Source organism: Methylosinus sp. KRF6 (assembly GCF_018887255.1).
In the GTDB taxonomy this organism is placed as follows: Bacteria; Pseudomonadota; Alphaproteobacteria; order Rhizobiales; family Beijerinckiaceae; genus Methylosinus; species Methylosinus sporium.
In genome coordinates this window covers 1,758,758-1,870,490 of record NZ_JAHLJF010000001.1, presented here as the reverse complement: position 1 = coordinate 1,870,490, position 111,733 = coordinate 1,758,758, and the positions used below count along the sequence as shown (strand labels likewise).

At 65.0% G+C, this 111,733-nt stretch carries 111 protein-coding genes (1 of these 111 only partly in view); 67 read left to right on the top strand and 44 right to left on the bottom strand.

Annotation, left to right across the window (positions count from 1 at the left end):
• Window positions 1–301, top strand: the 3' end of a protein-coding gene (locus KP010_RS09000) for a polysaccharide deacetylase family protein (protein ID WP_185966494.1). The gene continues 596 nt to the left of window position 1, outside the view; 301 of the gene's 897 nt are visible here — the last part of the coding sequence; its start codon lies off the left edge, out of view; the stop codon is at window positions 299–301.
• A gap of 6 nt (window positions 302–307) precedes the next feature.
• Here KP010_RS09000 and KP010_RS08995 read toward each other — a convergent pair whose 3' ends face one another.
• Window positions 308–907 (bottom strand): hypothetical protein, encoded by a 600-nt coding sequence (locus KP010_RS08995; RefSeq protein WP_142862880.1) that lies wholly within the window; start codon window positions 905–907, stop codon window positions 308–310.
• 271 nt (window positions 908–1,178) lie between these two features.
• Here KP010_RS08995 and KP010_RS08990 point away from each other — a divergent pair, with 271 nt between their 5' ends.
• On the top strand, window positions 1,179–1,427 hold the full coding sequence (locus KP010_RS08990) for a hypothetical protein (protein ID WP_142862881.1): 249 nt from the start codon (window positions 1,179–1,181) through the stop codon (window positions 1,425–1,427).
• A gap of 11 nt (window positions 1,428–1,438) precedes the next feature.
• Here the strand turns inward: KP010_RS08990 and KP010_RS08985 are convergent, their stop codons facing one another.
• Genes KP010_RS08985 through KP010_RS08975 form a run of 3 tightly spaced genes read right to left on the bottom strand, consistent with a single transcriptional unit; the run spans window position 1,439 to window position 3,576 of the window.
• Complete coding sequence (locus tag KP010_RS08985; RefSeq protein WP_108915622.1) at window positions 1,439–1,915, bottom strand: MaoC family dehydratase; 477 nt, start codon at window positions 1,913–1,915, stop codon at window positions 1,439–1,441.
• 59 nt (window positions 1,916–1,974) lie between these two features.
• Entirely contained in the window at window positions 1,975–2,853 is an 879-nt protein-coding gene (locus tag KP010_RS08980) for a TIGR01459 family HAD-type hydrolase (protein WP_108915464.1), read from the bottom strand.
• Between the two features lie 3 nt (window positions 2,854–2,856).
• On the bottom strand, window positions 2,857–3,576 hold the full coding sequence (locus KP010_RS08975) for a carbonic anhydrase (RefSeq protein ID WP_108915465.1): 720 nt from the start codon (window positions 3,574–3,576) through the stop codon (window positions 2,857–2,859).
• Between the two features lie 93 nt (window positions 3,577–3,669).
• On the opposite strand from KP010_RS08975, the gene KP010_RS08970 reads away from it, so the two are divergent.
• The 3 genes from KP010_RS08970 (at window position 3,670) to KP010_RS08960 (ending at window position 7,569) form a co-directional block, all read left to right on the top strand.
• Window positions 3,670–4,530 carry a CoA ester lyase gene (locus KP010_RS08970; RefSeq protein WP_142862882.1) on the top strand — a complete coding sequence of 287 codons (861 nt, stop codon included), beginning with the start codon at window positions 3,670–3,672 and terminating at the stop codon, window positions 4,528–4,530.
• A 100-nt stretch (window positions 4,531–4,630) separates the two neighbouring features.
• Entirely contained in the window at window positions 4,631–6,076 is a 1,446-nt protein-coding gene (locus KP010_RS08965; protein ID WP_142862883.1) for a COG4223 family protein, read from the top strand.
• 101 nt (window positions 6,077–6,177) lie between these two features.
• Entirely contained in the window at window positions 6,178–7,569 is a 1,392-nt protein-coding gene (locus KP010_RS08960; protein WP_142862884.1) for a heme biosynthesis protein HemY, read from the top strand.
• A gap of 49 nt (window positions 7,570–7,618) precedes the next feature.
• Here KP010_RS08960 and KP010_RS08955 read toward each other — a convergent pair whose 3' ends face one another.
• The 3 genes from KP010_RS08955 to KP010_RS08945 are packed head-to-tail and all read right to left on the bottom strand — an operon-like array spanning window position 7,619 to window position 9,991.
• Complete coding sequence (locus KP010_RS08955; protein ID WP_216280747.1) at window positions 7,619–8,185, bottom strand: Smr/MutS family protein; 567 nt, start codon at window positions 8,183–8,185, stop codon at window positions 7,619–7,621.
• Window positions 8,178–9,290 (bottom strand): murein transglycosylase A, encoded by a 1,113-nt coding sequence (locus tag KP010_RS08950; protein WP_142862886.1) that lies wholly within the window; start codon window positions 9,288–9,290, stop codon window positions 8,178–8,180. The genes KP010_RS08955 and KP010_RS08950 overlap by 8 nt, the downstream gene beginning before the upstream one ends.
• 11 nt (window positions 9,291–9,301) lie before the next feature.
• Window positions 9,302–9,991, bottom strand: coding sequence for a Tim44/TimA family putative adaptor protein (locus KP010_RS08945; protein ID WP_108915471.1), 690 nt, complete (start codon window positions 9,989–9,991; stop codon window positions 9,302–9,304).
• Window positions 9,992–10,097: 106 nt separating this feature from the next.
• Here KP010_RS08945 and KP010_RS08940 point away from each other — a divergent pair, with 106 nt between their 5' ends.
• On the top strand, window positions 10,098–10,565 hold the full coding sequence (locus KP010_RS08940; RefSeq protein WP_108915472.1) for an FxsA family protein: 468 nt from the start codon (window positions 10,098–10,100) through the stop codon (window positions 10,563–10,565).
• Window positions 10,566–11,073: 508 nt separating this feature from the next.
• On the opposite strand, the gene KP010_RS08935 is transcribed toward KP010_RS08940, so the two are convergent.
• Together KP010_RS08935 and KP010_RS08930 are read right to left on the bottom strand one after the other, a co-directional pair.
• Entirely contained in the window at window positions 11,074–11,376 is a 303-nt protein-coding gene (locus KP010_RS08935; protein WP_142862887.1) for a type II toxin-antitoxin system RelE/ParE family toxin, read from the bottom strand.
• A gap of 4 nt (window positions 11,377–11,380) precedes the next feature.
• Window positions 11,381–11,668: a type II toxin-antitoxin system ParD family antitoxin gene (locus KP010_RS08930; RefSeq protein ID WP_343219790.1), complete on the bottom strand. Its 288-nt coding sequence runs from the start codon at window positions 11,666–11,668 to the stop codon at window positions 11,381–11,383.
• A 194-nt stretch (window positions 11,669–11,862) separates the two neighbouring features.
• On the opposite strand from KP010_RS08930, the gene KP010_RS08925 reads away from it, so the two are divergent.
• Together KP010_RS08925 and secB are read left to right on the top strand one after the other, a co-directional pair.
• Window positions 11,863–12,270 carry a hypothetical protein gene (locus KP010_RS08925; RefSeq protein WP_142862889.1) on the top strand — a complete coding sequence of 136 codons (408 nt, stop codon included), beginning with the start codon at window positions 11,863–11,865 and terminating at the stop codon, window positions 12,268–12,270.
• A 274-nt stretch (window positions 12,271–12,544) separates the two neighbouring features.
• Window positions 12,545–13,024: a protein-export chaperone SecB gene (gene secB / locus KP010_RS08920; RefSeq protein WP_108915474.1), complete on the top strand. Its 480-nt coding sequence runs from the start codon at window positions 12,545–12,547 to the stop codon at window positions 13,022–13,024.
• A gap of 19 nt (window positions 13,025–13,043) precedes the next feature.
• On the opposite strand, the gene dnaQ is transcribed toward secB, so the two are convergent.
• From dnaQ to KP010_RS08905, 3 genes are read right to left on the bottom strand one after another with little or no spacing between them, the layout of a single operon-like run.
• Window positions 13,044–13,784: a DNA polymerase III subunit epsilon gene (gene dnaQ / locus KP010_RS08915; protein ID WP_142862890.1), complete on the bottom strand. Its 741-nt coding sequence runs from the start codon at window positions 13,782–13,784 to the stop codon at window positions 13,044–13,046.
• 21 nt (window positions 13,785–13,805) lie between these two features.
• A complete protein-coding gene (gene coaE, locus KP010_RS08910) occupies window positions 13,806–14,426 on the bottom strand; it encodes a dephospho-CoA kinase (RefSeq protein WP_142862891.1) in 621 nt (206 codons plus the stop codon).
• A complete protein-coding gene (locus tag KP010_RS08905; protein WP_281405374.1) occupies window positions 14,423–15,055 on the bottom strand; it encodes a nucleoside triphosphate pyrophosphatase in 633 nt (210 codons plus the stop codon). Before KP010_RS08905 ends, coaE begins: the two co-directional genes overlap by 4 nt.
• Window positions 15,056–15,526: 471 nt before the next feature.
• Between KP010_RS08905 and hemE the strand changes: the two genes are divergently transcribed.
• From hemE to KP010_RS08865, 8 genes are all read left to right on the top strand, one after another.
• Window positions 15,527–16,564: a uroporphyrinogen decarboxylase gene (hemE, locus tag KP010_RS08900; RefSeq protein ID WP_142862893.1), complete on the top strand. Its 1,038-nt coding sequence runs from the start codon at window positions 15,527–15,529 to the stop codon at window positions 16,562–16,564.
• Window positions 16,565–16,568: 4 nt separating this feature from the next.
• On the top strand, window positions 16,569–16,988 hold the full coding sequence (hemJ, locus tag KP010_RS08895) for a protoporphyrinogen oxidase HemJ (RefSeq protein WP_142862894.1): 420 nt from the start codon (window positions 16,569–16,571) through the stop codon (window positions 16,986–16,988).
• 230 nt (window positions 16,989–17,218) lie between these two features.
• Window positions 17,219–18,487: a transcription termination factor Rho gene (gene rho / locus KP010_RS08890; protein ID WP_108915480.1), complete on the top strand. Its 1,269-nt coding sequence runs from the start codon at window positions 17,219–17,221 to the stop codon at window positions 18,485–18,487.
• Window positions 18,488–18,747: 260 nt separating this feature from the next.
• On the top strand, window positions 18,748–20,052 hold the full coding sequence (gene mnmE, locus KP010_RS08885) for a tRNA uridine-5-carboxymethylaminomethyl(34) synthesis GTPase MnmE (protein ID WP_142862895.1): 1,305 nt from the start codon (window positions 18,748–18,750) through the stop codon (window positions 20,050–20,052).
• Between the two features lie 41 nt (window positions 20,053–20,093).
• Window positions 20,094–21,941, top strand: a complete 1,848-nt coding sequence (mnmG, locus tag KP010_RS08880; protein ID WP_253203588.1) for a tRNA uridine-5-carboxymethylaminomethyl(34) synthesis enzyme MnmG — start codon at window positions 20,094–20,096, stop codon at window positions 21,939–21,941.
• A gap of 8 nt (window positions 21,942–21,949) precedes the next feature.
• Window positions 21,950–22,600: a 16S rRNA (guanine(527)-N(7))-methyltransferase RsmG gene (gene rsmG, locus KP010_RS08875; RefSeq protein ID WP_142862896.1), complete on the top strand. Its 651-nt coding sequence runs from the start codon at window positions 21,950–21,952 to the stop codon at window positions 22,598–22,600.
• A 1-nt stretch (window position 22,601) separates the two neighbouring features.
• A complete protein-coding gene (locus KP010_RS08870; protein WP_216280746.1) occupies window positions 22,602–23,420 on the top strand; it encodes a ParA family protein in 819 nt (272 codons plus the stop codon).
• A 57-nt stretch (window positions 23,421–23,477) separates the two neighbouring features.
• A complete protein-coding gene (locus KP010_RS08865) occupies window positions 23,478–24,353 on the top strand; it encodes a ParB/RepB/Spo0J family partition protein (protein WP_216280745.1) in 876 nt (291 codons plus the stop codon).
• Between the two features lie 175 nt (window positions 24,354–24,528).
• Here KP010_RS08865 and KP010_RS08860 read toward each other — a convergent pair whose 3' ends face one another.
• Complete coding sequence (locus KP010_RS08860; protein ID WP_108915485.1) at window positions 24,529–25,245, bottom strand: MgtC/SapB family protein; 717 nt, start codon at window positions 25,243–25,245, stop codon at window positions 24,529–24,531.
• 184 nt (window positions 25,246–25,429) lie between these two features.
• On the opposite strand from KP010_RS08860, the gene KP010_RS08855 reads away from it, so the two are divergent.
• The 13 genes from KP010_RS08855 to KP010_RS08795 all read left to right on the top strand — a co-directional run bounded on the left by KP010_RS08855 (window position 25,430) and on the right by KP010_RS08795 (window position 41,643).
• Complete coding sequence (locus KP010_RS08855; protein ID WP_142862897.1) at window positions 25,430–25,861, top strand: four-helix bundle copper-binding protein; 432 nt, start codon at window positions 25,430–25,432, stop codon at window positions 25,859–25,861.
• A 232-nt stretch (window positions 25,862–26,093) separates the two neighbouring features.
• Window positions 26,094–26,651, top strand: a complete 558-nt coding sequence (locus KP010_RS08850) for a hypothetical protein (protein WP_166141055.1) — start codon at window positions 26,094–26,096, stop codon at window positions 26,649–26,651.
• 105 nt (window positions 26,652–26,756) lie between these two features.
• Window positions 26,757–28,163 carry an adenosylhomocysteinase gene (gene ahcY / locus KP010_RS08845; protein ID WP_108915488.1) on the top strand — a complete coding sequence of 469 codons (1,407 nt, stop codon included), beginning with the start codon at window positions 26,757–26,759 and terminating at the stop codon, window positions 28,161–28,163.
• 456 nt (window positions 28,164–28,619) lie between these two features.
• Window positions 28,620–29,150, top strand: coding sequence for a hypothetical protein (locus KP010_RS08840; protein ID WP_142862900.1), 531 nt, complete (start codon window positions 28,620–28,622; stop codon window positions 29,148–29,150).
• 597 nt (window positions 29,151–29,747) lie between these two features.
• Entirely contained in the window at window positions 29,748–32,282 is a 2,535-nt protein-coding gene (locus KP010_RS08835; protein ID WP_216280744.1) for a PAS-domain containing protein, read from the top strand.
• Entirely contained in the window at window positions 32,279–33,811 is a 1,533-nt protein-coding gene (gene tsaE / locus KP010_RS08830; protein WP_142862902.1) for a tRNA (adenosine(37)-N6)-threonylcarbamoyltransferase complex ATPase subunit type 1 TsaE, read from the top strand. The genes KP010_RS08835 and tsaE overlap by 4 nt, the downstream gene beginning before the upstream one ends.
• Window positions 33,777–34,514: a nucleotidyltransferase family protein gene (locus KP010_RS08825; protein ID WP_142862903.1), complete on the top strand. Its 738-nt coding sequence runs from the start codon at window positions 33,777–33,779 to the stop codon at window positions 34,512–34,514. The genes tsaE and KP010_RS08825 overlap by 35 nt, the downstream gene beginning before the upstream one ends.
• A 215-nt stretch (window positions 34,515–34,729) precedes the next feature.
• Complete coding sequence (locus KP010_RS08820; RefSeq protein ID WP_142862904.1) at window positions 34,730–35,896, top strand: diguanylate cyclase; 1,167 nt, start codon at window positions 34,730–34,732, stop codon at window positions 35,894–35,896.
• Between the two features lie 100 nt (window positions 35,897–35,996).
• Window positions 35,997–37,487: an NAD(P)/FAD-dependent oxidoreductase gene (locus tag KP010_RS08815; protein ID WP_142862905.1), complete on the top strand. Its 1,491-nt coding sequence runs from the start codon at window positions 35,997–35,999 to the stop codon at window positions 37,485–37,487.
• 1 nt (window position 37,488) lies between these two features.
• A complete protein-coding gene (locus KP010_RS08810; RefSeq protein WP_142862906.1) occupies window positions 37,489–37,920 on the top strand; it encodes a GtrA family protein in 432 nt (143 codons plus the stop codon).
• Window positions 37,917–39,719 carry a hypothetical protein gene (locus KP010_RS08805; RefSeq protein WP_142862907.1) on the top strand — a complete coding sequence of 601 codons (1,803 nt, stop codon included), beginning with the start codon at window positions 37,917–37,919 and terminating at the stop codon, window positions 39,717–39,719. The genes KP010_RS08810 and KP010_RS08805 overlap by 4 nt, the downstream gene beginning before the upstream one ends.
• Before the next feature lie 35 nt (window positions 39,720–39,754).
• Window positions 39,755–40,741: a hypothetical protein gene (locus KP010_RS08800; RefSeq protein ID WP_142862908.1), complete on the top strand. Its 987-nt coding sequence runs from the start codon at window positions 39,755–39,757 to the stop codon at window positions 40,739–40,741.
• Window positions 40,738–41,643, top strand: coding sequence for a heparan-alpha-glucosaminide N-acetyltransferase (locus tag KP010_RS08795; RefSeq protein WP_142862909.1), 906 nt, complete (start codon window positions 40,738–40,740; stop codon window positions 41,641–41,643). Before KP010_RS08800 ends, KP010_RS08795 begins: the two co-directional genes overlap by 4 nt.
• Window positions 41,644–41,769: 126 nt before the next feature.
• Here the strand turns inward: KP010_RS08795 and fumC are convergent, their stop codons facing one another.
• The 3 genes from fumC to KP010_RS08780 form a co-directional block, all read right to left on the bottom strand.
• On the bottom strand, window positions 41,770–43,173 hold the full coding sequence (gene fumC, locus KP010_RS08790) for a class II fumarate hydratase (protein WP_142862910.1): 1,404 nt from the start codon (window positions 43,171–43,173) through the stop codon (window positions 41,770–41,772).
• Window positions 43,174–43,235: 62 nt separating this feature from the next.
• Window positions 43,236–43,814 (bottom strand): sigma-70 family RNA polymerase sigma factor, encoded by a 579-nt coding sequence (locus KP010_RS08785; protein WP_142862911.1) that lies wholly within the window; start codon window positions 43,812–43,814, stop codon window positions 43,236–43,238.
• On the bottom strand, window positions 43,814–44,101 hold the full coding sequence (locus KP010_RS08780; protein ID WP_108915503.1) for a NepR family anti-sigma factor: 288 nt from the start codon (window positions 44,099–44,101) through the stop codon (window positions 43,814–43,816). Before KP010_RS08780 ends, KP010_RS08785 begins: the two co-directional genes overlap by 1 nt.
• Before the next feature lie 247 nt (window positions 44,102–44,348).
• On the opposite strand from KP010_RS08780, the gene KP010_RS08775 reads away from it, so the two are divergent.
• Both KP010_RS08775 and KP010_RS08770 read left to right on the top strand, forming a co-directional pair.
• A complete protein-coding gene (locus KP010_RS08775; protein ID WP_142862971.1) occupies window positions 44,349–45,164 on the top strand; it encodes a response regulator in 816 nt (271 codons plus the stop codon).
• 153 nt (window positions 45,165–45,317) lie between these two features.
• Window positions 45,318–45,596 (top strand): general stress protein, encoded by a 279-nt coding sequence (locus KP010_RS08770; protein WP_108915625.1) that lies wholly within the window; start codon window positions 45,318–45,320, stop codon window positions 45,594–45,596.
• 60 nt (window positions 45,597–45,656) lie between these two features.
• Here the strand turns inward: KP010_RS08770 and ptsN are convergent, their stop codons facing one another.
• The 5 genes from ptsN to leuD form a co-directional block, all read right to left on the bottom strand.
• Window positions 45,657–46,121, bottom strand: coding sequence for a PTS IIA-like nitrogen regulatory protein PtsN (gene ptsN / locus KP010_RS08765; protein ID WP_108915626.1), 465 nt, complete (start codon window positions 46,119–46,121; stop codon window positions 45,657–45,659).
• Window positions 46,122–46,350: 229 nt separating this feature from the next.
• Window positions 46,351–46,914, bottom strand: a complete 564-nt coding sequence (hpf, locus tag KP010_RS08760) for a ribosome hibernation-promoting factor, HPF/YfiA family (RefSeq protein ID WP_108915627.1) — start codon at window positions 46,912–46,914, stop codon at window positions 46,351–46,353.
• Window positions 46,915–47,305: 391 nt separating this feature from the next.
• Window positions 47,306–48,880, bottom strand: coding sequence for an RNA polymerase factor sigma-54 (rpoN, locus tag KP010_RS08755; protein WP_108915504.1), 1,575 nt, complete (start codon window positions 48,878–48,880; stop codon window positions 47,306–47,308).
• 175 nt (window positions 48,881–49,055) lie between these two features.
• Complete coding sequence (lptB, locus tag KP010_RS08750) at window positions 49,056–49,991, bottom strand: LPS export ABC transporter ATP-binding protein (protein ID WP_244594529.1); 936 nt, start codon at window positions 49,989–49,991, stop codon at window positions 49,056–49,058.
• 116 nt (window positions 49,992–50,107) lie between these two features.
• Entirely contained in the window at window positions 50,108–50,713 is a 606-nt protein-coding gene (leuD, locus tag KP010_RS08745) for a 3-isopropylmalate dehydratase small subunit (RefSeq protein ID WP_142862912.1), read from the bottom strand.
• Window positions 50,714–50,867: 154 nt separating this feature from the next.
• Between leuD and KP010_RS08740 the strand changes: the two genes are divergently transcribed.
• The 4 genes from KP010_RS08740 (at window position 50,868) to KP010_RS08725 (ending at window position 53,652) form a co-directional block, all read left to right on the top strand.
• A complete protein-coding gene (locus KP010_RS08740; protein ID WP_142862913.1) occupies window positions 50,868–51,461 on the top strand; it encodes a TetR/AcrR family transcriptional regulator in 594 nt (197 codons plus the stop codon).
• A gap of 143 nt (window positions 51,462–51,604) precedes the next feature.
• On the top strand, window positions 51,605–52,795 hold the full coding sequence (locus KP010_RS08735) for an FAD/NAD(P)-binding oxidoreductase (protein WP_142862914.1): 1,191 nt from the start codon (window positions 51,605–51,607) through the stop codon (window positions 52,793–52,795).
• An 18-nt stretch (window positions 52,796–52,813) separates the two neighbouring features.
• A complete protein-coding gene (locus tag KP010_RS08730) occupies window positions 52,814–53,218 on the top strand; it encodes a DUF1641 domain-containing protein (RefSeq protein WP_142862915.1) in 405 nt (134 codons plus the stop codon).
• A complete protein-coding gene (locus KP010_RS08725) occupies window positions 53,215–53,652 on the top strand; it encodes an iron-sulfur cluster assembly scaffold protein (protein ID WP_142862916.1) in 438 nt (145 codons plus the stop codon). The genes KP010_RS08730 and KP010_RS08725 overlap by 4 nt, the downstream gene beginning before the upstream one ends.
• Here KP010_RS08725 and KP010_RS08720 read toward each other — a convergent pair.
• The gene (locus KP010_RS08720) at window positions 53,642–54,391 is read right to left on the bottom strand and encodes a serine protease (protein WP_185966495.1); all 750 of its coding nucleotides are present in this window, start codon (window positions 54,389–54,391) and stop codon (window positions 53,642–53,644) included. The two genes, KP010_RS08725 and KP010_RS08720, sit on opposite strands and share 11 nt — an antisense overlap.
• Before the next feature lie 65 nt (window positions 54,392–54,456).
• Entirely contained in the window at window positions 54,457–55,593 is a 1,137-nt protein-coding gene (locus KP010_RS08715) for a methyltransferase (protein WP_142862918.1), read from the bottom strand.
• 118 nt (window positions 55,594–55,711) lie between these two features.
• Here KP010_RS08715 and KP010_RS08710 point away from each other — a divergent pair, with 118 nt between their 5' ends.
• Window positions 55,712–56,899, top strand: a complete 1,188-nt coding sequence (locus tag KP010_RS08710) for an MFS transporter (RefSeq protein WP_142862919.1) — start codon at window positions 55,712–55,714, stop codon at window positions 56,897–56,899.
• 9 nt (window positions 56,900–56,908) lie between these two features.
• Here KP010_RS08710 and KP010_RS08705 read toward each other — a convergent pair whose 3' ends face one another.
• A complete protein-coding gene (locus tag KP010_RS08705) occupies window positions 56,909–57,406 on the bottom strand; it encodes a hypothetical protein (RefSeq protein ID WP_246659835.1) in 498 nt (165 codons plus the stop codon).
• Window positions 57,407–57,775: 369 nt separating this feature from the next.
• On the opposite strand from KP010_RS08705, the gene acs reads away from it, so the two are divergent.
• From acs to fabD, 3 genes are all read left to right on the top strand, one after another.
• On the top strand, window positions 57,776–59,710 hold the full coding sequence (gene acs / locus KP010_RS08700) for an acetate--CoA ligase (RefSeq protein ID WP_216280743.1): 1,935 nt from the start codon (window positions 57,776–57,778) through the stop codon (window positions 59,708–59,710).
• A 126-nt stretch (window positions 59,711–59,836) separates the two neighbouring features.
• Window positions 59,837–60,040 carry a hypothetical protein gene (locus KP010_RS08695; RefSeq protein ID WP_036293633.1) on the top strand — a complete coding sequence of 68 codons (204 nt, stop codon included), beginning with the start codon at window positions 59,837–59,839 and terminating at the stop codon, window positions 60,038–60,040.
• 84 nt (window positions 60,041–60,124) lie between these two features.
• Window positions 60,125–61,072, top strand: a complete 948-nt coding sequence (fabD, locus tag KP010_RS08690) for an ACP S-malonyltransferase (protein ID WP_142862921.1) — start codon at window positions 60,125–60,127, stop codon at window positions 61,070–61,072.
• A 58-nt stretch (window positions 61,073–61,130) separates the two neighbouring features.
• Here fabD and KP010_RS08685 read toward each other — a convergent pair whose 3' ends face one another.
• Window positions 61,131–61,919: an outer membrane protein gene (locus KP010_RS08685; RefSeq protein ID WP_142862922.1), complete on the bottom strand. Its 789-nt coding sequence runs from the start codon at window positions 61,917–61,919 to the stop codon at window positions 61,131–61,133.
• A gap of 372 nt (window positions 61,920–62,291) precedes the next feature.
• Between KP010_RS08685 and fabG the strand changes: the two genes are divergently transcribed.
• The 10 genes from fabG to KP010_RS08635 all read left to right on the top strand — a co-directional run bounded on the left by fabG (window position 62,292) and on the right by KP010_RS08635 (window position 71,026).
• Window positions 62,292–63,029, top strand: coding sequence for a 3-oxoacyl-[acyl-carrier-protein] reductase (fabG, locus tag KP010_RS08680; RefSeq protein ID WP_142862923.1), 738 nt, complete (start codon window positions 62,292–62,294; stop codon window positions 63,027–63,029).
• Window positions 63,030–63,293: 264 nt separating this feature from the next.
• Window positions 63,294–63,533: an acyl carrier protein gene (locus KP010_RS08675; RefSeq protein WP_142862924.1), complete on the top strand. Its 240-nt coding sequence runs from the start codon at window positions 63,294–63,296 to the stop codon at window positions 63,531–63,533.
• A 97-nt stretch (window positions 63,534–63,630) separates the two neighbouring features.
• Window positions 63,631–64,893 carry a beta-ketoacyl-ACP synthase II gene (gene fabF, locus KP010_RS08670; protein WP_142862925.1) on the top strand — a complete coding sequence of 421 codons (1,263 nt, stop codon included), beginning with the start codon at window positions 63,631–63,633 and terminating at the stop codon, window positions 64,891–64,893.
• A 231-nt stretch (window positions 64,894–65,124) separates the two neighbouring features.
• Complete coding sequence (gene mltG / locus KP010_RS08665) at window positions 65,125–66,957, top strand: endolytic transglycosylase MltG (RefSeq protein WP_216280742.1); 1,833 nt, start codon at window positions 65,125–65,127, stop codon at window positions 66,955–66,957.
• Between the two features lie 60 nt (window positions 66,958–67,017).
• Complete coding sequence (locus tag KP010_RS08660) at window positions 67,018–67,905, top strand: YicC/YloC family endoribonuclease (protein ID WP_142862927.1); 888 nt, start codon at window positions 67,018–67,020, stop codon at window positions 67,903–67,905.
• A gap of 72 nt (window positions 67,906–67,977) precedes the next feature.
• A complete protein-coding gene (gene gmk, locus KP010_RS08655; RefSeq protein WP_216280741.1) occupies window positions 67,978–68,616 on the top strand; it encodes a guanylate kinase in 639 nt (212 codons plus the stop codon).
• Window positions 68,609–69,079 (top strand): hypothetical protein, encoded by a 471-nt coding sequence (locus KP010_RS08650; protein ID WP_216280740.1) that lies wholly within the window; start codon window positions 68,609–68,611, stop codon window positions 69,077–69,079. The genes gmk and KP010_RS08650 overlap by 8 nt, the downstream gene beginning before the upstream one ends.
• A 196-nt stretch (window positions 69,080–69,275) precedes the next feature.
• On the top strand, window positions 69,276–69,617 hold the full coding sequence (locus tag KP010_RS08645) for a hypothetical protein (RefSeq protein WP_142862930.1): 342 nt from the start codon (window positions 69,276–69,278) through the stop codon (window positions 69,615–69,617).
• Between the two features lie 229 nt (window positions 69,618–69,846).
• On the top strand, window positions 69,847–70,182 hold the full coding sequence (locus KP010_RS08640; RefSeq protein WP_142862931.1) for a cupredoxin domain-containing protein: 336 nt from the start codon (window positions 69,847–69,849) through the stop codon (window positions 70,180–70,182).
• Window positions 70,183–70,192: 10 nt separating this feature from the next.
• Complete coding sequence (locus KP010_RS08635) at window positions 70,193–71,026, top strand: FTR1 family protein (protein ID WP_142862932.1); 834 nt, start codon at window positions 70,193–70,195, stop codon at window positions 71,024–71,026.
• A gap of 18 nt (window positions 71,027–71,044) precedes the next feature.
• On the opposite strand, the gene KP010_RS08630 is transcribed toward KP010_RS08635, so the two are convergent.
• Window positions 71,045–72,424, bottom strand: a complete 1,380-nt coding sequence (locus KP010_RS08630) for a class II 3-deoxy-7-phosphoheptulonate synthase (protein ID WP_142862933.1) — start codon at window positions 72,422–72,424, stop codon at window positions 71,045–71,047.
• A gap of 195 nt (window positions 72,425–72,619) precedes the next feature.
• Here KP010_RS08630 and KP010_RS08625 point away from each other — a divergent pair, with 195 nt between their 5' ends.
• The 3 genes from KP010_RS08625 (at window position 72,620) to KP010_RS08615 (ending at window position 76,209) form a co-directional block, all read left to right on the top strand.
• Entirely contained in the window at window positions 72,620–73,813 is a 1,194-nt protein-coding gene (locus tag KP010_RS08625) for an acyltransferase (RefSeq protein WP_108915525.1), read from the top strand.
• A 62-nt stretch (window positions 73,814–73,875) separates the two neighbouring features.
• Window positions 73,876–75,093: an acyltransferase gene (locus tag KP010_RS08620; RefSeq protein ID WP_216280739.1), complete on the top strand. Its 1,218-nt coding sequence runs from the start codon at window positions 73,876–73,878 to the stop codon at window positions 75,091–75,093.
• Between the two features lie 111 nt (window positions 75,094–75,204).
• Window positions 75,205–76,209, top strand: a complete 1,005-nt coding sequence (locus KP010_RS08615) for a CorA family divalent cation transporter (protein ID WP_108915527.1) — start codon at window positions 75,205–75,207, stop codon at window positions 76,207–76,209.
• A gap of 39 nt (window positions 76,210–76,248) precedes the next feature.
• Here KP010_RS08615 and purQ read toward each other — a convergent pair whose 3' ends face one another.
• The 3 genes from purQ to KP010_RS08600 form a co-directional block, all read right to left on the bottom strand.
• Window positions 76,249–76,935 (bottom strand): phosphoribosylformylglycinamidine synthase subunit PurQ, encoded by a 687-nt coding sequence (gene purQ / locus KP010_RS08610; RefSeq protein ID WP_108915528.1) that lies wholly within the window; start codon window positions 76,933–76,935, stop codon window positions 76,249–76,251.
• Entirely contained in the window at window positions 76,932–77,177 is a 246-nt protein-coding gene (purS, locus tag KP010_RS08605; protein WP_108915529.1) for a phosphoribosylformylglycinamidine synthase subunit PurS, read from the bottom strand. Before purS ends, purQ begins: the two co-directional genes overlap by 4 nt.
• A 105-nt stretch (window positions 77,178–77,282) precedes the next feature.
• The gene (locus tag KP010_RS08600) at window positions 77,283–78,113 is read right to left on the bottom strand and encodes a hypothetical protein (protein ID WP_216280738.1); all 831 of its coding nucleotides are present in this window, start codon (window positions 78,111–78,113) and stop codon (window positions 77,283–77,285) included.
• A 226-nt stretch (window positions 78,114–78,339) separates the two neighbouring features.
• Between KP010_RS08600 and KP010_RS08595 the strand changes: the two genes are divergently transcribed.
• A complete protein-coding gene (locus KP010_RS08595; RefSeq protein WP_142862936.1) occupies window positions 78,340–81,189 on the top strand; it encodes an AMP-binding protein in 2,850 nt (949 codons plus the stop codon).
• 185 nt (window positions 81,190–81,374) lie between these two features.
• Here KP010_RS08595 and KP010_RS08590 read toward each other — a convergent pair whose 3' ends face one another.
• The 7 genes from KP010_RS08590 to KP010_RS08560 all read right to left on the bottom strand — a co-directional run bounded on the left by KP010_RS08590 (window position 81,375) and on the right by KP010_RS08560 (window position 88,670).
• Window positions 81,375–81,680 carry an HPr family phosphocarrier protein gene (locus tag KP010_RS08590; RefSeq protein WP_108915532.1) on the bottom strand — a complete coding sequence of 102 codons (306 nt, stop codon included), beginning with the start codon at window positions 81,678–81,680 and terminating at the stop codon, window positions 81,375–81,377.
• Complete coding sequence (locus tag KP010_RS08585) at window positions 81,677–82,078, bottom strand: PTS sugar transporter subunit IIA (protein ID WP_036293661.1); 402 nt, start codon at window positions 82,076–82,078, stop codon at window positions 81,677–81,679. Before KP010_RS08585 ends, KP010_RS08590 begins: the two co-directional genes overlap by 4 nt.
• Window positions 82,079–82,263: 185 nt before the next feature.
• Window positions 82,264–82,752: an HPr kinase/phosphorylase gene (locus tag KP010_RS08580; protein ID WP_108915632.1), complete on the bottom strand. Its 489-nt coding sequence runs from the start codon at window positions 82,750–82,752 to the stop codon at window positions 82,264–82,266.
• The gene (locus KP010_RS08575; RefSeq protein ID WP_216280737.1) at window positions 82,749–84,578 is read right to left on the bottom strand and encodes a stimulus-sensing domain-containing protein; all 1,830 of its coding nucleotides are present in this window, start codon (window positions 84,576–84,578) and stop codon (window positions 82,749–82,751) included. Before KP010_RS08575 ends, KP010_RS08580 begins: the two co-directional genes overlap by 4 nt.
• 6 nt (window positions 84,579–84,584) lie before the next feature.
• Complete coding sequence (locus KP010_RS08570) at window positions 84,585–85,286, bottom strand: response regulator transcription factor (protein ID WP_018267279.1); 702 nt, start codon at window positions 85,284–85,286, stop codon at window positions 84,585–84,587.
• A 502-nt stretch (window positions 85,287–85,788) separates the two neighbouring features.
• Entirely contained in the window at window positions 85,789–87,165 is a 1,377-nt protein-coding gene (locus KP010_RS08565) for a glycerol-3-phosphate dehydrogenase (protein WP_216280736.1), read from the bottom strand.
• Between the two features lie 110 nt (window positions 87,166–87,275).
• Window positions 87,276–88,670 carry a DEAD/DEAH box helicase gene (locus tag KP010_RS08560; protein WP_108915535.1) on the bottom strand — a complete coding sequence of 465 codons (1,395 nt, stop codon included), beginning with the start codon at window positions 88,668–88,670 and terminating at the stop codon, window positions 87,276–87,278.
• A gap of 292 nt (window positions 88,671–88,962) precedes the next feature.
• Here KP010_RS08560 and KP010_RS08555 point away from each other — a divergent pair, with 292 nt between their 5' ends.
• Together KP010_RS08555 and KP010_RS08550 are read left to right on the top strand one after the other, a co-directional pair.
• Window positions 88,963–89,445 (top strand): TerB family tellurite resistance protein, encoded by a 483-nt coding sequence (locus KP010_RS08555; protein ID WP_216280735.1) that lies wholly within the window; start codon window positions 88,963–88,965, stop codon window positions 89,443–89,445.
• Between the two features lie 4 nt (window positions 89,446–89,449).
• On the top strand, window positions 89,450–90,244 hold the full coding sequence (locus KP010_RS08550; protein ID WP_142862942.1) for an SDR family oxidoreductase: 795 nt from the start codon (window positions 89,450–89,452) through the stop codon (window positions 90,242–90,244).
• A gap of 77 nt (window positions 90,245–90,321) precedes the next feature.
• Here the strand turns inward: KP010_RS08550 and rpmF are convergent, their stop codons facing one another.
• Entirely contained in the window at window positions 90,322–90,510 is a 189-nt protein-coding gene (rpmF, locus tag KP010_RS08545; RefSeq protein ID WP_024878183.1) for a 50S ribosomal protein L32, read from the bottom strand.
• Between the two features lie 194 nt (window positions 90,511–90,704).
• Between rpmF and KP010_RS08540 the strand changes: the two genes are divergently transcribed.
• From KP010_RS08540 to KP010_RS08530, 3 genes are all read left to right on the top strand, one after another.
• On the top strand, window positions 90,705–91,433 hold the full coding sequence (locus KP010_RS08540; protein WP_142862943.1) for a LuxR family transcriptional regulator: 729 nt from the start codon (window positions 90,705–90,707) through the stop codon (window positions 91,431–91,433).
• 91 nt (window positions 91,434–91,524) lie between these two features.
• Entirely contained in the window at window positions 91,525–94,149 is a 2,625-nt protein-coding gene (locus tag KP010_RS08535) for an autotransporter domain-containing protein (RefSeq protein WP_142862944.1), read from the top strand.
• A gap of 126 nt (window positions 94,150–94,275) precedes the next feature.
• Window positions 94,276–94,719 carry an Hsp20 family protein gene (locus KP010_RS08530; RefSeq protein ID WP_108915633.1) on the top strand — a complete coding sequence of 148 codons (444 nt, stop codon included), beginning with the start codon at window positions 94,276–94,278 and terminating at the stop codon, window positions 94,717–94,719.
• A gap of 68 nt (window positions 94,720–94,787) precedes the next feature.
• Here KP010_RS08530 and KP010_RS08525 read toward each other — a convergent pair whose 3' ends face one another.
• Window positions 94,788–95,924 (bottom strand): ceramide glucosyltransferase, encoded by a 1,137-nt coding sequence (locus tag KP010_RS08525; RefSeq protein ID WP_142862945.1) that lies wholly within the window; start codon window positions 95,922–95,924, stop codon window positions 94,788–94,790.
• Between the two features lie 206 nt (window positions 95,925–96,130).
• Here KP010_RS08525 and KP010_RS08520 point away from each other — a divergent pair, with 206 nt between their 5' ends.
• Window positions 96,131–97,477 (top strand): glutamate--tRNA ligase, encoded by a 1,347-nt coding sequence (locus KP010_RS08520; protein WP_142862947.1) that lies wholly within the window; start codon window positions 96,131–96,133, stop codon window positions 97,475–97,477.
• Between the two features lie 12 nt (window positions 97,478–97,489).
• On the opposite strand, the gene KP010_RS08515 is transcribed toward KP010_RS08520, so the two are convergent.
• Both KP010_RS08515 and KP010_RS08510 read right to left on the bottom strand, forming a co-directional pair.
• Window positions 97,490–97,828: a hypothetical protein gene (locus tag KP010_RS08515; RefSeq protein WP_166141100.1), complete on the bottom strand. Its 339-nt coding sequence runs from the start codon at window positions 97,826–97,828 to the stop codon at window positions 97,490–97,492.
• 306 nt (window positions 97,829–98,134) lie between these two features.
• Entirely contained in the window at window positions 98,135–98,797 is a 663-nt protein-coding gene (locus tag KP010_RS08510) for a phosphoribosylanthranilate isomerase (protein ID WP_142862949.1), read from the bottom strand.
• Window positions 98,798–98,903: 106 nt separating this feature from the next.
• On the opposite strand from KP010_RS08510, the gene KP010_RS08505 reads away from it, so the two are divergent.
• From KP010_RS08505 to KP010_RS08490, 4 genes are all read left to right on the top strand, one after another.
• Entirely contained in the window at window positions 98,904–99,581 is a 678-nt protein-coding gene (locus tag KP010_RS08505; protein ID WP_246659837.1) for a MarR family winged helix-turn-helix transcriptional regulator, read from the top strand.
• A gap of 130 nt (window positions 99,582–99,711) precedes the next feature.
• Complete coding sequence (locus KP010_RS08500; RefSeq protein WP_142862950.1) at window positions 99,712–99,948, top strand: thioredoxin family protein; 237 nt, start codon at window positions 99,712–99,714, stop codon at window positions 99,946–99,948.
• 99 nt (window positions 99,949–100,047) lie between these two features.
• Window positions 100,048–100,737: an MOSC domain-containing protein gene (locus tag KP010_RS08495; RefSeq protein WP_216280734.1), complete on the top strand. Its 690-nt coding sequence runs from the start codon at window positions 100,048–100,050 to the stop codon at window positions 100,735–100,737.
• A gap of 333 nt (window positions 100,738–101,070) precedes the next feature.
• Complete coding sequence (locus KP010_RS08490) at window positions 101,071–102,411, top strand: hypothetical protein (RefSeq protein ID WP_216280733.1); 1,341 nt, start codon at window positions 101,071–101,073, stop codon at window positions 102,409–102,411.
• Between the two features lie 190 nt (window positions 102,412–102,601).
• Here KP010_RS08490 and KP010_RS08485 read toward each other — a convergent pair whose 3' ends face one another.
• From KP010_RS08485 to KP010_RS08470, 4 genes are read right to left on the bottom strand one after another with little or no spacing between them, the layout of a single operon-like run.
• Window positions 102,602–103,321: a hypothetical protein gene (locus KP010_RS08485; protein WP_216280732.1), complete on the bottom strand. Its 720-nt coding sequence runs from the start codon at window positions 103,319–103,321 to the stop codon at window positions 102,602–102,604.
• Entirely contained in the window at window positions 103,322–104,818 is a 1,497-nt protein-coding gene (locus tag KP010_RS08480; protein WP_142862954.1) for a glycosyltransferase family 2 protein, read from the bottom strand.
• A 45-nt stretch (window positions 104,819–104,863) separates the two neighbouring features.
• Entirely contained in the window at window positions 104,864–105,508 is a 645-nt protein-coding gene (locus KP010_RS08475) for an HAD family phosphatase (RefSeq protein ID WP_142862955.1), read from the bottom strand.
• A 44-nt stretch (window positions 105,509–105,552) separates the two neighbouring features.
• On the bottom strand, window positions 105,553–106,242 hold the full coding sequence (locus KP010_RS08470; protein ID WP_142862956.1) for a hypothetical protein: 690 nt from the start codon (window positions 106,240–106,242) through the stop codon (window positions 105,553–105,555).
• Window positions 106,243–106,477: 235 nt separating this feature from the next.
• On the opposite strand from KP010_RS08470, the gene msrB reads away from it, so the two are divergent.
• The 4 genes from msrB (at window position 106,478) to KP010_RS08450 (ending at window position 111,706) form a co-directional block, all read left to right on the top strand.
• Complete coding sequence (gene msrB / locus KP010_RS08465) at window positions 106,478–106,894, top strand: peptide-methionine (R)-S-oxide reductase MsrB (RefSeq protein WP_142862957.1); 417 nt, start codon at window positions 106,478–106,480, stop codon at window positions 106,892–106,894.
• A 685-nt stretch (window positions 106,895–107,579) separates the two neighbouring features.
• A complete protein-coding gene (locus KP010_RS08460; RefSeq protein WP_142862958.1) occupies window positions 107,580–109,304 on the top strand; it encodes a formate--tetrahydrofolate ligase in 1,725 nt (574 codons plus the stop codon).
• 148 nt (window positions 109,305–109,452) lie between these two features.
• Complete coding sequence (locus KP010_RS08455; RefSeq protein WP_036293367.1) at window positions 109,453–110,646, top strand: aminotransferase class V-fold PLP-dependent enzyme; 1,194 nt, start codon at window positions 109,453–109,455, stop codon at window positions 110,644–110,646.
• Window positions 110,647–110,764: 118 nt separating this feature from the next.
• The gene (locus KP010_RS08450; protein ID WP_142862959.1) at window positions 110,765–111,706 is read left to right on the top strand and encodes a D-2-hydroxyacid dehydrogenase; all 942 of its coding nucleotides are present in this window, start codon (window positions 110,765–110,767) and stop codon (window positions 111,704–111,706) included.
• The last annotated feature ends 27 nt before the right edge of the window (window positions 111,707–111,733 follow it).

Sequence of the window (111,733 nt, the reverse complement as noted above, 5' to 3'; positions counted from 1 at the left end):
GATGACGCCGCGCGCCGAGCTGGAGCTGGTGATGTCGCGATTGGAGGCGGCGGGAAAGGGTATCGTGCTGTTCCACGATCCGCGGCCCTCCACGGCCGCGATGATGCCGGAATTTCTGCGCCAGCTGAAAGCGCGCGGCTTCCGCCTCGTTCACATCGTCCCCGGCGACGGGCCGACGCCGATCGTCCATGCGAAGCCCGGCTGGACCTCGGCGACCGAGGCGATCATCGCCAAGACGCTCGGCCCCAAGGGCCTGCGCAGCGAGCCGCAGGAGGAAGGCCGAGGCGTCAAATCGCAGTGAGAGAGATCAGAGCTTCCCGCGGTCGCAGGCGTAGAAGCCCTTCGCCCCCCAGCAGGGGCCGGTCCTATAGACAATGCCGAGATCGCGGTCCTTGAGCCGCGCGGTCCAGACGCGGCCTTGCCGCAGCTTGATCGTCAGCGGCCCGTCCTCGATCTGGAAGATCACTTCCCTGTCCTTCTCGCGCAATATGCGGCACGGCCTGGCGGTCACGACCCTGCCCTCGAGCTTCACGAAGCAGCGCGCCTCATATTCGTCGAGCCCGGTCGTCGCCGCCGGCGAGGACTCGGAAGGCGCTCGCTCAGGGAGCGTTTCCTCCGCGGGCGTTTGCTCTGACGGGGCTTGCTTGGGCGAAGACGCGGCGGGCGCGGCCTCGGCCTGCGCCGTGACAGGCGGAGCGGCCGGCGGCGGCGAGGCCGCGCTCTGGTCCGCGACGAAGGGCGAGGCGAAGGGCGCGGGAGCGAGCGGCGGCGCATTGTCGAAGGAAGCGCGCGGCTTGGCCGAAAATTCCGCGAGCGCCGACGCCGGATAGCCGAGATCGCCCGCCCCGGCCGTCGGGGCGAGGCCGGCGCCGAACAGAGCGCCGAGCAGCGGGAGCCTTACCTTCATATCCCTCTCTCCTCGGCGGCTGTCGCGGGATCGCGCGCTCATCATCCTGTCATTCGGAGCGGACCGCCATAAATTTCGTCTCGACGCGCCTGCGCGTGAAAGGCCAGGTCCGAGCCGTGCCGGTCTCGCCTTCTATGCTGCTGCGCGCGCAGGTGTTTTTCTTGCGTGAGCGTGGCGGCGAAAAAGGGCGCTTGTTCGGCGCCGGAAGGGCCGGCCCATGTCGTGATTGCTCACAGCTCGCGATCGCTCACAGCCCGAGCGGGAGGCCGATTTGACGCAAATCCCCGAAGAGACGCCGACCCATGCGAGCGCCGCCGACATTCGCGGCGTTCTCGGAGCGCTCGACGACGAGAAGCTCGTGGCGATCCTCGCGCTCGCGCCGACGCTCGCCGAAATCGAGGACGCCTCGCTCTGGCTCTCCGGGGACAGGGATATTTTCGGGCCCGGCCGACCGCTCGGCGAGCGCGCCGGACAAATCGTCGCCGTGCTGGCCGCAGACGAGGAAGACGAAGGCCGTTAGAGCCTCGCGCCCTAAGCCGAGGCGGCGGGCTTGGCCAATTGCGCGGCGCGGGTCGCCTGCTCGCGGCTCGGCACCATGACCCAGGCCTCGCCGTCCAGCACCACCTTGCCGTCGACGAGGCATTCGCAATGAAGACGGGCGCGGCGGCCCTTCTCGATCAGCTCGACGATCTCGACCACGACATGGATCACGTCGCCGATCTTGACCGGGGCGCGGAAATTGAGCGTCTGCGACAGATAGACCGCGCCAGGCCCCGGCAGATACATGCCGATGACGGTGGAGATCAGCGCGGCCGTGTAGAGGCCGTGCACGATGCGCTCGCCGAAGCGCGTCTTGCTGGCGAAATGGTCCGACAAATGGATCGGATTGCGGTCGCCGGAGAGATCGGCGAAGGCGATCACATCGTCATCCATGACGGCCTTCATCAAGGTCTCGCGCATTCCGACGGCGAGGTCTTCGAAATAATAGGTCTTGAAGGGCGTCGACATGGATGCGGTCACCGGCCAATTGTCGCCCAGCGGAAGAGGCCGCTGGGCCGTTTCTCCATCTACCACACCAGAAACGGCGCAAATGCAACCGGTTTGACTCCGGCCCGGGCCAGGAGCGCCTCCATTGCGGCGACGTCCAGCCGGCGCTCCGGCGGCGGATAGAGCTCGTCGCGATGCACGCCCTCGGTCAGGAACAGCGAGTCGAGGCCGGCGCGGGAAGCTCCAAGCAAATCCGTAGCCACGCCGTCGCCTATGGCGAGAACGCGGGCGGGGGCCTCGCCGGCGAGAGCGGCGATGCGGCCGAGAGCGGCGGCATAGATCGGCGGATGGGGCTTTCCGGCCATCACCACCTCGCCGCCCAGCGCGGCGTAACGCTCGGCCAGAGCGCCGGCGCAATAGACCAGCTCCCCGGCGATTCCGACCACGATGTCGGGATTGGCGCAGAGCATGGGCAGGCCGCGCTCGCGCATATATTCCAACGTTTTCAGATAGTCGTCGGGCGTCTCGCGTCTTTCGTCGATGAGCCCGGTGCAGACGACATAATCGGCGTCTTCGAGTGGAACGCGGCGGAATTTTCCGCCGAGCAGCCGATCGGCGGCCTCGAAAAGCCCATTGTCGCGCGGCGGGCCGAGGTGATGGCACGCTTCTCCCTCGCGCACGACCATCTGCTCCAGCGTCAATTGCCCGGCGCTGACGAGATCGTCATAGGCCACGCGCGGCAGGCCGAGCCCGTCGAGCTGCCGGCCGACCTCCTCGCTCGGACGCGAGGCGTTGGTGACCAGCGCCACTCTGCCCCCGCGCGCGCGGAATTTTTCCAGCGCCGCAGCGGCGGCGGGAAAATGCGAGCGGCCGTCGATGAGCACGCCCCAGACGTCGCAGAGGATCGCGTCATAGCGATCGGCGAGCTGCGACAGGCCGGATATTTGCGGAATGGACATTTTTTAAAACCGCGGCTGCGCGAAGGCGGCGGCATGGGCCTGCGGCGCGATCTGCGAGAATTCGCCCGAGGCTTCGTCCAGCACGAGCAGCCTGCCGTCCATCACGCCGAAATAGGCGCCGTGCAGCGAGAGATAATGGCGCTGCTCCAGCGTCGCGATCCAGGGAAAGCTGCGCAGATTGGCGATGCCCTGCTTGATCGATTCGAACGCCAGCCGCTCGATGTAATCGGACGTGACGGGATCGGGAATTGCGCCGGCGCGCTCGGCGGCCGGGGCCAGCAGCTTGATCCAGCTGCCGATGAAATCGCCGGCCGAGAGCGGCCGCGTGTAGGGATCGGCCTGGCTCTCCGCATAGGCGCGCACGCCGCCGCATTGAGCGTGGCCGAGGATGACGAGATGATTCACCTTCAGCGCCATCACCGCATATTCCAGCGCGGCCGACGTGCCGTGATAATCATTGTTCGGCGCATAGGGCGGCACGAGATTGCCGACATTGCGAATGACGAACAGCTCGCCCGGCCCGGCGTCGAAGATCGCCTCCGGCGCGACGCGGGAATCGCAGCAGCCGATGACCATCGTCCGCGGCTTCTGGCCGCCGGCGGCGAGCTCGTGGAACCGCTGCTGCTCGCCGCGAAACCGCCCGGACAGAAAGGTCTCATAGCCTTTCGCGAGATGGACGGGGAGAATGTCGCCGGGCTGCTCTGTCGGGCCGGCTTCGGTCATATTCACTCCTCGTGACGGCCGGCGATGGCGCGCCGGCGGCGGCTCCTTTATTGTGGAGCGCGACCGACGAGGCAAGGGGAGAAAAACAGAGCCATGATTTCGCGACCGCGACGCAGCGTGCTGGCCATGCCGGGTTCCAACGCCAGAGCGCTGGAGAAGGGCAAGACGCTCGCAGCCGATGTGCTGATGTTCGAGCTCGAGGACGGGGTCGCCGAGGCCGCCAAGGAGGCGGCGCGCGAGCAGGTCGTCGCCGCGGTGAAGGGCGGCGGCTATGGCTCCCGCGAGATCGTCGTGCGCGTCAATGTCTTCGATTCGCCCTGGTATGCGGCCGACATCGCCGCCGTCGCGGCCGCGGGGCCGGACGCCATCGTCGTCCCCAAGGCCAATAGCCGGGACGATATTCTGCGCGCCGCGCGCGATATGAAAGCCGCCGGCGCCCCCGCCCACACCACGCTCTGGGCGATGATCGAGACGCCGCGCGCGCTCTTCGACATAGAGAAGATCGCGAGCGCCGCGCAGGAGGCGCCGCTCTCCGCCATGATGCTGGGGCCGAACGACATCGCCAAATCGACGCGCGCGAGACTGACGCCGGGCCGGCCGGCGCTCGTCGCCTGGCTCTCCGCCTCGGTGCTGGCGGCGCGTCTGCACAATGTCGATATCATCGACGGCATCTACAATGATTTCAACGATCTCGAAGGGCTGCGCCGCGAGGCCGAGCAGGGCCGCGACCTCGGCATGGACGGCAAGATGCTGATCCATCCGGGCCAGATCGCCACGGTCAACGAGGTCTTCGCGCCCTCGCCGGCCGAGATCGAATTCGCGCGCAAGATCGTCGAGCTGTTCGACGCGCCCGAGAATACGGCGATCGGCGTCGCGCAGATCGACGGGCGGATGGTGGAGCGCCTGCATCTCGACGGCGCGCGGCGGACATTGGCGCTTTCCGGCGCGCCGTGAGCGCTAAATTCCGGGCGCGATGAGCCTGGAACGAAGCGGCGGATGTTTCGCGGAATGTCCGCCTCGTCTATAAGGGGCTGCGGCGAGGAGCCCCCGAAACATGGCGCAGCACGACAAAGACCCCGCAGCAGATGGCCACGAAGCCTCGGAAAAGGCGTCCGACGACGTCTGGACGACGACGAGCGTCGCTCGTCCCGCCGAACCCGAGCGCCCCGAGGGGGAAGCAATTTCGGCGCCCGCGAGCGAGGCCGCGCCGGCGCCGAAACCGCGCCGCAAGAACTGGCATCGCTTCACCCTGCTGGCGGCGACGCTCGGCCTGCTGGCGACCGCGGGGTCGATCGCCGCCTATCGCTTCCGCGACAAGCATGAGAAGCTCGCCGCCTTCGCCACGATCGTGGACGAAACATTCGCGCGGCCGGAGAAGCTCGTCACAGCGCTGCGCGAGACCGTCGTGAAATGGACGGGCAAGGCCGCAAAGCCCGCTGCGCCTACGAGTCCCCCTGCCCCGATCGCGCGCCGTGAAATCGAGGCGCCCGCGAAGCCGGCTCCGGTCGAGGCGAAGCCGCCGGAGCCGATCCCCGCGCCGCGCGCTCCCGCAGAGGCTGTCGTCACCCGGTCTGCGCCCGCGGCGGCCCCGGTCGCACCTCCCGAGCCGCCGGCCCGAACGCCCGTGGCGGAGCCCGCCGCCCCCATCCTCGACGCGCGGATCGAGGCGCTGACGCAGCGCATCGACGAATTGGAGCGGATCGCTCGCTCGGCCTTGGCGCTGGCGGAACAGGCGGACGCCGGCGCCCGGCCCGCTCGCTCGGAGCCGCCGGCTCAGGATCAAAAGGCGCAAGACCAAAAGATTCGAGACGCCGAGGATAATGTCGCCGGCCTCGAAGGCCGCATCGACTGGCTCTCGGACGAGGTGAAATCGCTGCGCGAGAAGCTCGAAACCGCCAAGGACGAGACTCGCGCCCCGCGCGAAGTGGAGCCTCCGCCGCCGCCCGCTCCCGTGGCCGCCGCGCCGGAAGAGGCCAAAGGCCCCAATCCCGCGACCATCGTCGTCGTCGCGCATTCGCTGCAACGGGCGCTCGATCGCGGCGGTCCCTTCGCCTCCGAATACGCCGTTCTCGCCGCCCATGGCGCGGACCCGGGCGCGCTCGCCGCTCTCGCGCCTTCGGCCGAGAAAGGCGCGCCGGACGCGCGGGCGCTGCGCGCCTCCTTCCATCCGCTGATTCGCAAACTCGAAGCCTCCGTCGAGCTGAAACCCGACGCGCCTCTGGCCGACCGGCTGCTGCAGGGCGCCTCGAAGCTGGTGAAGGTGCGCACTGCGGCGGAGAAGGAAAAAGCCTCGATCGGCGACATTGCCGCGAAACTGGAGGCGGCGCTCGATCGCGGCGAGATCGAGACGGCGCTCGCCGCCTTCGCGGAATTCCCGGACGACGCCAAAACGGTCGCGCGCGAGTGGGAAGAGGCGGCCCGCCGCCGCGTGGAGGCCGAGAAGGCTGCGGCCTCCATTCTCGCCGGCGCCCTGGACGCGCTGGCCAAATCCAAGAACTGAGCGGGGTTTACGACGATCGGAAACTGTTTTCCGATGGGAAATCCTGCTGAAACAAAAGTCTGGGCAGAAGCGCTCAGAACCGAGGCGAGGATCGACGACCCATGATTCTGCTGCTCTTTTTCATTGCGGCGCTGGCCGCTCTGTCCATCGGCCTGCATTGGCTCATCGAGCAGCCGGGTTCGATAACGCTCGACTGGGGCGGCTATCACATAGAGACGTCGCTCGTCGTCGGGGCGGCGGCGCTGATCGCGACGATCGCGGCGATCATCATCGCCTGGGCGATCATCGTCTATTTCTTCCAGGCGCCGGCGCGGCTGAAGCAGGGCTCACGCGCCAAACGCCGCGAAAGAGGTTTTCAGGCGCTCTCGCGCGGCATTGTGGCGGCCGGCGCCGGCCATCTCGCCGAGGCCAAACGCGCCGCCAGGGAAGCGGTCAAAAATCTCGACAAGGAGCCGCTGACCTATCTGCTGCGCGCGCAAGTGGCGCAGCTCGAGGGCGATCGCGTCGGCGCCGAGACCGCCTTTCACGAAATGACGCAACTCTCCGAAACGCGGCTGCTCGGCCTGCGCGGGCTGCACATAGAGGCCAAGCGCCGCAAGGACGAAGAGGCCGCCCATCATTTCGCCGATCAGGCGCATCAGCTCACGCCGCTGCCCTGGGCCGGCCATGCGCTGCTCGAGCATCACGGCGCGCAGGCCAATTGGGAAGAGGCGCGCATAGCCATCGAAGCCAATCTGAAAGCCAAGGCCATCGATCTGCCGACAGCGCAGCGTCTGCGCGCCGTGGTGGAAACCGCTTTGGCGCTGGAGAAACAGGCGGAGCATCCGAGCGAAGCGCTGCATCTCGCCCGGCAGGCGGTGAAGCGCGCGCCCGATCTTACGCCCGCCGTCGCGCTGATCGGGCGGCTGCTCGCCCATCATGGCGACAGCGCCAAAGCGTTGAAGCTTCTCGAGAAGGCCTATGCCGAACAGCCGCACCCCGACATCGCCGAGGCGTTTCTCGAAGTGGCGCCGAGCGAATCCAACGCCGAGCGTCTGGCGCGGGTGAAGAAATTCGCCGCCGCCGCCTCGCATTCGCCGGAAGCGGGAATTCTGGTCGCCCGCGCGGCGCTGGCGGCGCGCGATTTCGCTTCGGCGCGCAAGGCGCTCGCCCCCCTCGTCGCCGAGGGCAAGACGCCGACCGCTCAGGTCTGCCTGCTGATGGCGGAGCTCGAGGACGCCGAGAACGGCCCCAGCGGGCCGGTGCGCGAATGGCTGGCCCGCGGCTCGCGCGCGCCGCGCGATCCGGCCTGGATCGCCGATGGCGTCATCTCGCGGCGCTGGGCGCCGGCCTCGCCGGTCACGGGAAAGCTCGACGCCTTCGTCTGGGCGACGCCGCCCGAGCCCGTCCGCGGCCCGACCGAGGACGCCCGCGCCGATATTCCCGCCGCTTTTTTGACCCGGCCGGAACGGCTGCTGGAGGCGAAAGCGGAAGAGGAAGGCGCGACCGCCTGATTGCGAACGTGGGCGATACGAGCCTTCCGGCTCGCGTCGTCGCCTGCTGCTATTTCATCCCGCGCGGGCGCCTGATCTGCACATAGAGCGCGCCCTCGCCGCCGTGATTGCGCGCCGCCTCGCCGAATCCGACGACGAGATCGCGCATGGCCGGCGCGCTCAGCCACATTGGCGCGAGCCGGCGCAGCACGCCGCCCTCCTCGCTGCGAACGCCCTTGCCCGTCACCACGATCGCCATGCGCGCGCCCGCCGCCTGAGCGCGGCGCAGAAAATCATAGAGCGCGGTCTGCGCCTCGGCCTGGCGCAGGCCGTGGAGATCGAGCTTGGCCTCCACCTCCAGGCGGCCGCGACGCAATTTCGTGCGCGTGCGGTGATCGATTTCCGCCGGCGGCGGCGCCGGACGGGGCCGCTGCTTTTTCTCGGCCGGCGGCGAGACCGGAACGGCCGGCGTCGCGGCGGCGCCCTTCTTCGACTCGGGAGCGTCGATGGGCTGCTCCTCGGGCGGTCGGCGCCGCGCGCGGGTCGGCCGAACATCGGCCGTCACCTTGTTCCACAGCTCGACCTCTTCCTTGGACAGAAAACGCGAACGGCGCGCGTCGCGCGGCGGATCAGCCATCGCCGCGCTCCGCGGCCCGCGGCAGCAGCACGGTGAATTCGGCGCCGTGGCGCACCAGCCCGGCGAGCGTCCCGGCCTCGTCCCCGGCGCCGAAAAAAAGATCGGCGCGGGCCGGTCCCAAAATCGCCGAGCCCGTATCCTGCGCGATCATCAGCCGCTCGAAAGGTTCGGGCGTCGCGCTGCGCCAGGGCAATGTCGCGCCGATCCAGAAGGGCAGGCCATAGCTCCACAGCGCGCGATCCACCGCGATGGAGCGCAGCGGCGTCAGCGCGCAGCCTTCGCCGCCGATCGGCCCGTCGCGCCGCTCCGGCGAGCGATCGGCGCGGAAGAAGACATAGGAGCGATTCTCCTGCATCAGCCGCGCGCCGGGCTCGCCCTCTTCCTGGCCGAGCGCGCGGATCTCCGCCTTCAGCCGATCGAGCGACATTTCGCTCTGCGGCACGCGCCCGCGCTCGATGAGCAGGCGGCCGATCGACGTATAGGGCCGGCCATTGCGGCCGTCATAGGTGAGCGGTAATTCGCGGCCGTCTGGAAAACGCAGCCGCGCCGAACCCTGCACTTGAATGAGAAACAGCTCGACCCTGTCGCGCACGAAGGCGATGGGCTTCGGCCGGATTTCGAGCGGGCCCTCCTCCAATGCGCGGCGATCGGGATAGGGCTCGAGGCCCCCATCCGCGCGGCGCCGGGCGGAGGTGAGCGTTTCGCCCGCCTCGCCGCGAATGGGCGTCTCGTTCAAAGTGACGAGATCGGCGGGCCGGGCGGGAACGGGCGTGCGGAACTCGGCCTCGGGCGTTTCCCGCGCCTCGATCACAGGCTCGTAATAGGCGGTGACGAATCCCGGCGTGCGCAGGCGAAACGGCCGGAAATGCGCAATGAAAAAATCGCGCGCGGCGCCTTGCGAGAGTGTGTCCGCATCCATCGACAGAGCGATGCGGCAGACGCGGACCAGAGCGTCATCGGCCGGCAGCGCCGGGCGCAGCGGCGGCGCCCCAGAAAGAGTGACGGCGGCCGAGCGTCGGAAGACGTGGAAGACCTCGCGCAAATCGTCCCGAAAGAAAGCGTCGATCGAATCGAAACCGATCGGATCGATATCGTCGGACGCCACTCTCGATCCGCCTAATGGACCGTTTCGGTCGCCACGAGCTTCCAATTCGGATCACGCGACGCGACATCGCGCGCGAAAGTCCAGAGGTCGACGATTGCGAGCGGACGCTCGGGGTCGCCTTCGATCACGGCGCCGGCGCTGTCGCGGCGGACCGATTGGAGCTTGACGACGAAACGAAGCGTGATCTGCGCCTTGCCGAACTCGACCTTGGCGTCCTCCACCGTCGCCGAATCTATGGAGACGACATGGGCCTCGGCCGTTTCATTGCGCCGCTCGCGCGCGGCGATCTCGCCGGCGAAACTGTCGAAGACTTCGGTCGAGAGAAGATTTCGCAGCGTGTCGCGATCGCCCTTGGCGAAAGCCTCGACGACCATGCCATAGGCTTTCTTCGCGCCATCGACGAAAGCCGGGGCGAAGAAGCCGCGATCGGAAGCGGCGATCTGGTCCAGGCCGCGCCAGCCGTTGCTGCCGGATTCGGCGAGGCCTTTCCAGCGGTCGGCGTCGAGCGGGCCGGAAGCCGGCGCCGGAGCGAAAGCGGAATTTTGCGGAGCGGGGCCGATCCGCCGGGCCGGGCCGGCGCGATCGGAAGCGGGGCCTTCCCGATCGACGCGAACGCCGAGGACGGACCACAATTTCCAGACGACGAAAGCCGCCAGAGCGGCGAAGACCAAGATGGAGGGGTCGAAATCGGATCCCGACAAAGGGCGTCTCCCAGTCGCAGGGATTGTCCGGTATCATGTCGCGTCCCAGATGTCACGAATCAACCCCTCGCCGGACCATCGGCGATGGGATGGAGGGCGCAGCGACGTGAACAAGTCGAAACTCCTCGCCTATGTGCTGACCGGCTGGCTCTTCGTCGAGATCGTCGCCTTCGTGCTCGTCGTGCAATTTCTCGGCGTGCTGGCGGCGGTCGCGCTCGGGGTCGGCACGACGCTGCTGGGACTGGCCGACGTCAAGCGTCTGTTCGTCTATCTGCGCGGCCGCATCGGACAGCCCCGCGAGGAGCTGAAATCGGGCGTCGCTCTGCTGGACGGAGGTCTCGAGGCGGTCGGCTCGCTGCTGCTGATCCTGCCCGGCTTCGCCTCCGATCTCGTCGGACTGGCGCTGAAATCGCCGTCGGTGCGCGCCCATGTCGCCGATCGCATCCGCGGCAAGACCGAGCGCAAGGGTCCGCAGACGATCGATCTTTCGCCCGGCGAATGGAAAGCGATCGTCGATGAAGGCCCCAAGCGCCGCGTCCGCGCGCGGCGCGCGCCATCCGCGAAAGTCGTTTGATCGGGTGAGACGCCGCGGCCGTCCGGGCCGCAACGTTTCCAATATGCGCCTCGAGATAGGACGGTCGTCCGCCCGCGCCGAAGCGCCCGGCGCCTCGCGGCGGCGGGAGAGGAGGGGCGGTTCGGGACGCTCCGGCCCCTTTCGGCCGCAGCGCTATAAAAATTCTGTCGGTTTCGGAGCGTCCCGAAACGCGGCTTCGCCTTCTCGTCGACGTCCCGAGGCGCATTCAGACCCGCGAATCCTGGGCTTTCGCATTCAAGATCCGATCGCTTCCGAAGGCTTGGGCTCACGGAACGGCTCTCGCTCTTCCCTATGGACGGGAGAGAAACGCCGTTCCGGCGACGCGCCGCCTGTCCATGGACGGGGGTCGCCGTCCCGGATGGAGCCGCCCCCGCCCGCGTTCCCTGACCCGAGAAACGCGCTCTTGCGTCGGCGGGGGCGATAGGAATATTTTCAGGTTATGTCAAGGGGGCGAGAGCAGGGGGATTCGGCTTCCGGACAAGGAGCCTTATTCGGGCGGCCATTCGATCGCGGCAAGATCGCGCGCACCGTCGACGATACGCACAATCTGCGCCCCATAATCCGTCAGACGATAAAGCGCCAGCCAACGCTCGACCACCAAGGCGCGCGCATCGGGCGCGATCTCGGGGCGCGTCCGCCCAAGCTGCGGATGCTGGGCCAGGCGGGCGCAACTTTCCTCGATGCGATCATAGATCGCATCGGCTAACGCATCGGAGTTTCGGGGTGCGATATAAAGCCAGATATCGATAAGGTCTTCGCGCGCGCGGCGCGTGTAATGCAGTTTGGCCACTCGGTCACGCTTTTGCAGCGGCTCTTCGTGCGCGTGCTTGCTTCTTCAATTCGGAAAAATCGAGATTGCCCGCGTCGCCGCTGTCGATGCCTTCCTGCCAAGCCTGCCGTAGAAGCCTGAGCTTTTCAGCCTCCTGCCGCTCGGCCTTCTCCATGATCCGCAAGGCTTCGCGGACAACCTCGCTCGACGAGCTGTAGCGCCCGCCCGCGACCTTGGCCTTGATGAATTCCGCCAGTTCGTCGGTGAGGGATACGTTCATGTTCATGGAATGCGCCTCCATTTTGAGCATCATAGCATGAATGCCTAACAATAGCAAAATTTGCTATATTTAGGCATTTGAACGCGGGGCCGCCAGCGTTTTGTAACAAGCTTTTGCACCTCGAAAGCTTTTAAAAAGCAAGGGCGCGGAGTTTTTTGCAAAAGTCTTGCGTTTGTACGGTTACATAGCCCTGTGCGACTTCGCCGTCCTGTGGCAGGCTCATACTCATGACCCTTGATGATCTTGCGGCTTCGCTACCGAACGGATTTCACGACTCCGCGTTGAAGGTCGTCACGATCGACTATGTAAAACGCGAGGCGAAGCTATCGCTCGAAATCTGGATGGGCGATTGCGACGCCGTCTCTGCCGCCGACCGTGAAGCATATAGGCAAGCAGAGGTGTCTCTATCGGGCTTGGTTTTTTTTGTCTGCGAGCCGCCATCCGCTGGCTACCCTTACAACGTTAAAGGCGAAGTCACGATCGACGTTGGTTCTGTTGAAACGCTTACCATACCACCATCTCCGACATTGCCTTCCACGCCTGTGGGCTGCTTTGTAAATTGGATATTCGTCCGGGACTGGAATGCGTTTATCTACGTCGCGGCTCAGGATGCCGAGTTGGCATGGCTGGCCTGATCGCGCCCCTCCGACGGTCGGGCGAACCTCCACTCCCGGCGCATCGGCGAAATTCGAGCCGAGGCGCTACCCGCCGTCGGATTCCTATGGTTTCCGGGTGATCGCATCGCGAAGGTGGAACGCCTTTCCGGGAGCCGCTTCTCTTTCACCCGATCGCTCGGCTCGACGGCAAATCCCGTTGTCGCAGGCGAGGGGACGTGTTAGGCGGGCGCCGTGGCAGGCGCCGCCATTCCGTCGGGCCTGTCGGGAGCCGAAATCGGCAGGGAGTTCGACGATGACCGATACGAATGGAAACGGCTCCGGCCCGACCGGCGCCCCGGCGCTCAATGTGCTCGTGCAATATGTGAAAGATCTCTCCTTCGAGAATCCCAATGCGCCGCGCTCCTTGCAGCCGCGCCAGAATCCGCCGGACATCGGCATTCAGGTCAATGTGAACGCCAAGCAGCTGTCGCCCGAGGATTTCGAAGTCTCGGTGACGCTGGAAGCCTCCGCCACCGAGGGCGGCGAGGCGCTGTTCAAGCTCGAGGTCGATTACGGCGGCGTGTTCCGCCTCGTGAATATTCCCGCCGAGCAAATTCATCCGATCGTGATGATCGAATGCCCGCGGCTTCTGTTCCCCTTTCTGCGCCAGGTCGTCGCCGACGCCACGCGCAATGGCGGCTTCCCGCCCCTCTATGTCGATCCGATCGACTTTTTCGCGCTCTATCAGCAGCGCGCGGCCCAGGAGCAGCAGGCTCCCGCCAACGCCAACTGAGTTTACGGGAGCGAGCCGCTCAGGCTCGCTTCTCTATTCCCGAGGCAAATCCCGCCTCCATCTCTTCCGGCTGCGCGAAATAGCGCAGCCACATCGGCTCCTTGCCGAGCTTGGCGACGAAGGCCTCATGCGCGGCGCGCTCCGCCTCGGTGAGCAGCGGCGCGAGTTTTTGGGGACGGCTGCGCAGCAATTCGCCGCCGCCAGCTTCCGCCAGAGTCGCGGCGTCCGCTTGCAATATCAGCGCGGATTGGCGGCCGCCCATCAGCTCCGCATAGACTTCCGCCAGCAGGCCGGCGTCCAGCAGCGCGCCATGCTTGTCGCGGCGCGTGAGATCGACGCCATAACGCTGGCAGAGCGCGTCCAGCGTGTTGGAGGCGCCCGGATGCCGGCGGCGGGCGAGGGTCAGCGTATCGACGACGCGATCGAAGGGGATCGCCTCCATCCCCAACAGGCCGAGCTCGAAATTGACGAAGCGCATGTCGAATTCGGCATTGTGCGCGACGAGGGCGGCGTCGCCGACGAATTCGAGAAAGCTCTGCGCGATTTCGCGAAATTTCTTCTGGCCGGTGAGAAAGGCCGAGGAGAGGCCATGCACGCGAAACGCCTCCTCCGGCATGTCGCGTTCTGGATCGAGATAGAAATGGAAAGTGCGGCCGGAGGGGATGAGATTGGAAATCTCGACGGCGCCGATCTCGACGATGCGATGACCTTTGGTCGGGTCGAGACCGGTCGTCTCCGTGTCGAAGACGATCTCACGCATTGCTCGCCTCTCTCGAAAGGATCAGCGCGACGGCTCTCGCCGCGCCAGCTCCTCGAGAATTAGCCGAACTTCCCGCCGAGCGGAATCCAATCCGCGCTCGCTATGCACCACGAAATCGGCGCCGGCGCGCTTTTCGGCGTCGGGCGTCTGCTTGGCGAGAATGGCCGCGAATTTTTCTTCCGTCATGCCGGGGCGCGCGAGCACGCGCGAACGCTGGACGTCCGGCGGGGCCGAGACGACGACGACGGCGTCGACATCCTTTTGCGCGCCGATTTCAAAGAGCAGCGGAATGTCGAAGACGGCAAATCGCTCGCCGGCGCGGCGGCAATTCTCCAGAAAGTCATCGCGGCCGGCGGCGACGAGCGGATGCACCAATGCTTCGAGACGGCGAAGCGCCTCCGAATCGCCGAGCACGCGGGCGGCGAGGCGGGCGCGATCGACAACACCGTCGACAGTGGTTCCTGGAAACATCTCTTCTATGCGCGCCGCCGCGGGACCACGATAAATTTCATGCACGGCGCGATCGGAATCATAGACGGGGACGCCTTCGGCGCGGAAGAGATCGGCCGTCGTCGATTTGCCCATGCCGATCGAGCCGGTGAGGCCGATGACGAGAGGGCGGGTCGAGGTTTCGGCCTTCATGAGAGAAGCGCGCCTTCACGGCGGAGCGCCGCGAGCAAGGGCAGCATCGGCAATCCGACGATCGTCCAATGATCCCCGGCGACGCACTCGAAGAGATGCACGCCGAGACCTTCGATCTGATAGGCGCCGGCGCTGGTCGTCGCTTCCTCGGCGACGCTGTCGAGATAACGGGCGAGAAACTCGCTCGAAACGGCGCGCATCGTCAAATCCGCATGGGCGAGGGTTTCGAAGATTATGTGTCCGTCGCGCGCTAGGGCGATGGCGGAATGCAGGCGATGCGTGCGGCCGGACAGATAGCGCAGCTGCTCGGCGGCGGCGGCGACAGTCGCGGGCTTGCCGAATCGGCGGCCCTCGCAGCTCGCCACCTGATCGGCGCCGACGACCAGCGCTCCGGGCCGCGCGCGCGACACGAGCGAGGCCTTGTCGCGCGCCAATCGCGCAGCCACCGCGTCCGCGTCGCCGCCCGCCGCGACGACCTCCGTCTCGATGGCGCGCTCGTCGATCTCGGCCGGATGAATGAGAAAGGGGAGGCCGCTCTGCTCCAGAGCCATGCGTCGGCCTTTGCTCTTGGAGGCGAGAATCAGCGGCTCGGCGGCGAGCCAGAAAGCGGCGGAACCATCCTGCGACACCGAAGCCTCCTCCGCTTCGCAGCCCACAGCCCGAGCGTGATCACGGGCATTATGGGGAAAAATAGCGCCGCCGACCGGAGGCGTGTGGACAGCTGCGCATATCGTGGCGCGCCGATCAACAGGCGTAAATAGGCGGGGGATAAACGTCAGCGCGGCCATTGGAAGGCTAGATTCTCCGCCATCAAAAGGACAGCATGTGGGAATCGGCTCGCAAGCATTTGTTCATAAATCATTTACCGTCTTGTCCACAAAGACGCCGGGAATCGCTCTACAGCCGTGCTCGCGCTCCGTAACATGTGGATAAAAGGTTGACGAAAATTAACTTCCGTTAACGAACCGTCAATAAAATCAAAAAAATCTCTTAAAGATTGAATTTTCTTTTTGTGTCGTTTTGGGTTAGCTCCAATGACAGGACGAGCGCCAGACGTCGCTTCCCCAACCGTTTCCCGACCTTGCCGGAGCCAAAGCGCAATGAGTGATCGTAAGCCGCTCCTCGACGTTCTACGCGGCGAAGCGCGCGCCATTCCGCCGATTTGGCTGATGCGGCAGGCTGGCCGTTATCTCCCGGAATATCAGGAGCTGCGCGCCAAGGCCGGCAGTTTTCTCGACACCTGCTACAATCCGCGGACGGCGGCGCGGATCACTTTGCAGCCGATCGAGCGCTTCGGCTTCGACGCGGCGATTTTGTTCAGCGATATTCTCGTCGTGCCGGACGCGCTGGGGCAGAAGGTCTGGTTCGAGTCGGGCCATGGCCCGCGGCTCGTTCCCCTCGAGAACGACAGCGACATCGACGCTCTTTCGGGTAGCTTCGACATCGGCAAGCTCGCGTCCGTTTTCGAGACGATCGACCGGGTGAAGGGCGAGCTGCCGAGCTCGGTGGCCTTCATCGGCTTTTGTGGCGCGCCTTGGACGGTTGCGAGCTATATGATCGCCGGCCGCGGCACGCCGGATCAGGCGCCGGCGCGGCTCTTCGCCTATCGCCGGCCGGAGGCTTTCGCGCGGCTCATCGATATATTGGTCGAAGCCTCGGTCGCTTATCTCATTCGGCAGATCGACGCCGGCGTCGAGACGCTACAGATTTTCGACAGCTGGGCGGGCGTGCTGCCGCCGCAGGAATTCGAGCGCTGGGTGGCGGCGCCGCTGAAAAAGATCATCGACAAGGTGAAGGAGGCCCGTCCTGGCGTTCCGATCATCGCTTTCGCGCGGGGCGGGGCGACGCATCTGCCGGGTCTCGCGGAAACGCTCGGCGCCGACGCGCTGGGGCTGGATACGGCGATCGATCCCGTCTGGGCGGCGAAGCATATTCCCGCCGGGCCGGCGCTACAGGGAAATCTCGATCCGCTCGCTCTTCTCGCCGGCGGAGCGGCGCTCGATCGCGAGATCGATTCGATCTTGCAGAGCTTCGCGGGGCGCCCGCATATTTTCAACCTGGGCCACGGCGTTTTGCCGGAGACCCCGCTAGAGCATGTCTCGCAATTGATCGAGCGCGTTCGCAGAGCAGGAAATTGACGTCATGTATCTCTGGATCAAAGCTCTACATGTGATCGCCATTATCGCCTGGATGGCGGGGCTGCTCTATCTGCCGCGGCTCTTCGTCTATCACACGGAAGTCGGGCAGGGCGCGCCCTCGGCCTTGTTCAAGAAGATGGAGCGCCGGCTCGCTCTCTACATCATGGCGCCGGCGATGATCGTCTCTTGGGCGGCGGGACTGGCGCTGATCTATTTCGGCTCCTTTCATGGAGCCGGATGGCTGCACGCGAAACTGGCGCTCGTCGTGCTGCTCACCGGCGTCCACTTTTATTTCGGCGTGACGCAGCGCGCTTTCGAGCGCGACGAGAATCGCAGGCCGGCGCGATTCTTTCGATTCATCAATGAGGTTCCGACGCTGCTGATGATCGGCATCGTCATATTGGTGATCGTCAAGCCGTTCTGAAGACAGGGGGTTTTCCCCGTCCTTCACGCAAATGTCATAGGTTTCGGGCGGATGGCTTGCGTTTCCGCCCGAAAGGGATTAATTGCTGAGTCACTCACCTCAAGGCAGATCGTCGTTTCAAGCGACAGCCGGATCAAAACCGGCCCACCGGGGCATCGGCTCCGTATCCCTTCTGCCCATCCCGCGCCCTAGCCCGCGTTTCATCCGAATATCGTCGAGGATTGTCCCAAATGGGGGAAATCAAGCTTCAGGACCTGAAGTCCAAATCGGCCGCCGAATTGCTCGCCTTCGCAGAGGAGCATGAGGTCGAGGGCGCGTCGCTCATGCGGCGCCAGGAACTGCTCTTTGCAATATTGAAGCAATTCGCCGGTCGCGACGTCGAGATCGTCGGCGAAGGCGTCGTCGAAGTGCTGCAGGACGGCTTCGCTTTCCTGCGTTCGCCAGACGCCAATTATCTCGCCGGCCCAGACGATATTTATGTGTCGCCCTCGCAGATTCGCCGTTTCGGCCTGCGCACCGGCGACACGGTCGAGGGCATGATCCGCAGCCCCAAGGAGGGCGAGCGTTATTTCGCGCTTCTCAAGGTCAATTCGATCAATTTCGAAGATCCGGAGAAGGTGCGGCACAAGGTCCCCTTCGACAATCTGACGCCGCTCTATCCCGATGAGCGTTTGAAGCTCGAGATCGACGATCCGACGCGCAAGGACCTTTCCGCCCGCGTCATCGATCTCGTCGCGCCGATCGGCAAGGGCCAGCGCGCTCTGGTCGTCGCGCCGCCGCGCACCGGCAAGACCGTGCTGTTGCAGAATATCGCGCAGTCGATCACCACCAATCATCCCGAGTGCTATCTGATCGTTCTGCTGATCGACGAGCGCCCGGAAGAAGTGACCGATATGCAGCGCTCGGTGAAGGGCGAGGTGGTCTCCTCCACCTTCGATGAGCCGGCGGTGCGCCATGTGCAGGTCGCCGAAATGGTGATCGAGAAAGCCAAGCGCCTCGTCGAGCATCGCCGCGATGTGGTGATCCTGCTCGATTCGATCACCCGTCTCGGCCGCGCCTACAACACGGTCGTCCCGTCCTCCGGCAAGGTGCTGACCGGTGGTGTGGACGCCAATGCTCTGCAGCGGCCGAAGCGCTTCTTCGGCGCCGCGCGCAATATCGAGGAAGGCGGCTCGCTGACCATCATCGCCACGGCGCTGATCGACACCGGCTCGCGCATGGACGAGGTGATTTTCGAAGAGTTCAAGGGAACCGGCAATTCGGAGATTATTCTCGACCGCAAGGTCTCCGACAAGCGCGTCTTCCCGGCGATCGATATCACCCGCTCCGGCACCCGCAAGGAAGAGCTGCTGGTGCCCTCCGACATACTCAAAAAAATGTATGTGCTGCGCCGCATCCTCAATCCGATGGGCACGGTGGACGCCATCGAATTCCTGCTCGGCAAGCTTCGCGAGACGCCGAAGGGCAACGCCAGCTTCTTCGATTCGATGAACACCTGAGGCGAGGCCCGCGGACGCGCTGTCCGAGGGCTCCCGCATTTCGAGAGAATAAGGCCGAGCCTCTGTCGCTCGCCCTTTGCTTTTGGTGGGGGCGGAAATCTCGGGATTCTCGCCGTGGCCGTCCTTCGAGACGCCCGCTTCGCGGGCTCCTCGGGACGAGGGTTCGGAATATCGTCCCTCACCTGATCGCCCTGATGTCGCGCTATCTCCCGCGCTGAAATTCGCGTAGAGCGATCCGGTGTTCCGTCGGATGTGCAGCTATGTCGATTGAAACGATCTTTGCCTCGGCCACAGGGGCGGGGCGCGCGGCGATCGCGGTGATTCGGCTGTCCGGCCCGATGGTCGGCGCTGTGTTGGAGCGGATCGCAGGACGGCTCCCCGAGCCGAGATCGGCGCATTATGCGCGTCTCGCCGACCCGCGAAGCGGCGAGACGATCGATCGCGGCCTCATTCTCTATTTTCCGGCGCCCAATTCCCCGACGGGCGAGGATTACGCCGAATTGCAGATTCACGGCGGCCGCGCAGTGATGCACGCGGTTCTGACGGCTCTGAGCGCATTTTCGGGCCTGCGGGAAGCGCAGCCGGGAGAGTTTGCGCGGCGCAGCCTCGCCAATGGCAAAATGGATCTGTCGCAGGTCGAAGGCCTCGCCGATCTCATCGAGGCGGAGACGGAATGTCAGCGCCGTCAGGCGATCCGGGCGCTGGGCGGGGCTTTGCGCAAGCAGGTCGAGAGCTGGCGCGAGCTTCTGATCCGCGCGCTGGCGCTGGTGGAGGCGGAGCTCGATTTCTCTGATGAAGGCGATGTGTTCGAGCCGGCGACCGCGCTCCATCCTCTGCTCGCGCCTCTGCTCGAGGAAATGTCGGCCGTGCTGGCGAATGGCGCGGCGAGTGAACGGCTCCGCGATGGTTTCGTCGTGCTGCTGCTCGGCCCGCCGAATGCGGGGAAATCGACGCTGCTGAACGCGCTGGCTCGGCGCGATGTCGCGATCGTCTCTCCGGTTCCCGGAACGACGCGCGACATGATCGAGGTTCATCTCGATCTCGGCGGCATTCCGGTGACTTTGGTCGATACGGCCGGCCTGCGTGAGGCGAAGGACGAGATCGAACGTATCGGGGTCGAGCGGACGCGGGCGCGAATCGCCGAGGCCGATCTGCTGCTTTGGCTCTCCGAAAAAGGGGCGGACGCTCCCGAATTGGCGGCGGCCGAGGGGGCGGAGCTCATTCGCGTCGCGACCAAGGCGGATTTGGGGAATTGCACATCAGATGACCTTGCAATTTCTGCTCGAACAGGGTTTGGAATAGAGCGACTCCTGGATGAAATGGCGGCGCGCGCCAGGCAGCGGCTGGGCGATGGCTCGACGGCTGTGCTGACGCGTGAACGGCATCGGCGGCTCATTCAGGAGGCGAGAGATGCAATCGAGGCAAGCCTCGATCCAGGTAAGCCGCTCGAATTCGTCGCAGACGATCTGCGCGTCACGGGCCGCGCGCTCGGGCGGATCGTCGGCGCCTTCGATGTCGAGGATGTGCTGGATGCGATTTTCTCGCAATTTTGCATCGGCAAATGATGTTTCACGTGAAACAGGATAGCAGGACCGAGGACGGGAAATTGAGCCGAGTGGCCTATGACGTGATCGTGATCGGCGGTGGCCATGCCGGCTGCGAGGCGGCCGCTGCGGCTGCGCGTCGGGGCGCGCGCACAGCGCTCGTCACCCATTCTCGCGCGACGATCGGCGCCATGTCTTGCAATCCGGCGATCGGCGGGCTCGGCAAGGGCCAGCTCGTTCGCGAGATCGACGCGCTGGACGGGCTCATGGGCCGCGTCGCCGACGCCGCCGGAATCCAGTTTCGCCTGCTCAATCGCTCCAAGGGCCCGGCGGTGCGCGGCCCGCGCGCCCAGGCCGATCGCAAGCTCTATCGCGCCGCGATGCAAGAAGCGATCGCCGAGGTCGCAAATCTCGACGTCATCGAAGGCTCGGCCGAAGGTTTGGATGTCCAGCAGGGACGTGTCGTCGGCGTGACCCTGGATGGCGCGACGCTCACCGCCGGCGCGGTGGTGGTGACGACCGGCACTTTCTTGAACGGCGTCATTCATATCGGCGCAACGCAATATTCGGCGGGGCGGATGGGCGAGCGCCCGTCGCTCGGCCTCGCCGAGAATTTGCGCAGCATGGGCTTTGCGACGAGCCGGCTCAAGACCGGAACGCCGCCGCGCCTCGACGGCCGCACGATCGACTGGGCCCGTCTCGAGGAACAAAAGGGTGACGAGACGCCGGAGCCTTTCTCCTATCTGACGACATCGATCGCCAATCCGCAGATCGCCTGCCATATCACCCGCACCAACGCCGACGCGCATAAGGTCATTCTCGACAATCTCGAGCATTCGCCGATGCGCAGCGGCGCGATCTCCGGGCCCGGCCCGCGCTATTGTCCTTCGATCGAGGATAAGGTCACGCGGTTCGGCGATCGCGACGCCCATCAGATTTTTCTCGAGCCGGAAGGGCTCGACGACGATACTGTCTATCCCAATGGGATTTCGACCTCGCTGCCGGAAGAGGTCCAGCGCGCTTTCATCCAGAAGATCGAGGGGCTCGAAAACACGCGCATTCTGCGGCCGGGCTATGCGATCGAATATGATTTCATAGATCCGCGCGAGCTCGACGCCACTCTGGAAACAAAGCGTGTCCGAGGCCTGTTCTTCGCCGGTCAGATCAATGGCACGACAGGATATGAGGAGGCGGCGGCTCAGGGATTGGTCGCTGGGCTCAACGCTGCCGCTCGAGCGGGCGGCGCGGCGGCGGTGGTCTTCGATCGCGCCGAGGCCTATCTCGGCGTGATGATCGACGATCTCGTCACCCGCGGCGTCAGCGAGCCCTATCGCATGTTCACCTCGCGCGCTGAATATCGACTGTCGCTGCGCGCGGACAATGCCGATGAGCGGTTGACGGGCAAGGGGCTCGAGGTCGGCTGTATCGGAAGGGAGCGCGCGCGGGATCATGAGGAACGGATGGCGCGGCTCGGGGGCGCCCGTGCACTGCTCCAGCAATTGTCTCTGACTTCGGCGGCGGCCGCCCGCGCCGGCCTGCCGATCAATCAGGATGGGCAGAGGCGCAGCGGCTATGCTCTGCTGTCCTTTCCGGGAATCGATCTGGCGCGGCTCGCATCGATTTGGCCGCAACTTCTCGAGATCGATTCGGAGACGGCGGCCCGGGTCGAGACCGACGCGCGCTACGCCGTTTATCTCGATCGGCAGAGCGCCGACATCGATTCCTATCGCCGAGACGAGCAGCTCGCTCTCCCCTCGACGCTCGACTATCGGGAAATCGGCGGTCTCTCCGCCGAGCTCTGCGCCAAGCTGTCGGCGCTGCGTCCGCGCACGCTGGGACAGGCGCAGCGCATAGAGGGCGTCACTCCTGCCGCGCTCACCCTTTTGGCGGCGCGGGCGCGGCGCGGGTGATCGATAAAATGGGGGGGAAGGGAAAGGATCGCGTCAGCGATCGTGACAATGCGCTGCAAATCGCGCCGGCGCTGCGGCGCTATATTCGCGAATTCGAAATCTACGAATCGCTGCTGCGCAAATGGCAGAAGTCCATCAATCTCGTCGCCGGCGGCACGTTGGATGAATTATGGACCCGTCATTTCGCCGATTCGGCGCAGATAAGGGAGTTTTTTCCGAGCCTGGAAAACTGGGTCGATCTCGGCTCGGGCGCGGGATTTCCGGGCATGGTGCTGGCGATCTGCCTGAAGGATCGTCCGGGCGCCAAAGTGCATCTGATCGAAAGCGATCAGCGCAAGGCGGCGTTTCTGCGCGCTGTTTCACGTGAAACAGGGGCGGCGGCGGAAATTCACATCGGCCGAATCGAAAGCGAATTGCCCCTCATCGCCGATTCATTGACCGGCGTCACGGCGCGCGCGCTCGCGCCTATGCCGCAATTGATCGAGTGGTCGCACGAACTTCTGTTGAAAAACGTCAAAGGCGTGTTTTTGAAGGGCGAAGATTGGGCTGCCGAATTGACCGGCTCGAGCGCCGCAGATAGTTTCCAGATCTGGACATTGCAGAGCCGCACGCATTCGTCCGGCCGCATTATCGCCCTCGCGCGGGATTTTGGAGCTTGACGTGACCGACGTTCCGCCGCCCCGAATTCTCGTCCTCGCCAATCAAAAGGGCGGCGTCGGCAAAACGACGACCGCCATTAATCTCGGCACGGCGCTCGCCGCCGTGGGCGAGACAGTGCTGGTCGTCGACCTCGACCCGCAGGGGAACGCCTCCACCGGCCTCGGCGTCGACCGCAAGGCGCGACGGATTTCGACCTATGACGTGCTGCTCGCGGAGAGCAGTCTCGCCGAGGCGATCGTGGCCACCGCCGTGCCGCGTCTCTCGATCGCGCCGTCGACGCTCGATCTGCTCGGCGTCGAGCTGGAAATCGCCGGCGATAAGGACCGCGCCTTTCGCCTGAAGCGCGCCGTGGCCGAGCTGATCGCGGCGGAACGCCATGAGCAGGCTCCGGCCTTCAGCTATGTTCTGATCGATTGCCCGCCCTCGCTCAATCTACTGACCATCAATGCGCTCGCTTGCGCCGACGCGGTTCTCGTGCCGCTGCAATGCGAGTTTTTCGCGCTCGAAGGTCTGTCGCAGCTGCTGTCGACCGTGGATCAGGTGAAGCGCTCGCTCAATCCGCGGCTGTCGATCCATGGCATTGTGCTGACCATGTTCGATCCGCGCAATAATCTCGCGACCCAGGTCGTCGCCGATGTGCGCCGCTTCATGGGCGACAAGGTCTATGAGACGGTGATCCCACGCAATGTGCGCGTGTCGGAAGCGCCGTCGCATGGCAAGCCGGTGCTGCTCTATGATCTCAAATGCAGCGGCAGCCAAGCCTATCTGAAGCTCGCTACGGAAGTCATTCAGCGCGAGAAGCAGCTGCGGGCAGCCTGAGGCAGGGTTTCGTCGCGCGCTGCGAGCGCGCCTCTCGTTTGAAGGACATCTCTCGAAATGGCCGAAGAAGCGACGCGCAGAAGATTGGGGCGGGGGCTGGCGGCTCTGATCGGCGATGCGGGCGAGGAAGCGCCGGCGGTGGAGCGCGCGCGTGGCCAGCGCCGGGCGCCGATCGAATTTCTGCGGCCCAATCCGCGCAATCCGCGCGTTTCTTTCCGCGAGGAGGAGCTCGCCGATCTCGCGGCCTCCATCCGCGAGAAGGGCATTATTCAGCCGATCGTCGTGCGCACAGTGCCCGGCGTCGCCGACGCTTATGAGATCATCGCCGGCGAGCGCCGTTGGCGCGCCGCCCAGCTCGCCAATCTCGCCGATGTGCCGATCATCGTGCATGAGGCGGATGATCGCGAGGCGCTCGAGCTGGCCATTATCGAGAATGTCCAGCGCGCCGATCTCAATGCGATCGAAGAGGCGCGCGGCTATGAGCGCCTGGGTAAGGAGTTCGGCTATTCGCAAACCGATCTCGCCAAGATCATCGGCAAGAGCCGTTCGCATGTGGCCAATACGCTGCGGCTGCTCAATCTGCCGGAGGCGAGCCGTCGCCTGGTGACGGAAGGCGCGATTTCCGCCGGCCATGCGCGCGCGCTGCTCGCGGTGGACAATCCCGATTCGGTGGCGCGCCGCGTCGTCGAGGAGGGCCTCACCGTGCGCGACGTCGAGCGCCTCGCGCAGGAGGATTCCGGCGCCAAGCTGGAGACGAAGTCGCGTAAGCCGCGTGTCGAGAAGGACGCGGATACTGTGGCGATGGAAAAGCTGCTGACCGACGCGCTCGGCCTCTATGTCTCGATCCACCATCATAGCGAGAGCGGCGAATTGCGCATCCGCTATACGACGCTGGAGCAGCTCGACGGATTGTGCAGAAGATTGACGGGGTGAGGGGGAAAGTCGTCGGCGCTCGAGAAGCTCTCGCCGGGAGACAATCCGTCGATGGTGGGCTTTTTCATATGATTTATCAGCCGTTTGGCGTGGATGGCCGGGACAAGCCCGGCCACGACGGCGGTGTTTCGTGATATGTGAATCCGATAGCCTGCAAGCTATGGAATTCATTTTTTCACTCGCTCGTCTGCGCGGTCCAGCTCGCATGTTCGACGCCGGCGATCTTCTCGAGATCGGCGGCGACGGCGTCGAGTTCTTTGGGGTCGACGCTGGTCGAGGTCAATATTGCGATGAGCTCCACCTCCCCTTCGCCACGCTCCAATTCCTCGATTTCGCGCACCGGATAGTCCGCCGCTTCGAGCTTCTCGACCAGCAGATCGCGCAAGGCGTCGCGTCGCGTTTGCGAGACAGTGACATGCAGGCGGTAGATCGCCTCGGTGGCGCGCTCGTCGATCGGCGCGCGCTCGATGAGATGGACCAGCGGGCGCAGCAGCATATTGCCGGTCAGCGTGAAGATCGCCATCAATATCGCCTCCGCGGGGCGGTCGGCGCCGGAGAAGGCGCCCGTGACGGCCGAGCACCAGATGGTCGCGGCGGTGTTGAGCCCGCTGATGTTGGCGCCGTCCTTGATGATGACGCCGGCGCCCAGAAAGCCGACGCCGGAGGCGATATAGGCGAGCACCTGAGTGGCGCCGAGATTGCCGTTGAGCCGCATCCCCAGATCGACGAAGGCGGCCGCGCCGAGCGCGACCAGCGCATTGGTGCGCAACCCCGCAGTGCGTTGCCGATATTGCCGCTCGGCCCCGATCAGCGTGCCGAGAAGAAGCGCAACCAGAAGAGAAATCAAGGAATTGAGAAATTCCGGCGCGTTGAAGTTCGCAATGGCCGCCATTGTCCTGTCCGTGTCTTTGTCCGATAGGGCCCTCGCGCCGTCCATCGAATCAGAGTTGTCGATCTGTCACAGTTTCAGAGCATCGCGACAAATTTTACTCGCCGAATAATCGCTGTGATTGAATCTCCCTCGAAAAAGCTTAAACCAGAAAATGTTGTTGTTCCTAAAACTCAGGGGGAGATTCATGGAACGTCGGCAATTTGTGACTGCAATCGGCGCATTGGCCGCCGCTACCGCCGCCACGGGGACTTTGGCGGCCGAAGATCATGCGCATCATCATGGCGCCGCAAAATATAAGGCGCTGTTCGAGTCGAGCACCAAATGCGTGGCCGCCGGCGAGGAATGCCTGCGTCATTGCTTCGAAATGCTCGCCGCGAATGACGCCAGCATGGGCGCCTGCACCAAGTCCACCTTCGACGTCGTCGCCGCCTGCAAGGCCATGGCCTCGCTCGCGGGCACGAGCTCGACGCTCACTCCGGCCTTCGCCAAGGCCGTGGGGGAGGCTTGCCTCGCCTGCAAGAAGGAATGCGACAAATTCCCGAATATCGCCGAATGCAAGGCTTGCGGCGACGCCTGCAAAGCCTGCGCCGACGAGTGCCAGAAGGTCGCGGCCTAAAGGGAAAGGGCCCGACCGATGTGCGGGACGCGCCACGGCGCGTCTCGTTTTGGACGATCGGGCGATTATATTGAGCATAGCGCGCCGAAGCGGCCGAAGGCGCGAAATTTCGAGGCGAGATTTTCTCGGAGAGCCGGCCGAACTCCCATGTGAACTCCCATGTGTCGCTCGCGACACGGTCGAAAAATCTGCCATGTGTCGCTCGCGACACGTTCGAGACGGAGCCTGCAAAGTGACCGAGCGCGCGCCGGAAATCCTTTCGCACGAGACGCAGCCTCACGGCGTCCTGTCCTTCCTTCTGCGGCAATGGCCCTATTTCGCCATGCTGGGGCTGGCGCTGTTCGGCGTCGCCTATACGAGCATGACGCGCCAGGGCATGACGACCTATTGGATCGTGCTCGCGCCGATCTTCGGCCTGATCAGCATCGCCGCCGGCTGGCCGGAGGCGGAAAACGCCGAAGAAAAATGGCGGCTCGTGCGCACGCAGATTTTGCATTGGGGCGCGGTGCTCGCGGCCATGTGCCTCATCTTCATCGGCGATGTGAAGCAGATGATGAATTCCGACAGCAGCGCGCTCACCGTGCTCACTGTGCTGGCGCTCGGCTCCTTCACCGCGGGCATTCATGCGGAAGCTTGGCGCGTGTCGCTCGTCGGCCTGCTGCTCGGCCTCGCCGTTCCGGCGATCGCCTGGCTCGAGGAATCGACGCTGCTGATCCTGCTGATCGTCGCCGTGATCGCGGTTTTCGCCGCTTTCGTCCTTCTGCGGGACCGCCGGCCCTCGCTCACATAAAGACTTGTTTATATCTTTATTGCATCTGCTCCGCCGCCTTGCTATAGGCGGCCAGGCCTGCGCGCTCGCCTCAGCCAAGGCGAGACAACGCCTGAAGGGAGCGTCATGACCACCCATTTCAATGATTATGTCGTCGCCGACATCGGCCTCGCCGATTGGGGCCGCAAGGAACTGAACATCGCCGAGACCGAGATGCCCGGCCTCATGGCGACGCGCGCCGAATATGGTCCGTCGCAGCCGCTGAAGGGCGCGCGCGTCGCCGGCTCGCTGCATATGACCATTCAGACGGCCGTGCTGATCGAGACGCTGAAGGCGCTGGGCGCCGATGTGCGCTGGGCCTCCTGCAATATTTATTCGACGCAGGACCACGCCGCGGCGGCCATCGCCGCCGCCGGCACGCCGGTCTTCGCCATCAAGGGCGAGAGCCTCGAGGATTATTGGGACTACACCCACCGCATCTTCGAATGGGGCGACGGCGGCACGCCGAACATGATTCTCGACGACGGCGGCGACGCCACGCTGCTCATCCATCTCGGCCTGCGCGCCGAGAATGGCGACACGGCTTTTCTCGACAAGGCCACCAATGAGGAGGAGGAAGTCCTCTTCGCCGCGATCAAGAAGCGCCTCAAGGCCAATCCGGGCTTCTACAAGCGCAATGCCGAGGCCATCAAGGGCGTGACCGAGGAGACCACCACCGGCGTGCATCGTCTCTATGTGATGCACAAGGAAGGCAAGTTGCTCTGGCCGGCGATCAACGTCAATGATTCGGTCACCAAGTCGAAGTTCGACAATCTCTATGGCTGCCGCGAATCGCTGGTCGACGGCATTCGCCGCGCGACCGACGTGATGATGGCCGGCAAGGTCGCCTGCATCGCGGGCTATGGCGATGTGGGCAAGGGCTCGGCCGCTTCGCTGCGCAACGCCGGCTGCCGCGTGCTGGTTACGGAGATCGATCCGATCTGCGCCCTGCAGGCCGCGATGGAAGGCTATGAGGTCACGACGATGGAAGACGCCGCATCGCGCGCGGATATCTTCTGCACCGCGACCGGCAATGTCGACGTCATCACGACCGAGCACATGCGCGTCATGAAGGACCGCGCCATCGTCTGCAACATCGGCCATTTCGACAGCGAGATTCAGGTCGCCGGCCTGCGCAATCTCAAATGGCACAATGTGAAGCCGCAGGTCGACGAGATCGAGTTCGCCGACGGCAAGCGCATCATCCTGCTCGCCGAAGGGCGCCTCGTGAATCTCGGCTGCGCCACCGGCCATCCGTCTTTCGTGATGTCCGCTTCCTTCACCAATCAGACGCTGGCGCAGATCGAGCTCTACACCAAGCAGGGCCAGTATCCGGTCGGCGTCTACACGCTGCCCAAGCACCTGGATGAAAAGGTCGCCTCGCTGCATCTTTCCAAGATCGGCGTGAAGCTCACCAAAATGACCGAGCAGCAGTCCGCCTATCTCAACGTGCCGCAGAACGGCCCGTTCAAGCCGGAACATTATCGGTATTGATCCGGCGGCTCGGCGAAAAAGTTCAGGCCTCGCTCTCCGTGAAGAGGGCGAGGCCGTAATCCGGATATGCTTCCGGGCCGATCGCTCCGCGGCGCGAGAAGGATGCTCCACGCAGCGGCGCCCTTCGAGACGCGAAACGCCCCTTCGGGGCCTCGCCAGGACGAGGAGGCCGGCTCGCCGCGCGACAATACGCGGCAGAAATCCCCCGAGAGCCGCGTCTTTTCGAGCAAGATCAACGACTAGGAACTGTGACGCGATCCACCCCGTGCGCGATTTCGATTTTTTGTCGTACGTCTGCAATGTTCGAGGCTAAGCTGAGAGCCTGGACTCGTTCCTGAAGCGAGCCCTTCGATCTCGTGAGCGCAGCAGGAGATGCAGGCTGACGCTCATGGGGATGAGCACATGGACCGAGGTCCTCGCTCGAGCGCTCATTCAAGCGCCAGTCAGGAGAATAATATGAAGATCGATTTTCTAGGAGCGACCGCTCTGGCGACCTTTGTCGCTTTTTCAGCGTCGACGGCGCTCGCCGACACTGCGACATTTACCGCGGCGGCGCCTTTGACCGGGTGTCCCAACTGCACTGCGACGGACGGAACCGGCCTTGTCGTATCCGCCCTCGGTCATCTTCTCCCCAACGGTTGGGACGTGCGAACGGGAAACGGCGGGCTTTATTTCGCCAACCGCACCGGCGGCGTCTTTACGATTCCCGCTTCGAACTTCCCCGGCAAGTCCTTCGATTTGACCGGTCTGAAGCTGTTCGCCTATGGCGCCTCGAGCATGTCGACGCCCGTGACCTTTACTCTTTACGCTTATCATTTCGGCATTCCGACCGCAGACACGGTACTGGTGACGGTCGATTCACAAGCCATTCAGGACGTCACTCTGTCCGACCCTCGTCTGCAGAACATCGATACGCTCGTTGTTCGGTATGATCCGTTGCAGGTTCGGTACGTCTATTTCATCGAAACACGTTTTACACCTCACTAATTTCGGAGCGCTTGTTCGGGCTCGCATGATTCCGTGCGCGCTCCGACGTCGGGAAACGCCGCGAATCGAGCTTTCTGGAGAGGGCGCGATCTCGCGGCGACCCGGGGGGATGCGCGGATCATTCCAGCGCGGAGCATGACGACGCACGATCGAGCGGGCAAGGAGAAGACGATGGATCGCGCTCGAATGGGCGAGGTCGGAATCGCCTCGAGAAACGTCTCTCTCGCCACGCCTCGTCGTCGATAGAGCGCGTTCCGATCGAACGGAATCGTTCGATCGATCAGAATTCGCTCCAAACCAAAAATACTGTACCGGTCGAGGTCGCGAGCGCTTTCCATACCAAAATTGCTTTGAAAGACCGATGCGCCCGACGGTCGGCGCGGAACTGCGGCCGCGGCGAATTTTCCCCGCAGCAGCGCCGACGCCAGTTCGGCGAAACCCCTAGGCGGCAATCTCCCGGTCACGATCCGCGTTTCACTTTTCGACGGCGCGTTTTAGATTAGACGCGATTCGAGACGGCGCCACGGTGGCGCGCGGACGGCTTGCGGCGTTTGTTTGCGATGAGCCTTTGCAAATCGAACGTGGAGACCGGTTCGCATGTTTCACAATACGGCCTTCGGGCCGAAAGCGTTGCCGCCCGCCCGGAGTCGGGGAGCGTCGTCGCCGCTCGTTCGCGGCATGGCGCGCGGGCTCGCGACGGCCGGCCTATTGCCGCTCGGCGGGCCGGCGCGAGCGGAGACGCTCGCCGATCTTCTCGCCACCACCAATAATGCGGAATTCGTCAGTCTCGCTCTGACCGGCGGCCTCGCGCTTTTCGCCGTCGTCGTCGCTTTCACGCATCTCGGCGAGCGCAAGGCGTGGAGCCGCCGCGAGGCGAGGCTCGCGGCCGAGCTGGAAGCGACGCGCAAGCGGCTCGATCGCGCCGAGATTTTTCTCTCCAGCGAGCCGCAGCTCTTCGTCTCCTGGGACAATGCCGCCGGCGAGCCGGACATAGAGAACGGCCTCAATGATCCGGCCTTCGCGCGGCGCGTGCTCGCCTTCGGCTCCTGGCTCGGGCCGGAGGAGGCGGGCGCTCTGCAAGAGCGCGTCGATCGCCTGCGCCAGAATGGCGAGGGCTTTCATCTGTCGCTCGCCAGCCTGCAAGGCCGACGCTTCGACGCGGAAGGACGCGCCGTCGCCGGCCGCGCCGTGCTGCGCATACGTGAAGTCTCCGGCGAGCGGCTCGAGCTGCTCTCATTGCGCGAGCGCCACACGCGCAGCGTCGGCGAGGTGGAGACGTTGCGCGCTCTGCTCGAGGCGCTGCCGACGCCGGTGTGGATGCGCGACACGGAGGGTCGGCTCGTTTTCGTGAACTCCGCCTATGCGCATGCAGTGGAGGCGGAGAATTCGGCCGACGCCCTGCGGCGCCAGATCGAGCTGCTCGACAATGACGCGCGTCTGCGAGCGCAGACGGCGCGCGGGCGCGACGAGGTTTGGCGCGCACGCGTGACGGCGGTGGTCGCCGGGGAGCGGCATCGTCTCGATGTCGTCGAGGCGCCCTGTCACGGCGCCGGCGCCGCGCTCGCCATCGACCGCCAGGAGATCGACAAGACGCGCGCCGATCTCGAGCAGCAGATGCAGGCGCATTCGCGCACGCTGGATCAACTGCCCATCGCCGTCGCCATTTTCGATCGCGGCAAGCGTCTCGTCTATCGCAACGCAGCCTATGAGACTCTCTGGCCGCTCGACCGCGCCTATCTCGATCAGGGGACGAGCGACGGCGAGATTCTCGATCGTCTGCGCGCCGAGCAGCGCCTGCCGGTCGAAGCTGATTACAAGGATTGGAAGGCGCGCCTGCTCGAGGCTTATCAATCCTCGGAAGAGCATCACGAGCATGTCTGGCACATGCCGAACGGGCGCACGTTGCGCGTCGTGGTGAACGCCAATCCGCAGGGCGGCGTCACCTATCTCTACGACGATGTGAGCGAGCGCTATTTTCTCGAATCGCGTTTCCATGCGCTCGACCGAATGCAGAACGAGACGCTGGAGAATTTGCGCGAGGGCGTCGCCGTCTTCGGCGCCGACGGCCGCTTGCGCTTCTGCAATCCGGCCTTTCTCGCGCTCTGGGCGCTGGAAAAAAGCATTCTCGACGACAAGCCGCGTTTCGACGCCGTCGCCAATCTCTGCCGGCCGCTGCATCTCAACGAAGAGACCTGGAGCGAGCTGCGCGGCTTCGTCACCGGGCTGCAGGACATGCGGCAGGGCTTCACGCGGCGCATCGAGCGTTCGGACGGCGTCGTGGTCGATTGCACCGCGCAGCCGCTGCCGGAAGGCGCGGCGCTGCTCACCTTCGTCGATGTGACGGCGGGCGTGAATGTCGAGCGCGCGCTCACCGAGCGCAATCAGGCGCTGATCGCGGCGGAGAAGATCCGCAACGATTTCGTCCATCATGTTTCCTACGAGCTGCGCTCGCCGCTCAACAACATCATCGGCTTCATCCATCTGCTCGGCGAGAAGACGACCGGCGATCTCAACGCCAAGCAGCTCGAATATTTGGGCTATGTCGGCAAATCCTCGGCGGCGCTGCTCGCCATCATCAACGATATTCTCGATCTCGCGACCATCGACAGCGATGCCATGGAGCTCGAGCTCGAGGAGGTGGACGCGGCCGACGCCATGCGCGCCGCGGCGGAGGGCGTGCAGGATCGCCTCGCGGAGAACGACATAGAGCTGCAGATCGTCGCCACCGGCGAGGTCGGCCGCTTCCCCGGCGACGCCAAGCGCATCCGCCAGATCCTGTTCAATCTGCTCGCCAATGCGATCGGCTTTTCTCGGCCGGGACAAAGCATTACCCTCGCGGCGATGCGCCGGGAGGGGGAAATCGTGTTCAAGGTCGCCGATCGGGGGCGGGGCATCGCCCCGGAGGTCCTCGAGAAAGTCTTCGACCGTTTCGAGTCGCACACCTCGGGCTCGCGCCACAGGGGCGTCGGGCTCGGCCTCTCCATCGTGCGCGCCTTCACCGAGCTGCATGGCGGGCGCGTGCTCATCGATTCCGCGCTCGGCGAGGGCACCACGGTCACTTGCATCTTCCCGGCGCGCGAGAGTGGCGGCCAGCAGGGTCTCGCCCCGCGTGAAAAAGGACAGGCCTCATGAGTGAAGAGGCCGAATGGCTGATCGACGTCGCCGACGAGGCGCAGACCGCCGCGCTCGCCGCCAAGCTCGCCCCGCTCATTCGCGACACGGTGCGGCTCGTCACCCTCTCCGGCGATCTCGGCGCCGGCAAGACGGCCTTTGCGCGCGCGCTGATCCGCGCCCTGGCGCAGGATCCGACGCTGGAGGCGCCGAGTCCGACCTTCACGCTGATGCAGATCTACGAGACCCCCGGCTGCCGCATATTGCACGCCGATCTCTACCGCATAGCGGGGGGCGAGGCGGAGCTCGAGGCCATGGGCTTCGACGAGGCCAGCGAGGATGCGCTCGTGCTGGTCGAATGGCCGGAGCGCGCGCCGAGCCTTTTTGCCGGCGAGCGGCTGGAGGTACGGCTCTCCTTCGCCTCCCCGGAGACGCCCGACGCGCGCCGCATCGGCATCATCGCCCATGGCAGGGCGGCGGGGCGGCTCAAGGCCTTTCGGACCATGCGGGAGTTTCTGGAGCGCGCCGGCTGGAGCGACGCCGCGCGCGATTATCTGCAGGGCGACGCCTCCTCGCGCATCTATGAGGCGCTGCGCCGACCGGATGGCGCCCAGGCCATATTGATGATCTCGCCGGCGCGGCCGGACGGCCCGCCCATTCGCTACGGCAAGCCCTATAGCGCCATCGCGCGGCTCGCCGAGACAGTGAAGCCCTTCGTCGCCATGGCGGAGGCGCTGCGCGCGCAAGGCCTCTCCGCGCCGCAAATCTATGCTTATGATCTCTCGGCCGGCTTCGTGCTGCTGGAGGATCTCGGCCGCGACGGCGTCGTGGCCGGCGGCGCGCCGATCGCCGATCGCTATGTCGAGGCGCTGTCGGCGCTCGCGCCGCTCCATGCCCGCCGTCTGCCGGACGTTCTTCCGGTCGAAGGCTCCGGCCCTTACCACATCCCGCCCTATGATCTCGACGCGCTGCTCATAGAGGTGGAGCTGCTGCTGGAATGGTATGCGGCGCGGGTCGGCGGCGGCTGCATCTCGTCGGGCTCCAAGGCGACTTTCGTCAATCTCTGGCGCCAGGCGCTGATGGAGATCGTGATGTCCGCGCCGACCTGGACATTGCGCGATTTCCACTCGCCCAATCTCATCTGGCTGCCGGACCGCGAGGGAACCGCGCGCGTCGGCGTCATCGATTTTCAGGACACTGTGCTCGGCCATCCGGCCTATGACGTGGTGTCGCTGACGCAGGACGCGCGCGTCGACGTGCCGGACGAATTGGAGATGCGTCTTCTCGGCCATTATGCGCGCAAGCGCCGCGAGGCGGACCCGCTGTTCGACATGGCGGCTTTCGCGCGCGCCTACGCCATTCTCGGCGCCCAGCGCGCGACCAAAATCCTCGGCATTTTCGCGCGGCTCGACCAGCGCGACCACAAGCCGCAATATCTCGTCCATCTGCCGCGCGTGGAGACCTATCTGCGCAAGGGCCTGCGCCATCCCGCGCTCGCCGAACTCGAGGCCTGGTATGTCGCCAACCTCCCCGCGCTCTTCCGTGCCTGAGGCCGCTTTCGTCTTCGCCGCCGGGCTCGGCTCGCGCATGAGGCCGCTGACCGACCGGCTGCCCAAGCCGCTGGTCGCGATCGCCGGCGTCACTCTGCTCGATCGCACGCTGAACGCTTTCGACGAGGCCGGCGTCGCGACCGCCGTCGTCAATGTCCATCACCTCGCCGAACAGATCGAGACGCATCTCGAGGGCCGGCAGACTCCGCGCATAATCCTCTCGGACGAGCGGGAGAAGCTGCTCGACCAAGGCGGCGGGATCAGGAAAGCGTTGGCGCTGTTCGAGGGCCGCCCTTTCTTCATCGCCAATACGGACGCCTTTTGGATCGGCGCGGGCTGCGACAATCTGCAGCGCCTCGCCGCGCTGTGGAATCCGGAAATCATGGATATCGCTCTGCTGCTGGCGCCGCGACTGGGCAGCGTCGGCGTCGAATGGGACGGCGATTTCCACCGCGCCGCGGACGGGAGGCTGACGAAGCGCGCCGCCGGCGAGACGGCCGATTTCGTCTATGCCGGCGTCGGCGTCGTCAAGCCGCAATTGTTCGAGAGCGTGGAGCAGGAAGCGTTTCCGCTCGCGCCTTTCTTTTTCCGGGCGGCGGAGCAGGGACGGCTCTTCGGCGTTCCGCTCGACGGCAAATGGCTGCATGTCGGCACGATGGCGGCGATAGAGGAAGCCGAGCGCGCCGTCGCCGCGGCGGGCTGATCGCGCCGAATTCGTCGCAGCCGAAAGGCGACGACGCCAAGTCGAAGGAGACGGCGGGACCCGCCGGAATTTCTTTACCCCGATGCGTCTTCGCCGGCTCGGAGCGCGAAGACTCGGCTTTTTATGACTTCGAGAGCGTGGCATAGTCGATGCTACGCTCCAGCTGGATTCTGCCGCCCGCCACATTTTTGAAGCTCACGGGACCGTGAACCGCGATGATCGAATTGGCGCCGACCTTGTTTTTATTCGGCGCCTTCATGCTGTCGCTGCTGGGCGTCTTTCTCTATGCGATCTGGCGAGGAGACGAAGAGGCGCAAGAACTCTGGTGGTGGTCCGCCGTTTTCGCGACGGCCGGCGCCGCGGCGCTCACCTACGCCTTCCGCAACGAGGCCGAATGGCTGTCGATCATTTTCGGCAATGCGCTCAATATGTGGTCCTGCGGCCTGCTCTGGACGGGCGTCGTCGTCTTCGTCGAGAAGCCTGTTCGGCTGCCGCTCGCGCTTCTCGGCGGCGCGATCTGGATCGCCGGCCTCTGGCGGGCCGACCTCAACATGCGCATCGCCGAAACGGCGGCGATCTCGGCGGTCTATGAAGCCGCCGCCGCCTGGGAATTGTTCCGCTACAATCGGATCCGCGAGCAGCGTCTCGTCTCGTCGCGCGTGACGGCCTGGATCATCGCTCTCCAGGCCGCGCTCGATTTCGCGCTCGCGGTCGCCGCGCCCTTTCTCGTGGTGGACAATGAGAGCTTTCTCACCAGCCCTTACCTCAAGGCTCGTTTTCTCGAGCTCTCGGGCTTCGTCGCCATTCTCGGCTTTCTGGTGGCGACCCTCTCCAAGGAGCGCCTGGCGAGCCGACGAGAAGTCGCCGCGCTGATCGATCCGCTGACCGGTCTTCCCAATCGCCGCGCATTCGATCGCGCGGTCGAGCGCGCGAGGCGGGCGGCCACGCCGCGCGCCACGGCCGTGCTGGTCTTCGATCTCGACAATTTCAAATTCATCAACGATCGCTTCGGCCATGCGGTCGGCGACCGCGTGCTGGCGGCCTTCGGCGCCGCGGCGTCGCGAAACATCCGCGCCAACGACTTGCTGGCGCGGATCGGCGGAGAGGAATTCGTCGCCATTCTCTCGCCGGCCGACCGAACGAGCGCTTTGGCCATCGCCGAGCGCATTCGCGCGGCTTTCGTTCGCGAGGCGAAGCATCTCGCCGACGGCGCGGCGACGGTCAGCGTCGGCGTCACGGTCATAGAGGGTGAGACGCCCGATCTCGCCGCTATGACGCGCGTCGCCGACGACGCGCTCTATCGCGCCAAGGCGGAGGGGCGCAATCGCGTCATTTTCGCCGGCGAGCAGCATGAGCAGACGACGGTCGCCTCGCGTGCGTAACAGCGCATTAACCACAGCGCGTCCATAGTGCCCCTAAGTGCCGTGAGCCTCGCTGCGTGACGCGGCCGGCCGGCGCACGCCACGCAGTTTCAGGGCCTTCATGGGCGAGATTATCGAATCCATCGTGATCGGCGCGGGGCCTGCCGGCCTCACCGCCGCTCATATTCTGGCGAAAAACGGACGCGAGGTTCTCGTTCTCGAGCAGGACGAGACTTATGTCGGCGGCATCAGCCGCACCGCGAGCTACAAGGGATTTCTCTTCGACATAGGCGGACACCGCTTCTTCTCGAAATCGAAAGAGATCGTCGATCTGTGGGACGAGCTGCTCCCGCATGATTTCATCGAGCGGCCGCGTCTGTCGCGCATCTTCTATCGCGAGAAATTCTACGCCTATCCGCTGAAGGCCTTCGAAGCGCTGAAGAATCTCGGGCTCTTCGAGAGCGCGCGCTGCATGGCCTCCTTCGCCTTCGCCAAGGCTTTTCCGGTGAAGGAGCCGCGCTCCTTCCATCAATGGGTGCGCAATCAATTCGGCGAGCGGCTGTTCGGCATTTTCTTCAAGACCTATACGGAAAAGGTCTGGGGCATGAGCTGCGACGATATCTCCGCCGATTGGGCGGCGCAGCGCATCAAGGGCCTCAGCCTCGGCGCGGCGATCATCGACGGCTTGCGGCGCTCTTTGAAGCTCCGCAAATCCAGCAGCGCCGCGAAGACGCTGATCGAATCCTTCCGCTATCCGCGTCGCGGTCCCGGCATGATGTGGGAAGCCGCCGCGCGCAAGATGCAGAAGCTCGGCGGCCGTCTGCGAATGGGCTGCAAGGTCGAGCAGCTCGCCTTCGATGAAGCGAGCGGAATTTGGAGCGTCACGACGCGCGATTCGCAGGGCGCTGTCGAGACTCATCGCGCGCGCAATGTGCTCTCCTCCGCGCCGCTGCGCGAGGTGATGAATGCGCTGACGCCGACGCCGCTCAGCCTGTTCAATGCGCGCGCGCTGGCTTATCGCGATTTTCTCACCGTCGTGCTGATCGGACGGCCGCAGGAGGAATTCCCCGACAATTGGATCTATATTCATGATCCGTCGGTGAAGGTCGGCCGCGTGCAGAATTTCAAATCCTGGTCGCCGGAGATGATCGCCGATGACGTCTCCATTTGTCTCGGCCTCGAATATTTCTGCTTCGAGGGCGATGGATTATGGAACTCGGCCGACGCCGATCTCGTCGCGCTCGCCAAAGACGAGATCGAAAAGATCGGCCTCATGAAGGCGGAGGATGTGCGCGACGCCTGCGTCGTGCGTCAGGCCAAGGCCTATCCCGTCTATGACGATTCCTACGCCGCCAATGTGCAGGCCATTCGTCTCGAGCTCGCGGCGCGCTATCCCGGCCTGCATCTCGTCGGCCGCAACGGCATGCACAAATACAACAACCAGGATCATGCGATGATGACCGGCATGTTGACGGCGCTCAACATCATCGCCGGTCGCGCGGTCTATGACGTCTGGGGCGTGAACGAGGACGCCGAATATACGGAAGCCGGCGTCTCCGGCGCGGAGCAGGCCTTGGCGAGTGAGCGTCTCGTGCCGAAGCGGGTCGCTTGACGTGTCGACGCATCGCGTCTTCGCTGCGACGCGCTTGCTGCGCGATCTCGTCGCCTATGGGCTGGCGAGCGGCGCGGCGCTGGCGCTCGACTACGGCCTCATGCTGATCTGTCTCCAGACTCTCGGCACGCCCTATCTCGTGGCGGCGGCGATCGGCTTTTGCGGCGGGCTCGCGCTCGTCTATGCGCTCAGCATCGCAGCGGTGTTCCGCGATCGGCGCAGCGTGCGGCCGGCGTCGGAATTCACGCTCTTCTGCGTCATCGGCCTCGCCGGCTTGCTCGTCACCGAGGCGCTGATGCTCCTCCTCGTCGGCCGTCTCGGCTTCGATCCCGCCTTTGCGAAAATACCAACGGCGGGCGTCGTCTTCCTGTTCAATTTCACCGCGCGCCGCGCGCTTCTGTTCTCGGCGCCGGCCGCGAAGGCCGCTGCGTGAGCGCGCTCGCCGGCGAGGCGGCGGAGCTTCGCGCGCGCGCGCATCGGGAAATTCCGCTTCTCGCCGCCATTGTCCCGGCGCTCGCCGGCGCCGCGCTATTGACGCTCCCGCGCGCGCGCGCCGTGTGGAACGCTGGCGAATTCTACGATTCCGACGACGCCATGCGCGCCGTGCAGCTGCGCGATCTCCTCGCCGGCCAATCCTGGTTCGATATGACGGCGCGACGGCTCGATCCGCCGGACGGGCTCTTCATGCATTGGTCGCGCATCGTCGATACGCCGCTCGCCGCGCTCGATCTGTTGTTCGGGCTGTTTCTCGCGCCGGAGATGGCGGAGCGCGCGACGCGGCTCGCCTTTCCCTTTCTCTGCCTCGCTCTGCTCTTCGCGCTCGCGGCCTTTGTGGCGCGCGTCTTCGCCGATCGCTCGGCGCGATTCGCGGCGATATGGCTGGTGCTTCTTTCGGCCCCGATGTTCGTGCAATTCACGCCCGGCCGTATCGATCATCATGCGCCGCAGATTCTGCTGCTGATGGCGACTTTCGGCCTCGTCGCGCTCGGCCTCCATCCCAAGCGTCCTCTGGCGCTCGCGGCCGCCGCCGCGCCTCTTGCTCTGTCGCTCGCCATCAGCCTCGAAAATATTCCTTTCTTCATCGTGGCGCTCGCAACGCCGGCGATCCTCTTTCTCGTCGAAGGAAAGACCGCCGCGCGGAGATTGCTGTCATTCGCGCTCGGCCTGCTCGTCTTCGCGCCGCTGACTTTCGCGGCGACCGTCGCGCCCTCGCGCTATGGCCTCTCGGCCTGCGACGCCTATTCGGCGGTCCATATTCGCGCCGTGCTCGTCGGCGCGCTCGGCTTCGCGGCGTTGGCCGCCGCCGCGCCGCGCCTCGATACGCTTCCGCGCCGCATCGTTGGACTCGGACTTGTCGGCGCCGCGGCGCTCGGCGCTTTTCTCGCCAGCGCGCCGCATTGTCTCGGTGATCCGCTCGTCGCGCTCGATCCGCTGCTGCGCGATCTCTGGCTCTCCCATGTCACCGAGGCCAAACCGCTGAAGGCTTTTGTTTCTGATCCGGCGCTGCTGGTCTCCACCGCCGCGCCGGTGCTGCTCGGCCTCCTCGCCGCCACTGTCCTCGCTTGGCGCGAACGTGGCCTCGCGCGCGGGCGCTGGGCGATGCTCGCCGCGGCGATCCTCATCGGCTTTGCCGCGGCGCTCTGGCAGATTCGCGTCTTCTCTTCCGTAACGCCGCTGGCCATGGTCGCGCTCGCCGGCGCCGCCGCCGTTCTATCGGCGCGCCTCGCCGGCGTCACGCCGCTGCTGCGCTGGCTGACGATCGGCCTGCTCTGCCTCTTCGTTTCGCCCATGGGTCTCGCTCTGGCGCTGCAATCGGACGGAGAGGCCGCGCCGCGCGAGACCCGTCGCGCCTGCCTCGAGGCGAGCGCCTTTTCGGGCCTCGCGGCGCTGCCGCCGGCGCGCATCGTCGCGCCAGTCGATATGGGCGCGCATCTACTCGCCTTCACGCCGCATCATGTCTTCGCTGCGCCCTATCATCGCGACAATCACGGCAATCGCCTCGCGGTCGAGACTTTTCTGGCCGCGCCCGCGGAGGCCGAGCGTCTGCTGCGCGCCGCCGGCGCCGAGCTGCTGCTCTGGTGCGACGGCGGCGAGACCGGCAACGCCCTCATCGAACGCGCCCCCAATGGGCTGGCGGCCGCCCTCGCGCGCGGCGAGAGCCTCTCCTTTCTCGAGAAAATCCCACTCGAGCGCTCGCCTTTCCATGTTTTCGCCCTGCGTCCTGCGCAATAATATCCGACGCCCACAACAGGAATCCGATACCGCCCATGTCCGCATCGCTGATCGATCGCCGCCGGCTTCTCCTCGCCGCTTCCAGCCTGCCCTTCGCCCGGCCGTCCTTCGCGCAGCAGCCGCAGGAGGCGGAGGAGGATCTGCAAGTGCGGATCGAGAACCGATCCACGCCCGAGCTCTGCGCCGAGAAGGACAATATCGAGCTGGATTTCGTCTCGCCGCAGGTGCGGCGTATGCGCGTGCAGGCGGTTCATCCCTCCTATATCGGCATGATCGGCTCCGATCGTTGGGCGCCGGATTGGACGAGCTGCGATCTCTCGCACGACCCCAAATTCGCCGCCGACGCGCGCCGCCTCACCTTTTGGGAGACGCCGGAATTCTGGCTCGTCGGCTATACTTTCCCCTCTTTCTGGCGGCCCAATGACGTGCCCGTGCGCGTCGGCGACCGGGTGGAGAAGGGCTTTCATCTCGTGCAGCTGTGGATGACCTATCGCGAGCGCGCGGAGGAAATCCTGGTCTTCTACCCGCCGGACGGCTATTGGCGCGCGCGCCCGCTGCCTTTCGAGGATATGCGCTGGACGGCCTATGGCTCCTCCTTCCTCATCGGCCCGGTGGAGGTGCAGGAGCGCCCCATCGTCGCGCTGAAGGAGATCGTTTTCGATCCGCAGACGCGCAGCTTCACCCTGCGCTTCCGCCGCGGCGGCGAGGCGAAGATTCGTCTCGGCTCCATCGATCAGGATCGCATCGTGCTCGACGTCTCCTATAGCGACGGAATGCCGGACGGCCTGCCCTTCGCCTCACTGCGGTCCATGTACACCACGCAATCGATGAGCGACGCGGCGCTGGTCGCCTGGCGCACCAAGCGCGGCATAGGCTGGCAGGAGGCGCCGGTCATCGGCTTTCCCGGCGCGCCGGCGACGGAGATATGGCTCGGCCGGCATATGCCGTCGCGGCACAATCTCTCGGCGCCCGATATGGTGTTCGGCAAGTTCCAATCGACGGCGGCGACGGCGGTCAAATGACCGCGCGGCTCCTGTGGCTGGACGTCGCGCGCGGCCTCGCCGTGCTGGCGATGTTGGCCTTTCACTTCGGCTGGGACCTCGGCCATTTCGGCCATATCGATCCCGAGATTCCCTATACGGACGCCTATAAGGCGTTCGGCCATGCGATCGCGGCGAGCTTTCTCTTCATCGCCGGGCTCTCGCTGACGCTCGCGCATGGGACGGTTTTTCGCGCGCGCGCTTATTGGCGCAGGCTCGCCCTGCTCGTCGGCGCCGCGCTGCTGGTGAGCGGCGGGACCTATATCGCTTTCCCGTCGAGCTTCGTCTTTTTCGGCATTCTGCATTGCATAGCCGCGGCGAGCCTGCTCGCCCTGCCGTTTTTGTTTCTGCCCTGGCCGGCGGCTTTCGCCGCGGGCTTCGCGCTGGTCGCGGCGTCCTTCTTCGCGCGCGCCTCTGTCTTCGATACGCCTTGGTTCTGGTGGACGGGGCTTTCGACCTTCGAGCCGATGACCAATGATTATCGCCCGCTCGCGCCTTGGGCGGGCGCGCTGTTCGTCGGCGTCGGCGCGGCGAAGCTGGCGCGTCTACGCCCGGCCGCGGTCGCCAATTCGCCGCACAACATCGCAACGCGCAGCGTCGCCTTTCTCGGGAGGCATAGCCTCGCGCTCTATCTCGTCCATCAGCCTTTGTTCTTCGCGGGCTTCACCGCCGTCGCCATGCTGACCGCGCCGATGCACAATGCGCGTTTCGAGGAAGCCTGCCGCGCGCAATGCGTCGCCTCGGGAGCGAGCGCTCAGAAATGCGAGACGGCTTGCGATTGCGCCGCGCGCGAGGCGGCGCGAGAAGATGCGTTGCCCGACGCTGCGACCGACGAAGGCCGCGCGCGTCTCGAGCGCATCGCGCGCGCCTGCGTGATAAAATAGTTTTTGTTCAGGACCGTCATTGCGAGCGGAGCGAAGCAATCCTTCAGCCGTGACGCGGCCCCTGGATTGCTTCGTCGCTGCGCTCCTCGCAATGACGGAAAAGTACGGGGCGCTCTCGCGCCGCCCTCAATCATTCGGCGCGAGCATATTCTCCGGCCGCACCAGCGCGTCGAATTCCGCATCCGTCACCTTGCCGGACTTCAACGCCTCCTCGCGCAAAGTCGTGCCATTGTGATGCGCGGCGCGGGCGATCTTGGAGGCGGCGTCATAGCCGATCTTGGGCGCGAGCGCCGTCACCAGCATCAGCGAGCGCTCCAAGAAATTCTTGATGTTCGCCTCGTCGGGCTCGATCCCGTCGATGCAGCGGGTGATGAAGCTGTCGATGCCGTCGGCGAGCAATATCGTCGATTCGAGCAGCGCCGCGGCGATCACCGGCTTCAAGACGTTCAGCTCGAGATGGCCCTGCGAGGCGGCGAAGGTGATCGTCGCATTATTGCCGAAGACGCGCGTGCAGACCATGGTCAGCGCTTCGACCTGGGTCGGATTGACCTTGCCCGGCATGATCGACGAGCCGGGCTCGTTCTCCGGCAATTTCAGCTCGGCGAGGCCGGCGCGCGGGCCGCAGCCGAGCAGGCGAATGTCGCAGCCGATCTTATAGAGGCCGGCGGCGAGCGCATTCAGCGCGCCATGGGCGAAGACCGCGGCGTCATGGGCGGCGAGCGCCTCGAATTTATTCGGCGCCGTCTTGAACGGCAGGCCGGTCTGCGCCGCGATTTTGGCCGCGACGGCCTCGGCGAAGCCTTTGTAAGTGTTCACGCCCGTGCCGACGGCGGTGCCGCCCTGGGCGAGCAGGAACAAATCCTCGAGACCCTGGCGAATGCGCTTGGCGCCGAACTCGGCCTGCGCCGCATAGCCGGAAAATTCCTGGCCCAGCGTCACCGGGGTGGCGTCCTGCAAATGGGTGCGGCCGATCTTGACGATATGCTCGAAAGCCTTGGACTTGGCGACCAGCGCCGCGTGCAGCCGCTCCACCGCCGGCAGCAGGCGCTGCGAAATGGCGATCGCCGCGGCCACATGAATGGCGGTGGGGAAGCTGTCGTTGGAGGATTGGCCGAGATTGACGTGATCGTTCGGGTGGACCGGCGCCTTGGCGCCGCGGCCGGCGCCCAGCGCCTCATTGGCGCGATTGGCGATCACCTCATTGACGTTCATATTGGACTGCGTGCCGGAGCCGGTCTGCCAGACGACGAGCGGGAAATGCTTGTCGAGCTTTCCGTCGATCACGTCGCGGGCGGCGGCCGAAATGGCGGCGGCGACGTCGCTCTTCAGCAAGCCTTTCTCGAGATTGGCCTCGGCGGCGGCGAGCTTCACCCGCGCCAGCGCATGGACGATCTCGATCGGCATCCGGCCGACGCCGATCGGGAAATTCTGCCGCGACCGTTCCGTCTGAGCGCCCCAATAGGCGGAGGCGGGAACCTCTATGTCGCCGAAGGAATCGCGCTCGGTTCGGAATTCGGTCTTCTCGGTCATTGGTCTCGCTCGCGGAAAATTGTCGGGCTCGAGCTTCCCTATGGGGCATTTCCGCCCGTCTATCAATCATTGCCCGTGCGCGGGAGAATCGACTGATCGCCGATGTAATAGGAATCGCCGATGTCGCTGGTCGAGCGCAGCGCCAGAACCTCGGCGAGGCGATTGCGCGCGCGATTGACGCGGCTCTTCATCGTGCCGGGCGCGCAATTGCAGATGCTCGCGGCTTCCTCATAGGAAAGGCCCGAGGCGGCGACCAGGATCAGCGCCTCGCGCTGGTCCAGCGGCAGCTTCTGCAGCGCGCTGCGAAAATCGAGAAAATCCATATGCGCGTTCTGCGCCGGCAGCGAGACGAGCCGCGCGGCTATGGCGCCGTCCGGGTCGGGCGCCTCGCGGCGCCGCTTGCGATAGTCGCTGTAGTGGATGTTACGGAGAATGGTGAACAGCCAGGCCGTGAGATTGGTGCCTTCGGTGAAGGAGGCGAGGCTGCTCCAAGCCTTGACCAAGGTCTCCTGGACCAGATCGTCGGCGCGGTCGGCGTTGCCGCAGAGCGAAACCGCGAATGCGCGCAGATTGGGGATCGCCGCGACGAGATCGGCTTTGGTCCCCTTTCCTTGGGCTTTCGCCGCTTCGAATGTCGACACTATCCCTCCCCGGGCGCCTTCGACCGCTGCGGGGATATCGGGTCGCTCTCGAGCCTGTTCAAGAGCTCTAGGAAACGATCCGGAATAGGCTGATTGAGGATGTCGTCGTAAAGACCGCGGAGCTGCTCGCCGATCTGCTCGCCGACGTCATTGTGCGGCGGCGTCTCGGAGTCCGGCTGCGCTTCGGCGGGCCGCGCCCGTCGCGGGCGGTGGGAGCTCAACACCACCAGCCCTTCGCCATCGTGCGGCGGCGGCGCGAAAACGCCGTCGCTGATCCTGTCTTCCATGTTCGGAGATTCGCTCGTGCTCGAGGCGGCTGCAATGGACTTCCGGCTGCTTTTTCCCATCTGCTCCTCGAGAATTCTCGTGAGGCCCGACTCTGGCGAGCGGACGCGGCCGCGCTAGTACTGCATTGCGGCGACCAACTCACAACGCTTAATTTTACCAATTCGTTCCCAAATATAACGCGACGATTTGACGCAGCAGAACGCGCCATGATGGCGCGACATTCGCAACTCGCAAACGAGGGACATGATGTCCATTTCTCAGGCGATTCTAAGGCATGTGCCCTATTTGCGGCGCTTCTCCCGCGCTCTGTCGGGCAGCCGCGAAGGGGGCGACGCCTATGTGCTGGCGACTCTCGAGACCGCCGTCGCCGATCCGACCCGCCTCGTCGCCGACGAGGATCTGAAAATCTCCCTCTATCGGCTGTTCCTGGAAATTTGGACCTCGAGCCCGATCAATGCCCATACCGACCACTCCGGGGTCGCGCCCGGCGATGAGGCGAGCGCGCGGCGCAATCTCGACGCGATCTCGCTACAGCCCCGCATCGCCTTTCTGCTCCATGCGCTGGAAGCTTTCTCGCTCGGCGAAATCGCCCGGGCGCTCGCCGTCTCGGAGGCGCGCGCGGCGGCGCTCATCGACACGGCGAGCGTCGAGATCGCCGGCCAATTGGCGACCGATGTATTGATCATAGAAGACGAGCCGCTGATCGCGCTCGATCTGCGTGGGCTGGTCGAGGAACTCGGCCATAACGTCGTCGCTGTGGCGCGCACGCATAAAGAGGCGGTCGAGGCCATATCCAAGACTCCCCCCGGCCTGATTCTGGCCGATATTCAACTGGCGGACGGCAGCTCGGGGCTGGAGGCGGTGAATGAAATATTGGGCTCGCTCTCGACCCCGGTGATTTTCGTGACCGCCTATCCCGAGCGGTTCTTGACCGGAGAGCCGCCGGAGCCGGCGTTTCTCATCGCCAAGCCTTTCAGCGTCGACAGTCTGAAGGCGATCATCAGCCAAGCTTTATTTTTCGACAGACGGTCCCATCTCAAATACAATGATAAGCACAAGTGAATAATTAGACCATAGCGAAGGTAATGGCTACTTTTCGTACGTAAAGACCACAGGCCGAATTGCGGCAAAAAAAACTTCTATCCGAAGCGAATAGAGCGCAACCTTGTCTTGACTCGGGCGTTGACTCCCGGGGGACAAGAGAAGGTAGACAATATGACGGCGATCCATGAACCGAAAAAGTCGAACCGTGGCTTTGCTTCGATGGACCCTGAGAAGCAGCGGGCGATCGCGCGCAAGGGCGGCCAGAACGTCCCCGATGAAAAGCGCAGCTTCTCACAGAACCCCGAGCTCGCGGCCAAGGCCGGACGCAAGGGCGGGCAGAGCGTCGACCCGACGAAGCGGAGCTTTTCCCGCGATCACCAGCTCGCGTCCGAGGCCGGACGCAAGGGCGGCCACGCCTCCCACAGCAAGCCGAGAACAGCCGCGGAGTAATCCGCGGCCCTTTCTCTCGCCGTAAATCGCGGCCGGCTGACGTCAGCGGCGTGAAAAGCCTCAGGCGGCGTGGGGCGTAGAGGTTTGCGCGATGATCGAGTAGAGGGCGGAAGCGTCCCTCGTCGCGCGAATCGTCGCGACGATCGATGGATCGCGCAGCACGCGCGCCGCGCAGGCCAGCGCTTTCAAATGATCGGCGCCGGAGGCTTCCGGCGTCACCAGAAGAAACACCAGATCGACCGGCGCGCCATCGAGCGCGTCGAAGTCGATCGGCCGCTCGAGCCGCGCGAAAATCCCGAAAATCGTCTTGATCCGCGCCAGCTTGCCATGCGGAATGGCGACGCCGTCGCCTATGCCCGTCGAGCCGAGGCGCTCGCGCTGCAGCAGCGCGTCGAAGATCTCGCGGGCCGGCAGACCGGAAATCTCGGCCGCCTTCTCGCTCAGCTCCTGGAGCGCCTGCTTCTTGTTGTTCGCCTTGAGCGAGGGAATGACCGCTTCGGTGGAGAGCAAATCCGCGAGCCGCATGTGGCGTCTATCCCATTCGAGGCCCTGTCCGGGCCGAGCTCCGCCGCCGCGCGAATCGCGGCGCGCCAGGTCGCTGTTCATCAATGGACGCATCGTGTCGCGCTGTCGCGACGCGGCCCGTTGCGGCGGCCGAGGCCGTTCTCCGGGCCGCAGAGCGAATTCCAATCGCGCAAAATGAGCATGGCCGCCCTCACAGCTGCATCCGATCTAATGGCAAGATATATGCCGCCTATTCGCCGCCCGGCGCATCGATCCAGCCGATATGGTCGTCGTTGCGTCGGTAGACAACATTGAGCCGACCCGTATCGGCGTTGCGGAAAACGACGACCGGCGCGCCGGTCAGATCGAGGTCCAAAACCGCGGCCGAGACCGTCAGCCGACGCAGCCGCGACGTCGCCTCGGCGACGATCGTCGGCGCGAATTCCTTGGGCGCGTCCTGCTCCTGATCCGGCGCCTCGAGCACATAGCTCTGCGCCACCTCGCCCTCGCTCTCGCGCGGGCCGTGATGGTCTTTCAGCCGGCTCTTGTAGCGGCGCAGGCGCTTTTCGATGCGCTCGGCTGCCTGATCGAAAGAGGCGTAGGGTTCCTGCGCGCGGCCGTCGGCCTGCACGTCGATTCCCGCGAGATGCAGGCTGCAATCGGCGCGAAAGCCAGAGCCTTCCGGCGAAATCGTCACATGTCCGCCGAGCTCGCCGTCGAAATATTTGCGGGCGGCCGCGGTCAGCCGCTCGGCGACGTGAGTCCGCAAGGCTTCGCCGATATTGATGTTCTTACCGGACACTCGCAGCGACATATCGGGTCTGCCCTCGTCCATTGGAGCGCTCGCGCCGGACGCGGCAGCACTTCCCTTTTAAAAAATCCCATGATGGCTTCGTGAGCGTCGCTTTCGACCGTCCCCCTACGGTCTTCGCCGCGGCGCCGGCGAAATTCCTGGTCCAGCGTCCGAGCGTCACTCTGCCGTTCGAACGTGGCGGAAGACGGGCCGAGGAGGCGTTCGCGCCCGGCCCGCTTCGGCGACAGGCTCTAAGTGGACCGGCGATCGAAGTCAATGGGCGAGCGGTTTGTTCATTCCCACGGCGCCGAGGCGCCTCCGTTTTGATACGGAGCCGAAGGTCTGCGCGATCCGAGCAAAAGGGCGCCGTCATTCCCGGCAGGCCCGACGCGCGCGCGTCGACGTTCCGCCTCTAAAGCGCCGGCGCGCTCTCCCGCGCCATCGCCTGCTTGGCGCGGCGGCGGTCGACGGATGACGGAATGCGCAGGCTGTCGCGATATTTGGCGACGGTGCGCCGGGCGATGTCGATGTCGATCTCTTTCAGACGCGCGACGATGGCGTCGTCGGAGAGTACGTCGAAAGGGCTCTCCTTGTCGATCATCTGCTTGATCTTGTAGCGCACCGCCTCGGCCGAATGGGCTTCGCCGCCGCTCGTCGTGGCGATGGAGGCGGAGAAGAAATATTTGAGCTCGAATATGCCGCGCGGCGTCATCATATATTTGTTCGAGGTGACGCGGGAGACGGTCGATTCGTGCATTCCGATCGCGTCGGCGATGGTGCGCAGATTGAGCGGCCGCAAATGCTCCACGCCTTTGGCGAGGAAGGCGTCCTGTAGCCGCACGATCTCCGAGGCGACCTTCAAGATCGTGCGTGAGCGCTGCTCGAGGCTCTTGGTCAGCCAATTGGCGTTCTGCAGGCAGCTCGAGATGAAGGTCTTGTCGCCGTCGCGCTTGGCGCCGGCGCTCACCTTCGCGGCATAGGAGTGGTTGACCAGCACGCGCGGCAGAGCGTCGGAGTTCAGCTCCACCATCCAGCCGCCGTCGCTCGCCGGCCGCACGATGACGTCGGCGACCAGCGGCTGGATCGGCGCGCCGCCGAAGGCGCGGCCGGGCTTGGGATCGAGCCGGCGAACCTCCGACGCCATATCGGCGATGTCGTCCTCGTCCACGCCGCAGAGCCGCGCCAGAGCGGAAAAATCGCGCTTGGCCAGCAGCGGCAGATTGGCGACGAAGACCTGCATGGCCGGATCGAAGCGGTCGCGCTCGCGCAGCTGAATGGCGAGACATTCCTGCAGGTCGCGCGCGCCGACGCCGGAAGGATCGAAGCTCTGGATCACCGCCAGCACGGCGACGGCGCGATCGGGGTCCGCCTCGAGCCGCGCGGCGATCTCGGCGATGTCCTCGCGCAGATAGCCGGCCTCGTCTATCGCGTCGATGATGGCGTGGCCGATCAGCCGGTCGCGCGGATCGGCGGAGGCGAGGGCGAGCTGCTCGGCGAGATGATCGTGCAGATTGGCGTCCGCGGCGACATAGGCCTCGAGATTGGGCGTCTCGCCATCGCCGCCGACGCCGCTGGCGCCGGTCCAGGAATTGGCCGAGAGGCCCGCGCCCTCGAGCGAGCCGGACGTATCGGCGCCGGGACGCTGACCCTCGAGCTCGAAGGCGTTGCCGATCTCCGTGCCGAGCTCGGCCGCCAGCTGGCCGGCGTCCACCGCGAGGCTCTCCTGCGCCCAATCGCCTTCGCGCGGCTCGCCGACCCCGTCGAAACTCGCCTCGCCGCCATCGCTGTCGCTGCCGCGCTCCTGCGGGGCGTCCGGGAAATCGTCGGCCTCCACCGCCTCGAGCAGCGGATTTCGTTCCAGCTCCTCATGCAGGAATGCGGAAAGTTCGAGATTGGAGAATTGCAGCAGCTTGATCGCCTGCAGCAGCTGGGGCGTCATCACCAGGGCCTGGCCCTGACGCATCATTAGTTTGGTGGAAATAGCCATTTTCCGCCTACTCGAAACTTTCCGCCTGCACGCGCGGCATTGCGCCGTCGCAATGGCTGTTCTCGGCCTGTTTCTTGCTTATAGCATGGGGAAGAATTTGGCGCAGGACCATTTATTCGGCGCCCCCCGGAAATTCCGCCTAGCGGTTAATCGCCGCGACGCTTCCGGTCCGAAATCACATCCTGAAATCTTCGCCGAGGTAGATGCGCCGCACATCGGGGTGCGCGACGATTTCCTCGGGCGTTCCTTCGGTCAGGACATGGCCGTTGTAGATGATGTAGGCGCGGTCGGTGAGGCCCAATGTCTCGCGCACGCTGTGGTCGGTGATCAGCACGCCGATTCCGCGCGCTTTCAAATGCCGCACGAGGTCCTGAATGCCGCCGACGGCGATCGGATCGATGCCGGCGAAAGGCTCGTCCAGCAGCATGAAAGAGGGGCGTCCGGCCAGGGCGCGGGCGATCTCGCAGCGCCGCCGCTCGCCGCCCGACAGCGCCACCGCGGGCGAGCGGCGCAGGCGCTCGAGCTTGAACTCCTCGAGCAGCGCATCGAGCTCCTGCTCGCGCAGGCGCTTGTCCGGCTGGGTGATCTCCAGCACGGCGCGAATATTGTCCTCGACTGTCAGGCCACGGAATATCGACGCTTCTTGCGGCAGATAGCCGATGCCGAGCCGCGCCCGCCGATACATGGGCAGGCCGGTGACGTCATAGCCGTCGAGCGCGATGACGCCGCGATCGGGCTTCACCAGCCCGGTGATCATATAGAAAACCGTGGTCTTGCCGGCGCCATTGGGGCCGAGCAATCCCACCGCCTCGCCGCGCGCCACATGCAGGCTCACATCCTCGACGACGCGCCGGGTCTTATAGGCCTTGGCGAGATGCTGGATCGCCAGCACGCCCTTATGCGCCGCGGCTGCGGATTCCTCCCCTTCGTCGGCGCCTAAATTTTCGGCGCCGCCCCCCGTCCAAGGCGCGTTTTCGGGGTCGGATTCTGCGGAAAAGCGCGGCGACGCCCTCCCTCCGGCCGGCGGCCGTCGCAAGCGCAGGCGCTCGGCGATCCGGCTCAGCAGGCCGGGTCGCGCGTCGCTCGCGGATGGGTAGGAACGGAAGCTCAAGTCTGGCGCCCTGGAGAAGAGAGACGGACAGCGAAGATCGCGCGCCGCCCCGCCGCGATCCTAAGCCTTACCGAGCAAAAACCATCGTTACTTTTTTGCAATCCGGTAGACCGCGATCAGGCCCAGGGCCGCGCCGCGGCCGTTTTGGCCTCGAAAGCGTCGATCGCGCCGGCCTTTTGCAGCGTGAGGCCGATATCGTCCAGCCCCTCGAGCAGGCAGTGCTTGCGGAAAGGATCGATGTCGAATTTGACGACGCCGCCGTCCGGGCCGCGAATCTCCTGAGCCGGCAGGTCGATCGTCAGCGTGGCGTTGGCGCCGCGCGCCGCGTCGTCCATCAGCTTCTCGAGATCGGCCTGCGAGACCTTGATCGGCAGAATGCCGTTCTTGAAGCAATTATTGTAGAAGATATCGGCGAAGCTGGTGGAGATCACGGCCCTCACGCCATAGTCCAGCAGCGCCCAGGGGGCGTGCTCGCGCGACGAGCCGCAGCCGAAATTATCGCCCGCAACCAGAATCTTGGCGTCGCGATAAGCCGGCTTGTTGAGCACGAAATCGGGATTGTCGGAGCCGTCGTCCTTATAGCGCAGCTCCGAGAAGAGACCCTTGCCGAGGCCGGTGCGGGCAATCGTCTTCAGATATTGCTTCGGGATGATCATGTCCGTGTCGATGTTCATGATCGGCAGCGGCGCGGCGACGCCGGTGAGGGTGACGAATTTTTCCATGCGGATGGGTCCTACAGGGCCTCGGGCGCGCGGTGCGCTCTCCGGCGCCCTTTAGCAAATCGTCGCAAAAGGCGCAAAGCAGGCGATCCTGTGGCGCCACAGCCGGGGTCGGCAGCCGCTTGCCGCTCGAGACGATCGGTCGTATAAGAGCGCTATGAGCAGACGGGACGTGAACGATATTCGGCGCAAGCTCCTCGACCAGGGCGTCGCTTTGCTGATGGAGCAGGGCTATCACGGCACCGGCCTGCACGAGCTGGTGCAGAGCGTCGGCGTGCCCAAGGGCTCCTTCTATAATTACTTCCCCAGCAAGGAAGCGTTCAGCGCCGAGGTGGTGAAGCATTATATCGATCCCTTCATCGCCCAGCTCGACGCGCATCTCGCACGCACCGACGTCGGCGCGGATGCGGCGCTCCGCGCCTATTTCGACGAGCTGATCGCCGATACGGAGCGCCGGGAGTTCAAAGGCGGCTGCCTGCTCGGCAATCTGATCGGCGAGATCGGCGACACCAGCGATCTGTGCCAGACCTCGCTGCGAGAGGCGGTGCGGCGCTATCGAGACAAGCTGCGGGAGGGCGTCGCGCGCGGCCAGGCGGAGGGCTGCTTCCGGCGTGATCTCGACGCCAAAGAAATGGCCGACTTTCTCGTGGACGCGTGGCAGGGCTCGCTTCTGCGCATGAAGATCGAGCGCTCCGTCCGTCCGCTGACCCAGTTCCGCGACATGCTGCTGAACGGCTATTTCCGCGCCTGATTTTTTGCCCGGATTTAAGACGACCGGTCATTTTAAATAGAGGTCGAGTCCGAGGCGAACGACCGCCCCGGAGGAGCCGCCGCGCCCAGCGCGCGTCGAAAAACCGTGGGCGCAAAAGCCCCGCGGAAAAAAGGGAGGAAGCAGTGGCCAAGCGCATACTCGTCGTCGGCGGCGGCATAGGCGGAACGATGACCGCCAATAGCATCGTCGCGAAGCTCTACCCCGAGATATCGGACGGCTCGGTCCAGGTGACCATGCTCTCCGATTCGCCCTGGCACTATTACAAGCCGGCTTTCATGTATGTCGCCTTCGACATGTTCTTCGAGGGCGAGCTGCGCCGCAAGCAGAGCTCCTTGCTGCGACCGGAGATCGAGTTCATCGTCGACAAGGTGGACCGATTCGATTTCGTCGGCTCCAGCGTGACGACGAAGAGCGGCCGGAAAATCGGCTATGACTATATCGTCGTCTCGACCGGATGCCTGCCGGCGCCCGAACGCATCCCGGGACTGAAAGAGGCGGGCGATTATTTCTATCAATATGAGCCGGCGCGTCGCCTCGCCGACAAGCTCCGCGGCTTCGAGAAGGGCCGCATCTTCATCACCGTCAATTTTCCCAAGACGCCCAATGTTCCGCATCAATGCGGCATAGCGCCGATCGAGACGACGCTGATGCTCGACGAATATCTGCGCCGCAAAGGCGTGCGCGATCAGGTCGAGATCGTCTACACCTATCCCACCGTCTCGCAGCTTTTGCGCAATTGCCTCTTCCTCCAGCAGGAGGTCTGCGAGGTGCTGCCCTCCGTCTTCGAGAGCAAGGGAATCAAATTCCAGCGCGGATTCACGCTGGATTCGGTCGATCCCGATCGCAAGATCGCGCGCTCCGCGGAAGGCCGCGAGGAGAATTTCGACCTGCTGATGTGCACGCCGCCGATTCGTGCGGTCGATGCGGTGATCGAGAGCGGCGTCTCGCAGGCGATGAACAATGAAGGCTGGCTGCCCACCGACCGCCGAACCTTGCAGATCGAAGGCTTCGCCAACGCCTATGTGATGGGCGACACGGTCGATCTGCCGATCAGCAAGGCCGGCGGCTCCTGTCACAACCAATGCCCGGTCATCGCCAATAATATCGCCGGCGACATTCGCATCGGCCGCACGGTCGACGCCTATGACGGCAAGGTCCAGGCCGTGGCGCAAATGGGCCTCGAGCTCGGAATGCCGCTCTGGTACGACTATGACGAGGATGTTCATCCGACGCCGCCGACCAAGCTCGGCGGGCTTCTCCGCAAGGCTTTCAACCGCGGAATCTATTGGTCCGTCGCGCGTGGCGTGATCTGAAAAAGCGAGGGATGAGCGATGAGCACGACCGAACTCGACATGCGCAATGAAAGCGCCTCGCCGACGCTCGACGAGGCGACGCGAAAGGGAATCGCCGATCTTCTCGAGAAAGCCTCGCCTCTGCTTCAGGGCCGGCGCTTTCACAATATCGTCGACCTTCTCTCTCTCGCTTCCGACGCCGTGGACATGGCCGACGACGCGATGATCCAAAAGCTGATGAAAGCCTATGAGGAGTCGATCGGCGCCGCCTGGACGCTCGGCAACGGCGCCCGCTTCGCCGCCAATGAGGCGTCGCGCAAGCCGACGCCGTCCCTGCTCGGCCTGCTGCGCGCGGCGGGCGACGAGGATGTGCGGCGCGGGCTGCATTTCGCGCTGCTGTTCCTGGCCGTGCTCGGGCGTCAGACGCGCGACGAGCCGGCATGACCGACACAGCGCTCGCCGCGCTCTATGAGCGGCGCGTGCGCGATTGGGCGCGGCGAGCGCGCGACGATTTGCGCCTCGCCGACGCCGACGTCTCCGTCACGCGGACGAGCCCGATCTGCGGCAGCCGGCTGACGCTCGATCTGCGTTGCGAGAGCGGCCGCATCGTGGCTCTCGGCCATCGCGCGCGGGCCTGCACGCTCGGCATGGCCGCGACGGCGATCGTCGTCGTGGGGGCGATCGGCGAAACGCTCGCCGATGTCCTCACGGCCGGCGAAGCGCTGGCGCAGCTTCTGGACGGCGCCGAGGTCGGCTTTCCCGAGAAGTGGCGGGAGCTGGAGATATTCGCTGCGGCGCGCGCCTTCCCGATGCGGCGCGGGTCTATCCTGCTGCCCTTCGACGCGTTCGCCGAGGCCTCGTCGCGCCTTACTCCGTGAGCGGGAGCAGAATATCGGCGTACCAGGCGCAGTTGAGGCCCAGCGCCTCGTCCTGCTGGAGGTCGCGGCCGACGTCAAGCCGCGCCGAATGGACGCCGAGCAGCGTCCAGGGAAGATCGCCCTGGCGCGCCTCCAGCGCCGGCACGCGGGCCACCACGGGCGCGCCGCTCGCGCCTCTGTGGGTGCGCGCGTCGGTGAGAAAATAGCCCTGGCCCTGAAAGCGCAGGCCGAAGGAGGAGGCGACGACGCCCTGCCGCGCCACCGGCATATGATGCAGCGTGTCGTGGAAGCCCAAGGGAAAGCCGAGAATCAGCAGCGAGGAGCCGACCTCCACCGTGTCGAACTCGCCGCAGAGATGCGCCGGCGTGAAGGCCCGATAGACGGTCGACTCCGGCAGAGCCTGCCGCTCGATCTCTATGGCCGCGACATCGATTTCGCCGCCGGCGTCGAGGCCCTGGCGCCAGACGCTCTTGCCGTCCTCGTAGAGCAGCATCGAGAAGCCGGTCGATTGGGTCATATTCTCGGCGTCTATATGCAGCTCGATCTCGATACGGTCGGGGCAATGCCCGGTCGCCGCGTCGCTCAGCACATGCCGGCTCGTCACCAGGAAAAGCCGTTCGTCGCGCGCGAAGAAGAAGCCGCTGGCGTTGGTCAGCGGGGCGTCGCCTTTGAATGTGCCCACGCGCGCCGTGGTGAGAAGCAGAGGTTCGATCGTCATCGGCCGGCCTTTCTCCTCCATGGGAGATTCTCCCCCAACGGCGACATGGCTGCTCGGTTCCGCCCCGGCAAGTCGGGGGGCGCCGCTCAGGGGCCGTGATAATCGGGGTCCGGCTTCGCCAGCAGAATGCTGGCGACGATCGGCATAGGATTGCTCAGCAGGCGGAAGCGGCCGAAGCCCGCCTTTTTGGCGAGCTTTTGCAGCTCGGCGACGGTTCGCGGCTCGCCGCGGCCCATGGCCAGCGTGTAGAATCCGTAATAGGCGTCGAGCGGCTCCGCGCCCTCGACGCCGGACATGGCTTCTATGATCAGCAGCGTCCCGTCGCGCGGCAGGGCGCGGCGCACATTGCGCAGCAGCTCCAGCGCGGAGGCGTCGTCGTGATCATGGACGATGCGAATCAAGGTTATCACATCCGCGCCCTTGGGCAGCGGATCGGTGAGGAAATTCCCGGAGAAGAAAGTCGTGCGCTCGGCGAGCCTCGCTTCCTCGAGCCGGGCGCGGGCGCGCTCGACCACCGCCGGCAGATCGAACAGCATCAGCTGCAGCCGAGGCGCCCGCGCCGCCGCGGCGATGAGAAAGGCGCCCTCGCCGCCGCCGACGTCGAGCAGCTTCTTATGCCGGCGGATCGGATAGACGTCGAGGACTTCCTGCGCCACCAGCGGCTGCGAGGCGGCCATCAGCGCGCTATAGGGCGCGACCTCCTCGGCCGAGAGCGCGGCGGGATTTTCCGCCGCCGAATAGGGCCAGTAATCGGCGAGCCGCGGCTCCGCCGATTCGTCGCCGCGCAGCAGCGCGACCGGATCGGCGAGATCGGCGTAGAGCATGGGCTGATGCGAAACGAGCGAGAGCGCGGCCTTGTTGCCGATGAGCGCCGCGCCGAGCTCGCCGAGGCCGAAGCGCTCTCCGCCGCGCCGCTCGACGAGGCCGAGCGAAGCGGCGGCGTCGAGCAGCCGCGCCGCGGCGTCCGGCGAGAGATCGAGCTTCTCGGCGATTTGTTCCACATTGCGCGGCTGCTCGAGCAGAAGCTCCAGCAGCTTCAGCCGCACGCAGGCGAGCAGCACCTGCGAATAGACGAAGCCGGCGCAAAGATCGAGCATCTCCCGCGCGCGGCGCCGCGCCTTCGCGCGGGTCAGCGGATGCGCGGCGGCGAGGCGCTGGAAGCGCGGACTGGAGATCAGCCGATCGCGAAGACGCCGCAGCCTGTCCCGAAAGAACTGCCCCATACGCCGCCCCTCCGTCTGCTCGATAGTCGCTCCTAGCCCAAAAGCGCTGTTTCGGAAACGGCGATTATCCCGGGCTCGGACGTTTGCCCGAGGGGGAGCCACGGGGACCATCGCCGTCATGCGCTTCGACGCTCTCGATCGGCTGAATTTTTTTCTCGCCGATGTGCGCGGCGGGCTCGGACCTTTCGTCGGCGTGTTTTTGTTCACGCAGGCGCATTGGAGCCAGGCCGAGATCGGCGCCGTGCTGATGGTGAGCGGGCTCGTCGGCATAGCGGCGCATCCGGCCGTCGGCGCCTTCATCGATCGCACGCACGCCAAGCGCGAGCTTCTCGTCGTCGCCAGCTTCGTGCTCTGCGGCTGCGGCCTCGCCATCATTCATGCGCCGAGCATTCCCGTCGTCGTCGCGGCGGACATCGTCATGGCGACGCTCGGCGCCGTCTTCGCGCCCACAGTGGCGGCGATCACGCTCGGCCTCTATGGCCGCGACAGGCTCGCCGAGAGGCTCGGCCGCAACGCCGCCTTCGATCGCGCAGGGAATATTTTTATCGCGGGAATCGTCGGGTTCGTCGGCGTGCTGGCGTCGCAGACCGCGCCCTTCTATCTCACGCCGATCTTCGCCGCGCTCGCGGCGCGGGCGGCCTTCTCCATTCCGGCGAAGGCTATAGATCACGACCGCGCCCGCGGGCTCGAGGATGTCGATCCAGCCCATCCGCCGCAGCCGGGCGAGCTGCGCGATCTCCTGCATTACCGCACGCTGCTCGTCTATGCGGCGGCGGCGGCGCTGTTCAATTTCGCCAATGCGCCGACATTGTCATTGATCGCGCAGAAGCTCGCTTCGGAAAATCCGGGCTTCGAGAGTGGCGTCACCTCGGCGGCGATCATTCTGGCGCAGCTCTCGACGATCGGCATGGCGCTCATCGTCGAGCGCGCCGATCTCATCGGCCGAAAGCCGCTCATCGTCCTCGCCTTCACGGCGCTGTTCGCGCGCGATCTCGCTTGCGTCTTCGCGGAGACGCCGCTGCATCTGCTCGCGGCGCAACTGCTGGACGGCGTCGGCGGCGGATTGTTCGACGCGCTGCTGCCGCTCGTGCTCGCGGACATCATGCGCGGCACGGGCCATTACAGCCTCGCGCGCGGCGGGCTCGGCTTCGTGCAGGGCGTGGGCGGGGCGACGAGCCTGTCCGTCGCCGGCTTCATCGTCACCTCGGTCGGCTATGCGCCGACCTTTCTGGCGCTCGCCGCGGTCGCGCTCGCGGGCCTCGCGCTGGTCCTCGTCGCCATGCCCGAGACGGGGCCGAAGCGCTGACTCCTCCGCTCAAGCCGTTCCGGGCGCGAAGCCCTCCTCGAGGCCGAGACGCTCGAGCAGCGATTTGCGTCGCTTGCGGTCGCGCTTCTGCGGCGGCTTGCGATTGTAATAATCGAACAGCACTTCGCGATAGAGCTTGATGACGCTCCTCTCGTCGAGCCCGACCAGAATATGGGCGGCGACGCGCAGCAGCAGATAGACGACGCATTCGAAGAGGAAGGAGCTCGGATGCGAGAACATCACCGGCAGAGCCGAAGCGATGACGGCGCCGTAGAGCGAGGCGATCGCATAGCGCGGATTGACGCGCGCCCACAGGAAGAGGCGCAGCAATTCGCGATAGCCGACGATGTTCACCAAGGTCGAGTAGAGCTCGAGGCTGAGTGCGCCGTTCTGGAAATCGACGATCGCGCGGGCGAAGGCGACGATGGCGACGAGGGAATAGAAAATCGTGTCGCAGCGGCGAAGGCAGAGTTCACGAACATCGTCGAACAACAGTTTTTTCCTCATCTTCGCTCCTCGAGGCGTCGGGGTCGCGCTGTCGCATTCTTTCATTCGAGCGAGTCTGATCGATCGAAACCGTTCGAGCGGAACACGCTCTGAAAGAGCCGCAAATCCGGCGCCGACCAGTCCGGCGCCGATGAGAGATTCAGCTCGCGGTATGCGCGCCGCTCCTGTAATACGTGGCGGTTCGAAGCGAGCTGCGACGTGATGTCGCGCCGGCGCGGAGCCTCGTCACAGAGCGCTCTGCGCGTTCGGGCGCCGAAATGGCGGGCGCCCCGGGCGAAGGACGCCATAGCCCGAGACGACGAAAAAGGTCATATTGCCGCCAAAGCGGACGGCGCGCCAAAGCGCCGCAGTCACCCGAGGGAACGCTCGATGTCGGAAAAGATCTATGCCGTGCCGGAAGCTTGGCGCAATGAAGCGCGCGTGAACGCCGAGAAATATGACGCGCTCTACCGGCGCTCTGTCGCCGACCCCGACGGCTTTTGGGGCGAGCAGGCGCAGCGCATCGAATGGATCGCGCCGTTCACGCGCGTGAAAGAGGTGAGCTTCGACACGCATAATGTCGCGATCGAATGGTTCGGCGACGGCTCCACCAATGTCGCGATGAACTGCATCGATCGGCATCTTCCGCATCGCGCCGATCAAGTCGCGATCATCTGGGAGGGCGACGATCCCTCGCTCTCGCGTCACATCACCTATCGCGAATTGCACGAGCAGGTCTGCCGCTTCGCCAATGTGCTGAAGGCGCATGGCGTGCGCAAAGGCGATCGCGTGACGATCTATCTGCCGATGATTCCGGAGGCGGCCTACGCCATGCTCGCCTGCGCGCGCATCGGCGCCGTGCATTCGGTGGTGTTCGGCGGCTTCTCGCCGGACGCGCTCGCCGGCCGCATAGAGGATGCGCAATCGGATGTCGTCATCACGGCGGACGAGGGCGTGCGCGGCGGCCGCAAATCGCCGCTGAAGGACAATGTCGACGCGGCGCTGGAGAAGGTTTCGGCCAAGACCGTGATCGTCGTCACGCGCACCGGCGCGAAGGTGGATATGAAGCCCGGCCGCGATTTCCGTTACGAGGACGAGGCGAAGAAGGTTCCCGAGGATTGCCCTTACGCCGAGGTCGGCGCCGAGGATCCGCTGTTCATCCTCTACACATCGGGCTCGACCGGAAAGCCCAAGGGCGTGCTGCACACGACCGGCGGCTATCTCGTCCACGCCGCGCTCACCCATGAGCTGGTCTTCGATTATCGCGAGGGCGACGTCTATTGGTGCACGGCGGATGTCGGCTGGGTGACGGGCCACAGCTATATCGTCTATGGCCCGCTCGCCAATGGCGCGACGACGCTGATGTTCGAAGGCGTGCCGAATTATCCGACCGTCTCGCGCTTCTGGGAAGTGATCGACAAGCACAAGGTCGATATTTTCTACACGGCGCCGACGGCGATCCGCGCGCTGATGGGCGCCGGCGAGGAGCCGGTGAAGAAGACCAGCCGCAAATCCATTCGCCTGCTCGGCTCGGTCGGCGAGCCGATCAATCCGGAAGCCTGGGAATGGTATCACCGCGTCGTCGGCGAGGGCCGCTGCCCGATCGTCGACACATGGTGGCAGACGGAAACGGGGGGCATTCTGATCGCCCCGCTGCCGGGCGCGACGGCGCTGAAGCCGGGCTCGGCGACCAAGCCCTTCTTCGGCGTGCAGCCGGAGATCGTCGACGCCAATGGCAATGTGCTGGAGGGCGCCTGCGAGGGTAATCTCGTCATCGCCGATAGCTGGCCGGGACAGGCGCGCACCGTATTCGGCGATCACGAGCGTTTCGTGCAGACTTATTTCACCGCCTATCCGGGCAAATATTTCACCGGCGACGGCTGCCGGCGCGATTCCGACGGCTATTATTGGATCACCGGCCGCGTCGACGATGTCATCAATGTCTCTGGCCATCGTCTCGGCACGGCGGAGATCGAGAGCGCGCTCGTCGCCCATGAGAAGGTCGCGGAGGCGGCCGTCGTCGGCTTCCCGCACGCGATCAAGGGCCAGGGCATCTACGCCTATGTGACCTTGATGGGCGGAGTCGAGGCTTCCGAGCGTCTGCGCAAGGAGCTGGTCGATTTCGTGCGCAAGGAGATTTCCGCCATCGCCTCGCCGGACGTGATCCAATTCGCGCCCGGCCTGCCGAAGACGCGCTCTGGCAAGATCATGCGGCGTATTCTGCGCAAGATCGCGGAGAATGAATTCGGCGCGCTGGGGGATACGTCGACGCTGGCCGATCCGAGCGTTGTGGAGGATCTCATCAAGAACCGGCCGGCGGGATGACGAGGGGAGCGAGATCGGGCGCGGCGCGCGCGTTGGCGATGATCGCCTCTCGCGCGCCGACCCTTTCCGCGCTATGTTTTACGAGGCGCCAACCGTAAAAGTGGCTTTCGGCGACAGGGACTCGACATGAGCATTATGATTTCCGAGGTCTATGACGCCTTCGTCTCGGCCGGAGCGCCGGAAGAGAAGGCTCGTCGGGCCGCCGAAGCCCTGACTGTTTACGAAAGCCGGTTTTCCAAGCTCGAGAACGATATGGCCGTCATCAAATGGATGCTCGGCTTCGTCATCGCCATTCTTTCCGCCGTGGCGCTGAAGCTCTTCCTCCATTGAGCGGTCGAGTTCGTCAGGCTTGACACCTGCCCGCGCCTGGGTCACTCGGCGCTCGTCAATCCAAAATGAGGGGACGAGCAGCGCATGGCGAAGGCATTCGTGTTTCCGGGGCAGGGGTCGCAGGCGGTCGGCATGGGCAAGGCGCTCGGCGAGGCCTTTCCTCAAGCGCGCGCCGTCTATGAGGAAGTGGACGCCGCGCTCGGCGCGCCGCTCTCCAACATCATGTTCGAAGGCCCGGAGGCCGAGCTGACGCTCACCGCCAACGCCCAGCCGGCGCTGATGGCGGTCTCCCTCGCCGCCATTCGCGTGCTCGAGGCCGAGGCGGGGCTCGATCTCTCCCGCGACGCCAAATTCGTCGCCGGCCATTCGCTCGGCGAATATTCGGCGCTGGCCGCCGCCGGCGCGCTCTCGATCGCCGACACCGCGCGGCTGCTGCGGCTGCGCGGCCAGGCCATGCAGGCGGCGGTTCCGGTCGGCGCGGGCGCGATGGCGGCGCTCATCGGCGTCGAGTTCGACGCCGCGCGCGAGATCGCCGAGGCGGCCGCCGAGGCCGAAGGAAAAGTCTGCCAGATCGCCAATGACAATGGCGGCGGCCAGATCGTCGTCTCCGGCGCCAAGGCGGCGGTGGAAAAGGCGATTCTCATCGCCAAGGAGCGCGGCGTGAAGCGCGCCGTGCCGCTGCCCGTCTCCGCGCCCTTCCATTGCGCGCTGATGCAGCCGGCGGCCGAGGCCATGCGCGAGGCGCTGGCGACGACGACGATTCTCGCACCCAAACTTCCCGTCGTCGCCAATGTGACCGCGAGCCCGATCGTGTCGCCGGACGATATTCGTCGTCTTCTGGTGGAGCAGGTGACGGGCACGGTTCGCTGGCGCGAATGCGTCGCCTATATGGCCGGCGAGGGCGTCGACCGATTCGTCGAATGCGGCGCCGGCAAGGTGCTGACCGGGCTTTTGAAGCGAATCGCTTCCGAGGCGAAAGGCGTCGCCGTCGGCGCGCCCGAGGATCTGGACGCTTTTCGCGCCTTCGTCTGATCGCGAAAAAGCCCGGCCGCAGGGGCCGGGCTCTTCGTCCGGGAGGGGAGGACGGTTTTTAGTATCTCGCCACCACGGGAGCCGGGGTGAAGAGATTGAAGTGGTAATTGACGCCCGCGCGCACGGTGCTGATCTGGGTGCGGCGGTTCCAGGTCAGGGCGCCGATGCCGACGATGCCCGGCTGGACGATCGGCGCGAGCAGCAGCCAATTGTTGTTGTTGTTCGCATTGTCGTTCAGCTCGGTGTAGAGATATTCGACCTTGGCCGACCAATTGGGCAGGAAGGCCCATTCGACGCCGCCGCCGGCCGTCCAGCCGCTGCGCACGTCATTGCCATTATTGCCCCACCAGCCGATCGTGGGCCGGTTCACCTCGCCATAGGCGAAGCCGCCCGTGCCGTAGATCAGGAGCCGCGAATCGAGCAGCGCCAGGCCGACGCGGCCGCGCACCGTGCCGAACCAGGGCACGCGGACGCGATTGAAATCGCCCCAGCCCCACCAATTGTTGTTGCCGCCGCCGCTGCCGATGCTGGTGCCCTGAATATCGGTCTCGAGACCGACGACGAAGAGCGGCGAGAGCTGATAGTTCCAGCCGAGCTGAGCGCCGCCGACCACGCCGCCGCTATTGTTGCCGTTGTTGTTGTTCCAACCCCAGTTCCAATTGTTGTTGTTGTTGCGGTCGATCCAGCCGCCGCCGATGTTGAGACCGACATAAGGCCCGGTCCAGGAAAAAGACGGCGGCGGGACAAAGGCGACGACAGGCGCCGTGCGCGCCGGAAGATCGGCCGCGAAGGCCGAGCCGCCGAACAGCGCCGAAAAGATCGCCAGAACGGAAATTGTGTTTTTCATCGATGGCTCCTTCAATTCTCTAAAATCCGGCGCAGCACGCCAATCCACGCTGTTCGACCCCGCGAACGAAAGCATTCGACCGCCTGCAGACGAAGATTTCGTAAATCGCCGAGACTGTAAACGCCAAATATGCCCGTATAAGCGCCGCTGACGCGCTTATTTGCTACGGTGTGATAAAAAAGCACCCTTACGTAGTCAGAAAACGCTGAATTTGTACTACAAACCGCAGCCGCTTTCTCTCCGCAATACCACTTAATGCGACAAAGAAGGCTGCCGCGCCCTCCGATTGCGCGCTGCGCGGCCGGCGCCCTATAGAGACGCATTCATGTTTTCGCGAAGCCGCGCGACGAAAGCGGCGGCGAGGGAGGAGAGATGTTCGATCTGACCGGCAAGACGGCGCTGGTGACGGGCGCGAGCGGGGGCATCGGCCGGGATATCGCGCGCGCGCTGCATCAGAGCGGCGCGGTCGTGGCGCTGTCGGGCACGCGTGAAGAGGCGCTTTCGGCGCTCGCTTCCGAGCTCGGCGAGCGCGTCCATATCCTGCCTTGCGACCTGTCCGACAAGACGCAGGCCGAGGCGCTGGTCCCGGCGGTGGAAAAGGCCATGGGCGGGCTCGACATTCTCGTCAACAACGCCGGCATCACCCGCGACATGCTGTTCATGCGCCTCAAGGACGAGGATTGGGACGCGGTACTGAACGTCAATCTCACCTCCGCCTTCCGCCTGTCGCGCGCGGCGCTGCGCGGCATGATGCGCAAGCGCTTCGGGCGAATCATCGGCATCACCTCGGTCGTCGGCGTCACCGGCAACGCCGGCCAGGGCAATTACGCCGCCGCCAAGGCGGGCATGATCGGCATGACCAAATCTCTGGCGGCCGAGGTCGCCTCGCGCGGCATAACCGTCAATTGCGTGGCGCCCGGCTTTATCGAGAGCCCCATGACCGACGCGCTGAACGAGACGCAGAAGCAGACGATTCTGCGCGCCGTGCCGGCCGGTCGGCTGGGCACGGGCGCCGATGTCGCCGCCGCCGTCGTCTATCTCTCGAGCGACGAATCGGCCTATGTCACAGGCCAGACTCTGCATGTGAACGGCGGCATGGCGATGATTTGAAAGCTCGGGATTTGCCGTGGGGCGCCCCTCGCCACGGCGAATTAATTATGCTACCAGACGCGACGCTGGCCGGGGGCGACGCCGCGAGAGCAATTCGGGCCGGCGAAAAGCTCGCCTCCCGATGGCGACATTTCGGTGGATCGCGCGAGCGGAACCGCAGAAATGTGACGTAGTTTACCCCTGAAACGATCGAGCGTGGTCCGAGCCGAGCTATGGATCCGCCAAATCGGTGTCAGCAGATCGATCGAACGAGGATCAGAGAAGATGAGCGATATCGCCCCGCGCGTTAAGAGTATCGTTGTCGAACATCTCGGCGTCAAAGAAGAAGAGGTGAAGCCGGAGGCGTCTTTCGTCGACGATCTCGGGGCCGATTCTCTCGATACCGTCGAGCTGGTCATGGCCTTCGAGGAGGAGTTCGGCGTCGAGATCCCGGACGAAGAGGCCGAGAAGATCAACACGGTCGGCGACGCCATCACCTTTCTCGAAAAAGCCAAGGCGGCTTGAGGCGAGACGCCTACGCGACGCGGATCGTGGAACGGTCCGCGCTGTCGCGACTTCGAGAAACCGACTGAAATATATGGCATAGCGTTCGAGAGAATCCATGCGCAGGGTGGTGGTCACCGGACTCGGCATCGTTTCGCCGTTGGGCTGTGGCGTGGACGTCAATTGGCGGCGGCTGATCGCCGGAGAGCACGGCTTTCGCCGCATCGACACTTTCGAGGCGTCTGATCTCCCGTGTCAGATAGCAGGTTTCGTGCCGCGCGGCGACGGAACCAATGGAACCTTCGATCCCGACGCCTGGTTCGAGCCGAAGGAGCAGCGCAAGGTCGACGACTTCATCATCTATGGAGTCTCCGCGGCCACTCAGGCGCTGGCCGACGCCGGCTGGACGGCGGACACGCCCGAGAAGCAGAATTCGACCGGCGTGCTGATCGGCTCCGGCATCGGCGGGCTCGGCGGCATTTACGAGACCTCCATCACGCTGAAGGAGAAGGGCCCGCGACGCGTGTCGCCCTTCTTCATCTCCGGCCGAATCATCAATCTGGCCTCCGGCTATGTGTCGATCATGCACGGCCTCAAGGGGCCCAATCACGCCGTCGTCACCGCCTGCTCCACCGGCGCGCACGCCATTGGCGACGCGGGCCGGCTGATCGCGCTCGGCGAGGCCGAGGTGATGGTGGCGGGCGGCGCCGAATCGCCGGTCAATCGCATCGGCGTCGCGGGCTTCGCAGCCTGCAAGGCGCTGTCGACCGGCTTCAACGATCGTCCAGAGGCGGGCTCGCGCCCCTATGATCGCGATCGCGACGGCTTCGTCATGGGCGAGGGCGCCGGCTGCGTCGTGCTCGAATCCTATGAGCACGCCAAGGCGCGCGGCGCCAGAATCTACGCCGAGCTGATCGGCTATGGCATGTCCGGCGACGCCTATCACATCACGGCGCCCGCGCCGGACGGCGACGGCGCCTATCGCTGCATGGAAATCGCGCTGAAGCGCGCGGGCGTTCGCGTGTCGGATGTGGATTACGTGAACTCACACGGCACCTCGACGCCGCTCGGCGACGAGATCGAGCTGCAGGCGGTGCAGCGCCTCGTCGGCAATGAGACGCCGAATCTGTCCATGTCCTCGACCAAATCGGCGATCGGACATCTGCTCGGCGCGGCCGGAGCCGTGGAGGCGATCTATTCCATATTGGCGCTCACCCATGGCGTCGCGCCGCCGACGCGCAATCTGGACAATCCTTCGGTCGAGACCGACATAGATCTGGTCCCGCACGAGGCGCGGCGGCGTAAGATCGATATCGTCCTGTCCAATTCCTTCGGTTTCGGCGGCACGAACGCCTCTCTCGTCTTCCGGCGTCCGGAGTGATCGGCGCTTCGCGCCGCCGCTCGCGCCTGTGGACGAGTGGCCGTTCCTGATTTCGCCACAAAGAACGATAGGGTAGCGAACGCGCGAGCGCCGCAAAGTCGTCGCAATCCTGTTCGGCGAGGCGGCTCTCGAAGCGTTTTGTTTGTCGGTCCGTCGCGTTTTTCTGGTCGGCGAGTTTGGATGTGATCCGAATCACGACACGGCCCGAAACCCAAGAGACGGAGTTTCCCGATGAGCGATACTCCCCCCGATGATTTGCCGGAAGCGCCGAAGGACGGCGCGACCGAATCTCATTCCGATCCCAAAGGGCGCGCGCCCGAGGGGCAGGCTTCCTCCTCCTTCTTCCGGCGCCGTGCGAGCTTGCGCAGCGCCGGCGAAGCCTTGCAGCCGGACGCGCCGCCGCCGCCCCCGCCGCGCCGCAAGCGGGAGGGAACGCTCTCCGCGCTCAGCAGCCTTCTCTCCCTGCTGCTGGTCTTCGCCGTGGCCGGCGTCTTCGGCCTCATTGCCGTGCTGCACAAGCTGCGCGAGCCCGGCCCGCTCGCCGCCGAGCGAATCGTCTATATCGCCCCGCACAGCGACGTTCCCGAGATTCTGGCGCAGCTCGAGCGCGACGGCGTCATCGACAATCCAATGCTGATGAATGTCGCCCTTTTGATCGAGGGCGTCCGCGGCAAGCTGAAGCCCGGCGAATATGCGTTCAAGCAGAACGCCAGCCTGCGCGAGGTGATGGACGAGCTGGTGAACGGCCGGCAGATTCTGCATGGCGTCACCATTCCCGAAGGGCTGACGACCGAGCAGGTGGTCTCGCGTCTGCGCGAGAACGACATTCTCGCCGGCGACATGTCGGAGCTGCCCAAGGAAGGGGCGCTGCTGCCGGAGACCTATAAGGTCGCGCGCGGCTATCCGCGCGCCAAGCTCTTGGTGAAGATGCAGGAGGATCAGCGCAAGCTGCTGGATCAGATCTGGGCGCGCCGCCATCCCGACCTTCCGGTCAAGACGCCCTATGAGCTGGTGACGCTGGCCTCCATCGTCGAGAAAGAGACCGGCAAGGCCGATGAGCGCCCGCGCGTCGCCGCCGTGTTCATCAATCGCCTGCGCAAGGGAATGCGTCTGCAATCGGACCCCACCATCGTCTATGGCCTCGTCGGCGGGCGCGCCACGCTCGGCCGCGGCATTTTGAAGTCCGAGGTCGAGAAATGGACGCCCTATAATACCTATGCGATCGACGGCCTGCCGCCGGGGCCGATCGCCAATCCGGGTCGCGCGGCGCTGGAGGCGGTCGCCAATCCCTCGCGCACGCAGGAGCTCTATTTCGTCGCAGACGGCACGGGCGGCCATGTCTTCGCCGAGACGCTCGATCAACATGCCCGTAACGTCCAGCGCTGGCGGCAGATCGAGAAGGATCGGGCTTCGGGCGTCGATCGGCTGGAGCCGGGCGCGGTGGTCGGGCCGACGCAGTCCGCCCCGCGGGAAAAGCGCGGCGACGCGGCTTTCGGCCGGCTCGTGGCGCTGGCCGATGCGGCCATGGAGCCGATCGCCGCCGCCGATCCGCGTCCTGGCGCGCTGAAGCGAATCGGCGCCGCTCTGCCTGCCATTCCGTTCGAATATGCCGGGGACAATGAGGCGAGCCTGCGTCTCGCCGCCGAGCGCGCCGCCGTGGCGGCTTCTGCGCCGCCGCTGTTCACCACGCCATTCGCCCAGCGCGCCCAGCCGGAGGCGCGCGCCGCGGTCGCTCTGCTGGCCAATGCCGCGCAAGAGGATTCGCAGGCGGCCGCCGACGATCTCGCCGAGGACGAGGGGCTCGATTCGCCGACGAGCTATCCCGTCTCCGCCGCTCTGCGCGCCGAGCAGCGCGCTCGCGCGGCCCGGCTCGGCGTTTCCCCCGTCGAGGGCGGGCCCGAGGGACGGCCATTGCCGCTCTCGGCCTCTGCGGAGGTCGGCCGGCCGCCGCGCGCCGCCCGCGCCTTCGATGCTTCCGAGGGCACGCCGCTCGATCCGCTGCGCGACCGCGGCTGGGATTTGAACTCGGCGAAGATCGTGCCCGATGTGGCGAAGTTTCGGTGATGGAAGCGCGTAGCGAGTAGAGAGACAGTCTACTCGCCACGCGCCCTAGCAAGGATCGCAATGACTCTCGCCAGCATGACAGGCTTCGCCCGCGCCCATGACAATCTCGGGCCGTGGCGCTACGCCTGGGAGATCAAGACCGTCAATTCCAAAGGGCTGGATCTGCGGCTGCGCGTCCCGCCCAATTTCGACGCGGTGGAGGTGAAGGCGCGCGCGCTGATCGCCGGCCGCATCGCCCGCGGCTCCTGCTTCGCCAATCTCACCGCGCGGCGCGACGACGCGCTGGTCGAGACGCGCGTCAATCGCGCCGCGCTGGAGCGGCTGTTGAAAGCGCTCGACGACGTGCCCTTGCACGCATCCTTGCGGCCCGCCTCGCTCGACGGATTGCTCGCGGTGCGCGGCATTGTCGAGGTCATCGAGCCGGAAGACGACGAAGAGCAGCGCAATGCGCTCGACGCAAAGGTGCTGGCGACATTGGCGCAGGCGCTCGACGCTCTCACCGCCTCGCGCGCCTCCGAAGGCGCGGCCATAGGCGAGGTGCTGACGGCGCGGCTCGCACGCATCGGCGAATTGACCGCGCAAGCGGAGGCGCTGCCCGGCCGCTCGGCGGAGGCGGTGCGCGCGCGGCTCGCCGCGCAAATCGCGGCGCTGCTGGAGACGGGCCATTCCTTCGATGCACAGCGCCTGCATCAGGAGGCGGTGCTGCTCGCGGTCAAGGCCGACATTCGCGAGGAATTGGACCGGCTGAAAGCGCATGTGACGAGCGCGAAGGCGCTCATCGACAAGGGCGGGCCGATCGGCCGCCGGCTCGACTTTCTCGCCCAGGAACTCTCCCGCGAAACCAACACGCTCTGCGCCAAATCCAATGACGGCGCGCTCACCGCCCTCGGCCTCGAGCTCAAGATCGAGGTGGAGCAATGGCGCGAGCAGGTGCAGAACATTGAGTGAGGAGAAAATAGCGAATAGGGAGTAGCGCGAAAGACGCGCTCCATTCGCCACTCGCTATTCGCTGGACCAAATATGCCCACAACGCCAGACCGTCGCGGAATCGTCCTCATTCTCTCCTCGCCCTCCGGCGCGGGGAAGACGACGCTGACGCGTATGCTGCTGCAGAACCGCGAGCTCGACCTCACGCTCTCGATCTCGGTGACGACGCGCCCGCGCCGCTCCAGCGAGGTCGACGGCATTCATTATTCTTTCATTTCCAAGAGCCGTTTCGAGGCGATGCGCGACAATGGCGAATTGCTGGAATGGGCGGAGGTGCACGGCAATTATTACGGCACGCCGCGCGGACCCGTCGACGAGATATTGGGCGAAGGCCGCGATGCGCTTTTCGATATCGATTATCAGGGTACGCAGCAGGTGCGCGAGAAGATGGGCGCGGACACTGTCACCGTCTTCATCCTGCCGCCCTCGATGAAAGAGCTGCGCGCGCGTCTCGAGCGCCGTGCGGAAGATTCGCGCGAGGCGATCGAGCGCCGTCTCGAGAATGCGCGCAACGAAATCCAGCGTTGGAAGCAGTACGATTATGTGCTCGTCAACGACGATCTGCAGCGCAGCTTCGACGATCTTCTCGCAATATTGCGCGCCGAGCGTCAGCGCCGGCCGCGGCGCTTGCCGGGCATAGAGGCTTTCGTCGCGCGCCTTTTGAGTGAGTGACAAGCGCATGTCCTATCGCGCATTCGTCTCCTCGATGCGGGTATTGTTTTGTATTTTCTTTGGTATATTCGCGGTTTTGATCTTCGCCTTTTGCGTCGGTTTTGCCAAAGATTTGCTGGATACCGCCGTCGAGCATCGGTGGGGGTGCGCTTCGGGAAAAGAAGAAGTGGCCAGCGACGAGAGCGCAATTCGCCATGTGAAGGACGATTATCTTATTCAAGCATTTATGAAAAAACACCAGGGCGCGCTTAATTCAGAGGAATATGCCAGAGGATTGAATATTTCGTATGATCGCTCGAAAGACCATCGCGGCGGATGGTTTATCGAACGCCGATGGGTGGGGTTTGGAAGAGAAATTCTCGACGTCGGCTTTCTATATGGATCGTCCGCTTCGGAGATCGAAATAGGGTGCACCATGACACGGTGCGGTCCAAGTCCTCGATGTCGCTCTATTGCGAATTGACTCCAACGGAGCCGCCGCCACTGCGATCGGATCGGCTCTGGAGAGAGTGTCCGAGCCATTGCGAGCTTCACAGCGACTTGCTTTCACAAAATTCGCCCGCGCGGTGAGAGGGTGGGAAATTTCGACTTGCTCGGCGCGTCGCCGACAGTCAATCATCCGCAGTCAGTCCGATGATGCGAGGAATTTCGGTTTCGCCATGACATCCGCAAAGCTCTTCGTCCCGATCATCGCGGCGCTGTGCCTCGCCGCCTGCAATTCCGCGCAGCCCGTCGCGGTCGCGCAGGCGCCGGCGGTCGCGACGCGCAGCGCGACTCCGGCGGGATTCGAGCTGCCGGCGGGCTCGGGCTGCGCCAATGCGATCGGCCGATATCGCGCGATCATGGACAATGATCTCGCCATGGGTCACGTGAATCAGGGCGTCTATGCGACTATCCAGGGAGAGATCGACTCCGCCGCCGCGGCCTGCTCCGCGGGAAGAGACGCCCAGGCCGTCGCGCTGGTGCGCGCGAGCAAGGCGCGCCACGGCTATCCCGGCTGACCCTCGCGACATTTCGCCGAGCGCAGATTGGAAGCAATCTCAACTTGCGGCGTTGTGGCCCGACGAGCCTTTTACTACTTTGATATTCAAGCTCTAGCGCGTTTTCGGCCGCGCCTGCGCCACTGGCTTCGCACAGCGGCGCTGGGCCGGTTCTTGCTATGCCGTGATCGACGCGGCGGAGCCATGGGCATGGGCGAAGACGTTCGAACGAATCATCGAAAGGCGTGAAATGACATCCTCCCGTATTCTTTTCGCCGCGGCCGCTCTCGCGGCGGGCGTCGTCGCCGCCGTCGCGGCCGACGAGACCTCCCTGGAAGTCTCCATCAAGGACCATCGTTTCACGCCTGCCGAGCTTCATGCGCCGGCCGACAAGCCCATCGTCATCGTCGTGAAGAATCTCGATTCCACGCCGGAAGAATTCGAGAGCAAGGCGCTCAAGATTGAGAAGGTCGTCGCCGGCTCCGCCGAGATCACCGTGCGCGTGCGTCCGCTGAAGGCGGGCAGCTATAAATTCTTCGGCGAATATCACGAGTCCACGGCCAAGGGCGTTCTCGTCGTCGAGTGAGGACTTAGCAATGCTGGGCGCTCTCGTCATCGTTTTTCGCGAGGTCATAGAGGCGGGCCTCGTCATCGGCATCGTGCTCGCGGTCACACAGGGGGCGCGCGGCTCGCGGACCGTCGTCTTCGCCGGAGTGGTCGCGGGCGCGCTCGGCGCCGGGCTCGTGGCGCTGTTCGCCGATGCGCTGTCGCAGGCCGTCGCCGGACGCGGGCAGGAGCTGTTCAACGCCGCTGTCCTCGCGGTGGCGGTGGTGATGCTCGCTTGGCACAACATATGGATGGCGCGCCATGGCCGCGAACTGGCGAGCGAGCTGGCGGCCGCCGGCCGCGCCGCTGTCTCCGGCGACAAATCCTTCTTCGGCCTGGCGCTGGTCGTCGCGCTCGCCGTGCTGCGCGAGGGCTCGGAGGTGGCGCTGTTCCTCTACGGCCTGCTCGTCTCCGGCGAATCGGGCGCCGATGTGATCCTCGGCGGCTTTTCGGGTCTCGTCCTCGGCGCCGGCGTCAGCGCGCTCACCTATTTCGGTCTCGTCACCATTCCGGCGCGGCATTTGTTCGCCGTGACGACGGCGATGATCACTCTGCTCGCCGCCGGCCTCGCGGCGCAATGCGCGGCCTTCCTGCAGCAGGCCTGGATCGTCACCGCTCTGTCGCAGACAATGTGGGACACATCCGGCGTGCTGCCGGATACGAGCCTCGTCGGGCGTGTGCTGCATACGTTGATCGGCTATGTCGACCAGCCGACGGCGCTGCAGGTCGTCGTCTATGTGGCGACGCTGGCGGGCATATTCCTCGCCACGCGCCTCGCCGCTCCGCGGCCCGGCGCCGCCAATGTCCACGCCGCGGCGGAGTGACCTTCGATCGGACGCGGCCTATTCGGCCGCGTCCTGCTCCTGCGCGCCGCGCGCGAGCCGTTCGGCCTTCAGCAATTCCGCGACGAGGAAGGCCACTTCTATCGCCTGCTCGGCGTTGAGGCGCGGGTCGCAGGTCGTGTCGTAGCGCACGCCGAGCTCCTGCTCGGAGATATCGCGCGCGCCGCCCATGCATTCGGTGACATTCTGCCCCGTCATCTCGAGGTGAATGCCGCCGGCATAGGTGCCCTCGGCGCGGTGAACCTCGAAGAAATTGCGGATTTCCGCCATCACGCGATCGAAAGGCCGGGTTTTGCGGCCGCCGGCGCTGATCGTGTTGCCGTGCATCGGATCGCAGCACCACACGACATTGCGGCCCTCGCGGGCGACGGCGCGCAGGATCGGCGGCAGCGCCTCGGCCGCCTTGTCGGAGCCGAAACGGCAGATCAGCGTCAGCCGCCCCGGCTCGTTCTGCGGATCGAGCCTGTCGATGAGGCGCAGCAGCCCGTCGGGCTTCAGGCTCGGCCCGCATTTGAGGCCGATGGGGTTCTGCACGCCGCGCAGATATTCGATATGGGCGCCGTCCTCCTGGCGCGTGCGGTCGCCGATCCAGAGGAAATGGCCGGAGGTGGCGAAATAGCCGCCCTCAAGCGAATCGACGCGGGTCAGCGCCTGCTCATAGCCGAGCAGCAACGCCTCGTGAGAGGTGTAGAAATCCGTCTGCCGCAGCTCTGGATGATGCTCGGGATCGAGGCCGATGGCGCGCATGAAGCCCAAGGTCTCGCTGATATGGTCGGCGAGCTGCGAATAGCGATCCGAGAGCGGGCTGTTGCGCACGAAGCCCAGCATCCAGCGATGGGCGTTGACGAGATTGGCGAAGCCGCCCGTCGCGAAAGCGCGGATGAGGTTGAGCGTCGCCGCCGATTGCCGATAGGCCATCAGCTGGCGCTGCGGATCGGGCGTGCGGGCGGCGGCGGTGAATTCGATGTCGTTGATGATGTCGCCGCGATAGCTCGGCAGCTCCAGCGCGCCCTGCTTTTCGGTAGGGGCGGAGCGCGGCTTGGCGAATTGGCCGGCGATGCGGCCGACCTTCACCACGGGCGAGGCCGCCGCATAGGTCAGCACCACCGCCATTTGCAGGAAAACGCGGAAGAAGTCGCGGATATTGTCGGCCGAATGCTCGCCGAAGCTCTCGGCGCAATCGCCGCCCTGCAGCAGAAAGGCGCGGCCGGCCGCCACTTCCCCCAGCGAGCGTTTCAGATTGCGCGCCTCGCCGGCGAAGACGAGGGGCGGAAATCCGGCGAGCTGCCGCTCGACATCGGCGAGCGCCGCCTGATCGGGATAGACCGGCGTCTGCTCGATCGGTCTTCCTCTCCAGCTTCCGGGCGTCCAATTCTCCACTGGCCTGGCTCCTGCTCGCCGCTCCCCCGCGCGGCCCAGCTATACAGGAGTGAGCCCGCGGAGGCGAGCTTTTGCCCGTCCGCCGGAAATGCCGCCATATTCCCTCGGCCAGGACCTGCGGTCTTTCCGCAGGATGACGCGGCTCTCCGCTTTCCCTAGCCTCGACGGCGCACTTTTCGTACGAGCGCTTTTTTCATGCCGGTCTTTTTATCGGATTTCATTCACGCCGCCCGCTGGCTCGCCGCTCTCGCCGTTCTGCTCGCTCACGCCAATGTGCTCGTCTCCTTGAGCGACATGATGGTCGCGCCGCATGGGCCGCTCGTCTATGCGTGGTGGTTCGTCACCGCTTTCTCGCATCAGGCGGTGACGGTCTTTTTCGTGCTGTCGGGCTTTCTCGTCGGCGGCCGCGTCTTTGTGGCCATGGAGCGGCGGACGCCCTTCCTGCGCGCCTATTTCGTCGATCGCTTCGCCCGCATCTATCTGGTGCTGATCCCGGCGCTGGCGCTGACCTTCGGTCTCGACGCGCTCGGCCGCGATCTTTTCGCCGGCGCAGGCGTCTATGAGCTTCCCGGCCTCGAGGGCGCCTATGAGGCCTCGCGCATTCTCTCGACGCTGGCCATGCAGCAGAATATCTGGGCCGGCCAGGCCGGCACAGACGGCGCGCTGTGGTCGCTGGCCTGCGAGTTCTGGTACTATCTTTTGTTCCCGCTGCTGCTGCTTCCTTTGGCGCGCGCCTATTCGGAACCCGCGCGCCTCGCCGGCTTCGCCCTCGGCGCGCTGCTGCTGCTGCTCCTCTCGCTTCCCTCCTCGCGCGTGCCTTTCGGCTTCGCGCTATGGGCCATGGGCGCGCTGGCGGCCCGCGCGAAGCGCCCGCTCTTCGCCGGCAAATATCTGTCGCTGGGGATTTTTCTCGCGGCGCTCGTCGTCGCCCGCCTCGCCGCGCGCGGGCCTCTCTTCGAGGCGCATCCGGTTCTGCACGACATCGCCGACGCGCTCACCGCGGCGACGCTCGCCAATCTGCTGGCGACGCTGCGCTTTTCGGAAAGCGGCTTTGCGCTCGGAGATTCGGCGCTGCATCGCCGGCTCGCAGATTTCTCTTTCTCGCTCTACGCCACGCATATGCCGATCGTTTTCTTCTTCTGGGCCGGAGCCGGCCATATTTTCGGCGTGGACTGGCACAAGCTTCTGCCGACGTCGACGCATTGGCTCGTCACGGCGGCGCTGCTCCTCGTCGCCGTCGCGACGGCCTTCGTCTTCTCGCGTGTGACCGAGGCGCATACGCCGGCGCTGCGGCGGCTTCTGCATGCGGCTGTCGCCGCGCTGGACCGGCGCGCGCGGCTCGGCCTGCGCGCCCGCTGGATTGGCCATGGTCGAGCCGAGGGGCTATAACTCGGCCCCGCCCAGCTTTTGTTTGGAGCGCAGTCCGATCGCTCCAAAGCCACCGGAGACTCATGCCGATCCTCTTATCGCAATTCATCGAAGCCTGTCGTTGGGTGGGCGCGCTGCTGGTGCTCGCCGTCCATTCCACCAATATGTTCGTCAATCTCGCGGACATAATGAGCGCTCCCCATGCGGCGAGCGTCTACGCCTGGTGGTTCTTCGTCAGCTTCGAGCTCGGTCATCAGGCCGTCGTCGGCTTCTTCGCCATTTCGGGCTATCTGGTCGGCGGCGCCGTGCTGGCGCAATTGCGCAGGGACAAGCCCTTTCTGCGCGACTATCTCATCCATCGGTTCGCGCGCATCTATATCGTGCTCGCGCCGGCGCTGCTGGTCACAGTGGTGGCGGATGGGATCGGCCGCGGCTGGCTCGGCGACAGCGGCGTCTATGACTGGCCGGTGTTCAAGGACCATTATCGCGCCGATCTCTTCCTCGGCTCGCTGGCCAATCTCTCGGCGATCTATTGCGATTTCTTCGGCACCAATGGACCGCTCTGGTCGCTCGCCTGCGAGTTTTGGTATTACATCTCCTTTCCGCTGCTGCTGCTGCCCTTCGCCCGCGCCTATTCGTTGCGAACGCGCGCTGTCGGATTCGCGCTCGGCCTCGCCATTCTGGTGGTCATGTCCATCCCCTCCGGGGGCTGGTTTCGTTTCGGCTATCTGCTCTGGGGCCTCGGCGCGCTGGCGACTCTGGCGCGGCGCCCACTGGTCCAATCGCGCTGGATCGCGCTCGCGCTCTATGTCGTCGCGGTCATCCCCATCCGCCTTCTGGTGCGCGGCCCCAATCTCGAGGCTCATCCCTATCTCGCCGACGCGGCCGATCTTCTGGGCGCCGTCCTCTTCCTCAATCTGATGGTGACGCTGCGCTTCGGGCCGCAGCAGGGCTGGGCGCTGTTCCAGCCGCAGCTGCATCGGCGGCTCGCCGATTTCTCCTTCTCGCTCTACAGCGTCCATATGCCGGTGCTGATTCTGGCGCGCGCCTTCGTCGATCAGCGCTTCGGCGCGCAATGGGCGCGCGAGCTGGCGACGCCCGCCCATTGGCAGATGATGGCGGCGGTGATGACAGCGGCGGTCGTCTTCGGCTTCCTCTTCTCGCGCGTCACCGAGGCGCACACCAATTCCGCGCGGCGCGCGCTGCGCAGAGCCTTCGAGGCGGCGGAGGAGCGTCGGCGCCGGCGCGTCCCGCCGCCGCTCGAGGAGCTGGAGCGCGAGCCGCAAAAAGCCGACGCCTGATTGTGAAGGTCAACCGTGCCGCCCTCTGTCGACGAACCGTCGCATCCCTCCTCTAATGGCGAGGACCCGAGGCGGGCCGCCGAAGGCGCGCGCCCGCGGGGACGCACGAAAATGAAGACGATGCCGTCGAGCGTCGCGATCGTGGGCGATTCGCCCTTTCTCTGGGTCATGCGCTTCGATGCGGAGGGCGCGGCGACGCTCGTCGCCGACCACGATTCCGCGCAGCTCGATTCGGATGCCGACGGCTATTTCTGGGTCCATCTCAATGTCGCCGATCTGCGCTATCGCGATTGGGTCGCCGGCCGCCGGCAAATGCCGGCCGAGGCGCGCGCCCTGCTCATCGACCAGGACAGCCATCAGCGGCTCGACGCCGACGAGCAGGCGCTCTGGGGCGTGATCGCCGATTACGGCCGCGATCTCGAGCGTGAGGAAGACGTGCTGCGTCCCTTGCGCGTCGTCGTCACCGAGCGCTGCATCGTCACCGCCCGCCGCTACGCCGTCGAATCGACGGCCGCCATTCGGCAATCGGCTCTGGACGGCCAGCGCCTGCGCGCGCCGCTCGATCTCTTCGAGGCGCTGGTGACGCGCAGCCTCGTCTCCATGGACACCGGCCTCGAGAAGCTTCTCGCCAGATTCAACAAGATCGAAGATCGCGTGCTGGACGACGAGGCGCATGACGACCGGCGCGATCTCGGCGCGCTGCGCCGCCAGACGATCCGGCTGCGGCGCGAGCTCGCCGACGGCCAGCGCGTCTTCTCGCGCGCCGCCTTCTCGCCGCGCGTCTCGCCGCCGGCCCATGCGACGCTGCGCCGGCTGACGCAGCGCTTCGATTCGCTGCAGCAGGAGCTGCAGGCGGTGGAGGAGCGCGCCCGCCTGCTGCAGGACGAGATCGTCTCCAACCTCACGGCGGAGACCAATCGTCAGCTCTATGTGCTGACCATTCTCGGCACTCTGCTCATGCCGCCGACTCTCGTCTCCGGCATATTCGGCATGAACACGAAGAATCTGTTCTTCGCCGATAATGAGCAGGGGACGCTCTATGCGGCGGCGCTCTGCCTCGCCTCGGCGGCGGCGGCCTTTTTCGCGCTGATGTGGATCAAGCGCCGCGAGGGTTAGCGGAACTCGCGCCCACTCGCCGCGCACTGCCGATCGGCGTCACGCCGCTGCGAGGCTCTCGAACAATCCCCGGCCGTCGATTCCGCCGACCAGCGGATCGATGAGATTTTCGGGATGCGGCATCAGACCGAGCACATTGCGGCGTTCTGAAAAAATACCGGCGATGTCGTTGCGCGAGCCGTTGGGATTGGCCTCGCCGCCGACGCGCCCGAGTGAATCACAATAGCGGAAGGCGACGAGCCCCTCGCCCTCGAGCCGCGCGATCGTCTCGTCGTCGGCCTCGTAATTGCCCTCGCCATGGGCGATGGCGACCTCGATCGTCTGGCCCTGGCGATAGTGGCTGGTGAAGGCGGTGTCGGCGCGCTCGACGCGCAAATGCTGCATTCGGCAGACGAAGCGCAGATTGGCGTTGCGCATCAGCACGCCCGGCAGCAGGCCGCCCTCGCACAAAATCTGGAAGCCGTTGCAGACGCCGAGCGTCAGACCGCCGCGCGCGGCATGGGCGCGCACCGCGTCCATAATGGCGGCGCGGCCGGCGATGGCCCCGCAGCGCAGATAATCGCCATAGGAGAAGCCGCCCGGCAGCACGACGAGATCGGTGCCCGCGGGCAGCTCGGTCTGCGAATGCCAGACCATGGCCGGCTCGTGGCCGGTGGCTCGAGCGAGCGCGCGCGCCATATCGCCTTCGCGATTGGAGCCGGGAAAGACGATGACGGCGGCTCTCATGGGCTCGCGATCTCGATCTGGAAATTCTCGATGACGGTGTTGGCGAGCAGCTTCTCGCAGGCGGCGCGCAGCCGCTCCTCGGCGAGCGCGCGGTCGGAGCCCTCGAGCTCTATGTCGAACACTTTGCCCTGGCGCACGCCGCCGACGCCCGCGACGCCGAGCGAGGCGAGCGCGCCCTCTATGGCCTTGCCCTGCGGATCGAGCACGCCGTTTTTCAAGGTGACGATGACGCGGGCTTTCATGCGGCGGCTTTCTCGGGGTTCGGCTGCAATGGGCTGGCCGCAGGGTTAGCGGGCGACGCGCCGGAGCGCAAGCCGTTCTCTCGCCGCCGTTCTCGCCGCGCCGCTTCAGGCCGAGCGCGAGCGCAGGGCGTAGACGAAGCCGGCGGCGCCGAGCAGCGCGATCGTCGCGGCGAAGATCGGCTGGCCGGCGGCGAGCGTCAGCACGACGGCGACGAAGGTCGCGACGCCGATCACCGACGTGACGATGAAGGCGCCGAGCGGCGAGGCGGAGCCGGCTGCCGTCGCGCTGCCCCGCCGCGGCTGGCCGGCGACGGCCGAGACGATCGCCTGATAGGCGGGATCGAAAATGATTCGATCGATCGAAAGCGGCGGCGCCGAATAGGGAAAGCCGCCGGAGGGCGAAGCGAAATCGCGGTCATAGGTGGTCGCCTCGAAGGCGCCCGGCCCCGTCTTGGCCAGATAGATGTCGATGGTGGCGGTGTCGCGCTCGCCGTCGCGGACCAGCAGAGCGGCGCGAATCGTCGCGGCCGCATCGTCGGCGTTGCGCGAGGGCAGGCGCGAGCGTGGAACGACGTCCGCCTCCTCGAGGAATTCCTTCGTCGTTTCGCCGCGCGCCTCCGCGGCGGAGCGCGCCGCCGCCTGCGCCTCCCGCACGATGATGCGCAGCGGAACGCGTTCGCCGACGAGGCGCGGCAGGTCGGAGAGCGCGGCCGCGCTCGGCCCATAGGCCGAGGTCAGATTGGCGTCCTCGCCGCTGATTTCTTCGCCGGAGGCGGCGCCGAGCGGCATGGCGAAATTTCGATAGCCGGCGGGAAGTGCATCGCGAAGGCCGGGGCCGGGCGGCGGTGTTTTGACGGCCGCCGTCGTCGCCACGCTCGCGTCTTCGACCGGCTCGGCCTTTGCTGTGACAGGCGCGACGCGCGACAGCGCGCGCACGCCGGGCGCTCGGGATGTAACGGCGGAAATCGGCGATACCATGATTCGTGACACCCATGGCGCGTCGCTTCGTACGCGCGCGCAGATTGGAATTTCCGGCTTGCGCGAAGCTGACGCCAGCGCAACCAGAGCGATTATTCGCAGGTCGTCTTCGACGCCGGGTTATAGAAAAGAGTCGAATGCCGCCGACCTCGCTCTATCTGCCTCGGGAGCAGGAGGGGCGCGAATGTATGCGGTCTCCAATTATCCGGGGCGTCGCCGCGCGACGCAGGAGGCGGCGCGGCGCGAGGTTTTCGCCGTCGTCGGCTCGCTCGCGCGCGAAATGCATCCGCAGCGCAGCGTTCCGGCGGAAATCTCCCTGTCCAGCCGGCTCGAGCAGGATCTCGGCGTCGACAGCCTGGCGCGCGCCGAATTGAACATGCGGCTCGAAAAGGCTTTTCATGCGCATCTGCCGATCGAGGAGCTCGGCCGCGCCGATACGGTCGGCGATCTGCTGACGGCGCTGGAGAAAGCGCCCGGCGCCGAGCCGCCGCCCGTCGTCGAGCCTGCCGCGGGCGAGGCGCTGCCGCATATTCGCGCCGCCTTCGAGGCGAGGACGCTGACCGAAGCGCTGGACTGGCACGCCGCGCATAATCCCGAGCGGCTGCATCTGACTTTTCTGCGCGACGCGGCGACGCCGGCCGGCGCGTTCACCTATTGGCGGCTGGCCGACGAGGCGCGCCGGGCGGCGGAAGGCCTCGTCGCCCGCGACGTCGCGCCCGGCGACCGCATCGCGCTGATGCTGCCCACCGGACTCGATTTCTTCGTGGCCTTTTTCGGAGCGCTCTACGCCGGCGCCATTCCCGTGCCGATCTATCCGCCGATGCGCATGGCGCAGATCGAGGAGCATCTCACCCGCCAGATCGGCATTTTGCGCAACGCCGGGGTGAAGCTGCTCATCACGGCCGCCGAGGGGATTCGTCTCGCCGGCCTCGCCCGCCGCCGGGTGGAGACATTGGAAGAAATCGTCGCCGTCGCCGATCTTGTGAGCGGCGCCGATGGCGCGCCTTTGCCGCCGACGCGCGAGGCGGGCGCGACCGCCATGTTGCAATATACGTCCGGCAGCACGGGCGATCCCAAAGGCGTCGTGCTGAGCCACGCCAATCTTCTCGCCAATGTGCGCGCCATGGGCCTCGCCATAGGCGCGACCTCGGCCGACACTTTCGTGAGTTGGCTGCCGCTCTATCACGATATGGGATTGATCGGCGCCTGGCTCGGCTGCCTGCATTTCGGCGCGCCGCTCTATGTCATGTCGCCGCTGACCTTTCTGTCGCGGCCGGCGAGCTGGCTGGAGGCGATCGACCGCCATCGCGGCACGCTGAGCGCCGCGCCCAATTTCGCCTTCGAGCTCTGCCTCGACAAGATCGATCCGGCCCAGATCGAGGGACTCGATCTCTCCTCGCTGCGCATGGTCGCCAATGGCGCGGAGCCCATCTCCCCGCGCACCATCCGGCGATTTGCCGAGAAATTCGCCAAATATGGTTTCCGGGCGGAGGCCATGGCGCCTGTCTATGGTCTCGCGGAAAATTCCGTCGGCCTCGCCTTTCCGCCGCCCGGCCGCGCGCCGCTGATAGACCGCATCTCCCGTGATTTGCTGGCGACCGACGGTCGCGCGGAGCCGGCCGGGGACGCGACGGCGGCTCTTGAGTTCGTCTCCTGCGGCGCGCCGCTGCCGGGCCATGAAATCCGCGTCGTCGACGGCGCCGGCCGCGAGCTCGCCGAGCGGCGCGAGGGCCGGCTCGAGTTCCGCGGACCTTCCGCCACCGCCGGCTATTTCCGCAATGAGGAGAAGAGCAAGGCGCTGATTCGGGACGGCTGGCTCGACAGCGGCGATCGCGCCTACACGGCCGGCGGCGAGGTCTATGTCACCGGGCGGGTGAAGGACATCGTCATACGCGCCGGGCGTCATCTCTATCCGCAGGAGATAGAGGAGGCCGTCGCCGCGCTCCCCGGAATCCGCAAAGGCTGCGTCGCCGCTTTTGGCGCGCCCGACGTCGAGACCGGCACGGAGCGGCTGATCGTCGTCGCCGAGACCTATGAGACCGCGCCGGAGGCCCTCGGCGCGCTCGAGACCAAGGTTCAGGCCGCGGTCGCCGCAGTTTGCGGCGCGCCGGCGGAGGAGGTCCGCTTCCTGCCGCCGCGCTCGACTCCCAAAACCTCGAGCGGCAAGATTCGCCGCAGCGCCGCCAAGGCGCTGTTCGAAGAGGGCCGGCTCGGCGAGCCGCGCGGCCCGGTGTGGCTGCAGATCGGCCGGCTGGCGCTGCTCGGCCTATGGCCGGCGATGCGCGGCGCGGCGAAAAGCGTGGGCGAGCTCGCCTATGCGTCCTGGTGGTGGATCGTCGTCTGCGCCGGCTATTTCGCCGCCTGGTGGGCGGTCATGACTCTGCCCCGCCGCTCGCGCTGGCCCGCCGTTCGCAAGATCGCCGGGACAATGCTCGGCGCCATTGGCGCGAAGGTCACGACCGAAGGGCTCGAGCGTCTGCCGAAAGGCGGCGCCGTGCTCGCCTTCAACCATTCGAGCTATGTCGATGTGATGCTGCTCGCCGCCCGCCTGCCGGGCGAGCCGGCTTTCGTCGCCAAGAAGGAGCTGGCCGGACAGATTTTCGCCGGGCCGTTCCTGCGCCGGCTCGGCGCCCTTTTCGTCGAGCGCTTCGACATTGCGGCGAGCGTGGCCGACGCGGAGAAGCTCGCGGCGGCGGCGCGCGAGGGGCGCAATCTCGTTTTCTTCCCGGAGGGGACGTTCACGCGCCGCGCCGGGCTCTGCGGCTTCTATCTCGGCGCGTTCAAGATCGCCGCGGAGGCGGAGCTGCCGGTCTTTCCGGGCGTCTTGCATGGAACCCGCGGCATGTTGCGCGGCGAGCAATGGTTCCCGCGCCGCTCGGCTCTGTCGCTCGCCATTCTGCCGCCGATACGGGCGGGCGGGAGCGATTTTCTCTGCGCGCTGCGGCTGCGCGACCATGTCCGCGCCGCCATCCTCGCGCGCTGCGGGGAACCGGATTTGAGCGAATTGTCCAAGCCGAGGCGGGGGGATGCGTAGCGGAGGCCGACCGGGCGAACCGGATGCGCGCCGGAAAGCCAATTCTACCTCCCCCTCGAGGGGGAGGTCGAGCGCCGTAGGCGCTCGGGAGGGGGCGACGCCCCGAGTCTCTGCTGGTGGACCCCACCCCGTCCGGCTATCGCCGGCCGACCCTCCCCCTCAAGGGAGGGTGGGCGCCGCAGCTTCTACTCGTCCTCTCCGAAGCGGTTGCCCACCAGCGCCGCCAGCGCCTCTATCGCTTGCGCGGCCTGTGGGCCGGCGGCGGTCACGGTGATGGTGGAGCCCTGCGCCGCGCCCAGCGTCAATATGCCCATGATGGAGCTGCCGCCGACCGTGTCCCCGCATTTGGAGACGGTGATCTCGGCCTCGTAAGCCTCACAGCATTGGACGAATTTGGCCGTCGCCCGCGCATGAAGGCCCTTGCGGTTGACGATGACGAGATCGCGGGCGATGCGCCCGCCTTCGATGGCGGAAACGGATTGATCGGTCATTTCGCGTTGAGAACTCGGCTGGCGATATAGACATATTTGCGCCCGGCGTCCTGGGCTTGCAACACCGCCTGCTCGAGCGGAGCCGATTCGCGCACCGAGGCCAGCTTGATCAGCATGGGCAGGTTGATGCCCGCCAGCACCTCCACCTTGCCGCCGTTCATCACGGAAATCGCCAGATTGGAGGGCGTGCCGCCGAACATGTCGGTCAGGACGACGACGCCGTCGCCGCTGTCCGCCTCGGCGATGGCGTCGATAATGTCTCGGCGCCGACGCTCCATGTCGTCCTCGGGGCCGATCGAGATCGACACGAGCTGTTTCTGCGGGCCGACCACATGCTCGAGGGCCGCGCGAAACTCCGTGGCGAGGTGGCCATGGGTCACCAGGACCATTCCGATCATTCGCAGCTACCGCTCATGAAGACCGTCTCGCGAGAGAACGAGATCGTCGAAACCGGAGAACCGAAGCAGACCGGCATTGCGGCTCACCAATTCACTAACGCGAATGTCGCCCCGACGTTCGCAGCGTTTCGGGCGCCATTTTGTGCGTTGCGGCGAAATTGGCAAGCGAAAACCTCCTATCCTCGTTAAAATGCCGCAAACTGATGAACAAACGAAAAAATCTTTCGCGTCGCCCCGGCCTCGCGGGCGTCCGCGGCGAGCCGCGGCAGCGCCACGCCGCATAAAATCGCCTCGGCCTCGCCTTCCTGCGGATATCGCGGCGGGGCCTCGTCGCGCGGCCCGCGCAGATCGACCAGGCAGCGCAGCGTCCCGGCGGGCTCGTAAGGGGTGGGCCCGACGCCCCTGCCGCGCTCCTCTATCGCCCCGGCGATGGCCGGATGCGGGCGCGCCACCAGCCGGCCGTGGCGGCGGACGATCTCGATCCGATCGTCGCCGATGAGGCGGGCGAAGACGCCCCGCCCCTGCGCAAAATCGATCAGCTCGAGGCAGAGGCCGCTCTTGCCGGCGCCGGAGGGGCCGCGCAGCAGCGCGCCGGCGGCGCCGATGAGCAGAGCATTGGCGTGAATCATGACGCGGTCGCCGGCCTGCTCCTGTGGGAGAGGCGCGCCGGTCATCTGGCCGCCGGAAGCCACAGCACGAAGCGTGCGCCGAGCACGACATCGTCCGGCTCGATCTCGTCGGTTCCCTCCGGCTCCGCCCGCGTGCGGTTCATCGCGCGGATACGGCCGTTGTGCGCCTCGACGATCTGGCGGGAGATGGAGAGGCCGAGGCCGGAATTCTGGCCGAAGCCCTGCTCCGGCCGATCCGTGTAGAAGCGCTCGAAAATGCGCTCGAAGGCGTGTGCCGGAATGCCCGGCCCGTCGTCGTCGACGATGATCTCATAGCCGTCGATCGGCTGCCCGCCCGGCCCCATCGCCTGCTCCGGCCGCAGCAGGACGCGCACATCGCCGCCCTCCGCCGAGAAGGAGCGGGCGTTGGCGATGAGATTGTCGAACACTTGCGCGAGCCGCGAATCATGGCCGAGGATGCGCCAGCGCCGCCGCGGATCGGCGGGCTGAATGTCGAGCGTGATGGTGACGCCGTCGCCGCGGTCGACGTCCTGCGCCATGCCGACGACGGTTTTCAGCACGCCGGCGACATCGACAATGTCCATATCGGCGCGGGCCAGCTCGGCGTCGAGACGCGAGGCGTCGGAAATATCGCTGATGAGCCGGTCGAGCCGGCCGACGTCATGCTTGATGATGGTCAGCAGGCGCGAGCGCGCATTCTCGTCCTTGACGATGGGCAGAGTCTCCACCGCGCTGCGCAGAGAGGTGAGCGGATTTTTGAGCTCATGCGCGACATCCGCCGCGAAATGCTCGATCGCCTCTATGCGATTGTAGAGCGCGCGCGTCATGTCGCGCAGCGCGCCGGATAGATGGCCGATCTCGTCCTGGCGCTGCGAGAAATCGGGAATCTCCTGCCGCGATTTGACGCCGCGGCGCACGCGTTCGGCGGCCTCGGCGAGACGGCGCATGGGCTCGGCGATGGTGCCGGCGAAGAATAGCGACAGCAGCAACATCACGCCGGCCGAGACCAGGAAGATGCGGATGATGCCCCAGCGCTCCTGCGCGAGAATGGCGTCTATGTCGCCGCCGAGCGTGGAGAGCAGCAGCGCGCCGCGCACCGAGCGGAAGCGCTGCACCGGCACGGCGACGGAGATGATGGTCTCGCCCTTGGCGTTGGCGCGCACCACCGAGAGCGCGCCGCCGGTGAGCGCAGCGGCGACTTCGGGATAGGCTTTGCCATTGCCGGCGCCGATGTCCTCATAGAGCGGCAGTTCCGGCCGTCGCGTCCAGCGGCGCAGCGCATTTATGCCCTGCTCGAGATAGCTCGACGATTCGGCGCCGCCGGCGGGGCCGAGCTCGAAGCGCAGAATATTGGAGCGTCCGGTGACAGAGCGCGAATCGAGCAGGAGATAGCCGTCGCGATCATAGATGCGCGCGCGCGTGCGCGTCGGCGAGACGAGACGGCGCAGCAGCGGGCCGATGCGCTCAGGATTGAGCGAGAACTCCATAGAGGGCTGGCTGCCCTCGGCGAGGCTGTAGCTCTCGCCGGGCGCGAGCCGCAGCAGCTTCTCGGGATCGATGGTGATGGCGTCGGTGTCCACCGTCGCGGAGGCGGCGATCGCCGCGGCGATGATCTCGCCCTGCGTCTGCAGGCTCTGCACGCGCGCGTCGATCAGGCCTTCGCGAAATTGGTTGAGATAGAGGAAGCCGCCGAGCAGCGCCACGAGGCCGCCGAGATTGAGCACGACGATGCGACGCGTGAGCGAAGACGACAGGCGTGACTGAATGGCGCGCGTGAGCCGCGCGAAGCGAACCGACGCGGCGCGGCCGATTCGCTTTTGCCGCGCCTGCGTCTCGGCGACGCCATGTTCATTGTCGATCGTGACTGTCATGAGCCGTTATGGGGCTTCCTTGAAGCGATAGCCGACGCCATAGAGCGTCTCGATCATCTCGAATTCATTGTCGACGACCTTGAACTTCTTGCGCAGCCGCTTGATGTGGCTGTCTATGGTGCGATCGTCGACATAGACCTGATCGTCATAGGCGGCGTCCATCAGCGCATTGCGGCTCTTCACCACGCCGGGGCGCTGCGCCAGCGCTTGCAGGATGAGAAACTCCGTCACGGTCAGCACGACGGGATCGCCGCGCCAGGTGCAGGTATGGCGCTCCGGGTCCATGACCAGCGCGCCGCGCTCCAGCACCTTGGCTTCTGATTCCTTCTGCGCGGCGGCTTCCTTGGGATTGGCGCGGCGCAGAATCGCCTTCACGCGCTCCACCAGCAGGCGCTGCGAGAACGGCTTGTGAATGAAATCGTCGGCGCCCATTTTGAGGCCGAACAATTCGTCGATCTCCTCGTCCTTGGAGGTGAGGAAGATCACCGGAAGGTCGGATTTCTGCCGCAGACGGCGCAGCAGCTCCATTCCGTCCATGCGCGGCATCTTTATGTCGAAAATGGCGAGGTCCGGCGGATTGGCGCGCAGACCGTCGAGCGCCGCGGCGCCGTCGGTGTAGGTTTGAACGCGGTAGCCCTCGCCTTCAAGAGCGATCGAGACGGAGGTGAGAATATTGCGGTCGTCGTCGACGAGAGCGATTGTCGGCATCTTCAACCTTTACTGTTACGTCCGATATCGGGCTCGATGTTCGAATCGAAAGGCGCGCGCTTTTCTCTACACGCCTGCGCGGCGGCTCGCTGACTGCGCCGCTCTGGAACATCGCCGTTCGGTCGCCACGTTCCAGCGCCTTGGCGGCCGAAATGTGGCTGGCCTCGGCCATTCGCATGACGCCGGCCGGAACAGGGACCGACGGTTTCACATTCCGTGTCGTCTTATATACATGATCGCGACACAAATCACCTATCGTCGCGACAGGGACGAAACGCCGCGGAAACAGTGGTGAAGCCCATGTTTGCACAGCGCTGCGAAGCGTCGAAAATTTCGATAAAAAGCAAGATGTTGTCGGCGACGCTGCAGCCGCTCGGCGCGCCGCGCCGAAACGCGCCGCCGTAAGCGCTGCGCCGCCGTCGAAATGCCGCGCTCACGGCAAGGATTCTCGATCGTCTGCGATTCGCTCCGGCGGCGTGATCGAAGAGATGAAGCGCGAGCTTCACGCGCTGCGCTGCGCGAGGGCGCGCGTCAGTCTCTCCGTCTGCGCGGCGTCGAAACGCAGGCCGAGCTTGGAGCGACGCCACAGCACGTCTTCCGCCGTGCGCGCCCATTCCTGCGCGCGCAGATAATCGAGCTCCGCTTCCGTCAGGCCGCGGCCCAAATCCGCGCCGAGATCGGCGAGCGATCGCGCCGTCTCCAGAAAGCGCCACGCGCGCGTTCCATAGGCGCCGGCGAGCCGGCGCGCGAGGCGTGGCGCGAGAAACGGCTTCGCGCGCGAAAGCTCCGCGACGAAGCCGTCGAAGCCGCCGGGGCCGATGTCGCCTCCGGGCAGAACGGCGCCCGCCGTCCAGGCCGCGCGCATATGCGGGAAGAAGGGCGCGAGCGTATCGAGCGCATGTTCGGCGAGGCGGCGCGCGGTGGTGATCTTGCCGCCGAAGATCGACAGCGCCGGCGCGCCGCCGTCGGCGTTGTCGAGATCGAACGCATAATCGCGCGTGACGACGGAAGCCTCGAGCGCGCCATCGTCATAGAGCGGGCGCAGGCCCGAATAGCTCCACGCCACATCGCCGGGCGTGATCTTTTCTTTGAAGAAATGATTGGCCGCCGCGAGAAGATAATCGGTCTCCGCCGCGTCGATCGCCACCGGTCCGGGCTCGCCGGGAAAGGGAATGTCGGTGGTGCCGACGAGGGTGAAATCCTCTTCGAACGGAATGGCGAAGATGATGCGCTTGTCCGGCCGCTGCAGCATATAGGCCTGCGCGCCCTCATAGAGCTTGCGCGTGACGATATGCGGGCGTTTATGTCCTCCAGCTTTCCATCGGCGGCGGCGACACTGGCGAGCCATCGCCCGCCCGCGCGCCGCGCGCCGACGAATGTCCGCGCCGCGCGCGAATGCGTCGAGCGCCTCCAGCACGACGAGGCGCGAATCGTCGACGCGGCAATCGTAATAGGAGAAGCCGAGGCGATGATCGGCGGTGAGCGGCGCGCCGAATGGCGTTCCGGCGAGCGCGACGGTCGCGGAGCCGGGGATGCGCTTTCGCCGCGCCAGATGGTCATAGAGAAAGAGCCCGAGCCGCACCAGCCAGGCGGGGCGAATCGAGCCTTCGTGCGGCAGGATGAATTGCAGCGGATGAATGATATGCGGCGCGGCGGCCAGCAGCAGCTCGCGCTCGGCCAAGGCCTCGTGGACGAGGCGGAACTCATAGCGCTCGAGATAGCGCAGCCCGCCATGGATCAGCTTGGTGGAAGCGGAGGAGGTCGCGGCGGCGAGGTCCTTTTGCTCGAGCAGAAGGACGCTCAGCCCTCGCCCGGCGGCGTCGCGCGCTATGGCGCAGCCATTGACGCCGCCGCCGACGATGAGGAGATCGAAGACCATTGCCGGCTCTCCCGCTGCGATTTTCTCGCAGGAGAATAGAGCCGAGAACTAAAATATGTGTCAGCGCCTGTTCTCCTTCTTTCGGGGAGGAGAACAGGCGTTCGACTTGCTTACTCGGAAGCGCGCGAGCGCGGCGCGTTATGGTCCGGCCGAGGGCCGCCGGGCTTGCCGCTGCGGCGGCGCTGCTGCTGCTGAGGCGGGCGTCCATGCTCGCCGGGCTTGCCCGGATGGCGCGCGGCGCGGCCGGCCTCCTGATGCGTGCGACGATGCTCATGCGGCGGCGCGCGCCGCGCGGCGTCCGCCTCGGCTGCGGCGCCCGGCGCGCTGCGGCGGTCGGTGATCGGCAGCGTCTGGCGGGTCACGCGTTCGATCTGCTTGAGCAGCGAGCGTTCGCTATTGTCGCAGAGCGAGACGGCGGCGCCCGTCGCGCCGGCGCGCGCAGTGCGGCCGATGCGGTGAACATAGGCCTCGGCCGTTTCCGGCAGCTCGAAATTCACCACATGGGAGACGCCGTCGATATCGATGCCGCGCGCGGCGATATCGGTCGCCACCAGCGCGCGGGTGCGGCCGGCGCGGAAATCGTCGAGCGCGCGCTGGCGCTGATTCTGGCTTTTGTTGCCGTGAATCGCCGAGGCGCCGACGGCGTTCACGGCGAGATGCTGCGCCACGCGATCGGCGCCGCGCTTGGTGCGCGTGAAGACGATGGCGCGCGAGAAGTTCGGATCGGAAAAAAGTTCCAGCAGAACGTCGCGCTTGGCCGTTCCGTCCACCAGAATCACGCGCTGCGCGACGCGCTCGGCCGTCGTCGCCGCCGGCGTCACGCGCACGGTGACGGGATCGCGCAGCATATCGTCGGCGAGCGACGCGATCTCCTTCGGCATGGTGGCCGAGAAGAAGAGATTCTGTCGATCCTTCGGCAGGCGCGAGACGATCTTGCGAATGGGGACGACGAAGCCGAGGTCGAGCATATGATCGGCCTCGTCCAGCACGATCGTCCGCGTCGAATCGAGCCGCAGATGATTGGAGGCGACATGATCGAGCAGGCGGCCGGGGGTCGCCACCAGAACATCGACTCCGCCTGCGAGCATTCGGATCTGCGGGCCATGGGCGACGCCGCCGACGATGACGCCGACGCTGATGCGGGCGAAGCGCGCATAGGCGCGGAAACTATCGGCGATTTGCGCCGCGAGCTCGCGCGTCGGGGCGAGCACCAGAACGCGCGCCGTGTTGGGAGCGGGACGGCTGCGCTCGTCGAGCAGCCGTTGCAGGATCGGCAGAGCGAAAGCGGCGGTCTTGCCGGTGCCGGTCTGCGCTATGCCGAGCAGGTCGCGGCCCTGGAGGAGCGGGGGAATCGCCTGAGCCTGGATCGGCGTGGGCGTCACATAATCTTCCTGCGCGAGCGCGCGCAGAATGACCTCGGCGAAGCCGAGATCGGCGAAATTGGTCACTGCGTAACTTTCGAAATAGGCCGCATGTGCGCGAAAACGTCTCCCGCGCGAGGCCATGCAGCGATGGATGGGAGACCTGCCCCGCGTATCGGGCCGTCGTCATGATGAGGACCCGCTCTACGGCTCCGATCCCCTGTGGGAAGCGATCCACGCGGCCGGAACGAGTCACGCTGCATTGCAGCAATAACGTAGGTAAAGCGAATTCAAGGCTCTGTCAATCGGCAATTGCGCAGTTCGCGTCGATAGCGGCGATGTCGCTCCGAGCGCGGGCGCCGGCCGCGAGCTATGCGAGGCGCGGCGGACGACATATAGAACGTAAGGACGGTTCCAACTTTCGAAAGCTGCGCTCATGCTCGAAGCCCTCCGCGCTTTTCTCGACGAAGTCGCCGCGCCGGCGCGGCCGCGGCCCTTGGAGGCTTCCGATTATCGGCTCGCCGCGGTCGCGCTTCTGGTGCATCTCGCCTCCATAGACGGGGCGTTCGACGCCGGCGAGCGCGCGTTGCTGCAAAAGCTGGTCGAGACGCGCTTCGGCCTGGATCACGCCGCCGCCCGCGCGCTGATCGAGGCGGCGGCGGAGAGCGAGCGCGAGGCCGTCGATCTCTACCGTTTCACCCAAGTGCTGAAGCGCCGGCTCGACGAGGACGGCCGCCGCGTCGTCATCGGCATGTTGTGGGAAATGGCCTATGCCGATGGCGAGGTCCATGAATTCGAGGAAAATGTGATCTGGCGCGTCGCCGAGCTGCTCGGCGTCTCCACGCGCGATCGCGTCGCGCTCCGTCAGGCTGCGAAGGACGCGGACAAGCCGGTTCCGCCCGGCCCCTGGGGAGGCTGAAGATATGAGCGACGCCGCGACCACCACCATCGTCACCGGAGCCTCGGACGGCATCGGCCTCGAGCTGGCCAAGCTCTTCGCCCGCAAGGGGCGTCATGTCACTCTGGTCGCCCGCCGCCGCGAGCGGCTGGAGGCGCTGGCCGGCGAGATCGAGGCGTCCGGCGCGCCGGAGCGGCCGCTGGTCGTCGATCTCGACCTCTGCGAGACGGGCGCTTGCGAGAGTCTCGCAGAGATTTTGAGCGCAGCCGGGCGCAAGCCCGAGATTCTCGTCAACAACGCCGGCTTCGGCCTCGTCGGCCGTGTGGCCGAGCTGGACGCCGCCGAGCAATTGGCGATCGTCGATCTCAACATACGCGCGCTGACGGCGCTGACCCTGCGCTTCCTGCCCTCGGTCATAGAGACGCGCGGCGGCATATTGAATGTCGCCTCCGTGGCCTCCTTCATGCCAGGGCCGGGTTTCGCCGTCTATTACGCCAGCAAGGCCTATGTCCGCTCCTTCAGCGAGGCCTTGGCGGAGGAGCTGAAGCCGCATGGCGTGCGCGTCACCGCGCTCTGCCCCGGTCCGGTGCAGACGGGTTTTCAAGAGCGCGCCGGCTTCGATTACAAAGGCGAGATGAAAGCGGTGAAGCCCGCGCTCTTGCCGGCCGAGGAGGTCGCGCGGCAGGGCTACGAGGCGCTGTTCTCCGGCCGGCGCGTGGTGGTGCCGGGGCTGGTGAACAAATTCTTCGTCGCGGCGGGACGCGCGGCGCCGCGCGCGATTCTGCTGCCGCTGCTGGCCAAGGCGCAACAGGCGCGCTGAACATCGTATCGCTGAAACGCCGCGAGCCCGACGGCGCTCGCGCGCGTCGGGCTCGCAAATTCGCGCGGCTGAAAAGATCAGGCTTCCTGAGCCTTGACCTTCAGCACCTGCCGGCCGCGATAAATGCCGGTCTTGAGGTCGATGTGATGCGGACGGCGCAGCTCGCCCGAATCCTTGTCCTCGACATAGGTCGGCGCCTTGATCGCGTCGGCGGAGCGGCGGAACCCGCGCTTCATCGGGGAGGTTTTTCGCTTCGGAACGGCCATTTGTCTCGATCTCCAACTCCCCGCATCGGGGGCGGGGTGAAAACTCGTGCGGGGCGCATACACCAAATTCGCGCGCGTGGCTAGCCTGACCCGCGTCTCGCCTCCGAGCTCGCCGGTCGCCTGCTTCATTTCTGGACGGTTTCCAAACCTTCAGCTAGGCTCTGGCGCGTTTCCGAATTTCGCCGGAGCCGTTCATGTCCGCCGACTTTTCCGCCCGCGCCCTTGCGCTCGCCGGCGCTTGCGCTGGCGGCATCGAGGTTCATTCGGCTGTCGCCGAATTTCGGGAACTCATCGAGACGCTCGGCCTCGTCCATTCCGTCTGCGGCGCCTGGACCGGCGTCTCGGCGCATCGCGTCCATCGTTTCTTCTTCAACGATTGGCCTGAAGATTGGCTCGCCCTCTACAATGAAAGGCAGATATTCGCCGACGATCCTTTCGTCGAGGAGGCGCGGCGCTCGATGACGCTCTACCTCTGGAGCGAGGTCGAGACGCGCCGGCCGCTGACGCCGCGCGCGCAGGCCGTCTATGACATCGGTCGCGATTATGGATGGCGCGAGGTGGTCGGCGTGCCGATCCATGGGCCCATGGGCTACCAGGGCCTCGTCTCCCTCGCTTCCTTCGAGGCGGTGACCTTCTCGCCGCAGGAGCGCGCCTGTCTCGATCTCATTTCCCGCGCCATTCACGAGCGCTGCCGCAGAGAGATCGGCTTCGGCCTCGTCTCGGAGGACATGCCGAAGCTCACCGCGCGGGAAATCGAGTGTATGCAATGGGTCGCCGTCGGCAAGACCGATTGGGAGATCGCCCAGGTGCTCGGCATCTCGCGCTCGACCGCGCATTTCCACATCGAAGGCGCGAAGAGAAAGCTCGGCTCCTCGTCGCGCTCGGAATGCGTGACCCGCCTCGCGCTCTACGGCCTCATCTGAACGCGACCTGGCTGAAGAGTCAGGTTTCGAATCGCCGGCCTTTCGATACTCACGGCCGAGGCAGCGCTCTGCGCCGCGGGGGGAGGGCCAGATGACAGCTTGCTCGAGCGCCGGTCGAGGATCGGCGGCGGTTGGTTTTGCAACCGTTCTGATCGCGGCATTTCTCGACGCCAAAGGCGCCTTCGCCGCCGATGTCGAAATCGCCGCCAACGCGCCGAGCGTCAACCTCGACGCCTTCACCGGAACGACGGCCCATATCAACGGCGGCGTGGCCATCGGCTCTTCGAGTCCGGCGATCGGCGCCACGCTCCAGGCATGGTCGGTGACCAATAACGGCTCCGTCAGCGGCGGCAACACGGTGACGCTCGGCCAGGGCGGCGCGTTCCTCAACGCGAGCGGAGCGACCGTCACCGGCACGCTGACCGCCATGACCTTCGGCTACAAGCCGTTCGGCCTGCCTCCGGCGGGCGGCCCGGGCCATCTGGACAATTACGGAACGATCACCGGCGGCGCCGGCGAGGGCGTGACGATGTGGTTCGGAGGAACCGTCAATAATTTCGGCGGCGGAACGATCAAGACCGACACCGGCCTGAACGCCGTTTCCATCGGGCAGGGGACGTCGCGCGTCCTTTTCAACGGCGGCTCGATACAGGCGACGAAGACGAGCGGCTTCAGCACCGGCGTGCTCATGCAGGGCGGGCCCTCGGTCTTCACGAACGCCGTCGGCGGCGTGATCTTCGGCGACTATAATGGCGTCTACGCCAGCGCCAGCGCCGTTTTCGCCTCCTTCGGCAACGCTGGCTCCATCTCCTCCCGGCGCGGACCGGCGGTCGAAGCGACCGGTGGCGGGACGATCGTCAACACCGGCGCGATCGGCTCGACGAACGCCGAGGGCATATTGATCCGCAACAATTCGAATGCCGACATCACCAATAGCGGCTCCATCAGCGGCGCCGTCAATGCGATCAGTTTCGCCGCCGGCGGCGGCGCGGCGACAGCGGCTGTCCACACGCTGCGGCTACAGACCGGGTCGACGCTCAACGGCAATGTATTGGGCGGCGCCAATACCGACAATCTCATCCTCGAAGGCTCGGGCGCCGAAAGCATCGCGAAGTTCCAGAATTTCGAAACGCTCGCGATGAACGGCTCCGACTGGACGCTGACGGGAGCCGGCGCCTTCTCGCGCGGCGTGACGCTGACGAGCGGCGTGACGCATGTCGGCGGGCGGCTCACGAGCCCGGCGATCGAGGTGCGGAGCGGCGCGACGCTGACCGGCGCGGGCGTCGTCGCCGGCGCGGTCGCGAATTTCGGCAATGTGCGAATCGACAGCGGAAAGTTCACGATCGAGGGCAATTACGTCCAGCAGGCGGGCTCCGCGCTGACCGTCGGCGTGACGCCGAGCGCGGCCGGCGCGCTCTCCGTCGCCGGGACCGCGACGATCGACGGCGGCGCGGTGCGCGCGCTGGCGGCGCAGGGGGATTACGCAGCCAACGCCTCCTACACGATTCTGACCGCCGCGGGCGGGCGCTCCGGCGTTTTCGACGAGGCGACCACCGATCTCGCCTTCTACAGTCCGTCGCTGAGCTATGACGCGAACAACGTCTATCTGAAGCTCGTGCGCAACAGCGTCGATTTCTCGAACGTCGGCGGCACGCGCAATCAGATCGCCGCAGGCCGAGCGCTGGAGCTCGCCGGCCTCGCGCATCCGATCGTCGCGCCCGCGCTGCTGCTGACGGCGGCCGAGGCGAGGGCCGCCTTCGACGGGCTCTCGGGCGAGATCCATTCGAGCCTGCGCGCCCTGCTCGTCGATGAGAGCCGGATGCTGCGCGATGCGGTGCTCGAGCGGCAGCGGCAGGCGGTCTCCGGATCGACCGTCCCCGTCTTCGCGGTCTGGGCCCATGGCTTTGGCGATTGGGCGCGCCTCGGCGGCGACGGCAGTGCCGCGACCGCGCGCATGAGCACGGCCGGAGGCCTCGCTGGCGTCGATATGGCGCTCGGCGATTCGCGATTGGGCGTCGCCGCCGGCGGCGGACACAGCGAGGCGCGCGTCGACTCCCGCGCCTCGACCGGCGACATGGAATCCGCTCATGTGGCCGTTTATGGCGACACGCGCGCCGCCGATCTCGGTTTGCGAGTCGGCGGCGCCTATTCTCATCACGATGTGACGACGATGCGCCGGATCGCCTTCCGCGGCTTCGCCGACGCCCCTCATGCCGACTATGGCGCGCATACGGCGCAGGCTTTCGGCGAGGCCTCCTATCGTGGCTTGTTCCGCGGCTTCTGGCCGTTCGAGGGGGCGGAGGCCTTCGCCGGCGTCGCTCATGTGCGGGTGGCGAGCGATGGGTTTCGGGAGAGCGGCGGGTCCGCGGCCCTGACCGTCGCCGGAGCGCAGACCGCCACGACCTTCTCCTCCATCGGCGTCCGAGCGCGGACCTCTGCATGGACGATCGGAGCCGCGGCCGTCTCCGCCAGAGCGTCCTTCGCCTGGAGCCACGCTTTCGACCGCATCGTTCCGACGACCGGAATGTCCCTCGCTCCTGGATCCGCGCCGGTCTTCGTCGCCGGCGCGCCGCTCGCGGTCGACGCGCTGCTGATCGAGGCGGGGCTCGACGCCGCCGTCGCGCCCAATGCGCTCGCCTCGCTCGTCTATTCGTCCCGTCTCGCCTCCGGCGCGGAAGCTCATGCGCTGAAAGGGCGGTTCCTCTGGCAATTCTGAGGTGGGGACGCTACGTCCTGCCGCCCCCGCTTGATCGTGTCGAGCTTCGGCTCCATATACGGCCCCGAGGCGCCGACGCCGGGCCTCGCAGATTTTTCGCACGAGAAGCGCCGCGAGGGCTTCGTAATGGCACGACTGCCGACGCTGAATTCCCCCTTCCTCCTGGGGTTCGACGAAATCGAACGCGCGCTGGATCGCGTCACACGCTCGGGCTCCGACGGTTATCCGCCCTATAATATCGAGAGGCTGCCGGGCGCCGATTCTCGTCCCGATCGGCTGCGGCTGACGCTGGCCGTCGCCGGCTTCACGCGCGAGCAACTGGAGATTTCGCTCGAGGAGAGCCAGCTCGTCATTCGCGGCAAGCAGCTGGAGGACGATCGCGAGCGGCAGTTCCTGCATCGTGGCATCGCCGCGCGGCAGTTCCAGCGCGCCTTTCTGCTGGCCGAAGGGATGCAGGTGCTGGGCGCCGATCTCGTCAACGGGCTCTTGTCCATCGATCTGGTGCGGCCGGAGCCGGAGCGCGTCATTCGCAAGATCGACATAACGACGCCGGAGGAGCCGGCCAAATGAAAAGGGGCGCCTCGCGGCGCCCCTTCCTTCTTCGCGGGTCTTTTCGAGGGAATGTCGGAGGAATTCGTTCAGCCGGTCGTCTGCTCTTCCTGCTCGCGCACGGTCATGGCGTTGCCGTGCCAGACGAAATCGTCGAAGAGGCAGGCGTCTACGAACATCACCGGCAGCAGAATGTCGCGCGTCAACAGCGCCAGCGGGGTCAGCCGCGAGAGCCGCCAGCCGGCGATGCGGGCGAGGAGGCATTCCGCGCCATAGAGCCCGGCGAGGATCGCGGCCGCCGTCAACGCCACATTGGCGTCGAGCAGATGCGCGGCGTAAGCGCCCGTCACCACGGGCATGAAGCTGCCGTTCATGAATTCCGGCGCGAAATAGGCGGGGAAGGTGACGCGGCGCAGACGCGCCCAGCGCACATGGCGGGAGTAGACCTCATGCGCCGTGCGATGGCCGAGCGGCTGCTCGAAGGGCATGTCGACGAGCCGCACCTTCATCTTTTGCGCGCGGATGATCTTGGTGGAGGCGGCGTCCTCGGCGATCTCGGCGCCGAGAGCGCGAATGCCGCCGGCGCGCTCCAGCACCTCGCGGCGCCACATCATATTCTTGCCTTGCGCGAAGCCGATGCCGACCGCCTCCGCCCCATATTGCCAGCGCGCCTGGAAGGTGTTGAGGAAAGCGCATTCCACTTCCGCCCAAAAGCCCTTGGGGCGAGAGCCGATCGGCATGGAGATGGACAGCGCCGTGTCGTCGCGGAAGGCGGCGAGCATGGTCTGAATATAGTCGGGCGGCAGCAGCGCATTCGAGTCGGCCAGCACCACCCAGGCGTAGCGCGCGGCGTCCCAGCCCTTGACGCAATTGTTGAGCTTGGGATTGACGCTCACATAATCGTCGCCGACGAGCAGCCGAGCGGAAATCTGCGGATGCGCGGCGATCATCCGCTCGACCAGCGGAATCACCGGATCATTGGCGCACTGCACGCAGAAGAGCACCTCGTAGCGGGGATAATCCAGCGCGAAGGTGGAGCCGAGCGTCTCCTCGCTGAAGGTCTCCAGTCCGCGCAGAGGCCGCACGATGCTCACCGGCGGCGCATGGGCCGGAACGCGCAGATTGCGAGGGCGGGCTTTGCAGCGGAAGGCGGCGATGGCGATGCTGGAAAGGTTGAGCGTGAGCAGCGTCGCGCAAAAGGCGGCGCACACATAGGCCATGATCATGCGTGTTCCCTGCCTGTCACTTGCGGGATTCGAGACGGGCGGCGGCCTTGCCCTGCGCCGGCGGGCGGCGACGGCTGCGCAGTCCCGGGGCGGGCCAGACCGATATTCCGCCTGACAAGGAGCTCAGCTCTTGGCAAAAGGGGGGCGGCGCGAGAATCTTTTCGCGTCGCGCGGCCCTCGCATTCTCCTCCTGCCGAAGTTTGCTCATGACCACTCCGATTGTTCGCTTCGCGCCCTCGCCGACCGGCCGCATCCATATCGGCAATGCGCGTCCGGCCCTGCTGAACTATTTGTACGCCCTCTCCCACCATGGAAGATTCGTGCTGCGATTCGATGACACCGATTTCGCCCGCTCGCGCGAGGAGTTCGCGCAGGCGATCGAGGTCGATCTCGCCTGGCTCGGCGTGCGGGCGGATATGGTGGTGCGGCAGTCGCAGCGCGTCGCGCATTATGAGGCGGCGGCGGCGCGTCTCGAAGCGGCCGGCCTGCTCTATCCCTGCTACGAGACGCCGGAGGAATTGGAGAAGCGCCGCAAATTACAGCAGGCGCGCGGCCTGCCGCCCGTCTATGACCGCGCCGCGCTGAAGCTCTCGCTCGAGGAGCGCGCGCGGCTCGCGGCGGAGGGGCGCAAGCCGCATTGGCGTTTCAAGCTGCCGGACGGCGTCGTGGAATGGCGCGATCTCGTGCGCGGCGATTGCGCGATCGATTGCGCCACTCTGTCCGATCCGGTGCTGCTGCGCGAGGACGGCAGCTTTCTCTACACGCTCCCTTCCGTGGTGGACGACATAGAGCTCGGCATTACCCATGTGATTCGCGGCGAGGATCATGTGACCAATACGGCGGTGCAGATTCGCCTGTTCCAGGCGCTGGCGCCGGAGCGGCCGGCTCCGATCTTCGCGCATCACAATCTTCTCGTCGGCGGGACCGGCGAGGCGCTCTCCAAGCGCACCGGCTCGCTCGCCATCGCCTCGCTGCGGGAGGAGGGCTATGAGGCCCTCGCCGTGGCGGCGCTCGCCGTGCTCACCGGCTCCTCGGACAGCGTCCATGCGGTCCGCTCGCTCGGCGATCTCGCGCATTCGTTCGATCTCGCGCATCTCTCGCGCAACGCCGCGCGCTTCGATCCCGCCGATTTGGGTCCGCTCACTCATCGCACTCTGGCGTTATTGGACTATGACGACGTCCGCGAACGGCTTGAGGCGCATGACATCGTCGGCTTCAAGGCCGAGCCTTTTTGGCGCGCGGTGCGGGGGAATTTGACGCGCTTCGCCGATGTGCTGGACTGGTGGCGCGTCGTCGAGGGCGAGATCGCGCCGATCCGCGAAGATGCGGAATTTTTGGCCGAGGCGCTCGCGCTGCTGCCCGCCGAGCCCTGGGACGAGGCGACATGGTCCGGCTGGACCAGCGCCGTCAAGGCGGGCACGGGCCGCAAGGGCAAGGCGCTGTTTCATCCATTGCGCGTCGCGCTCACGGGCGCGGAGAATGGGCCGGAACTATCGCTGCTGCTGCCGCTGATCGGCCATGCGCGGGCGACGGCGCGGCTGTCGGGAGCGTGAGGGAACGCGCCCTCAAAAACACCGCACCTGCGCCTCGGCCTGGGCGCGGCGGAGCTCCTCCAGCGCCTCCTTGGCGAGGCGCGAGTTACGGAACAGCGACCCGATCTGCCCGACTTGCTGATCCATGCTGGCGACCGTCTCCGCCGAGACATAGCGCTCATAGGGCAGGATGGAGGCGACGATGTCGATGGAGCAGGAGCATTGTTCCAGCGCCTGCCGCGAATCGCCATTGGCCTTCATGCAGCCGAACACATAATCCGCCCGCGCCGAGGTCGGATAATCATTGAGATCGGCGGCGCGCGCCGGAAGCGCGGCGGCGAGGGCGAGCAGAAACGCGGCGGGACGGAGCATGAGGGTCGATCCTGCGAGAGGCGAATGACCTTCCTGGCCTAACGCAGAGAGGCGACGGCTCGCAAGCGCGATCGTGCGTCAGCCAGGGCAACGAATCCGGGTTAACAACCCGTTGACGTTCCACCGTCATGGCCGGGCTTGTCCCGGCCATCCACGCCGAGACGTTCCGCAATGCTTCATCAAAGCGGATTTGTTCTGCCTGTGTTCGCAGTTCTCCGCGATGTCGCGGCGTGGATGCCCGCGACAAGCGTGGGCATGACGCGGCTGTTAACCAATTGGAAACCTGAATTCGGAGCCCTGAGTGCGTCAGCTCTCGTCCGCCGCGCGCACGGCGTGCATGAAATCGCTCAGCGCCGTGAGGTCGAGCGCGCCATTTCGCCGTACCCCGGAACACACGTCGACGCCGAAGGGCCGGACGCGCCGGATCGCCTCGCCGACATTGGCGGCGTCGAGGCCTCCGGCGAGGAAGACCGGCCGTGGGCTCGCCGCGACGAAGGCCGCGCTGATCGACCAATCATGGGTGCGGCCGGTGCCACCGAGTTCCGGCGTGGCGGCGCCGGGGCGGCCCGAATCGAGCAGAAAGGCATGAACGAAGGGGCTGTAGGCCGGAATTAAATCCAGCGCCCGTGGCCCTTCTACATGAATCACCTGCACGCGCCTTATGTGGGGCCGAAGCCTCGCCAGTTCCGCGGCGTCGCCGGCGGCGATGTGAGAGACGATCTGCACCGTCGTGGGCCTGGTGCGATCGATATGGGCGGCGATCGATGCGGCGCTCGTTTCGCTGGTGAGGAGAAAGGTCGAGATCGCCGGCGGGGAAGCGGCGGCGATATCGGCGATCAGCTCGTCGGCGATGGAGCCGGGCCCCGAGGGCATGGCTGCGACGAGCCCGAGCGCATCGGCTCCCGCGCCGATGGCCAATTCCGCTTCGTGGGGCGATCCGATGCAGCAGATTTTAACTCTGGTTCTCATCTTCCTTCCCGTGGCCTCGCCCGATCATGCGGCGCCGGAACCGTTCCGTCGCGACTCCGTCTGGACGGCGCTTGACAAAACTAGTTAGGAGTCCTAATTAAATTCCATGACGCCCTTCGACGCAATCTCCACTCCTCTGCCCCGCCGCCTGCGTGAAGGGCTCGATCGTATCGCCGCCGCGATGCGCTCGGACGAATGGGGCGTAGCGGAGGAGGCCGGACTCACGCCGACGCAGCTCCATGCGCTGACCTTCATCGCCGGGCGCGGGGAAGCCGGGATGCGTCTGCGCGCCGTGGCGGAGCATTTGGGCGTCACCCAGCCCACGGCCACCGACTCCATCGCCGCGCTCGTGCGCAAGGGGCTGGCGGTCAAGCTTCCGGATCCCGCGGACAAGCGCGCCGTCGCCATTCGCGTGACGCAAGCCGGCTGCGACGTCGTCCGCGCCATCGGCCTCGCCATGACCTCCGCCGAACAGGCGCTGGAGACGCTCTCGCCGCGCGAGCAGCAGACGCTGCTCGATCTGGTCATCAAGACGATCCGCGCTCTGCAGCAGGCGAAAGCCATTCCGCCGCAACGTCTCTGCGTCACCTGCCGTCATTTCCGCCCCTATGCGCATGAGGACGCCGAGCTGCCGCATCATTGCGCGCTGGTCGACGCCCCATTCGGCGGCCGTCATTTGCGGCTCGATTGCCCCGAGCACGATCCCGCCCCCGCGCCGGCGCGCGAGGAGGCGTGGAGCGTGTTCGCGCGTCGCTCGCCCGAGCCGGCCGGCCCCGGGGCGTAGAATGAATCGCAGCTTCTCGAGGCGCAGGGGACTGTGGCGGCGACGCCCGACGCCTCTGGCGAACTCGCAGAAAGGCGCCGCCCCGCATGAGCCCGGCGCGCCGAAACCAGGAGAGAGGAGGACCAAGGCCATGGCGACGAAAGCGACCTTCTATCATGCGGGATGTCCGGTTTGCGCCGATGCGGAGACCGCATTCGCCAAAGCGCTCGACCCGAATGTCTTCGACGTCGAAATCGTGCATCTCGGCGAGGACAAGGCGCGTCTTCGCGAGGCGGAGGACGCCGGCGTCAAATCCGTGCCCGCCTTCGTCATCGACGGGCGCGCCTATCACATCAATTTCGGCGCCGACCTCGCGGCGCTGAAGTAATTCTGGACGACCCCCGCCGATGTCACTTCGGCGACTCCGAAACTTGCCTCGCCGAGCTTCGCTCGCGCGAGGCCTTTTCGCGGACGAGGCGTTTCGACCATGTCTACGACGATCGAAACCATGTTCGCCGCCGCGGCGCTCGTTCCGCTCGGCCCGCGCGACGCGCCGAGCGGCATCGTCAAAAGCGCCGCTGCGCCGCCCTGGCGCATTGGTCGCGACGGTCTTTCGGGCGACCGCCAGGGCGATCTGCGCCATCATGGCGGCCCGGAGAAGGCGCTGCATCATTATCCGCGCGACCATTACGAGCTATGGGCGAAGGAAGGGCCGGAGCTGGTCGGGGCGCTCGCCGCGCCGCCGGCCTTCGGCGAGAATATTTCGACGCTCGGCGTCACCGAGAGGGATGTCTGCGTCGGCGACGTCTTCGCCTTGGGCTCGGCGCTGCTGCAGGTGAGCCAGGGACGCCAGCCCTGCTGGAAGCTCAACGCCCGCTTCGCGCGGCCCGATATGGCGCGGCGCGTGCAGACGAGCGGGCGCACGGGCTGGTATTATCGCGTGCTGCGCGAGGGCGTCGCCGAGCCGGGCGATCGTCTGGGGCGCATCGAGCGGCCGCTGCCGGACTGGCCATTGTCGCGGCTCAATGAATTGCTCTATCTCCGCACGCTCGATCGCGACGCGCTGGCGCAAATGGCCGAGCTGCGCGAGCTCGCGACCTCATGGCGCGCTCTCGCGGCGCGCCGTCTCGCGCGCCGAGTGGTCGAGGATTGGACCGCGCGCCTCGTCGGCGGGTGAGATTCGGGCATATTACGGTTCGGGCGCCGAGCCGATCGCGTAGGCCTGAAAGACTGGCTGCGGACCGCCCTTTATATAGGCGCCGGCGCAGCCGATGTCGGAACCCTGGACAAGCGCCAGCCTTGCGAGGGATTGTTCGGTCCTATGCCGAATCGATCGAATTCGCCTCTACCACGGTCTTGCAGCTCATGAGAGGTTTGCGCCGGACAAGGTGAACGTGCATAAGCGATGCGGAAGCTTCGGAGTGCGTCGTTTCGAATTCATTGAGATGCGCGAGCTGACTGACAGACGACCACAGATCGGGAAAACAGCAACCACTCGGACAAGAGCCTAATGAAACTCTCTTTGTTAATGACCGGACAGATTCGAGATCGCGGGAAGTTTGAAACGATAGTTGATGGCGTGACTGCGGCCAAATCGTGCTTCGATAAGATAGTTTTTTCGTCATGGTCCGATCATGTTTCGATTGCGCGTGAGGTTTTTTCTTCGCGGGAGTCGGCGGTCGAAATCGATTTTTGTGATAGTCTTCAAGTGTTACCTCTCAGAGCTGTGATCAATCGTGATATTATGAGCTTCTTGGCTCAGCATCAGCAAATTTCATTCGGTGTCGGGCGTTTAGATCGTGATTCCTATGTGATTCGGATTAGAAGCGACGCCGAATTCAGCTCATCTAGTGCTTTTGTCGAATTGATCGAATTAGTTAAAAGATGTTGGGCCATTCCCGACTATCAACAAAAATCAATGGTGATCGGCGCTTCGTTCATGATCCCGTATTTTTTTGATGATCGAATCCTGCTGCTCACGCCAAATGCTGCTGACTGTATTCGTAACGTTCGGTTGGAGAGTTTGTATAGTTTTGATTATTACAATCTATTCCCTGAATACATTATCTATTCTAGTGTGATTGAGGCAGGATGTACTGAGAATCTGTTCTGTAGGCATGATCATCGTTATCGGATGCGGGACGGAAATGATCGCTTTTCTGACTATGATTTTTGTGTCTTTGGATCTGCTTACTCAAACTATGTTGCTAATTATCTGGATAAGACTAGTTCTAATGTAGCATTTTTTAGGGATGCTGCCATAAATTGTGGATTTGTGGAATTGTTCGACCAGATATTTACGAAAATTGGCTTCGATTGCGTTGACTGGGCGACGTTTGAAAATAATTGGATGAAACATATCGATCGATATTCTGCCCAGTACAGTATTTGGATTCAGCGTGGCGGTGAGTTAAGCAGTGCTTCTGACGCCGAAGTCGAATCTCAGAAGCAGACCTTCAACTTCGTTTATTCTGAGTACGCTAATGGGAAATATGATAATGTCATTAGGTTATCGCAGGCTGGCAGGGGGTCGCTTTTTGAGCGCAATTACGCCGAACTAGAAGGAGCCTCTTTGTTTTTGCTCGGGCACATCGAACAGGCGACCGAATTACTATGGCAGAATTTTTCTGACGGTCATAGAGGCCCTGAGCAAATGTTCTATCTCGTCACGGGTTTGGCCGCAGCCAAGGAGACCTCAAAATTCAATACGGTCGCGCGAACGCTCGTGTCTACGTTCTCCGCCGAGGAACGATTTGTGCAACACGTTTGCGCAGCTGCGTCGGTGCATGGAATCAAAATGGATTTTGATCCGAATGTTTTCCGAGCGGTCGCGACGATCAAGAAGACGTAACCTCAGATCACCAACCTTGTTTCAGTCGGATGTCGCTCGCCGTTGTGGCGTCGACAAGGATCTATGGGCTCGTTCAAAGTAACGCATCGTTCAACTGAGCTACGCAGAGGAGGACATCGACGATGCTGGACCGCGGTGGCAGATACAATCGAGAGGCGACGTGACCATTTCGGAGCCCGCGGACAGCATTCTAAATAGGGCCGCCGGCGTCAAATTTTATATCACGTACGTTCTCTGCGCGCTCCAAAACCACTCTCAGCCCGCTGGCCAGCACACCGTTGAATAGCGGACATACATAAAATAAGCCATTATACGCTACTCTGTCGACGTTCGCGAGATTGTGCGCCAGCGCGGACAAGTACACTGTCGAAGAGGCAAAAAAATAAGTGCCTGCAGATGCATTCTGCGAGATCACGCGTTTCTCCGCCGCCTCGACGACATCCCCGGTCTCATCGGTCCGCAGGTAGCTATAGGCAGGCTTGTTCGAAGAAAATGTGAGTGCGGCCGCCCCCACATCCGGCCTGTCGGCGAATAAGCGCCGAGGCTCGAAGGTCGATACATACTGGATGTCGGCGAGGTCGATACATAAAGGTTCGCTTGTGCTGCGAGTCAGCGCGACTCCGGCCAGTGCCGATAAAGCGGCGCCTTGTGTTTCTCCCGACAAGAAGACCCTTCGCGCTTTCGGATACCAAGCATTGAGCGGCCCCTCCCCGAACCGTCGGCTGACGGGAGAGTCCCGCAATATGAAGGTAAGATTGCATTGGCTAGCCCGGTCGCTGCGCAGCCAAGCACGCGTGTCGAGCGTCTGCCGCAGCAAAGGCGCGCCATCGACCTCGGCCTCGGCCTCGGCCTTTACGCGGCCGTCGGCTCGCTCGAAGTCTGGGCCAGCAAGAGGAACTACAATGTGCATTCAGTGCGGCCGATGGATGGAGAGATAAGCATCGAGATCCTCCGGTGTTCCGAGACCATGCATGGAGGATTGGGAAACCTCATATACGCCGATTTTGAGACCTGCCGCGATCATGTAGTTGTAGACTGGACATGTGTAGAATTCGTTATTCACCCGATCATTCCGCGCTATCATATCTATGGCCGCGGCAACGAAATCGGCGCCCCGGCGAAACAGATAGACGCCGACAGTTGCAAGATCAGAAATCGCTTTTTTTTCTGCTACTTCAAGGACGAGCCCTTCTTCGTCGATGCGTGCGAAGGACCATTTTGGATTGCGACCGGGATCGCGGAACACGAGAATCGATCCGTCGAGGCCACGGACAGCACAGTCGCGGACGAAATCGTCGACGGAAAAATCTACGAGTTGATCTGCATTCGCCACGAGCATGGGTTTATCATCGTCGAAATACTCTCTGGCGAGAAGCAAAGTGCAGGCGGTTCCCTCCGTTGTCTTGTCTACTTCATGAAGCTGATAATGCCGTCCAATAAAACTTTCGACAAGCCGAGATTCTGCAAGTATATGCTCCTTTCGCAATAGAAGATGAACTTTGGCTCCTCCGGGCGTTACGTTACGGATGACATGTTCGATCATTGGTTTACCAAGGACATCGATGAACGGCTTTGGTTTTGAGTAGCCTGCTTTTGCGAAGCGACTGCCGAGGCCCGCTGCGGGGACCACCACTCGCGTCTCCGCGACAACGGCGTCGCCGCGCGCCAAGTGATCTCGCGTAGGCGCCGATTTCTCGAAATGGCTGATTCTGTCAGGCGAATAGAAGCTATAATACTGTCGGTCCAAAATAGGAAAATGCGCGACCTTGCCGCCATTAAGAATAATTTCATTCAGACACGGCGCAATATAGAATTGGCCACCAACCTGCGCCTTATTTTCGATGCTGCGCATCGCGGCCTCGATAAAGATGCGAGCTGTTTCGAAGTAATACAAGCCTGCAATGGCGTTGCGGCTGATCACGCTTTTTTCTGCGGCCTGAACCACGCTTCCTGAGCCATCGATCGCGACATACGACCAGCGGGGATGCACGCTGTCGAAGGTGATCACGCCTGCCTGCGCTTCGACGTTGCGGAAGCTTGTCAGAACCGCGGGCAGATCGGTGTCGATGATCTGGTCTCCATTCGCGACGACAACCGGTTTGTCCAGATCGAGGTGGTCGATGGCGAGCAACGCGGAACACAGCGCTCCCTGTGTGGGTCGGCGCAGCGAGACGATCTCACAGCGGCCGTCGGTCAAAAGTCGCAAGGTACGATCGAGGGAAAAACGTGCGACTTCTTCCTGATGAATGACAAAAAGAAAACGTGCGTCGAGTTTCAAGTTTTTCAGGTTTTCAACCACCCATTCGACCATCGGTCTGCCACGTATTTCGACCAAGCATTTCGGGAAAAAATAATGATCGGGCGGGAAAAATGGCGATTTTCCAGCGAGGGGGATTATGATCTGCATGATTCGTTGCTCGCGATTAATATTGGGGGACTAAGCTATCACGAGTCATGCCGAGTCGGCCTGAATCGGTAGACGTTCCGCCATTTCGATGGCCTCACGAATCTTATCGTAGCGTACGTCCTCGACTGTACCGATGATCATCAGATGCGCTCCAGATGCGCGCGCGGCTGCGATGCCATGGTCGTTATCTTCGAGGATCAACACCTCGTGCGGCTGCAAGCCGAACCTTCCAATGGCGTATCGATACATCTCCGGATCTGGCTTAGCCTTCTTCACATCCTCGTTCGAAACCATCAGGTCGAGAAAAGGCTCCAAGTTAGACAGCCGCATCATTAACTCGACAGTCTGTCGGACAGAATTCGAACACACGGCGAGCTTCAGATTGTCTCGCTTGAGTCTCGACAGCGCGAAACGATGCTGAAACAGCGGACGACATTTCGCCGTCGTGATCTCGACCGTCCGACCTTGCTTCAGCCTATTCACGAAGTCATGGAGACCGTGCGGAAAACCTCGGCTCTTGCTGAGGATTTCAAGCTTGCGACGCGTCGGCAGGCCATCGAACGTGGCGAGATGTGCGTCATAGTCGATCGCCATCCCAAAAATGCCGAGCACATCATTCAAAGCATCATAGTGCCAGTCTTTCGCTTCGATCAGAACGCCGTCCATGTCGAATAGAATGGCTTTGATCATCTACAAGAACCTCTCCCGTCCGCCGATCCGGATATCGGCGCCCATTAGCGAGCCTGATACGCACCCGATGACGGTAATGCGACGGCGTTAAAGAAAACATTGGCGTCGCCTGGAAGATCAGTGCAAAGGAATATGAGTTCCCGGGCGGCGGGGCTCATCGTTTCGAACGTATGGCGCCATATGCGCCACGCGTCGAGATGGGGCTTGTGATGCAACTCCGGCGACACGATTGCGACCTTTTTTCCGCCGTCGACGCCCGATAGAATGGCCCGCGGCTCAACAAACGCGTCCTCGAAGGCGTCGAGCCAAAAGCCGGAGGCCGCCTCATCGAGACGCGAACCCGGTTCGTACTCACTCCATCGCGTGAAAACGGTCAAACCGTGGGACAGATACGATCGCGTATCTGGAATAGACATGTCGAAGACAAAATATCGGGTGACGCCATGCGCAGCCAGAGCCTCCCGAAGCGGCTCGACCAACCCATCCGATTTTATGTTGAGCGCCAACGTCGATGGGGCGCCGATTCTCGTATAGAGGGCGAGAAAATCGTCAAACGTGAAAAACGGAATCCCCTGCCTCGTCCGTGGCATGTCATGACTAATGACGAGCGCTCCGTCACAATCGCGCACATCCGTCTCGACGCCGAATCCCGCGGCGAATGCGCGCTGCATCGCAACAGCCGAATTCTTTTCTTCCGGTGAGCGCCACCAGCCACGATGAGACAAAATTTGCATTTTAAAAATCTATCTCGATTCTGCCCGCGATGGCAAGGGGCTGGCGGGCTTCGGAAGGTTTCTTCCGGACGTCCGGGAAGACATAACAATTATGACCTTTGAACGGCATGCCTCTCGAACTGTTCGAATGCGCGTATAAAGCGCTTTGGGGGCGCCGTATCTTGCCGCTCTCCGTCGCGGGCGCGTTTTGTGCTAAGTCCTGTTCGGCCGATCCCAACTGTCGAGGAGGACTGCTATGGGCGCATCGGAACCCAATGACCAACAATTCCCCGTCACCCGCACCGAGGAAGAATGGCGGGCGCGGCTCACGCCCGACCAATATGTCATCATGCGTCGTCATGGCACCGAGCCGCCGGGAAGCTGCGCGCTCGAGCAGGAGAAGCGTCCCGGCGTCTTCGCCTGCGCCGGATGCGATCAGCCGCTCTTCGCCACGCGCCAGAAATTCGCGAGCGGCACCGGCTGGCCGAGCTTTTTCGATCCGCTCGACGGCGCCGTCGCCACCTCGGTCGATCACTCGCATGGGATGACACGCACCGAGGTGCATTGCAGCCGTTGCGGCTCGCATCTCGGCCATGTGTTTCCCGACGGGCCGCCGCCCACCGGCCTGCGCTATTGCATCAATGGCCTCGCTCTGACTTTTTTTCCAGAGTGACGAACGGGCGGGCGCTATCCCATTCGTCGAGCGACCCTTCCCTCCCCCGCTCGAAGGGGTACGGGTAGGTTGTGGCCGTTTTTCCATGCCGCCTCGGCCCCGACTTTCGGGCGAGGCTGGATGGACGCGCGAGGCGATTCCGACGCGCAAAGATCGATTTATCCAGCAAAACGCCGGCCGCCCGCCTTCCTGCGCCCACGACCGGCGATGGGCGGCTGCTCCTCTGAACGGATAGGGCACGGGTAGGCCGAAGGCCCCGGCTATTGGAATGTGCGAAGAAAATGCGAGACGTCGCCGAACGAAGAGGAGAGCGTCGCGATCGCCCGAATTGTGCGGAAACCATGGGCGATCGCGCGCGATAATTTCGCTTGACGAGGAAATTCTATCTCTCCATAGCCACAGGGCCGCGGATTTAAAATCGACGTTTTGCGGGCGAGGAGACGACCTCGCGCAGAGCCCGAGATCCGCTAGCCGTGGTTCTTGCGCCGGCCGTGGTTCTTGATGAAACTATCGGCAGGTTCTAGTTTCACGAGACAATGACGGCGGAGATCGGGCGCTTCCCGATTTCGGCCCGACGGTCGTTGGCTGCGCGCGCAGCAATTCCACTGCGCGGAACGAGGCCATTCGGCCCGGATAAATCTTCGAGGGCGGGCGAAACGCTTTCTGCGAGGGGAGAGAATTTGTAATGTCCAATACGTCCATCCCGGCCAGCGGGAAAGGCAACCAGCATCTTTCTCCCAAATCCGATATCGAGATCTCCCAAGCGGCGTCCATGCGTCCGATCGTCGACGTCGCCCGCGAGAAGCTCGGCATCCCCGCCGAACATGTGTTGCCTTACGGACATTACAAGGCGAAAATCTCCCTCGACTATCTCAGCTCTCTGCAGGACCGCCCGGACGGCAAGCTGATCCTCGTCACCGCGATCACGCCGACGCCCGCCGGCGAAGGCAAGACGACCACCACGGTCGGCCTCGGCGATGCGCTCAATCACATCGGCAAGAAGGCCATCATGTGCCTTCGCGAGCCGAGCCTCGGCCCCTGCTTCGGCGTGAAGGGCGGCGCCGCCGGTGGCGGTTATGCACAAGTCGTGCCGATGGAGGACATCAACCTCCATTTCACCGGCGACTTCCACGCCATCGGAGCGGCCAATAATCTGCTCTCCGCGCTCATCGACAATCACGTCTATTGGGGCAATTCGCTCGGCGTCGATCCGCGCCGCATCTCCTGGCGCCGCGCCGTGGACATGAACGACCGCTCGCTGCGCTCGATCGTCTCCTCGCTCGGCGGCGTCGCCAATGGCTTCCCGCGCGAGGACGGCTTCGACATCACCGTCGCCTCGGAGGTGATGGCGATCTTCTGTCTCGCCACCAGCCTCGAGGATCTTCAGCGCCGGCTCGGCGACATCATCGTCGCCCAGACGCGCGACAAGAAGAACATTCGCGCCTCCGAGCTGAAAGCGCAGGGCTCGATGGCCGCGCTGCTGAAGGACGCCATCGCGCCCAATCTGGTGCAGACGCTCGAGAATAATCCGGCCTTCATCCATGGCGGGCCTTTCGCCAATATCGCCCATGGCTGCAATTCGGTCATCGCCACCAAGGCGGCGCTGAAGCTCGCCGATTATGTGGTGACGGAAGCCGGCTTCGGCGCCGACCTCGGCGCGGAGAAGTTCTTCGACATCAAATGCCGCAAGGCGGGCATCAAGCCGGACGTCACCGTCATCGTCGCGACAATTCGCGCGCTGAAGATGCATGGCGGCGTCGCCAAGGACGATCTGAAGGTCGAGAATGTCGCGGCGCTGGAGAAGGGCTTCGCCAATTTGAAGCGCCATATCGCCAATGTGCAGAAGTTCGGCGTGCCGGTGATCGTCTCCGTCAACCGCTTCAGCACCGACACGCAGGCGGAGATCGAGCTGCTGCAGAAGCTTTCTGAGGCCGAGGGCGTCGATTGCGTGCTCGCCGATCATTGGGGCTCGGGCGGTCCGGGCGCGGCGGAGCTCGCCCATAAGGTCGTCTCGACGATCGAGGCCAAGCCCTCGCAGTTCAAGCCGCTCTACGCGGACGATCTGCCGCTCGTCGAGAAGGTGCGCACCATCGCCCGCGAGCTCTATGGCGCCTCGGACATCGCGCTCGATCCTTCGGTGAAGACGCGCTTCGCGGAGCTGGAGAAAGAGGGCTTCGGCCATCTGCCGGTCTGCATCGCCAAGACGCAATACAGCTTCTCGACCGACGCCAACGCCAAGGGAGCGCCCTCGGGTCATGTGATCCCGGTGCGCGAGCTGCGGCTGTCGGCGGGCGCGGAATTCGTCGTCGTCGTCTGCGGCGACATCATGACCATGCCGGGCCTGCCCAAGGTTCCCGCCGCCAACAATATCGAGGTCGGCGCGGACGGGCGGATCGCCGGCCTGTTCTAGAGCGCTCTTCGCTCGAACGACCTCGTTCGAGCGATCAGAGTCCGCTCTGAACGCGTTCGCCGCGAGAAGAAGCAATGGGCGCCGGGCCTCGTTCCCCGCGTCCGACCAAAACAAACTCGAACCGATGAGCTCGAAGGGAGCCCAAGACATGTCGAATTCCAGAATTCCGGGCCGCAATTTTCTGTTCGTGCCCGGCCCGACCAATATTCCCGACCGCATTTTGCGCGCGATGAATGTCGTCTCCGAGGACCATCGTTCTCCGAAGTTCCCCGAGCTGACGCTGCCGCTGTTCACCCAGCTGAAGAAGGTCTTCAAGACCGAGACCGGCCAGGCCTTCATCTTCCCGGCTTCGGGCACCGGCGGCTGGGAAGCGGCGATCACCAATACTCTGTCGCCCGGCGACAAGGTCATCGCGCAGCGCTTCGGCCAGTTCACCCATCTGTGGATCGACCTCGCCAAGCGCATCGGCCTCGATGTGATCGAGCAGGACGAGGAGTGGGGCGTCGGCAACAATCCCGACCGCATCGAAGAGACGCTGAAGGCCGACAAGAATCACGAGATCAAGGCCGTCTTCGCCACGCATAACGAGACCGCCACGGGTGTGACCTCGGACATCGGCGCGGTGCGCAAGGCGATCGACAACGCCAAGCATCCGGCGCTGCTGTTCGTCGACGGCGTGAGCTCGGTCGGCTCGCTGGACTTCAAGCAGGACGAGTGGGGCGTCGACGTCGCCGTCTCCGGCTCGCAGAAGGGCTTCATGCTGCCGGCGGGCCTCGCCCTCCTCAGCGTCAGCCAGAAGGCGCTGAAGGCCGGCGAGACCGCCAAGCTGCATCGCGCCTATTTCGACTTTCAGGATCATGTGAAGGCGAACGCCACCGGCTACTTCCCCTACACGCCGGCGCTGCCGCTGCTCTACGGCCTGCGCGAGTCGCTCAATGTCCTGTTCGAGGAAGGCCTCGATCAGGTCTATGCGCGTCATCACCACCTCGCCGAGGGCGTGCGCGCCGCGGTCGCGGCCTGGGGCCTCAAGCCCTGCGCCAAGGAGGCGAAGTGGAACTCCGACACTGTGACCGCGATCGTGGTGCCGGAAGGCTTCGACGCCGCCAAGGTCATCGAGATCGCCTATAAGCGCTACAATCTCGCGCTCGGCGCCGGCCTCAACAAGGTCGCCGGCAAGGTGTTCCGCATCGGCCATCTCGGCGACCTCAATGAGCTGATGCTGCTCGGCGCCATCGCGGGCGCGGAAATGGCGATGCTCGACGTCGGCATTCCGGTCACGGCCGGCAGCGGCGTCGCGGCGGCCCAGGCCGTGTATCGCGCCAATCCGATCCTCCAGGCCTGATGATTCGCGGCCTCGCCCTCGCGAGGGCGAGGCCGCTTCTTCAAAACGAGAGGCGACGTTTCGACGTCGCAAAATGTCGAGCCGAAACGGCCGAGCGACTTCGGGGGAAGCAGCAAACATGTCGCACAAAATCGTCTTTCTCGATCGCGAGACGCTCGACGCCAATTTGCGCAAGCCGAATTTCCCGCACGACTATACGGAATATGCGCAGAGCTCTCCGGCCGATGTGGTCGAGCGTCTGAAGGGCGCGACCATCGCCATCACCAATAAGGTTCCGCTGCGCGAGGAGACGCTGAAGCAGCTTCCCGATCTGAAGCTGATCGCTGTCGCCGCCACCGGCACCGACGTGATCGACAAGGCCTATACGACGGCCAATGGAATCACGGTCTCCAACATCCGCAATTACGCCTACAACACGCTTCCCGAGCATGTGATCGCGCTGATCTTCGCGCTGCGCCGCAATCTCGTGAACTATGTGGATTCGGTGCGCCGCGGCCGTTGGCAGGAGTCCAACCAGTTCTGCTATTTCGACTATCCGATCTATGACATCGCCGGCTCGACGCTCGGCATCATCGGCTATGGCGCGCTCGGCAAGTCGATCGCGACGCGCGCCGAGGCGCTGGGCATGAAGCTGCTCATCAACGATGTCGTGCCGGGTCCGGATATCGTCGATATTCCGACGATCCTTCGCGAGGCGGATGTCGTCACGCTCAATCTGCCGCTGACGCCGCAGACCAAGAATCTCATCGGCGCGAAAGAGCTCGCCTCGATGAAGAAGACGTCGATCATCATCAACACCGCGCGCGGCGGCATCGTCGACGAGCAGGCGCTCGCCGATGCGCTGCGCAATGGCGTCATCGCCGGCGCGGGCTTCGACGTGCTGACTGTCGAGCCGCCGAAGGCGGGCAATATTCTGCTCGACCCGACGATCCCCAATCTCATCGTCACGCCGCATGTCGCCTGGGCCTCGAAAGAGGCGATGCAGGTGCTCGCCGACCAGCTCATCGACAATATCGACGCTTTCGTCGCCGGCGCGCCGCGCAATGTCGTGACGGCGTAAGCGTAGTTGCAGAACGTCTCGCGCCCG

Bases quoted from the DNA above. Each gene is read 5' to 3' on its own strand.
- KP010_RS08965 (WP_142862883.1), top strand. From the start codon at position 4,631: ATGGCGCAGCACGACAAAGACCCCGCAGCAGATGGCCACGAAGCCTCG.
- KP010_RS08770 (WP_108915625.1), top strand. From the start codon at position 45,318: ATGACGGCGATCCATGAACCGAAAAAGTCGAACCGTGGCTTTGCTTCG.
- KP010_RS08800 (WP_142862908.1), top strand. From the start codon at position 39,755: ATGTCCGCATCGCTGATCGATCGCCGCCGGCTTCTCCTCGCCGCTTCC.
- mltG (WP_216280742.1), top strand. From the start codon at position 65,125: ATGAGCGATACTCCCCCCGATGATTTGCCGGAAGCGCCGAAGGACGGC.
- KP010_RS08930 (WP_343219790.1), bottom strand. From the start codon at position 11,668: ATGATGCTCAAAATGGAGGCGCATTCCATGAACATGAACGTATCCCTC.
- rsmG (WP_142862896.1), top strand. From the start codon at position 21,950: ATGGGGGGGAAGGGAAAGGATCGCGTCAGCGATCGTGACAATGCGCTG.
- KP010_RS08515 (WP_166141100.1), bottom strand. From the start codon at position 97,828: ATGCTCCGTCCCGCCGCGTTTCTGCTCGCCCTCGCCGCCGCGCTTCCG.
- coaE (WP_142862891.1), bottom strand. From the start codon at position 14,426: ATGAAGGCCGAAACCTCGACCCGCCCTCTCGTCATCGGCCTCACCGGC.
- KP010_RS08565 (WP_216280736.1), bottom strand. From the start codon at position 87,165: ATGGTCTTCGATCTCCTCATCGTCGGCGGCGGCGTCAATGGCTGCGCC.
- purQ (WP_108915528.1), bottom strand. From the start codon at position 76,935: ATGAGAGCCGCCGTCATCGTCTTTCCCGGCTCCAATCGCGAAGGCGAT.
- tsaE (WP_142862902.1), top strand. From the start codon at position 32,279: ATGAGTGAAGAGGCCGAATGGCTGATCGACGTCGCCGACGAGGCGCAG.
- KP010_RS08555 (WP_216280735.1), top strand. From the start codon at position 88,963: ATGCTCGAAGCCCTCCGCGCTTTTCTCGACGAAGTCGCCGCGCCGGCG.
- KP010_RS08585 (WP_036293661.1), bottom strand. From the start codon at position 82,078: ATGATCGGAATGGTCCTGGTGACCCATGGCCACCTCGCCACGGAGTTT.
- KP010_RS08635 (WP_142862932.1), top strand. From the start codon at position 70,193: ATGCTGGGCGCTCTCGTCATCGTTTTTCGCGAGGTCATAGAGGCGGGC.
- KP010_RS08955 (WP_216280747.1), bottom strand. From the start codon at position 8,185: ATGGCTGATCCGCCGCGCGACGCGCGCCGTTCGCGTTTTCTGTCCAAG.
- secB (WP_108915474.1), top strand. From the start codon at position 12,545: ATGACCGATACGAATGGAAACGGCTCCGGCCCGACCGGCGCCCCGGCG.
- KP010_RS08535 (WP_142862944.1), top strand. From the start codon at position 91,525: ATGACAGCTTGCTCGAGCGCCGGTCGAGGATCGGCGGCGGTTGGTTTT.
- ahcY (WP_108915488.1), top strand. From the start codon at position 26,757: ATGACCACCCATTTCAATGATTATGTCGTCGCCGACATCGGCCTCGCC.
- KP010_RS08660 (WP_142862927.1), top strand. From the start codon at position 67,018: ATGACTCTCGCCAGCATGACAGGCTTCGCCCGCGCCCATGACAATCTC.
- KP010_RS08570 (WP_018267279.1), bottom strand. From the start codon at position 85,286: ATGCCGACAATCGCTCTCGTCGACGACGACCGCAATATTCTCACCTCC.
- fumC (WP_142862910.1), bottom strand. From the start codon at position 43,173: ATGACCGAGAAGACCGAATTCCGAACCGAGCGCGATTCCTTCGGCGAC.
- KP010_RS08475 (WP_142862955.1), bottom strand. From the start codon at position 105,508: ATGATCAAAGCCATTCTATTCGACATGGACGGCGTTCTGATCGAAGCG.
- rpmF (WP_024878183.1), bottom strand. From the start codon at position 90,510: ATGGCCGTTCCGAAGCGAAAAACCTCCCCGATGAAGCGCGGGTTCCGC.
- KP010_RS08620 (WP_216280739.1), top strand. From the start codon at position 73,876: ATGCCGATCCTCTTATCGCAATTCATCGAAGCCTGTCGTTGGGTGGGC.
- KP010_RS08580 (WP_108915632.1), bottom strand. From the start codon at position 82,752: ATGACCGGCGCGCCTCTCCCACAGGAGCAGGCCGGCGACCGCGTCATG.
- KP010_RS08615 (WP_108915527.1), top strand. From the start codon at position 75,205: ATGAAGACGATGCCGTCGAGCGTCGCGATCGTGGGCGATTCGCCCTTT.
- KP010_RS08815 (WP_142862905.1), top strand. From the start codon at position 35,997: ATGGGCGAGATTATCGAATCCATCGTGATCGGCGCGGGGCCTGCCGGC.
- KP010_RS08725 (WP_142862916.1), top strand. From the start codon at position 53,215: ATGACCGACACAGCGCTCGCCGCGCTCTATGAGCGGCGCGTGCGCGAT.
- hpf (WP_108915627.1), bottom strand. From the start codon at position 46,914: ATGTCGCTGCGAGTGTCCGGTAAGAACATCAATATCGGCGAAGCCTTG.
- KP010_RS08705 (WP_246659835.1), bottom strand. From the start codon at position 57,406: ATGAGGAAAAAACTGTTGTTCGACGATGTTCGTGAACTCTGCCTTCGC.
- fabG (WP_142862923.1), top strand. From the start codon at position 62,292: ATGTTCGATCTGACCGGCAAGACGGCGCTGGTGACGGGCGCGAGCGGG.
- KP010_RS08575 (WP_216280737.1), bottom strand. From the start codon at position 84,578: ATGACAGTCACGATCGACAATGAACATGGCGTCGCCGAGACGCAGGCG.
- KP010_RS08640 (WP_142862931.1), top strand. From the start codon at position 69,847: ATGACATCCTCCCGTATTCTTTTCGCCGCGGCCGCTCTCGCGGCGGGC.
- KP010_RS08975 (WP_108915465.1), bottom strand. From the start codon at position 3,576: ATGACCGAAGCCGGCCCGACAGAGCAGCCCGGCGACATTCTCCCCGTC.
- hemJ (WP_142862894.1), top strand. From the start codon at position 16,569: ATGTATCTCTGGATCAAAGCTCTACATGTGATCGCCATTATCGCCTGG.
- KP010_RS08590 (WP_108915532.1), bottom strand. From the start codon at position 81,680: ATGACCGATCAATCCGTTTCCGCCATCGAAGGCGGGCGCATCGCCCGC.
- purS (WP_108915529.1), bottom strand. From the start codon at position 77,177: ATGAAAGCCCGCGTCATCGTCACCTTGAAAAACGGCGTGCTCGATCCG.
- KP010_RS08840 (WP_142862900.1), top strand. From the start codon at position 28,620: ATGAAGATCGATTTTCTAGGAGCGACCGCTCTGGCGACCTTTGTCGCT.
- KP010_RS08985 (WP_108915622.1), bottom strand. From the start codon at position 1,915: ATGTCGACGCCCTTCAAGACCTATTATTTCGAAGACCTCGCCGTCGGA.
- rho (WP_108915480.1), top strand. From the start codon at position 17,219: ATGGGGGAAATCAAGCTTCAGGACCTGAAGTCCAAATCGGCCGCCGAA.
- KP010_RS08720 (WP_185966495.1), bottom strand. From the start codon at position 54,391: ATGGAGGAGAAAGGCCGGCCGATGACGATCGAACCTCTGCTTCTCACC.
- KP010_RS08960 (WP_142862884.1), top strand. From the start codon at position 6,178: ATGATTCTGCTGCTCTTTTTCATTGCGGCGCTGGCCGCTCTGTCCATC.
- KP010_RS08505 (WP_246659837.1), top strand. From the start codon at position 98,904: ATGACGCCCTTCGACGCAATCTCCACTCCTCTGCCCCGCCGCCTGCGT.
- KP010_RS08820 (WP_142862904.1), top strand. From the start codon at position 34,730: ATGATCGAATTGGCGCCGACCTTGTTTTTATTCGGCGCCTTCATGCTG.
- KP010_RS08795 (WP_142862909.1), top strand. From the start codon at position 40,738: ATGACCGCGCGGCTCCTGTGGCTGGACGTCGCGCGCGGCCTCGCCGTG.
- KP010_RS08450 (WP_142862959.1), top strand. From the start codon at position 110,765: ATGTCGCACAAAATCGTCTTTCTCGATCGCGAGACGCTCGACGCCAAT.
- msrB (WP_142862957.1), top strand. From the start codon at position 106,478: ATGGGCGCATCGGAACCCAATGACCAACAATTCCCCGTCACCCGCACC.
- KP010_RS08970 (WP_142862882.1), top strand. From the start codon at position 3,670: ATGATTTCGCGACCGCGACGCAGCGTGCTGGCCATGCCGGGTTCCAAC.
- KP010_RS08525 (WP_142862945.1), bottom strand. From the start codon at position 95,924: ATGATCATGGCCTATGTGTGCGCCGCCTTTTGCGCGACGCTGCTCACG.
- KP010_RS08780 (WP_108915503.1), bottom strand. From the start codon at position 44,101: ATGGAAGACAGGATCAGCGACGGCGTTTTCGCGCCGCCGCCGCACGAT.
- KP010_RS08925 (WP_142862889.1), top strand. From the start codon at position 11,863: ATGACCCTTGATGATCTTGCGGCTTCGCTACCGAACGGATTTCACGAC.
- gmk (WP_216280741.1), top strand. From the start codon at position 67,978: ATGCCCACAACGCCAGACCGTCGCGGAATCGTCCTCATTCTCTCCTCG.
- KP010_RS08995 (WP_142862880.1), bottom strand. From the start codon at position 907: ATGAAGGTAAGGCTCCCGCTGCTCGGCGCTCTGTTCGGCGCCGGCCTC.
- KP010_RS08825 (WP_142862903.1), top strand. From the start codon at position 33,777: ATGTCGCCAACCTCCCCGCGCTCTTCCGTGCCTGAGGCCGCTTTCGTC.
- fabD (WP_142862921.1), top strand. From the start codon at position 60,125: ATGGCGAAGGCATTCGTGTTTCCGGGGCAGGGGTCGCAGGCGGTCGGC.
- KP010_RS08470 (WP_142862956.1), bottom strand. From the start codon at position 106,242: ATGCAAATTTTGTCTCATCGTGGCTGGTGGCGCTCACCGGAAGAAAAG.
- KP010_RS08710 (WP_142862919.1), top strand. From the start codon at position 55,712: ATGCGCTTCGACGCTCTCGATCGGCTGAATTTTTTTCTCGCCGATGTG.
- KP010_RS08855 (WP_142862897.1), top strand. From the start codon at position 25,430: ATGGAACGTCGGCAATTTGTGACTGCAATCGGCGCATTGGCCGCCGCT.
- KP010_RS08540 (WP_142862943.1), top strand. From the start codon at position 90,705: ATGTCCGCCGACTTTTCCGCCCGCGCCCTTGCGCTCGCCGGCGCTTGC.
- KP010_RS08560 (WP_108915535.1), bottom strand. From the start codon at position 88,670: ATGGCCTCGCGCGGGAGACGTTTTCGCGCACATGCGGCCTATTTCGAA.
- leuD (WP_142862912.1), bottom strand. From the start codon at position 50,713: ATGGAAAAATTCGTCACCCTCACCGGCGTCGCCGCGCCGCTGCCGATC.
- KP010_RS08495 (WP_216280734.1), top strand. From the start codon at position 100,048: ATGTCTACGACGATCGAAACCATGTTCGCCGCCGCGGCGCTCGTTCCG.
- hemE (WP_142862893.1), top strand. From the start codon at position 15,527: ATGAGTGATCGTAAGCCGCTCCTCGACGTTCTACGCGGCGAAGCGCGC.
- KP010_RS08550 (WP_142862942.1), top strand. From the start codon at position 89,450: ATGAGCGACGCCGCGACCACCACCATCGTCACCGGAGCCTCGGACGGC.
- KP010_RS08595 (WP_142862936.1), top strand. From the start codon at position 78,340: ATGTATGCGGTCTCCAATTATCCGGGGCGTCGCCGCGCGACGCAGGAG.
- KP010_RS08730 (WP_142862915.1), top strand. From the start codon at position 52,814: ATGAGCACGACCGAACTCGACATGCGCAATGAAAGCGCCTCGCCGACG.
- KP010_RS08860 (WP_108915485.1), bottom strand. From the start codon at position 25,245: ATGGCGGCCATTGCGAACTTCAACGCGCCGGAATTTCTCAATTCCTTG.
- KP010_RS08460 (WP_142862958.1), top strand. From the start codon at position 107,580: ATGTCCAATACGTCCATCCCGGCCAGCGGGAAAGGCAACCAGCATCTT.
- KP010_RS08530 (WP_108915633.1), top strand. From the start codon at position 94,276: ATGGCACGACTGCCGACGCTGAATTCCCCCTTCCTCCTGGGGTTCGAC.
- KP010_RS08715 (WP_142862918.1), bottom strand. From the start codon at position 55,593: ATGGGGCAGTTCTTTCGGGACAGGCTGCGGCGTCTTCGCGATCGGCTG.
- KP010_RS08675 (WP_142862924.1), top strand. From the start codon at position 63,294: ATGAGCGATATCGCCCCGCGCGTTAAGAGTATCGTTGTCGAACATCTC.
- KP010_RS08480 (WP_142862954.1), bottom strand. From the start codon at position 104,818: ATGCAGATCATAATCCCCCTCGCTGGAAAATCGCCATTTTTCCCGCCC.
- KP010_RS08520 (WP_142862947.1), top strand. From the start codon at position 96,131: ATGACCACTCCGATTGTTCGCTTCGCGCCCTCGCCGACCGGCCGCATC.
- fabF (WP_142862925.1), top strand. From the start codon at position 63,631: ATGCGCAGGGTGGTGGTCACCGGACTCGGCATCGTTTCGCCGTTGGGC.
- KP010_RS08740 (WP_142862913.1), top strand. From the start codon at position 50,868: ATGAGCAGACGGGACGTGAACGATATTCGGCGCAAGCTCCTCGACCAG.
- KP010_RS08645 (WP_142862930.1), top strand. From the start codon at position 69,276: ATGACATCCGCAAAGCTCTTCGTCCCGATCATCGCGGCGCTGTGCCTC.
- KP010_RS08455 (WP_036293367.1), top strand. From the start codon at position 109,453: ATGTCGAATTCCAGAATTCCGGGCCGCAATTTTCTGTTCGTGCCCGGC.
- KP010_RS08485 (WP_216280732.1), bottom strand. From the start codon at position 103,321: ATGCACATTGTAGTTCCTCTTGCTGGCCCAGACTTCGAGCGAGCCGAC.
- acs (WP_216280743.1), top strand. From the start codon at position 57,776: ATGTCGGAAAAGATCTATGCCGTGCCGGAAGCTTGGCGCAATGAAGCG.
- KP010_RS08835 (WP_216280744.1), top strand. From the start codon at position 29,748: ATGTTTCACAATACGGCCTTCGGGCCGAAAGCGTTGCCGCCCGCCCGG.
- KP010_RS08865 (WP_216280745.1), top strand. From the start codon at position 23,478: ATGGCCGAAGAAGCGACGCGCAGAAGATTGGGGCGGGGGCTGGCGGCT.
- mnmE (WP_142862895.1), top strand. From the start codon at position 18,748: ATGTCGATTGAAACGATCTTTGCCTCGGCCACAGGGGCGGGGCGCGCG.
- KP010_RS08695 (WP_036293633.1), top strand. From the start codon at position 59,837: ATGAGCATTATGATTTCCGAGGTCTATGACGCCTTCGTCTCGGCCGGA.
- dnaQ (WP_142862890.1), bottom strand. From the start codon at position 13,784: ATGCGTGAGATCGTCTTCGACACGGAGACGACCGGTCTCGACCCGACC.
- KP010_RS08775 (WP_142862971.1), top strand. From the start codon at position 44,349: ATGTCCATTTCTCAGGCGATTCTAAGGCATGTGCCCTATTTGCGGCGC.
- KP010_RS08500 (WP_142862950.1), top strand. From the start codon at position 99,712: ATGGCGACGAAAGCGACCTTCTATCATGCGGGATGTCCGGTTTGCGCC.
- KP010_RS08625 (WP_108915525.1), top strand. From the start codon at position 72,620: ATGCCGGTCTTTTTATCGGATTTCATTCACGCCGCCCGCTGGCTCGCC.
- KP010_RS08510 (WP_142862949.1), bottom strand. From the start codon at position 98,797: ATGAGAACCAGAGTTAAAATCTGCTGCATCGGATCGCCCCACGAAGCG.
- ptsN (WP_108915626.1), bottom strand. From the start codon at position 46,121: ATGCGGCTCGCGGATTTGCTCTCCACCGAAGCGGTCATTCCCTCGCTC.
- rpoN (WP_108915504.1), bottom strand. From the start codon at position 48,880: ATGGCTATTTCCACCAAACTAATGATGCGTCAGGGCCAGGCCCTGGTG.
- KP010_RS08980 (WP_108915464.1), bottom strand. From the start codon at position 2,853: ATGTCCATTCCGCAAATATCCGGCCTGTCGCAGCTCGCCGATCGCTAT.
- KP010_RS08685 (WP_142862922.1), bottom strand. From the start codon at position 61,919: ATGAAAAACACAATTTCCGTTCTGGCGATCTTTTCGGCGCTGTTCGGC.
- KP010_RS08490 (WP_216280733.1), top strand. From the start codon at position 101,071: ATGAAACTCTCTTTGTTAATGACCGGACAGATTCGAGATCGCGGGAAG.